The organism is Chitinophaga sp. OAE865, from assembly GCF_040546735.1.
GTDB classification, from domain to species: domain Bacteria; phylum Bacteroidota; class Bacteroidia; order Chitinophagales; family Chitinophagaceae; genus Chitinophaga; species Chitinophaga polysaccharea_A.
On record NZ_JBEPOF010000001.1, the window covers coordinates 6358858 to 6474200 of the forward strand.

The following is a 115343-nucleotide window of genomic DNA, read 5'->3' on the forward strand; positions in this document are numbered from 1 at the left end:
CTGATTTCAGTACCATTCTGGGTTTTCCCCTGTCTTCATCTTCCGTAAAACTGGGACTGTACATGATTTCCTTTGCCGTATTATGCGGGGCCTATTTCTGTTGTTATAAGATCACGCATTCCAAGTTCGGGAAAGTATTGCAGGCCATCCGTGACAGTGAGTCCCGCGTGAGCTATACCGCTTACAAGGTAGTGGATTATAAGCTGGCCGTTTTCGTAGTGGCGGCACTGTTAGCCGCTGTGGGCGGTATGCTGTACCTTCCTCAAACCGGTATTATTACACCTGGGCGTATGGATGTAAAAGCATCTGTAGAAATGGTAATGTGGGTAGCGCTGGGCGGCAGGGGCAACCTGAAAGGCGCCGTGATAGGCGCTTTGCTGGTAAACTTCCTGTACAGCATCTGCACCAGCTTATTCCCTGATTCATGGTTGTTTATACTGGGCTTCCTGTTTGTAATTACGGTATTATATTTTGATAAAGGATTTATGGGATTGGTAGATAGTATTAAGCAGAGATTTTCCACCACCCGGTTTAAAACACCTCAAACTACCCACTGATATGCTGCTCAACGTAAACAACCTGTCGGTATCATTTGGCGGTGTGCATGCACTGAACCTGGATCATTTCAGCCTGCGCGATAAAGAACTGCGGGTGATCATTGGCCCTAACGGAGCGGGCAAGTCCACCTTCCTGGATATCATCTGCGGAAAAACAAAAGCAGACAAAGGAGAAATCACTTTCAACGATAAATCCATTCTTGGCAAAACGGAAGTACAGATCGCTGAAGCCGGCATTGGCCGCAAGTTTCAGAAGCCTTCAGTATTTCCCGGGCTTTCGGTATACGACAACCTCCTGCTGGCCGCCAAAATGAAGAAAGACATCTTTTCTTCCCTTTTCTTCAAATCCACGCCAGCGCTGGCAGACAGGATACACGGTGTAGCGGTGAAGCTATCGCTCACCAATGTGATGTACAAGCTGGCCGGTGATCTTTCCCACGGGCAGAAACAATGGCTGGAAATTGCCATCGTGGTATTGCAGGATCCCACCCTGATGCTGATAGATGAACCTGCCGCCGGCATGAGCGATGAAGAAACAGAGAAAACCGGCGCACTGCTGCTGGAGCTGTCCAAAGCACACAGCATTATTGTGATTGAACATGATATGAAATTTGTAGAACAGATAGCCAATGAACTGGTAACTGTGCTGGTTCGCGGCAAACGACTGATGGAAGGCACTTTCGCAGAAGTAAAGAACGACCAGCGGGTTATAGATTGTTATTTAGGCCGTACTAACGCTCAATTGGAAACATTATGATGAACACACCGGTTTTAGCTGTTAACAATATCTCCGCCGCTTACGGGCAGAGCATCATTTTGCGGGGCACTACCCTCGCGGTAAAGAAAGGCGCCGTTACCACCGTAATGGGCCGCAACGGCGTTGGGAAAACCACGCTGCTCAAAACCATCATGGGCTTACTCCCTGCACAGGAAGGCAGCATTGTTTTCAACAATGAGAACATCACCATACTGCCGCCGCATAAAAAAGCAAAAGCAGGTATCGCCTATGTGCCGCAGGGCAGGGAAATTATCCCGAAGCTAACGGTATACGAAAACCTGCAACTGGGGCTGGAAGCGCATCCCGACAGGAAGGCGAAGATCCCCGAAGAGGAGATCTATCACCTGTTTCCCATCCTGAAAGATTTCCGCAAACGCGCAGGTGGCAACCTCAGCGGGGGACAGCAACAGCAGCTGTCTATTGCCCGCGCGCTGGTGAGCAATCCCTCCCTGCTGTTGCTCGATGAGCCTACGGAAGGCATACAGCCTTCCATTGCCCAGGAGATTGGCAGCATCCTGCAACAGCTGGTACAGGAAAAAGGATTGTCTGTTTTACTGGTGGAACAGAAGATAGATTTTGCCAACCAGGTGACGGACCATTACTATTTTATGGACCGTGGCCGCATGGTGATGGATGGCACCGCGGAAGAGCTGAAACACACGGAGCTGGAAAAACATATCGCCGTATAGCTCCGGCAGGCAGGTTTTATTATCTTTAGCATTATGCATCCTGTATCAGAAGACAGAAGTATTTTTAAGATCTTCACCATCCTCTATGCGGTGGCGCTCACCACTATTGCATTATTGTCTGTATTCAGCCAGATCAAGATCCAGCAGGCGCTGAACCACCAGATGAACGATTCGCATGTGATCAATTTTGCGGCGAGGCTGCGCACTTACAGCCAGACCCTGAGCAAACTGGCGCTGCTGCTGGAATCAGGCCGCGACATAGAAGATAACCGGAAAGAATTTATCAATACGCTGAAACAGTGGCAGAAGTCGCACGAAGGCTTACAGGCAGGCAGTAACTTCCTCAACCTGCCGGCCAACGACCAGGATGAGCTGAAGCAGATGTTCGAGATCATCCGCACCCCTCACCAGGAGATATGGGATGCCGCCAGTAAAATGATTACGGTACTGTACCGCGATACAACTTTTAACGCGGCGCATATACGGCCTTATGTACAAACTATCCTGGCATATGAGAAATCGTACCTGCTGGGCATGGAGCTGATCGTGTTCGACTACGACCGCTTTTCCAAGGAACGCATCCGCAACCTGAAAGAGATTGAATACATTGTACTGGGCCTGGTGCTGTTTACCCTGATGCTGGAAGCCGGTGTGATCTTCTATCCCCTTTCTACCCGTATCCGGAAAATTATCCGGGGTTTGGTAGATGCAGAAGAGCGGGCCCGTAAGTTAACAGAAGAAGTACAGCTGGCTAACCAGGAAAAATTACTGCGCCAGGAAATGGAGCAGCGCATCCGTTCATATTCCATCATCAACGGGCAGGAGAAAGAGCGGAAACGGATCGCTGCTGAAATACACGACGGTATCGGGCAAATGCTTACCAGTTTGCGTATGAAACTGGAACAGATTGAAGACCGCAGCATGCAGCATGATCCCGAAATAGCCATGGTGAATACCATGATGTACAGCATCATCCATGAAACCAAACGCATTTGCGCCGATCTGCTGCCCAGTGTGCTGGAAGATTTCGGGCTCAGGGCCGCTATCGATGAGCTGATCAAACTATGCCGGCAAACTGCGCCGGGTATCAGTTTCCAGCTGGAAGAAACTTTATCGGCCGCGCCGTTGCCAAAGGAAGTTAAAACGGGCGTTTACCGTATCTTGCAGGAGGCATTGAACAATGCCATTAAACATGCAGACGCAGATACCATTGAAATAGATATTGACGGTACCGCCAACTTCCTGCAGTTAAGCGTGAGCGATAATGGTAAGGGCTTTCATTTCGATAGCCGCCAGCTCTACTCCACCGAGCAGGTCAAAAAAGTGAATGGCATCCGCAATATGAAAGAAAGGGCGGAATTACTGGGCGGTACGCTCCAGATCAATTCCCAACCCGGCACCGGAACAATTGTACAGTTGGCAATAACTTTTTAGCAATGAAAAAAACAGGCGTTTTTTTAGTAGATGATCATGAAATATTCCGGAACGGTCTTAAACAGCTCATCAACAGTGAAGCCGATATGGAAGTGATTGGAGAAGCCAGCAGCGGGGAAGATGCGATACAACAATTAGCAGCAATCCGGCCCGATGTGATCATTATGGACATCCGCATGCCAGGGATGAACGGCCTGGAAACCAGCATCCGCCTGCTGGAAAAAAATCCCAATGGCAGGATTCTCTTCTTTAGTTTATTTGACGAGCCGGATTACGTAGCTGCCGCCCTGGAAATGGGGGCCAGCGGTTATATCCTGAAAGATACCAGCAATAAAATATTCCTCAGCGCCATCCGCACCATTCACCAGGGCAGGTATTATTTCATTGGCGAAGTAAGCGACGTACTGGTAAAGAAATACCTGGACGCCCGGCAAACACCCGGCAATGGCGGCGCCTCCGACATTTCCCTTTCCCGCCGGGAAGAACAGATCATGCGCATGATCAGCCAGGGACTTAATAATAAAGACATTGCCGAATCGCTGAACATCAGCATCCGTACTATTGAAGCGCATCGCATGAATATCCTGCGCAAGTTCCAGGTGAACAGTATAGAGGAAGCCGTGGAATATTGTAAAACAAACGGGTTGCTGAAAGAGGAATAAGGGAACCGCTTTCCGCGGCTCCCTGCATAGATCTATTTTTTCCAGGTATTATCTTTTACATTGGCATCCATAAACAGGTTGCCATCCAGCCGTACGGCACTTACCTCCTTCTTCATTGCCAGCTCCAGCGTTGTAGCTTTGGTATTGGTTTTCCATACCGCGGGCGTTTGGTGAAAAGTAGCTTCGCTGCCATCCGCAAAGGTCACGATCACATCAAAGGGGATTGCAAACCCGCCGGTATTGGTAATTTTCACCGACAGGTGTTTCTTGTTTTGCATTACATCTGATAAAGTAAGATCGATGTAATTATAGCTGAAGAACCAGTTGTTCCAGAACCAGTCGAGGTTTTCACCGGCGGCCGTGTTGAAGGAATAAAAATAATCCCATGGGATGGGATGTTTACCATGCCAGTTTTCTATATAAGCATGCAGGCATTTTTTGAAGCGGGCATCTCCGAGCAGGTCTTTCACCGCCAGGTAAGACAGGGATGCCTTGCCATAGGAGTTATTGCTGTAGCCCATTCCGCTTACCTGGTTAGACATGGAAATAATAGGCTGATCTTCTTCTGTGGAAGGATCGAAGATATACTTGGTAACCCTGAATTTTTTGTAGAAGTTATCCGCTGTTTCCTTTCCTTTTTCCGCAATGCCGATGAGATATTCAAAAGTGGTAGCCCAGCCTTCATCCATAAAGGCGTAACGGCTTTCGTTGATGCCCATGTAGAAGGGGAACCAGGTATGCGCTATTTCATGGTCCTGCACCAGCTGTGCGAAACTGAGGTCGTCTCCTACAGAGCCATCGTTTACCATCATAGGGAATTCCATATCTGCAAAGCCCTGTACGGCGGTCATTACCGGGAAGGGATATGGCACGCCCGGCCAGTGACGGGAGAACCAGCTCAGGGCATTCTGTGAAAACGCTACCGAATGGCGGAAGTCTGTTGCCGTATCATTATATGCCGCCTGTACGCTGGCACGGCGCATAGTGCTACTGTCTACCACCACGCTGGAGGCATCCCATACATAATGGTTGCTGGCAGCGAAGGTAACATCCGCAATATGGACGGCCCTGAACTTCCAGGTGTTCCTGTCCTGTTGCCGGGTCACTACTTTCCGTTGCATTTCATCGAGGGTGGCAATATGCATCACGTTATCGGTGGTATAGGATTGCTCCAGGCGTTTTGCAAACTCCGGCTGCAATACTTCTGAGGCATTGAGCAGGTTACCCGTACCCCATACCACGAAGTTCTTAGGTACGGTTACCGATACGTTGTAGTCGTTGAAATCACTGTAGAACTCCACGCGGTCGGTATGATCCAGTCCGTCCCATCCGTTGTAGTCGTCGTACACCGATACACGGGGATAAGCATAGGCCATAAACACGGAGGTGCTGTCCAGCATACCTTCCCGGCCGCTTTGTATGGAGAGGTCGTAGTGCCAGCGGATCTGCAGCTGCAGGCTGTCTTTCGGCTGCAACGGAGCCGGCAGTACTATATTCGTTACCGTGCCCACGTCATTATTGACCGGCAGCGCCACTCCGTTGGCTATCAGCGTATCGATGGTGATACCATCTGTCAGGAAGTTTTTGCTGGTGTAGCCGGAGCGGGGCGACTGCGGCTTATGCAAATTCACGATCATACGGAGTAAAAAGCTTTTTAAAGCATTGGGGCTGTTGTTTACATAGCTGATTGTTTCACTGCCCGTCACTTTACGGTCCGGCGGGTTTACCGACAGGTGGATATTGTATGTCCCCTTGTTCTGCCAGTAATTCTTCCCTGGTGCGCCGCTTTTGTCGCGGGTTCCGTTTGCATACGCCTGTTTGATATTACGGGGCATGTACAATTCCTGTGCTGATGTTATGGTGTTTACACCCAATAACAACAGCAGGCTGTAAATAAGTTTGTTCATAAGCAATTGCTGGTTACAAACGCTAAAATTAGGGAAGTATGGGGAAACATCTTGCAGGATTTATGTAAACGGCAGGTTTTTAAAACCGGTCGATGCCTGTATCAAAAGCGAACATATTAAAACATCGGTAAAAGTATTTTCCGGGACCTTTTAATATTATTGGTCTTGCTGCCGGCATGGCTGTTACCTTACTGAAGTGATGGGCGCCACCGTGTCCGGCATCCTGCTGCCGCTATCAAGGGATTTTGTGAAGCTGGTGCTGATAGCTTTACTGGTAGCCACGCCGCTTACCTGGTATTTTATGCAGATGTGGCTGGATCATTATGCTTATCATACCCCTGTATCAGTATGGCTGTTTGTTGCCACTGGCGCGGGTACTGTACTTGTTACACTGCTAACGGCGGGTTATCAGTCGGTTAAAGCCGCACTGATGAACCCGGTGAAGAGTTTACGGATAGAGTAAGGGTTAATTCAGCTCTGCACCCCGACTGTATTTTCTCCGGTATTCCTGCGGGGTTAAACCGGTATAGCGTTTAAACACCTGGCGGAATGTTTTCTGGTCGTTATAGCCGGCATTATACATGAGGGTATTGATATTGAGGGCGCTGTTTTCCAGTTCTTTTTTGGCAGATTCAATTTTCACGCGCTGGAGATACTCCAGCGGGGTATTGTGTGTGGCCAGTTTGAAACGGCGCACAAAGTTACGTTTGCTCATATTGGCGATACTGGCAATCTGTTCAATGGAGATCTGCTGGTCATAATTTTGCTCGATATAGATTTGCGCCCTGAGGATGTCCTCATCTTCATGGCGGCGTTGCCCCTGGAACACGGCGAAGTGCGCCTGGTTATAACGGTCCATATCAATAGAAAATAGTTTGCTTACCTGGATACTGGCTTCCCTTCCGCTGAATTTTTCTATCAGGTACAGCACCAGGTTCAGCGAAATAAAGGCGCCGCCGCTGGTGTAAATGCCATCTTCATCTGTCATTACCTTGTCCGGCAGGATATTGATAGCAGGGTAACGGTTGCGCATATCATCAATGGCCTTCCAGTGGGAGGTGCAGGATTTGCCGTTCAGCAACCCCGCTTCAGCCAGGAAATAGCTCCCCAGGCAAAGGCTGGCCACTTCCGATCCACAGGCATGCATGGTACGGATCCAGTTCACCAGGGCCTTGTTCTTTTCCAGCACGGTATCCGGCGAACCTTCAAAAGCGGGCGCTAGAATCAGGTCGGTATGTGTTACTTCGCTAATGGTTTTAAAACAGATAAACTGCGCCGGTGTATGAAGCTGGATATTCTTCATCTTTTCACTCACCAGGTCCAGCTTAAAGGCAGGCTCCTTCCCTGTTGCCGCAAGGAAGCGGTTGGTCGCCACCAGGATATCCACCACGCTGGACACGGACGATAAAACGGCATCTTCATAAATAAGCAGGGAGACTGTCTTCATAGCATTTTGTGTCTGTTACAACGCAAATTTAACCTATTCCCGTGGCACAAACACCCCCTAAATTAGTCGCATTCACACACGCTCTTTTACATTTTAACACCGGAGATTTGTAGTACATTAAAATCGTAAAAATCATGAGTACTCCTGTAACGACTGGTTTTAAAGATAGTGCTGTTAAACCCGGTCCCTCACACAAAGTTGTATCTTCTGAAGAATGGCAGGAAGCCAGGAAAAAGTTCCTTCAGAAAGAGAAAGAATATACCCGTTTAAGAGATGAGCTTACCCGTGAGCGTATGGCATTACCCTGGGAAAAAGTGGAGAAGGATTATGTATTTGAAGGCCCGGAAGGCAGGGTAACCCTTTCCGATCTTTTTGAAGGCCGCAGCCAGCTGATCATCCAGCATTTTATGTTTGGCCCCGATGAAGAAGTGGGCTGCGTAGGCTGCTCTTTTGCTGCAGACTCCATTAACGGTGTGCTGCCTCACCTGGAGCATCACGATGTATCATTAGCGGTGGTATCGCGCGCACCGCTGTCTACGCTGGAAGCGTTCCGTAAGCGTATGGGCTGGCATTTCAAATGGGTATCGTCGGGCGAAAGTGATTTCAACTACGACTACCATGTATCATTTCACCCGGAGGAGCTGGAGAAAGGAAAAGTATTTTATAACTATAGCGTGGTAGAAAATTTGCCGAAGAATATGGAAGATCTCCCGGGGCTGAGTGTATTTTATAAAGATGAGAACGGCGATATTTATCATACATATTCTACTTATGGCCGTGGTGGTGAATTACAGCTAGCCACCTACAATTACCTTGATATAGCGCCATTTGGGCGTAACGAAACAAATGACCGCGGGGATTTAACTTCCTGGGTAAGGCATCACGACAAATACGATGAGAAAGGGCATGTAGACAATACCGGCAGGTATCATAAGGAAAAGACGCCGGGTTCCTGTTGTTCTGAAGACTAATCATCATGAAAACACATTGTTCCTGCGGCGCTGCTACGGGCAGCAGCGATCGCAAAACAACCGCAGCGCAATCCACCGGTCCGCTTACTTTCCGGCAACGCTTTGTAAAGGGAGTACGATGGCTGATACCGGGCATCACCCTTGTACTGCTGCCAAAGTGCCCGGTTTGTCTTGCTGCCTATGTAGCGCTGGGTACAGGAATCGGGTTGTCTGTAACCGCTGCCACATGGCTGAGATCGGGACTGGTGGTGTTGTGTGTGGGCTCCTTGTTTTACCTGGCGGTAAACTGGATGATGGCCTACCGGAAACGGCGGCAGTCAGCCTCTTAATTCAAGGTCAAACAACATCAGCTCATTCACTTCTCCCGGTGGAAGAATAGTGCCCTGCAGGGTAAATCCCGAGCGTTCCAGCAAACGGACGGACCGGTGATTATCCTGCTGTGTGATGGCAAACAAGCGGGGGAACGGCAGTTCCTGACGGGAATAATTAATGGTACCTGTAGCCGCTTCATAAGCATAGCCCTGCCCTTCAAAGGCAGGCAGGAAGGCAAATCCCAGGTCGGGCTGCTCCAGGTATTTTCTTTTAAACAGTCCACAGATACCAATAGGCGCCCCTGTTTCCTTTAACACTACTACCCAGGCGCCATAACCCTGTTCCGTATACAAGCGTAACAGGTTGTTCATGATATAGCGCTGTGCATCCTCCAGGGTACGGATATGGCGGTCGCCGATATACTGCAGCCAGGAAGGCGTGTTCAGCAATTCAAGCACAAATGCATCGTCCGCAGCCGCAAATGTGCGAACCTGCAGCCGCGGCGTTTCGAATAGAACTTTCATGCTTTCAAAATAAAATTTTCCCGTGAAGGGAACAAACCGGATTTGCGGAGCAGGGCCTACTCCTTGCCTTTGAGCCGCTCCAGCTGCCGGAGATAGTCGTACTGCAGGTCCTCATGCAGGGTAGCCACTGTTTTGGTGATCTTCTTCACCTGCTGATCATAAAGATTGTTCAGCTGAATGCTATAGGAAGATAATAAACCGGATAATTTCATCTTTGTACAGAAATAAATCAGCAGTTCCACCTCGGCAGGTTTGGAGCCGGTATAACGTATATGCTTGTTCGTTATACGCAGGATTTTCCTCAGCCGTTTTTTGGCGTGATATAATTTATCGCCGGCCATCTCAATAAATCCATTATCAATTTCTTCTTTTACAGCGTCTATATAGCCCTCTTCGTTGTGCGCTTCAAACAGCAGGTAGGTAAGCAGTTCCTTGTTATCGTTCTTGTATTTGGCCAGGCGCAGGCACAGCGCCTGCAGCTCTGCCGGTGGCAGTGTGGCTAACTCCTTCTTGATGTCGCTTATACTGGCTGCTTTCATAATCTGTTTAATACCGGAGGCGAAGATACTATCTATTCTGCAGCATGTATACTACGGCCACTATCTTTACGCTCCAGCCAGGAAGTGAATACGGTGTAAAATACCGCTACAATAATAGCGCCTTTGAACATACCGGTAAATCCCCATGCCGCCATACCTCCAATTACCCCCAGGAATAACACCAGGAAAGGCAGTTTGCCGCTGCGGGCAATGAGCAAAGGTTTCAGGATCGCTTCCCCAATCAGCATAGCGGCGCCGTAAATGATAAGAAAGAGCGTCATACCAGTATGCCCCTGCATGGCCATCCAGATGATCAGAGGGATCCATACCGCGAGCGGGCCTATCTGTATCACCACCAGGAAAAAAACGAGGGCAGCCAGGCCCAGCGCAAACGGGATGCCCGCAATTTTAAGCCCTATAAACGCTACTATTCCCGTAATGAAAGCGGTGCCCATTACACCTATCGACACGCCTTTTATGGCCATGGTAGTAGCATTCAAAAGACTGGCCCCGTCTTTATGCCCCAGCAGGTGCTGGGCGGTGGCCCTGATGGGTTTCACCGCTTTTTCCCCTCCTACCAGGAAAAAGGCCGAAATAATAATACCGATGATCAGCTGCCCCGCAGCACCGAGGATGCCTGCACCACTGCTGATAATATGATGCAGCACCATTCTTACCTGCTGCTCGTGGATATTGGTGGACAATGTTTCCCGTGGGCTTTCCTGTAAGTGCTCCCAGAAATCCGTTATATCGCTGCCGATATAAGGCATGCTTACCACCCAGGCCGGCAGCTCCGGGAGGCCATTTTCCTTCACATCGCCGATCCAGTGAATAGCTTCCCTGATATGCCCGCTGAGGGCCGCAATGAAATAAGTAACAGGCAACGCTATAATGGCTACTAACGCCAGCGCATATATGGTAGCGGCCAGCTTACGCCTGCCATTAAGCCATATCACCATACGCTCAAACAGGTGATGAAAGGAAACAGAAAAGATCAGCGCAAAAGTAAGGACCCCGAAAAACAGTCGCAGCACATCATAAAGGGCCAGCAATAAAGCCAGCAACAACAACAGCACCAGGATAGATTCAATCATATTTTTGGAGGCAGGACGAAGATGGTTCATACGGGCGGTATTTTATACAGGTTTCTCCCTAAATATACTTAAAACCTTCTTCTTATCCGCTCCTATGCCAGCGACAGGCGCATAAAGCCTTGTACTTCTTCATTGATATCTTCCGGGAGATACATACGGAAGTGATGATTAAACTGCCGGTGCCTGCCCGGTACCTGCGCTATTTTCCGGAAGCATAAATTGTCAAGATGGGATTTTTCAAAGGGGAACACAATGTGCACAAAATTCTTTCCCAGCTGGGTAACCCATGCCACCCTTTTATCACTGACACCAATGCCAATCATTGATTTGACAGGATACAGGTATATCTTCCCCAGCTTTTCATACTGTGCAATAAAATATTCCAGCAACGCCAGTGTTTGTGCAGATTTACCGGCGATGAAAGCGTGGAGCAGAGGATCGTTGTTCTGATGCAATAAAGAGTCAGGCATCCGGTGGAATTTCCGGCAAGGTATTAAATGATTTATTATCCTCAAAACCGGGTAGATATCATGAAGCGCTTAACAAGAAAGGCCAGATACGCTTAAATATGACCCTCACAACACAATAAAATTGGACTCCACAACAAAACCCGTCATGCTCAGATCGCTGATCTTTGTACCAGGTTACAGGCCAACGAAACGACCCTTTCTCAAAACTTTTTTTTCGGAAAAGGCAAACTTTAACAGGGATTAAACTTTAAAATTCAGGAATAAAATGAACAATCAAACAGTATTAGTAACCGGGGGGACCGGCTTTTTAGCTGTCAATATTATTTTACAGTTATTACAAAAAGGCTTTCAGGTTAATACAACGCTTCGCTCTTTGAATCGGAAAGAAGAAATCATAAACGCTTTAAGAGAAGGCGGTATTACAGACGTTGAGCGTCTTTCATTTTTTGAAGCAGACCTGTTATCTGATAAAGGATGGGATGAAGCCACACAGGGCTGCACTTATGTTTTGCATGTTGCGTCTCCGTTTATTGCAGAAGAACCCGGGGATGAAAATGATCTGATCATTCCGGCACGGGACGGAGCATTACGCGCATTGAAAGCAGCCAGGCGTGCAGGTGTAAAACGTGTAGTGCTTACTTCATCATTTGCAGCTATCGGTTACAGCACAGATGCCAAAGGTCATATTTTTACGGAAGAAGACTGGACAGATGAGAAAGCGCCGGTCCGCGCTTATATCAAATCTAAAACCATTGCTGAAAAAGCTGCCTGGAATTTTATTAAAACCGGGAATAGTGATTTGGAATTAACCGTTATTAACCCGGTTGGGATTTTCGGGCCAATTATCGGGGGTATATCGTCTGCTTCATTAGATACTATTATCAAAGGGGTCCTGGACGGTACAGTCAGAGAAAATGCGCCATTTACATTTGGAGTGGTGGATGTGCGCGATGCTGCGGATATTCATATCAAAGCTATGCTACACCCCGATGCCGCCGGGCAACGTTTTCTGGCAACATCAGCAGGATCAATGAGTTTTTATGACGTAGCAGCGTTAATTAAAAAAGAACGCCCACAGCTGGCTGGTAACATTGCTTCAATGCAGCCGGCTCCTATAGAAGACTATATTGTAATATCCAATAAAAAAGCGGTGGAGATGCTCAATTGGCATCCGTATGATAAGGAGGTTGCGATACTGGCCAGCGTGGATAGTTATAACCTGATTAATGCTTAATTTACATTCTATTACTATAGAATATAAAATGAAAGTAAATAATATCCAGTCCTGTCACCTTGGCCCGGAAATATCCCCTGAAAAGTTTATACCTGAACATTATTTTCTTTATCTGCTCAGAGGGTCTATGAAGGCTTATGATGGCGGCAAACATTATAATATGAAACCGGGCGATTATTTTATCGCCCGGAAAAATCATTTGGTTCGTTATACCAAATACAAAGACCATGACGAATTTGAGAAAATAATCATTACACTCGACGAATCATTTTTAAAGCAGTTCCTGGAACGTCATCCTTATGAATCGGTGACAGCGGATACCAACGACTCATTCCTTTTCATAGCGGAAAACAGGTTAATCAAAAGCTTTATACGTTCATTGGCGCCTTATTACAAGGGAGACTTAGAGCTTGATGAAACTTTTGCGGATATAAAGAGAGAAGAACTGCTGTTGATCTTACTGAAATCACAACCAGACCTGGCCAATATTTTTTTCAACTTCGGCATTATTGATAAAATCAACCTGGAGGAATATATGAACCGGAATTTCAGGTTCAATGTCAGTCTGGAGAAATTTGCTTACCTCACCGGAAGGAGTTTATCATCGTTTAAAAGAGACTTTCAAAAGATATTTGGAACTACGCCTGGAATCTGGCTGAAGAAAAAACGGTTGGAAGAAGCCTATTTTAAAATAAGCAAACAAAATCAGCGACCAGGCGATGTGTATCTGGAAGTCGGTTTTGAAGACCTGTCTCATTTTTCCTTTGTTTTTAAAAAAGAGTTTGGGGATTCTCCTAATGAAGTATACAAAGCATCCAGGAAAAACGTTAAGGTTAACAGTATTCAAAATGATTAGAGAACATCTGCCCCGAATATAATACTGATGAATGCTAAAATAAGCCGGCCTCAAAAGGCCGGCTGTCATATCAGATCGAATAATAAACAATTAACTTCTTTATTGTATCACCACCGCTTTTACCAAACGCCGTCCACTGGTATGCGTTGCTTCCAGTAAATAATATCCCGGCAACACTTTATTGCCCCATTGCAACGTTACCGGTGTACGCTTATCCGTTACATTTACCGTAGCAGTATACACCGGCTGGTTTATGTAATTCAACAGGCGCAGCTGGTACCTGCCGGCAGGGCCATCCCTGAACTGCAGCAGCAAACGACCTGCGGTTACCGGGTTGGGATATACGAAAATATCACCGGCGGGCGCAACTTTTACCACGTTGCTGTAAGCCACTTCATTACCCGGGCCTACCGCCTGCACCCGGTACCAGCTTTCACTGCGGGTTTTATTATCATCCATCACTTTATATAATGCTTCTTCCGGGCTGGCAGCGCGGGTATCCACGTTATAAAAATGCTGTCCGTCATCTGCGCGCTGCACTACGAATTTTACCCATTTCCATTTGCCGGGCGCCGACCACTCAATGGCTATCTTGCTGGCATACGGCGCGGCTTTTACCAGGAAAGCTGTGTTACCCGCTTCGGGCGGGGCTTTTATGAAGGCCGTGGAATATACCGTGTCTGAAGAGGTGGCAGTTTTATTGCCATCCAGCGTTGTAACAGTGATAACAGCCACGCCGGGGCTCTTTGCTTTTACTTTGCCCGTGCTGTCCACCGTAGCTATGGCCGTATTGCTGGAGCTCCATACCTTAGCTTTGTTGGTAGCCTTTGCCGGCAGGATAGTGGCGGTTAACTGCAAGGTGGAATCCACCTTTATACGGGCCGATACCGGTGTTACACTCACGCTGGCTACATCTACCTTACCAAAAACATACAGCTCGTGTATGGACCAGTAATTGCCTTTGGCGCCGGTTTGCACTATTTTGATATACCTGCCGGTTTTATCCGTGAAAGCGGCCAGCGTCATGCCGGTGTTGCCTGCGCCGGTGGCAATGGGGCTGCCCCAGTTTATGCCGTCGCCGGATGTGTATATGCTGTAGCCGGCAGGCGAATCGTCCGGGCTGCCTGTTACATCCAGCACAATGGCGTGAAAAGTATTTACCGTTTTCATATCTACAGTAAATGTTTGCCCGTTCACCTGGGAGCCTTGTGTATCCCAGCGGGTGACGGCATTGCTGTCCAGCGCATTCTGCGCGCTGCCGCTGTTCACAGATGCGGTAGCCGTCCAGCCCTGGCGGTCCATAGCGCCCACTATGGAAACGCCCCATATATTGCCGAGGTTATTTTTCCATAAAGCAGCGGTGCTGGTTGACAGCTGGGTACTGTCGATGATGGAGGAGCGTGCCGACAAATGCGGGCCTGCGCCTGTATTCAGCAGCGACCCTACAGACCAGATGGCAGAGTTGTGCACATTCAGCGAGCCATTGCTGATATTAGCCCATCTTAACTGGCCCGGATGATGAAAGTTTGCCTGCTGCATATTAATAGTACCACCATTCATGATGAGCCCTTTGCCGGGATTGCCCCAGTAGTCGGAGTTAAAAAAGGTGGAAGCGCCGGTATAAGTGGGTTGCGTGGAAATATACGTAGTAGTGGTATCCCCATACCCTACTACCTGTGTATTGATAAAGTCCATACCACTGCCGGAAGAACCTTCAAAGCGCATGCTGTTACGGGAGCCATCAATACCTAATCCCAGGCTTAAACCAGATGGACCGCTGCCGTTTTCAGACTTTAATACAATACCACTGTGGGAACCGAACACAAAATCGTTGTACAATATTTCGCCCTGACAATTGCCCAGCGTGAGGAAATCGAGGTTGGCATAATTGTAATCATATGCGCCGGAATTGTTGCCGGTGGGCGAGTTGGGCCAGCTGCCAAACTTTGATTCTGCACCTGCCGCATATACGATGGTATTGAACTGGAGATTATAAATTTTGCCTCCGGCAGAATTTCCTCCAACGCGAATGCCGTTCTTAAATACGTGCCCTGCAACGAAGTCGAGGTAATGGTTATCGCATTTATAGGTGAAAAGGTCGATGCCGCTGTAAGTAGCGCGCATACCTACATTCACAATATAGGCATCGCTGCCGGTTACCTGTATCAGGTAGGGATAGGCCGGTGCATTTGGCAGATTGGAATACACCTGCTCCGGGTAATTGAAGGTCATTCCCCTGACTCCACTATTGGCAGATAGTTTGAGAAAAGGTGTGCCTGCTGCGTTATTCTTATCTGCATAAACTTCTATAATACTACCAGGTCCCATGGGCACCGAGCTAAGATCGGACGCTCCTTTCAACTCCACGCCCGAGGGCACTGTAAGATGCCCGGTTACCTTGTATTTTCCCGGGGGTAGGAACACGATACCGCCTCCATCCTGCGATGCCTTGTTGAGCGCCGATTGCAGGGCCGTGGTATTATCTGTAGTACCATCGGCCACAGCATTGAAAGGCGCTTTGGTGGCAACATACAATACGGCTCTCGACGGCTTCTTCGTTTCACTGCTTACATCCGGGAATACAGGTAATGGTTTCAGCGTAAGCGGCGTATGATCAATGGTGCTGGTGTAAAGCGAATTGTTCTGGATATTCACCCCCTTGGAGAAACGGTTGCCGGTGATGATGCCCCTGGAATTATTGCCCAGCATAATCTGCGGCTGGTTGTTATTGAAATCATTGTCGGATACCAGGAGCGTGCCGCCACCAATATCTACTTTTCCTTTGGTGATAGTGCATTGCTCCATCATAGTGCGGGTGGTGGAGGCAGGATCTACAGTAATGCCGTTCAGCGTTCCGCCCAGTGTACAGGTGTGGAACTGCGCGGTGCCGGAAGTGCCGGAAGCAATGGCTACACCGGTTTCACAGGAAACTGTATTACAACGGGCAAACATGATACCGTCTGAGCTTACCACTTCCAGGTAAATACCGGTTTTACAATTGGTGAAGGTCATGCCGTAATTATGTCCATTGGGAATAGAGCCAACGGTAGCAAGCGAAGGGGCTGCATGAAATCCCTTGTTGTATCCCTCAATATTTACAAAACAGGTGTACGACCAATCATTTCTTCTCATTACAATACCGGTACCGTTCTGGTAAATCCAGCCTTCAAAGGAGCTGCCGGCGGCGGGTGCGTTGGCAAGGCCAGAACCCGACCAATATGCGGGAGAAAAATCGATGCTTTCCATATGCCCTACATCCGCAATGTTATCTATTTCAATACCACGGGAAAGCGGTGTGCCATAAAGACCGTTGATAATGGGGCAGCTGCCGCCGTTGACACGGGAAAACACAACCCCGCTGTAGGCGTTCACAAAAGTTACGTTCTTGGTGTTACAGTAGTCGTTACCAAAATAATTGGGCTTACCAAACAGGATAGCCGGCGGATAAGGCGTGATACTGCCAGGCAACTGTTCAGGGTACCAGATAGCCATATCCATTACTGCGGAAGAGGGCTCCATGGTAATAAAGGCTGCTGCATTTTCATCACCCCGGCCAGCATAGGCCATGAGGATGGTGCCGGTGACCGGCTGTCCTTTTACGGGCTTCTGCCATTCCCCGCGGATGGTAACGCCTTTGGGGATCACCAGGTTACCGCTGATTTTGTATTTGCCCTGGGGCACAAACAGCGTACCGCCCCCGAGGATACGCAGGGTATCGAGCCTGTTCTGGAAAATGGCCGTTACATCTGTAACACCGTCGCCGGTGGCGCCGTAATTGGCTACATTGTAAGCTGCCACAAAAGCATCTTTTGTAGGGTACAATGGATTAATCAGTTGCCATGTTTGCGCGGTTACCTGTATAAAAGGTAACAGGGCAAAAACAAAAAGCAGCATACAGATTCTGGGAGGGTTGTGTAAGATAGTTTTCATACGCGGATTAAGTTTTCATGGAGAAAAAAAACATGGGATTGTTCCGGTTGAACAATCCCATGCGTTAATTAATTTTTACGGGTGAATATAAAATCCCGCAGGTTGGTATCGCCGGTTTCCCATACAAACTTCACCAGGTGCTTGCCTGGTGTGAGATGCAGGTTGCCGTGCAGATACACCCAGTTGCCCCAGCCCCCTGTGTTGGTGAAAGGGATCCTGCCGGTTTGATTTACATCGTCTACTTCTATATGCAGTCCACGGTCGCCGCCATTGGGAGTAGTAATAGCAATGGCAATGTCGTAGTCGCCTTCCGCGGGCGCTTCCACGCTGTATTTCAGCCATTCGCCATCGGCAGTGAAACCGATGTTGGCGCCGTTGCCTTCAATATCCACGCCTTCATTGGGGCGGTAGGTACCGGGAATATTGTTGTCCGTGGTTTCATGGTAGCCCCATCCTTCTCCGCCGAGGTCAAAGTCGGCCGCCTTAATGGTCACTGAAGCGCCCACGCCGGCGGGCAGCTGCAGCGCGGTGCCGGAATACGGGTTGTATTTAAGACCCGAGGCATCCACTACTATCACCATTGTTTTCTTTGTAGTATCTATTTTGTAGATAGATGGATCGGTGATATCCACCGCCAGCGCCACTTTTTTTCCCGGGTGCGCCAGGAGGGCTGATAGTTTCACGGTAACCGGAAACGACAATGAATTATTAAAATCTTTGAATGAGATAGAATCCGGCAGGGAAAAATCCGCCGCAGTGAGCGCTTCCGTACCGGGCAAACCATTCGCTGCCAGCAGTTTGGCAATGGTATCTGTATTGGGTTTTACCCTGAGGTAAAACGAAGGACCGGCGCTGCTGGTATAGCTTACATTCACCGGTACCTGCAGGGTGCCTGGTCCCACAGTGTAATTCTTTCCGCGCACAGCAGGCACCTGTATGGATTTACCATTATCGGGGTAATACACATAGTGGATCTGGTCTACCGGTACAATGCTGGCGGTATTGATCTGCACCACTACGATCTTCTTTGCGGCATCCAGCTTATTGTTTTTGGTAGGACCGGTAAGCTCAACTGCCAGGGCCAGTGTTTTGCCATAGTATTTTTCGAAAGAAGCCAGGCTCACTTTCAGGGTAAAGGTGGCTTCTTCACGACCAAAGGGCACGTTCACCAGGTTAGGCAGGCTGTAGGCGTCCTGTTCCAGCAGTACGCCGCCGGGGATCTGGTCACGGGCAATCATGCCGGCCACCGTATCCGTATTAACGGTAACGCCTATATCAAATCTTGAGGGCGCTGCATCCGACAGCCGGATCTTCAGCGGTATATCTACAGTGGCATCATTCTTTGTATAGCTGCTGTCGCCCGTAGGGATCTTTATCAGCCCGTTGTCGCTTTTAAAGGCAACATCAACCTGTTGTACGGTGATCTCCTCTCCTTTGATGTCGGGCTTTTTACAAGACAGCGCCATTGCCGCCAGGCAGCTTACCAGCAGTATTGCGGGCGGGAACTTTATTCTATTTATCATCCTGTAAATAATTAATTGTTATTCATGCTTACATACCTGGTGGTCCATACTTTCCCGTCGAGGTTCCAGCGCAGGTCTGCGGAAACCTGTAACCAGTCGAGGATCTGCCTGCTTACATCTATGGGCTGCGGCATCAGCTGGGCAATATTAGCCGGTGAAGCGGGACAGATCAGGTCGTTGAAGTTGAACCATCCGTAAGGGCCGTTCAGTTTAAAATCGGACAGGTTATCGCTTTTGTCTTTCAGTACGGCGCCCTGTCCGTCGGTGGCCGACCAGTAGCCCGTGAGCTGCTTCCTTAAAGGATGGGTGGCCGACATACTGGTTTCACAGGCGTAATCGCTGATCACCTGGTCCGTAGCGGTGCTGTCCCATACCTTCAGCTCCGTTATGTACACATCCGGGGCAGGATAACTGCCTGCATAAGGCAGGTAACCCAGTCGCAGCGGTGCAGCATTATTCAGGTTGCCATAACCGGTAATGTTGATATCATTGTTGAACTTACCATCGGTAAAGGTTCTTACATGCATGGTTTGCGCAGAAGTATCGTATACAAACTGTGCGGCGATATCGTGCCAGTTGCCATCGCTGATATCAGCGCCGTTCACGATCATGTTATCTGTTCTTCCGGGAGCATTTTGTCCTACATTCAGCTGCCATCCTTTCTGGTTCAGCACTATAGCCCATCCCTGTACACCCGGGTCAAGGGAAGCCCTTTTGGATAGCACGGAAGTATTGGAATAGGTATAATCGCCATTGGCGCCGGGCATCACCTTGATCTTCATTTCCAGGGCCATACCGCGGGTATCTTTCAGGTCATAATTACGGTTCACATCATCAATAGTAGCATACACGGCATTCGCATCTGTTCCATACAGGTGCACGCCTTTGCCTATATAACGGTTACCCGTATACGGTTTATCTATAAAAGAAGGGAGATACACCGGTGTGGAGTAAATGATAAACCCGTTCGTTTTCGGATCGCTGAGAATAGTATGATCATCTTCCGTAGGTGGTATCGTATATGCGCCACCGTGATTACTCACTACTACTATCATCCAGTTCTCGCCGGCATAGGTTTTACGTGCTTTTACGGCATTGAGCAGTTTGCCGATATAATCATCCGTTTGCAGGATAGCGTTGCGGTATTGCGGCACGCTGAGATCATAACCATACTGTTTGCCGCTGGCATCCACGTTATTGTACTGCACCATTACCAGTCCGGCGCTGTCTGCTGCCAGGCCGGCCACTGCAGCAGTAGTAGTGGCTTCGTCATTATCTGCAAACACTTTATTGATATCTGCACCGGTAGTAAGATTATTACCTAATGCATCAGAGGAACTATACGCGGCGATATGGATGCCCGGCGCCCTTTCTTTAATACGTTTAAAGAAAACGGGGAAGTTGTTCAGGTTATTATTATCCATGGTATTGCCTTCAATGCTATGCTTGGCTTTGTGCACGCCGGTAAGCAGGTCGGCCCAGGTGGTGAGGTCGCCTATATCTGCGTCTGTAACGGAGTTCCAGCTGAAGATGGCATGATCAGTAAGCGCGCTGATGTTGGGGGCATTGGCATCGCGTACTGACTGCCCCCTGGCCCCATCTATGATCACGAACAGTACCTTTGGATTTTTTACGATGGCGCTGGTGGTATCGGTATAATCGCCCCGCTCCAGCACCCGGTCGGGCTCCTTATTGCAGGCGGTCCAGCTCACAAGCCCCCCCAGCAGTAATACCGTCATCCCGTTGAGCCATATTGATTTATTTTTCTGCATGTGTCTGTGGATTAGAAGTAACAATCATTTTAGTAAAAGCCTGGTGATGTTGCCAGCGGGTTGTTCATCAAACTTGCCAAACCCTCCGGTGATAAGCAGTTGCAGCTGTCCTGCAAAATTCCTTGTTTCCAGCACGCCGTTCACAATACCATCCAGGTCGCCGGTGGTGTTGTAGCCCCTGGCCAATGCACCGGTATGATCCAGCAGCATAAAATGCCCGCGGTGAACACCGCCGTAGTTTTTGAAATAGCCGCTCACCAGCACCATACCATTGGATAGTTGTTTGGCATAAGCGTAGTTGTCGTCGGAATTTTTTGCAGCGCCTTTGAAGGAAGGGTCCACGGAACCATCTTCATTCAGCATTACCAGCCCGTTCTGTACCTTTCCATCGAAACTGGTAAAATTACCCGACAGCATAAACCGGCGGGTAGCTTCATTATAAGTGATGGATGAAATATAGTTATCGGCGCCTGTGCCAACTTTGAAAGCACGGTCAATGGTGCCATCTGTATTCAGGCGAACGATGTAGTTCACGGATTCGTTGTTATACCTGGTAAAGCGCCCGGCAATGATCAGCTTCCCGTCTTCCTGCATAAAGGCGTCGTTCACCGGGCCGTTGGGACCATCGTTGCTGCGGTGCAGCAGGAAGTTATAGTTGAAGGAGGAGTCCAGCGATCCGTCTGCAAAGAAGCGTACCAGGTTTTTAATTCTTACTGAATCCACGATCAGTGAATCGCGTTTGGCGCGGTAATCTGATTTTCCGTATACCCGTTGCAGGTAGAAGTTAAAGTTGCCGGTAGCGGTGATGGTATTACCATGCACAAATGCGCGCTGGATATTGCCATCTACGCCGCCGTTGAAGGCTGGCACGGTATCACGGTCGAGGAAGGTTCTTACCACCATACTGTCAATAGTACCATTGCTGTTCAGCACCGTGATATTGTTCACTTCGCCAAGGTGGATATCATAAGTGGAGAAACCTCCGCCAATCACCATTTTGCCGTTTGGCAGCGTGGTTATGGTATTCAGGTAACCTCCTACCCCATCTCCGATCTGGAGGGAGCGGTCCAGTTCCCCATCTTTGGAAATAAGAATAATACGGTTCAGCGGTTTTACCGACCCTTTGTTTTCATAGTTGGAAAAGCTTCCCACCAGGATCATCCGTCCATCGGCCAGAGGCAGCACTTTGCTGATATAGCCGTTGGAACCTACCAGCGCCCTGAAGGTGTTATCGGAAGTAAGTTTTCCATTTACGCGAAACACGGGCCCAAACACGATACGATCTCCAATAGTTACATAACCGATACCGGTGCTGGCATTTTCAGGCACCTTTACCTTGATGCCGGAGCTGTCTACAGATACTACCTCTGCACGTTCGCTGTTGATAAAAAATTGCAGGTCCGATCTGTAAGGCATCAGTCCTGTTGCTTTAAAGGTAACGGTGCTGCCGGGATCTCCCAGTCTTGGCGCCGGGAAATCGGTGCTCATCCTGATACCCAGGGCGGGCTTACCGCCGGCATAAGGGTCGTCGTATACTTTCTCCCTGTTGTTCTTACAACTTCCCAGCAGCATCATGCAAAGGCCGGATAAAAGAAGTGCGTTATAATATTTTTGCATGCATCTCATTGGATATAAAATTTTACTTACCGGAATTTGCGAATACAGCCTGTACGTCCTGGGCAAATTTGCCGGGGGCAAATCCGAAGGTGGCGTGGTTGGCGCTCAGTACATGTACTACCCCGTTCTTAGTGAGTATGTTGCAGGAAGCTACCAGGGAAGTGGTCCAGTTAGCCGTTGGCGCCGCTGCATCAGGGATGTAGGAAATACTGAGCTGGCGGTATCCCACATACTTTACTCCATTATCCGAATTATAGATCACGCCGATGTTCATTGGCTGGTTATCCCAGGAATAGTACATCTGCCCGGGGAAATTGATCAGCAGGCTGTAATCGATCTGCGGGTAATCCTTCAGCTGGTTGGCGCCATGGAAAAGGTATACCGACAAATACTTACGCCATATCTCCGCAGGCACATCCTGCAGGGTGCGGATAGTATCAAAGCCGCCGCTGTATAATGCGTTGTTGGTGGATTTGATAAGGTTCTGAATACTGTAATCAGTAGGCGCAAAAAAGGTGACGGTATCGGCAGTGAAGATCTCTTCCATGCCCGCCAGCTTTATAATAGCCGCTACTGAATCGAAATAGAATGGCTTTGCGTTGAGGTAATCCACTACATTACCGTCGAAGTAAGGGTTTGCCAGCCCGGAGTCGAGATAGTAATTGTTTTTTTTACAGGAAGACAATGCAGTGAGTGCGATCATCAGCCATACTGCTCCATGCAGACTATATTTTTTCAGTGAGTTCATAACCGGGAGATTTAATTAGTCCAGTAAGTATTTAATTGCACCAATGGATTCTGGTTCTGGATAGCAGGATCCAGGGGCCAGGTCCATGCGCCCATATCGAACTGCAATTTTGTAAGCGGGTAGTAGCACCATTTGGAATTGAAGATGCGGCCTGTTCTTACCAGGTCGAAGTAATAATGCCCTTCCCCCATCAGTTCACGCGCCCTTTCTGCAAAAATTTCATCTTTAAGGGCATCGCCATTGGGGCCGGTATACGGATTGGAGAGCGCTCTTCTACGCACCATATTCAGCTGGGTAATGGCCTCTGCATTACGGTCCAGTTCTGCCAGGGCTTCTGCCAGCAGCAGCACACCATCTGCATACCGGAAGAGGATCACGTTACCATCGGGATTATAATCTTCCTGGTCGTTGATCGCATATACGTTTACAAACTTGAGGTACTGGAAGTCGCCGTTATCTGCAAACATATTTTCATCGAACCAGTATTGCACGCGTGCGTCCGGCTGACCGGAAGGGAACAGCATCCGCAGGAAATCGGCCCGGAAATAAGAGTAGCTGTGCTGGTGCGTGGCAACCGGTCTTTTATAAGGGTAGTGCAATACCAGGTCGGAGAAGGTATTGTACATGATGATCTCGTTGTAGTTGGCGTTTTGTGCAATTTCGAACAGGCTTTCTTTGGTGCGGCCCTGGAACAGTTTGCGGTAATCGCTCAGTGGCAGCAGCTCGTATTGCCCGCTGTTCACCAGTTCTGTGCCCATATCTGCCGCCTGCTGGAAGTAGCTTTTTGCATTGGCCTTATCAAAGCCGGCATTCCATACATCCAGTTCCATCATCAGCGTAAGCAATGCGCCTTTGGTAGCGCGCACACCTACGTAGGCAGGATCGCTGTATTGCCAGGGCAGATCGTCTTTTACTTTTGCCAGATCGTCCAGGCAGTTTTTCACTACTGTTACCATTTTCTCCCTGGGCAAAGGATCGCTGTGATAAGGATCTGCATAATATGGCACATCTCCCCAAACCCTTACCATCAGCCAATAGCTGATGCAACGGAGAAAAACGGCTTCCGCCTGGTATTGTTTTCTTTGTGTGGCGGAAACATCCGGGAATTCCCTTCTTCCCACTTCATAATACAAATTGTTGGCGGCCTGGATCACTTTATAAAATCCCTGCCAGCGGGTAAGCTCCACCCAGTGGTATAGTCCATCGTTTCCACGCAGTGCAATGAAAGTGGCGAGGTCGTTCTGTGAAACGAAATGTACATAGTTACGGCCTGCTTCTTCCGGCGATTCCGCCATCATACCTGAACGGATGTCGCCGGCATTTGGCAGGAAGGGACAGGATCCTAATTTATCGCGCAGCAACCCGTAAGTATCCCAGAGATTATTTTCAATATCTTCCCTGTTCTGCAAAAAGGCATTTCCTGAAAGCCGGTCCAGCGGCTTTACATTCAGGAATTTCTTACAGCCTTGCTGACCCAGTGCAAGCAATAATGCGAGTAAACAGATAATCTTGCGGTTCATGATCAATAACTTTTTAATAAACATTTATCTTAAAACTCAACGTTCAAACCTGCGTTCCAGCTGCGTGGAATGGGATAACCATTCGACTGGTCCCTGCCCAGCGCCGATACGTTTTCCGGGTTAGGCCCGCTGTACCTGGAAAAAGTTTTCACGTTATTACAGGTCATATAAACCCTCACGGTGTTAATGCCATAGCGGTGTGTAAGGTTCTTGTTCAGGAGATAACCAACGGTAATGGTGTTGATCTTAAAGTAGGAACCATCTTCCTGGAATAGTGTCTGGTCAACCCTGTAGGGGTTAACAGCGCCTGCCCGCGTATAGTCGAAGGGGTTACTATAGGTAGCGTTGCTGCCGCTCTTCTTCCAGTAATCGATCTGGTTAAAATCAACAATAGAGCGCTGATCGAATGGCTGGCCCAGGTATTGCATCCGCTGTGCCAGCGCATCGTTGAGGATATCGCGGATGGCTACATAGGAAGCGCTGATGTTGAAAGTAAAGTTTTTATACGTTAGGTAGGACTGCAAACCACCAGTAAGCAGTGGCTGCGAATTACCCGCAATGGTATAGTCGTTGATATCGAGGATATAGTTGCCATCGCGGTCCTGCCAGTAAGGATCCCCTGCCTGGAAGTACTGCCCGTTTGCAGTACGGTATCTCAGGCCGGTGGCGGGATCAATAGGCACATCCTCCAGCGTTTTGTATACGCCCTGGGTGGTAAGCAGGTAATTGCTGAGCGCATTGCGCCCTACCCGGTACAATACATTCTGCCCGTTATCATTTTGTATCAGTTGCCGCGCACCTGCAGGCAGGCGGGTGAGGATGTCTTTATTGAGCGCACCATTCACGGAAATACTCCACTGTACGGGGCTGGAAGCCCTGAGCGGGCGGAAGGTGAGCATCAGCTCATAACCATAATCTGCCAGTGAGGTTTCGTTGGTATTTACGCGGTTAAAACCGGTGATGTCTGCCAGGTCTTTTGAACGGAGCAGGTTTTCCACAGTTTTATAATACACGTCGAACACCAGTTCTATTTTACTCTGGAAGAACCCTGCTTCCATACCAATGTCGTACTGTGTGGTAGTGGTAGGCTTCAGGAAGGGATTGGGCATCTGGTCGAAATCACTACCTATCCTGGGATTACCGTTGTAGGTGCCATTGGGGCGATAGGTACCGTAAATGGAAAAGATATCGCCGGAGGGCACAATGTTTTGTCCCCAGCTGCCACGGAGTGAGCCATAGGTAAGCCATTTGCTATCGGTAAAAATTTTCTCTTTGTTGAAGTTCCATCTCAAACCCAGTGAAGGGTTCCTGGAGTAGGGATCTTCAAAGCCGGAGGCGGAGCTTCCATCTATGCGGTAGCTGGCGTCCAGCACATATTTCTGTTTGAAGTTGTAAGAGAACAAACCGGCAAAGGAAGCGGTGTGATTTTGTGAGAAATTATCCAGCAGGCCCCCGCCTCTTGATGCGTCGTTGCCATATCCCAGCGGGCCTTCATACTGATCGTTGGGCATCCGCTGCTGCTGGATGATCTTCGCCTGCATACCACGGTTGAAGATCTCGTTGAACACATTGAGTGTAAAGTTGTGTTTTTTGTTGAAGCTTTTAAAATAAGTAATACTGTTACGGTTATATAACTGGAAGTTCCGGTCGTCGTATGCCTTGATCCTTGAATAATCGTTGTTCGCGGCAGCGGGTGTAAACTCGTCCTGTGTGTTGGAGGCGTAGTTATAGCTGATGGCCGATCCCAGGCTCAGCCCTTCAATGATCTGGTAGCTGGCATCCAGGCTGGCGGTGAGGTTCAGCGTTTTGTTATCGTTCTGTACTTCCAGTGCGCCGAGGTATCCGGCGGTACTTTGATAGAAGGAAGGCGCAGGCAGCAGGGATGATTTCTGCCCATTGTCTGCCACGCCGGTTTGTAACAGGCCGTTACCGCTACCGAGCTTTCTTTTACCGATCTGTGTATTCAGCAGTCCGAATATTTTGAGGCGCGGCGTAGGCTGGTACAGCATGTTGGTGTTAATAGAATAACGGTCAAAACCCGTGTTCCTGATCACACCATTTTCGTGGTAGTAAGAAAGATCCGTTTTATAGTTGAAGGTAGGATCGCCACCGCTGATGTTGATGTTATGCGTTTGGTTATAGGTAGTTTGATAGAAGATGCCCTGCCAGTTGGTAGAGCTGTTCCAGTAAGGATTTAAGCTATCTGCCAGGAAGGGGGTGTTGGAAATATTCAGCAGGTCGGCATAGGTGCCGTACTGCATAATTTCCTTTACACGGATCTGCCGTTCCAGGTTTCCTCCTACGGTAGCGCGCAGTTCCGGCGGTGTGTTCATGAAAAAGTTGCCGGTGTAGCGTACTACGGGAATTTTGGAGCTGCCGCGGCGGGTGGTAACCACAATTACGCCATAGGCGGCCCGGGAGCCGTACAATGCTGTAGCCTGCGCATCTTTCAGTATCTCCATGGATTGAATATCTTCCGGGGGGATGAGGGACAGCGGGCTCACACCCGGACCAGGTGTCTGAAAGCCATAGGAGAAGTTGGCATCTGCATCAATGGGCACGCCGTCTATTACGTAAAGCGGCGAAGTGGGCGACAGGAAAGAGCTGGAGCCATTGCCGGTAACAGTGATATTGGAAAGCCCGCGGATAGCCACTACTCCTCTTCCGCCTGGTGCGCCGGTGTTGTTCTGGATATTGAGGCCCGGTACTCTTCCCTGGAGCAATTGCTCCACGTTGGATACAGGTACGTCCTGCAGGTCTTTACCACTTACAATCACGGAGCTGCCGGTGGCCAGTTCCCTGGTTTTATTCTGATAGCCAACAATAACGGTTTCATTGAGTTTATTTTCGTTGATGCTTAGGCGGATGTCCAGTGGTTTCCCTTCCTTTACTTTCACAATGAATTCGCGGTAACCCACGTAGCGGAAAGCCAGGCTGGCTTCCGGCGATACCTTTACGCTGAAGTTTCCCCTGTTGTCCGTTACGCCGATCACTTTTTTCTCCTTACCGGTCACCTCCATGATGCCTACGCCTATCATGGCTTCCGTGGATACTTTGTCGCTCACCGTACCGGTAACGGTTATCTTTGCCGGCGCGGGTTGCTGTGCCAGCAGGGTGCCGGCGCCTGCCAGCAGTACAAGCAGCAGCAGTGTTCCTGTTTTAAATATATTTGGTTTCATATCAGCAGCTCATTTATTTCAAAATGTGATTCACTAGGGTTTACCATTATTCATTTCTGAATCTTGGGTTATCGCTGTAGAAATAGAAGATCACGTCCCAGTCGCCTTTCTGATAAATAGCAAAGGAAAGATCCAGCGTGGCGCGTACAATACCTCCTCCATAGGCTTTACGGTCCCACGCAAACCTTACTTTCGCCTGTGAGCCATCGCCGGTGGTCCACCGCGTAGCGTACCTGATCACGGGAATAGGATAGGCCACATCGAACTTTATGTATTCGGATGTGGCTTTCACATTAAACCCGTGCAACAGGCTATCCAGCGGACCGGTGGCGTTGAATGCGGATGGGTTGATGAGCGTGGAGTCCTTTGCCAGGAATTTAAAAGAGATAGAACTGCCGTTACCTGTTTTCCGGAAGAATACCCGCACGCTGTCACTTTTCATTTCCAGTTCGGTGCTGTCGCCCATTACATTGCTGATAGAAGGATGATTGTATACCAGGCTGTAGGAAGAAGAATCCGAAGAGTATTTGATAGCGGGCAAACCTGTAAGCGGGTCTATATCGTTCGCGGGGCTGTAGGGCAATTCCCTTACCGGCGTTAGCTGCATATCCCTGTATGTGTTGGTGCCACCGGTGTTGGAAGCCACTACATCAAACAGGTATCCTTTATGCGGCAGCTGGTGCAGCATAGTGCTATCCGCTCCTGCCCAGAGGATAAAGTCGCCCGAATGTTCACGCACCTCCCATACCGGGTGATTTTCCTGTTGCCGTTTCCCTTCAATTTCCGCCAGTGATTTTTCGTTACCGGTGTATCCCTGTTTCCATACCCATACCGGCACCATTTTTTCCAGGTCGTTGGTGGGCTGCAGGGTGAGCGCATCCCGTACGTTGGTGATTTTAAAAGTGATGGGCGTGGTGGAATTGTCGGTGTTGTACACGCCTGAGAACAAAGTAGTGCGGCCTAATGTAGGCGTAAACAGTTTCTGGGTGTACACGGCTTTGGGGCTGAGATAGTCCAGGTCTTCCGGCAACCATTTCCTGCATGCGGCCAGTCCTGTGATGAGGACCGCCAAAACCCCTGTGAGCCCGTATCTGCATATTTTAGACATAGCATTCAACATTTTACTTGATCTGTTAACCTTAGTTAACTTCACTGATTTTATAAGATCTGATATTATAGTTGCCATTCTCCAGGAAGAACCTCATGGTATGTGTTCCTTTTTCCAGGTGTACGGGCAACGGTGCAGTGACGTCGGTGTAATTGTTCCAGTCGCCGGTATTGGGCGCTGTCATGGGCCCTGTTACATCCTGTCCGTCTATTTCAAAATGGAAGCGGTTATTTCCGTTTGGAGCATTGGGACTGGCTACCCTGGCGGTGAAGAAGTAATCACCGGTTTTCTTCACGTCAATGGTGTAGTTAAGCCATTCACCATCGCTGGTCCATCCTATTTCATATCCGCCGCCTTCTTTCGCCATGCCTATATCCACGCCTTCGCTGGTTCTGAACTTGCCGCCGTTGTTGCCGGCATCTGCATCGTGGTAGCCAACGCCTTCCCCGCCGGGGTCAAATGCTTCTGCCGGGATGGTGCCTGGCACAGGGTAGGGTTTGTCGAGCGGTACAAAGCGCATGTAGCGCAGGTTATAATTGGAGAGATCATATTTTACTTTCAGCAGATGTCTTCCTGCCGGAAGATCGCGGGTCAGTACTTCGTTATCGTACCAGTTCTGATCACCGCTGGTGCCTTTGATCTTGATACCGTTGGTCATATAGTCGCCGTCAATTTCCAGGTGAAGCGTACCTGCTACTTCATCGCTGCTCTTTCCTGAAGCGGCCCTTACAAACAGGCGGTACTGGCCGGGCTCATTTACAAACACGGTGAAGGCGAGCCATTCACCGGAGTTGGTCCAGCCGATGTTGTAGCCATTATCGCCGCCGCCGGCATCCTGAATGTCCACTCCTTCTCCCGGGCGGTACCTGCCTCCGTTGTTGGCCACATCGTTATCATGATAGGCTACGGATTCACCACCTTTATCGAACTGGTCGAAGGAGATAGTGCCGGGTATAGGCAATGGCGTTCCGTTGAAAGGCACGGGCAGCGTGGGATTCACCCGGCCGATGAATTCGTCGAAGCCGAAGATGTGATTGCGGTCCATTACGTTCACGAGGCCGTTGCTGGTCCTGATGTCAACGGTCACTGTATTACTGGTGATCCACTGGCGTGTATAAATAACTCCTTTCGTGTTGGCGAATTCAATCACGCCGGGGCCGCCAGCGGTATATCCTTCCGCGCGGGTGGATACATACCTTCCATGCATGCGGTAACCATACCGCACGCCGTTGAGATAAATACCATCCTGGTTGCTCATACTATCGGATGGGATCACACCTGGAATAATGTAGCGCGATACCATGGAGTCCAGTTCATTTTCCGCCACCGTAGCCAGGTACAGTAACGGGCGGCCCTGTGCCTTGCGGAGATTATTCATATTGGAAACTGCCTCTGCAAAACTGGCATTGGTAGGCGCAAACACGGTATAGTGACCATTCTTCAGGCTGTCTGTCAGTCCTGTTTTATCTATTACAAACAGGAAGGAATCATATACGCCGGTCTGGCTCTTCAAAAAATCGTAGGTATTGCCTGCAAACTCATGAATGGTGTTTTCATGATTGTAGTAGCCACTGTCTTTTTTACACCCGGCATACAAGAACAATATCACCAGTCCTGTTACTGCACCAACACGAAATATGTTCTTTCGCATGAGAAATAATTTGTTTGTTAAGAATAGAAAGCGTTTTCCTTACCTGTTGATCCAGTAAATATTCTGGGTAAGCTGTTTGTTCTGCATCAATACATTTTCCGCCACGGGCCAGTAGATCCCACCTTCATCAATGAGTCGGTTGAATGTGGCATCGCTGCGTTTCAGCTTATGATAGCGCACCTGGTCAAACCAGCGTTGTCCTTCTCCCATCAGTTCTTTGCGACGTTCCCGGAAGATGGCGTTTACCAGATCGCCTTCCTTACCGGCGTCATAGCGTTCCATTACACGGAGATCACGGATCTGGTTCAGCAGGTCAATAGCGCCGGTTTGTTCTCCCAGTACTGCCAGCGCTTCGGCTCTCAGGAGGGCAATATCTTCCAGGCGGGTGAAAATGATAGCGCTGCCGTACATGCGGAAATCAGGATCGGAGGTACCTCCATCGAGTATTACTTTTATTTTGGAGAAGATAGGTACATGACTGTCGAAGCTGGTAAAGTACCGGGTACTGGTGGGCTCCCCCCTGATACTATCCAGGCTGAAACGTTCATCGCGGTTCTGATCGAAGAGGGAAAGGATGGTATCTTTCGGCACATAGATCTCCGGCTGGCTCTTAGATACCACCGGCGCAGCCAGCGTAAGCTCTTCCAGGTGGCCGGTATAGGATGCTTCGCCATTGGTGAACTCAAAGTCGAACGCAATCATGTGGTTGTTGATAAAGTTATTGGAGCCTCTTCCTGAAAAGAAACCATTGGAACTGGTGAGCTGATCTGTTTTCACAAACACGAGCGAGCTTTTCTGTGCATTGTCGAGCACAAATTTCGTATAGGCGGCTACGAGAGAGTACTTCGCCTGCCAGGCTGCTACATGCGCCATGAGCGCATATGCACTGAGCTTGCGGGCCAGTACGCCGTTCCATTTATCACCACCTTCGGCGTAGTAGTCGCCCTGCTGTTGCGGATCGTTGGCGCTGTAGGCATAAGGCAGGTTATCTGCTGCCGCCTGTAGTTCCTGTTCAATGAATGCCAGCACTTTTCCCTGCGGCGCTCTTGGCTGATCAGTAAATTCCCCATCATGCGAGGTAGTGATCAGCGGCACATCTCCCCAAACCCTCACCATATTAAAGTAAGCAAATGCCCTTAGGAAACGGATCTGTGCAATGTCTACCGCCATGTTCTGCTCGCTGTAGCGGGGATCTCTTGCTTTTACCTCTCCTACATGTTCCAGGAAAAGATTGGCGGCATTCACTACTGCAAAAAAGCGACGCCAGTTAGAAAGCTCATTGAGCATATCCAGTGGTGCATGCAGGTTGTTACTGACTACTGCATCTATATCCTGGCGCTGTACAGCAGCAAAATCACCTTTCCGTAATTCCCCGTACATCCAGAAGGCGTTATTGTCTGCCAGTGCGGCGCGGGTTAAGCCATATACGCCTATCAGTGCGCTGCGGGTATCTTCATGCGAATTCCACATATTCTTCTCTGCCACGGCATGCGAGGAATCCACATCCAGCAGCTTCTTACAGCTTTGTAATGCCGCTCCGCAAAAACATAACAGCAACAGCCATTTTGCCGTAAATGTCCTGTTGAATTTTTTATTATTGGAAGATAAATACTTCATCAAAAATCATTTTATGCAGTTCATTTAATACTACAGGTCCATCTTTACGCCGAGGGTATACGTTTTCGGAATAGGAAGACCATACCCGTTATCAACGCCGTTAAAATAAATGAGCTCCGGGTCGCCGCCGGTGTAAGGCGATATGGTGAACAGGTTGCTGGCCGTGCCATATACGGTGAGGCCATGTAAGGCCGACCGCTTATTCCACCAGCGTGTTTTTGTAAAATCATATTGCAGGGAAATATTCCGCAGCTTCAGGAAGGAGCCATCTTCCAGGAACAGGTCCTGGTCTGCACGGTAAGCGCCTACCTTGCTCCATGGATTATACAGGGGATAGCGGTTATAGTCGCCCACCTTCTGCCAGAAGGTAATTTCCTTCACTGCATCCATGGAGATCTGCCCTTCGTGGTTTACAAAATCGAGGTGACTGGCTACATCCTGGTTCAGGATCTTTTTACCCAGTGCATAGTACAGTGTGAAGCTGAAAGTGATATTGCGGTAAGTAAAATCACTGCTGAAGCCACCGGATACCTTTGGCAGGTAATGCCCTTTCATTACCTTGTCTTTATCATCAATGGTGTTGTCGTTGTTCTGATCTGTCCAGATAGGATCTCCGGCAGCAAGCGGTGTTCCTTTATAGGTGCGGGTTTGTCCTGTTTTGGGATTTACCGGGATATCTCTTTCCCGATTATAGATGCCCTGGTTTTCCAGCACCCAGAACTGGTCGATAGCGCTGCCTACTTTAAGCTTACGTGCAGCAGCACCGGTGCCAATCTGCATTTCATCAATACCGCCGGGTAATGCCAGCAGTGTGTTCCGGTTATAATTAATATTGGCAGATGGGATCCATTGCAGCCTGCTTGTTTTTGGCAATACGTTTGCCTGGATGCCCAGGTCGGCGCCACGGTTTCGAACTTTCAACCCGTTCTCATAAACAGACGTATAGCCGTATTCGTTACCACCGGGTATATCAAACAGCATATTCTTATCTGTTTTATCATATACATCCAGTGATACATTGATGCGTTGCTGCAGGAAACTTATATCCAGTCCTAAGTCCAGCTGGTCTGAATAAGGCCATTTGATATTGTTGCCCACATAGCCGGTGGAATAGGGCCTGGACAATGCACCCAGCGCGTTATAGGAAAACTTCAGCGGGTTGTTGCTGAAAGAAAGATCGGAGAGATACTGTGTTCCTTCCCCGAAACGGTCGTCTGTAAGCAGGCGGGCGATGTGCCCCCAACTGGCATGAAGCCGCATGGCATTAATACCTTCCTGGTTCGGCAACAGGGTACTTTTCAGGTTCCATCCCGCAGAGAAGGTGGGCGATACCGTCCACCAGTTATCGGATTGCATACTGGAAGAACCGTCCGAGCGTACCAGCACTGAAAAGTCGAGCGCATCTTTATAGCGGTAAATACCACGGCCGTAAAACGACAACAAACGATGCCGCTGCTTATCGAGCGCCATGTATACCAGCGCGCTCTTAAATGCTTTGGGCAGCAGGTAATTGGCGTTGCCCGGATCAGAGTTTAACAGGTTAAGCTTAATAAGATCGTTAGGCCCGTTGTAGGCATAGCTGTAATTATAGCGGTTAAAATCTGCTTCAAATACCTGGCCTGCTTCCGCTGTCACATCATGTATATTATTCCAGTTATGATGGAAGGTGAGTGTATTATTAAAGCTGACGCGCTGGTTATATCCAAAATAATTGGAAACATAGTTGATCGTTTCCATGAGTGTGCCGGGATAAAACACATCCCTCAGCCCTTCGTTATAATCTGCCGCGAGGCCTGATACAAAGTTCCAGTCTTTTGAGAACGCCACTTTCAGGCGAAAGAACCCATTGATGCTGTTGGTTTTATTTTCATCGATGGACTTATCATACTCGCTGAGATAGGCGCCGTATGCCGCTTTATTGGGCGGCAGCGGGGAGCCGAGATCCGGGAGGTATTGTACATCCGCGAAGCGGTCGCGCAGGTTGCGGTTACGGCGGCGCTCCAGGCGGGTGGCGTTGATCATGGCTGACATGGTAAGCCATGACACCGGCACCATGTTAATTTCAAACATAGCGTTATAGCGGTCCATGCGGGTGTTATCGCCGGGGTTATTCATCTGCTCGTTGCCGGCAGCGAAGCGGAAGTTGGCACGTTCTGATCCGCTGGAGATGCTGGCGTTTACACCGCGGACGAATTTATTGGCATAGTAAAGATCCGTCCAGTCGGAGGCGCCATAGTATGCATCATTGGTAGAATCGCGGAGGTATGCCGGGTAGGTAAGTATGTTATCCAGGCTGGCATACCGGTTATAGTACGGTTGCCTGAATTCATTTTCGAACCTGGCATTGGTAGTATTGATATGAGGCTTTTGCGCGATACCAAACCAGGTATTGAAAGCAATTTTTCTTCCGCCGATCACCGGCGCTTTCGTGCGGATGGAGATCACGCCGCCGTTGGCAGCACGGGGACCATAAACAGCTGCGGCTGCATAATCTTTCAGCACTTCAATGGAAGCGATGTTATTGGGATCTATAGCCGCCAGCAGGTTGGTAGCGGGACCTATGCGGTTATAGTCGTACTGTTGTATATCAAAGGCAAAGGGATGATCCATAATGAGTGGAATGCCATCCAGCACCACCAGGGGCTGTGCATCGTATACATCCTTATGGGAAGTAAGCGGGATGGCGGTGCCGCGGATCATCATGCCCATTTCAGTACCTGGCTCGCCACCGGGTTCCTGGATATACACGCCGGCCACTTCGCCCTTCAGCATTTGCTGAAGGGAGGAATAGGGATAAATGGCCGCCTTGCCCATATCGATGCCATTGCTTCTGAAAGATGCAGGCTTCAGGTGATTGGTATCTACCGGGATCATTGTTTTACGGATACTGTCTCTTTTCTCCTTCTCACTCAATTTCTTTTTCACTGTAGTATCCTGCGGAGTGGCGTAGCCGGACAGCGCCGGCAGTATCCTGTTTTCAGCCGCTGCTGTTCCTGCTGCAAAACCACCTGCCAGTAAACCTATAACACAGCGTCGCATTATGAAATGCATAAACTAATATTTTGTAAATGAGAAATGATATTAAATGCCCTGCGCCTTACCATGTTGCTGAAATGGATATGCGTAGTGTATTGGCCAGCGGGTGCAGCGGATCTCCCCCGGCGGGAACCAGGTAAGAGAAATCGAAGCCCGCTATTTTATATTTCAAACCGAATCCTGCGCCCAGGTATTTCCGGTTGCCTTTTGTACGGTGCTCATTATAATATCCTGCACGCAGCGCCAGCAGACCGCCATAAGTATATTCCAGGCCGGTGGAATACATCAGCTCATGCAGTTCTTCCTTAAGGCCGCCCGGAGCGTCGCCAAAGGAGCCGAATACGCCGCTGAGAATGCCTTTCTGCCTGAAATCGGGGGTACCGTCCTTATCTGCATCTGTGCTATCCGGTGTGGGCGCCATCAGTTTATTGATATCCAGTGTCAGGGTGAGTGCGTTCTTATCATCCAGCTGGTACGTATAGCCGCCACCGATACCAAGATTGGCAGGGAGGAAATACTTATCCCGGCTGTCGGTTGCGTAAGAGATCTTTGTGCCGATGTTTGACATCACGGCGCCGAAGCGCCAGGTGCCCTGTTGCCCACCATCATATTCTGTCACTGAAGTATAGGAGGCGCTCAGGTCGCCGGCGAAGGCATTGCCAGCCTTGTAAGCGCCGTTACCACCGGCTTTGGGGCCGGATGCCAGTTTGGAATGAATATAACGGAAGGCTACCCCCAGCGCCCAGTGATCCGATAATCTGCGGGTATAGCCCGCATCGAGGGAGAATTCGCCGGGCCGTGTCGTTCCCTGGTCGTTTCCCTGGAAATCCGTTAGCTGGATGCTGCCCATGCTGAAATAGCGGAACCCTACACCTATCGCCTGCTGTTCATCCAGCTTCCTGTAAGCCGCTATATCGGCCAGGTACACATCGCTGGCCATTGACCTTAGCCAGGGGGTAAAACCCGCAGAAACAGTCCTTTCTGCCTCAGCAAATGATATCTGGGAGAGATTGGAGAACACCGAGCTGGCATCGGGCGACAAAGCGATGCCTGCATCGCCAAGGGCTGCACGGCGTGCGTCGGGAGTGATCCGCAGGAACGGCACCGCATTGCTGACCGCATTTGTGCGGCCATCGGTGCTGCTGTAGGCCATTTGCGCGGAGGCCTTTTCCCCTGCCAGCAACAGGGAGATGCCTATCAGGCCCGTGGCCATCCACCGGTACAGGCGTGATACCGGTTGAGATATGCTTTTTTCCTGATTAAAACCTGGATACGTCATTTCAAATGATTTATATAATGTTGATGCCGTTGTTTTCTTTTTAATGGGAGATGAGCAGTTTGCCTTTTACCACGGAGCTGCCGGATTGTACTTTTACGAAGTACACGCCATCGGCCAGCGATTGTGTGTTAACGATGTAATAGGTATAACCACTGGTGATGAGCGTGGTATTCACCACTGCGCCCCTACTATCGGTAATGACTACACGATAACCCTCCCGGGTATTGATCATCCCCGTCCAGCTGATCCTGGCCTGGTCCGTAGCGGGATTTGGGGTAATGGATAACCGCCCCTGCGGCAGGTTGGTATTAATAAGACTGGTGTCTTTCCCTCCCCCTGTGATGATATAAGTAGCTTCCGCCACCGCTGAATTTTTCATACCGGGTTTGATGGCGATGGCCTTAATGGTAAGACTGTCGCTCACCTGGATAAGGTTAAAGTAAGCAGTAGCGTTTTCGTCCGGCGTGCTGCCATCGGTGGTATAATAGATCACTGCATCTTTGGTATCGGTGAACAGTCCTACCTGCCTGGCGCCGTTGTAGGTACCGCCGGGGAAACTGAACCGGGGCGTGCTTACTGCCACGTCGTTATTGCCGATCACATAGGCAGCGATGGTTACTTTTGAATCTGTAAGCCCGCCGGCAGAGGCGTAAGCTTTTAAGGTAGCAGTGGCATTGATCTTCACCGGGTTGGAATACACCGGTGAATTGGAGTTCAGCGCATTATCGTTAAGTGCGTAGCGGATCACGGCGCCGGGTGTGGCGCTGGTGATGGTAACTTCCTGCGGGCCATTATAATTACCGGCCGGCACGCTGAATACCGGTTGTTTTGCTCCCTCCGGTAATATAGTATAGGTGGCAGCCATTACCTGTGAAGGGGAACGGCCTTCTTTCACCGCAAAGGTTTTAATACGCATGGTGGAATCGATATGAATACTATCGGTGTATACCAGTGACGCGGTAGTAGGCGTGCTGCCATCTGTTGTGTAGTAAATGGTGGCCCCGGGGGCTGCTACTTTGATCGCCATCTTTATAGGATCGCTGTAGATACCGGCGGAAGGCACGAATACCGGGTTGGGCAAAGCCGGTGGCATAATGCTCAGCAATGCGGTAGATACTTCCGATACATACATGTTGTCCATCCAGGTACTGGCCTTTACGGTGGTGGTGTTGGTGAGCTTCAGCGTATCTGTTAACGGATTGAATACAGGGGAATTGATGGTAGGCACGGTGCCATCCAGTGTATAGCGGATAGTACCGCCCACGGTGGTAGTGCTCAGCACAACATCCACATGGTCTTCGAACAGGCCCCGGTCAGGTGTTATTTTAGGACGGGCGGCGGCCTGTGGCAGCAGTGCATAAAAGTATTCTGCCGGCACCTGCTGCTGGGGAATACCGGGCCCCGTCCATTTGAAGTACATGATATTGGCGCCGCCTCCGTTTTCTGTGAACTCCATTTCTACAGGATACAGCTTACCTGCTTCCAGGTTGATGGTACCGGAAAAGTCGGCGCAGCAGTTCCCGTTATTATTCATGACCACTGTTCCAGGATCGGCTTCCCGTTTTGCGTAATCTTTTATGGTGAACTTAAATCCATCGTCTGCATTGGCATTAAAGGTATAGCTACCGGTAACGGGCACACGAAACAATCCTTTCCAGCGAACGGAGAAGTGATCGTTGGTGATGCGCTGGTCCGGAGAGCCATCCCCCCAGTTAAACCAGAAGTTAGGATCAACCCGGTCGAACACCAGCGTAGTAAAAGTGCTTCCGCCCGACTGCGGGTCCTGGAAATAATAGCCTACCACACCCCGTGTAGTATCTATAGGCGGTGCGGCCGCAGCTGTTGCGGTGGATTTTACCAGCATGGCTATTATACAGCAGAGAATAAACAGAGCGTTGTTAAATTGTTTCATATTCAATAAATGAATTTTAATTAGCAATCCTTACTAATTATATTTCCTGAGCAAAGGGCATGACTTACCCGGTACCTGTATGCAGGTACAAAAAAGTAATGAAAAGAGGATCCCGTTCCGGCATATCCCTACGGATACCGGCACAAGTGACCGCACGGCCAGGCGGCGCACCAACAGGCGCTAATGGCTATAAACTAACTGCTAAAAGTTTTCATGACATCAGTTATTTGCTCAGTGAATACATAGGGTGAATGGAACAGGGATGTTATTCCATTTTACCTGGATTAAATTTCAGTTGATAGTTTAGCAATGCCACACTAATAAGGTTCCCGGATACCGTAGTATCCGGCAAATAAACGCCAGTAACGCGGGACTGGCCAAGGCAAAGAATATCCTTACCAAGACGTACCCGGCAAATTTCAGTTAATAAAATACTTCAGCTGATTTGTCCAACTACATTTTTATGAGCGTCCGATTGTAGGATCTTTCCAGGCCTTCCTATACTGGTTTTGCGGGGTCTGCATGCGCCTGGAATACATTCCGGCTTATTTCAGCAAACGGCTAAAACTGTATAAGAGTGGTGAAACGGGAGGAAAACTGATTGTACAATTGAACCTGAGTAAATGAGAGAAACAAATGCCTGTAACGTGGAATCGTGGAACTTTCTTTTGGTCTAAAGTAATACTACATCATAATTTTGGAATTATTCTTTTGATAATCATAATGGAATGCTAAAACGTTTTAACGTTACTAAAATACGATGCGATATTTGAATAACCAAAGGTTTGAAAAAAAATATCGCAAATAATTTTAGCTAAAATTATCGTCTGGATGTGTTGCCGGGTAAAGGTTAAAATAGCATCTGCCACTGATAAAATAACGCTACCCGGAATGCTTCTTTTTAAATTTATTTTAAAAAGAAGAAAGCGTATTTTATACACAACAGGGATGCCCTATACGTAATTCGTATAAGCATCCCTGTTATAAATTATTTTCTCACGGGTAACTGATCGGAGTATTTTCCTTTGCCATGAAACCAGCGGGCAGCCTGCCCGGTGAGCCACAGGTAGTAATCGCTTCCCAAACTGGTTTCGATACCGGTAAATGAACCGCCGGCATTGAGCGGCAACTTGTCTTCCGTTGCACATTTAAATATGGACGTGCCTTCGTTCATCTCATCAAACATAGCCACGTACAGCATTTCTGCACCTGCATTTTTTGCACCGGCAATCTGTCGCCAATAGAAGCTACCTCCCTCCCGTGGAATAGTATTGGCCCTGGGGCCGTTCATGTTCTTCCAGGAAAAGCCGGGGAAAGCCAGCGGTACATAATCCACGCCGTTGTTTTTGCACCAGGCAATATCATCGGCTACCAGGTGTTTGAAGCCATCATAGCTTTTACCATTGTAACGGCCCACAAACCAGGGCATAATTACATCCGACTTTTTAATAAGGCGGTGCAGCCCTTCATCGCTGATGGCATCCTGGCGCAGCTCCCTCCAATAGGAAGGAACGCCCAGCATTACGCTGAACCCCCTGGCCTTCATGGCATCCAGCAGTGTTTCTGCTTCTTTTAAACCATAAACGCGGTGATCATTAAAGCCGACGCCCCAGATCACGATAAAGGGCTTACCGTTATGATGCAGGTATGTGGGACTTTTACTGCCATGCAGCAGGTCGTATCTTCCGGTGAGCTCATCCAGGTCTTTCAGTACCAGCTCTTCTTCCCCGGGGCGCATACCGCTGAGGTCGTACATAACGGCAATAGCGCGGTCATATTTAGTGGCTGCTTTCACAGCGTTGTCAAGTACGGTGTTGAAATGCTTTTTGCCACTGGGGTTCCTGATCTCGGCCACGAAGCGCTGCATAAAAACGCCGTCGATGCCATAGTCTTTCATCCATTTAAAATGAAGATATACCGTAGAAGCATCATGCGGACTGAAAACTGAGGCCGGCCTACCGTCTGCAAAACTGAAAGCGGTGGTATAGGTTTTCTTATACTCGCTTACATCCGGCCAGAAATCTATTTCGCAGGAACCGGGCTGGAATACGCCTCTTTTTTCGTAGTGATGCCATCCCCTGCCGGCACTGTCGCCGGGGGTATTAAACCAGCCCTGGTAACCGGCCATTACCAGGCCTTTGTAAGTAGGATAGCGCTGTGCGCGCGCGAACATGCATACCAGCAGGATGCCTGATACAATAACATGGAATTTTTTGCTTATCATCTTATTCTCTTGCCGCTGATTAAGCCGATGGTGCGGGTGCACTACGGCAACCGGCATGAGGCTAAAGATAATACTTTGCCAACAGGATGTATTACCGTTTATGGATAAGCGTTAGGTCAGTCTTTCCGTTTGCCGGATACTACCAGCACCACACCCACAATGGCTACAATGCCGCCTGCGTATGTAGGCCAGCCTATCCAGCGGTTTTCTTTCTTATTGATTTCAACAGGGCCGATGTCTACCACTTTCTTTTCTGTTTGAAAAGAGAAGCCCCTGATAAGGATCATTGCAATACCAGCAATAATGAGGATGATGCCAAGTACTTTCATAATGTTGCGTTTATGTAAGTACCGGCAATACACATGCCATTGCTATGGCCCTGTTTTTAGCGTTATAATGGGGAATTAGCGCCCCAATCAGTAGGATTATTCCGTTTTCAGGCTTGTCACGGGATTCATGGCAGCTGCCCGGATGCTCTGGAAGCTTACGGTAAGTAAAGCAATGATGATGGTAATAAGCCCTGCTCCACCAAAGATCCACCATTCGAGATCTGTTTTGTAAGCAAAGTGGGTAAGCCAACGGCTCATAGTGAACCATGCCAGTGGAAAGGCAATGAGCATTCCTGTAAATACGGGTTTAAGGAAGCCTGCCGACAACAAAATGAATATATTGGATTCAGAGGCGCCCAGGACTTTCCGCACCCCTATTTCTTTTGTGCGTTGCGCGGCGGTGAACATGGCCAGGCCAAATAAGCCCAGGCAGGAAATAAATACTGCCAGACAAGCAAAGTAGTTGCACAATTTACCTACCATCTGTTCACTTTTATACAGCTTCGTATATTCTTCATCGGAGAACTGGTAAGTAAAAGGGAAATTTGGATTGATATTTTTGCAGATGCCTGCCAGGCCCGCGAGGACCTGCTTTGTTTTGCCACCGGCAGTTCTTACCAGGATACTGCCCCACTTTGGCTTCTCATCCAAACGGATCACCAGCGGTTCAATGGCATCATGCATGGAATTGAAATGAAAATCTTTGAGCACGCCAATGATGGTACCGGAAACATTGCCGAGTGTGAACGGTTGTCCTACCGGGTGTGTATAACCAATTCTTTTCACCGCGCTTTCATTCAGGATATAGCTGCCGGAATCGTTGCCAAATTCCTTCGAAAAATCACGACCTTCCAGCAGGGTGAGATGTAAGGTCTTTACAAAGTCATACCCCACTGCAGCATCGGCAAAAGAGGCAGGATCATTAGGGTCTTTTCCCGCCCAGTTCAGGTCTCCTTTATGATGTTCTATTACTGTAGGCGTTTCTTTCATTTTTGAGATGGCCAGCACGCCGGGTAGGTTAGCAGCTGCGGCTTTGAATACGTCGTATTTGGTGATCAGTTCGCCCTCAATCGGAATATAGAGTAGGTTCTGCCGGTCGTAGCCCAGGTTCTTTGTCTGTACGTAATCCATTTGCCGGTAGATCACGAACATACCTATCATCAGCAGGATGGATAAGGTGAACTGGAATACCACCAGCCCTTTACGGAAATTAGTGGCCCCGGCTCCGAATTTCAGGCTGCCTTTCAGCACCTTCACAGGGTTCAGGGCGGAAAGGAACAACGCCGGATAACTACCAGCCACAAAGCCGGTGAGGACCATTAGCCCCAGCAGGGTAGCCCAGAAGGCAGGCTGTGAAACGGGCAATGCCAACTGCTTTCCGCTAATCTGGTTAAATGCAGGCAACAGCAGCATTACCACCAGTAAAGCGATCGCCAACGAGAGGAAAGCCAGCAACAGGGCTTCGCCGATAAACTGAAGGATCAGTGCAGAACGCCTGGCTCCTACTACTTTTCGTACACCTACTTCCTTTGCCCTTTTTACTGAACGTGCGGTAGCCAGGTTCATAAAATTAATACAGGCGATAAGCATAATGAATATAGCCAGTAACGTAAACAGGCGTACGTATTCTATACGACCGCCATCAGGAACACCATTATTGAATACAGCGTGAAGGTATTTCTCCCTATAAGGCTGTAATCCCAGCTCCATATAGGAATCGTTGCTACGGGTCTGGTAGTTGTAAACGAAGTCTTTTATTTTAGCGCCTACCTTACCGGCATCGGCATGGTCACGGAGAAGGATATACGTAAGCGGACTGAAACTGCCCCAGGTTTTTGTCCATGCATTATTAGCGGTAAAATCTTCCCAGTTGCGGAGGAAGTCGAACTGCAGGGAGGAGCTGACCGGCATATCGTATACGGCGGTAACAGCGAGGCTTGTAGTATCTTCATACCGCAATGTTTTCCCCAGGGCGTTTTCCGGGCTGCCAAAAAATAATTCAGCCAGGTGTTTGGAAATGGCAATGGTACCCGGTTTATCCAATGCAGCGGTTCTGTTGCCCTGTAATATGGGATAACTGAACATCCTGAGAAAATCGGCGCCGGCATAGGCCCCTGTGATCTTCATTATTTTATCATCTACCCTTAATGCCACCGGCGGATAAGCCTGGAACCCGCTGGCATAAGCTACTTCAGGTATTTCCTTTTTCAGCTCAGCGGCCAGCGGTCCCTGTGTAAGATAGCCGGCATCCACTTTCCCGGCAGACAACTGGCGCACATATACCTGGTATAATTTATCACTGTTGGCATGAAAGGCATCCACACTTTTTTCATCCTGCACCCACAGGATCATAAGCAGGCTGCTGGCCAGCCCGAGAGCCAATCCCAGGATATTGATAAAAGAAAAAGCCTTATTGCGCACCAGGTTGCGCCATGCAATCCGGAAGTAATTTCTTATCATGATCATCAGTATCAGTTATACGGCCAGTTAAAAAAACATGCCACACAATAGTGATATACATGTCAGCAATTTAAGAAATCATCTTTTCAATAATATGTTCGTTTTTGATACAGTAACTGACCGCTTATAATATCCGCTGTTCAGCCCTCCCGGCCTTAGCAAACCTGGACAGACTGAATACCCAGTAACTCCGCCAGCTTTTTTATACGGGGGGCAATATGTCCTTTGCCTACCGCGCAATGGTGTGCCGGCCCCTGTGCATTCCAGGCTTCCACAAAATTCCTGGCGCCTATGGGAAAGCGGTAACGGCTGTTGGTATTGCCGATTTCCAGGATAGGACCGGCTTCAGACATGCCCTCTGCCAGCAGGAACTGCAGGGTTCCGTTGCCCGTTTCCACTACCGACAACAGGGTAACAGGGCCATGCGCTACCGACATCTCCACAGATAGGCCTTTTCCTACTTTTCCATGATATACCTGTAAAGGCTTCAGCTTTATTTTACCCGCTGCAATTGCAGGATGACAAGGCCCATCGTGCCCCATCAGTACAATATCATCCTGGTAGTCCATGGCATAGTATTCCGTAAAAGACCCACCGGCGCCAAAGCAATCCATGATCTTCATGGCCTGTGCATTCTTTACTTCGTATTCACCTGCTACAGGGATACCCCGTGCTGTTAAGAGCGAAGTTCCCATAATAACGGAGCTCATTGTATCTTCATTCACTGCATTACCGCTTCCTTTATGGTAATATGCCAGGGAACCCAACTGATGTTTGGCTACCAGCTTATCCAATGCCACCGCGGTTTTCGCGGCACGGTGCAATTCTTCCGGGGAGCAGTCGGGCTGTATCTCAAATACCCGTTGGGCTTCCTGCAGTTTGGCGGTAATTTCCGTTTCACTAACAGTGGCACGGATGCCCGATAATTCATCTACTTCAATAATTTCCATATGCCCGCCCAGCACTGCTGCATGCAAGGTAAGATCGGAATATATATCCAGCATGCCACCGTAATAATTGCCCATTAAGCCAAGCCGGTTGTGATACATGGTATGCGCTACTTTCGCCGCGGCTATCCATTCCTCTACCTCCTTCCATACACCGGGATCATTGTGCAGCATGCCTGTGACCTGGTAAAAAGGAATGCCTGAGCGTTTAAATACGCGGGCTATTTCCGGTACCGGGCAGGCAGCGCAAAAGGCCAGCCATTCGCCGGTCATAGCTGTACGGTTGCCGAGGTTATTAAATGTACCGTAATCAATAGCCGCCTCGGGGGAAAGGTTTAATACAATCACCGGCACCTTTGCCTTTTTCACTACCGGCAGCACCGTGGAAGATAACGCATAAGTGGTAACATATAAAAAGATGAGATCCACTTCTTCCTGCCGGAAACGGCTGCCTGCCTCAAACGCCTTTTCCGGTCTGTCTATTAACCCCAGATTAACGATCTCTGCGCCATAGCCCTGCAGCTGCTGATGCACAACACCGATGTAGCCCGACAGCCGCTGCTGCAAGCCTTCGAACTGTTCCCAGTAAGCAGCAAGACCAATTCCAAACAGGCCTGCTTTTAATGTGTTCATAAGATAATTTTTGAATGATAAACAGGAATAAAACTATTACTGTTGTGATGAATTATTTGATATTTCAATTGTACATTCTGATATAAACACAGCAGGAAGCAGAATTTATTTTTACTTTCCCTATCCTTTCCTGCTTTTTATATTTTTATGTAAACGGAAGGAGCGCTATGATCAATTATTACAAATACCTGCCGGTAAGCCGTGAAGATGAAAGCTGGGGTTTATGCGTAGTGAATACAGGCTGTACACGGGTAACAGCAACGGGAATTTACCCCGGGAAAGATCATCCTGCGCATCATCATTTCAACTGGAAAGCAGGACGTGTGCTAAGCGAATACCAGGTGATCTACATCACCGGCGGCAAGGGGATTTTTGAATCAGACAGCTGCCGGCAGCAGGAAGTAAAGGCAGGCACCATCATCCTGTTGTTCCCCGGGGAAAGACACCGCTACCGGCCTTCGCCGGAAACAGGGTGGGACGAATACTGGGTTGGCATGAAAGGCCCTGTGCTGGACAACCTGCTGAAGGAAAGTTTTATTACCAGGGAAAAGCCCTGTTTATATATCGGTTTCCAGGAGGGGATATTGCAGTTATTCCATCTTGTTATAGAAAAAACAAAACAGGAGCACCCCGGATACCAGCCACTGATTGCCGGCGCAGTGCTTCATATGATGGGAAACATCCATTACCTGGTAAAGCAACAGGCGGCAGGGAATAAAGATAAGGAGGAGTTAATGGACAAGGCCCGGCTGCTGTTCCGCTCACACATCTCCGGGCATTATTCCCCGGAGCAGGCGGCGGAAGAATTGCATGTTAGTTACTCCTGGTTCAGGAAAGAATTTAAGAAATATACAGGGCTGTCGCCCTTCCAGTATTATATACAACTTAAAATAGAGAAGGCGAGGGAACTGCTAAATGATCCCGCTGTATCTGTAAAAGAGATTGCTTATGCGCTCAGGTTTGATTCTTCGTTCTATTTTTCCAGGATCTTTAAAGAGAAGACCGGTCCTACGCCCACAGCATACCGGAAGATGGCGCAGGGCCGCCATTAGCAGTATATGCTGCCTGTTGGCATTTGTATATAACGTAGATGCACAAACGAATTCATCTATCATCAACTTCAACAGGCATCAGCAGCAAACGATCCGTTTCAGCACTGCAGGCGCCGCCATTGATGCGCATGATGGCGAGATAGCCTGTTTCAATGGCACCTATTATCTGTACGGCACCAGCTACGGCTGCGGCTTTGAATGGGGAAAGAAAGACGCGCCCTTCTGCGGGTTCAAAGTATACACCTCCACTGATCTGCAACATTGGACCGATAAAGGATTTTTGTTCGACGCACGCACACCGGTATGGCAGGCACGCTGCAATGGCAGTACCTATGGTTGTTTCCGGCCGCACGTGATCTACAATAAAAAAACAAAGCAGTATGTGTTATGGATCAACGTATATGATAATCGTACAGGCTTCCGCGTATTTACCAGTTCCCGGCCCACAGGCCCGTTTACCGAAGTAGCCGAGCCGCGGCTGGCAGTGAACAGCAACGGCGCTGTAGCAGGACTGAACAATGGCGATCATGATACTTTTGTGGACGAAGACGGCACCGCTTATATTGCGTATACCGACTGGCAAACAAAAGGCACTATTGTAATAGAAAAGCTCAGCGCTGATTACCTTACCGGCAGCGGCGAGCATGTGAAGACTGTTACAAAAGGAAGCACGGAAGCCCCTGCCCTGTTCCGCCGCAACGGCAGCTACTACCTGTTTTATTCTGATCCAAACTGTGGCTATTGTTCCGGGACAGGCACCTCTTACCGGCGCGCCTCCTCACCATTAGGCCCATGGTCTGATGGTATAAAGATCAGCGACAAATCCTGCGGAGGACAACCTTCCTTTGTATCACTTGTTAAGCTGAACGGCGATAGCGTATTTATTTACGGCAGCGACCTGTGGAACAATGCCGCGAAAAATGAAGCACTGGCCAATTACTACTGGGCGCCTCTTTCCTTTGATGCCAGCGGGGCGGTGGAGCCGATTGTGTGTAAAAACAGTATACCATTACCTATACACGCAGCGCGCCCTGCCAAGGTGAAAATAAAACCAGATAACAGCAGCGGTCAGGAAGGCTTCAGTGCCCAATGCGATATCCATGGCTGTATACAACACGCCCAGACCTTTACTCCTACCCGTTCCGGCTGGCTGGCAAGTATAAGTGTTACCGTTTTTAAAAGTGGTTATCCCGACGATGATCTTCATATCAGTATTTACCCGGCAGATGAAAAAGGGTTGCCTCTACCGGGAAAAGCATTATATGAAACGGCTGTAGGGCGCGACAGTATCAGCTGGTCGCCCCAACCGGTAGCGATAAAGCCCATGCTAACTGTAACGGGCAAACGCAGTTATGTAATAGTGGTCCGGTCGTCTACCAGCAACGGTTGCTATGGTATTACCTGTAAAGGCGAAACTCCCGGCAGCGTTTCGGCTTACAGCAACGACTGCGGGCAATCGTTCCGTATTGAAAAAGACCGGGTACTGAAATTCGAAACATACTTAGAGGAGTAGCTGATATTACTCCTCTATCCTGGCCCTTACATCTTTCAGTTTCATTACCATTTTCTGCGCGGCAGTGGCCAACCATTCCTGGTAGTCTGTAACAGCCTGTATACGTTCTTCCTCTGTAATAAAACCGCTTTCCACTACCTGTGGTCCTCTCAGTTCCGCTACCTTGGACCAGATCCCTGCTTTTTCGGCAAAATTACTTTCACCGCGGGTGTATATTTCATCCGCGTTCAGTACTTCAACCTTGTGAAAGCCAAGCGCTTCAAAGTGTGAAGGGAGATGATCGGCGATTTCATTATCCATGCCTGCGTCAGTGCGCCATGCAAGGAAAGCGTTGTAAAAGCGCTGCATGCTTTCCGGCGGCGCCGGCGTCCATTCCAGTTGGGTATGATTATAATCCAGGATAGAAATATAACCGCGGGGTTTGAGCAGGGATTTGAATTTAAGTAATGCTTCGCGGGGATTACTTAACCATTGCAATACCCTGGCAGAAACGATCAGGTCAAATTTCTCTGCGGGTTGGTAAGCAAAGAGATCGGTTTCCACGAGTGTAAGGTTAGGCACATCAGCATGATCGGTATTGCCTTTTGCTACCAGGTGCGCGCTGTTGTCGATGCCCACCACGGTTCCTGTGGGCCCCACTGCGGCGGCTATGCCTGCAGAAATGGCACCGGTGCCGCAACCTACATCCAGCACCCGCATTCCTTCATGGAGAAGTGGTATCAGTGTGGCATAGCTGTTTTGCAAACTCCTGCTGTCTAAAACGCTGCTGTCTTTAGGCATGGCGGCTCTTTCATTCGCGGTATTACTCATGGGTGCTTATTGATGGATCTGGAAAAGATGAGATTAAATATAACATTTTGTAAACAGAAAATAGCCACACTTTAGAACAGCATCTGTCTCTCAAAAATAATCCGGTGCTGTTACTTACCAGGGGAGCTCTATTCCAACCCGGGACATATAGATACGCAGCTGCCAGCCTTTATTAAGGACTCCGGTGGATATTACCCGCTGAAGAATAAAGCAAAGGGGCAAACCATTTAGCGTTTTTTTTGTAGTGTATGATGATAAAATGCCAGCATGAAAATACGCCGCATTCTTTTACTTTTTGCCAGCCTGATACTGGTCCTGTTATATGCCTGCAAAACCCCTCGGGTGATCAACAGCAACGACCTTACCATTACCGGCAGCTATTGTGCACCGGCAGACGCTTTCAGCAGCAGCCAGGACACTGTTCCCTTAAAGAACACCGATTCGCTGTTAAAAGCTAACCCCGACCTGCCGGAACACGAAGTACTGATGGCCAATGCTACCGGCACCCTGTTCCTGATCCGGCAAATGAAGGCCGTTGCCGGAGATACTACACTGGCCGTGATGATGAAAAGAGCGGAGATCCGTTCAAGGATCCAGCACCGTTTGCTGCTGGCCACCCTGGAAATTGCAGGTATTGCCGCTGAACTGGATTGTGAAGGGGAAAAAGCAGACCAGCTGGCCAGGTACCTGGATAATTTCAACAGCAAGCGCAATACCCGGCTCACCGTGGCTTCCATTATCACCGGCGCCATTACCACCATTGCCACGGTAGCGATTAAAGAAGATGGCCCACAGAATGCCGTTGCCATTGGCGGCGGGCTCCTTTCTGCAGGTCTGGGTGCGCTAACGATCAATGCCGCCCGGAAAAAAGTGCGGCTGGCGCATCTGCGGAATGTATTGTCCGATATCTGGTATATGCCTGACACCTCCGCTATTTATCCTCCTTTCACCTGGTATGTGCTCAATGAAAGGCATTTCAGCAACAACGGGCAGATTTCACTGGCGGCGCATGTAAAAAAGAGATGGGAGCGGTTCGACCTGGAGGGCAACGCGAGCAAATCAAAAATATCGTTGTTCTTTGGCGACGGCGGCGTGTATAAGGCAGATGACCTGCATACCCGGGCCGCCATGGTGAATGAACTGCAATCCACTATCCGGTCCGTAAACCAGGACCTGCAACGGCTGCTGCATTACCTGGTGAGCATAGAATAGACGCTGTTTTTCCCGATTGCGTAAATAATATTCCACTTTCGCCTATCCGCCCCTTTCTTCCGGGTGTAGCTTTGCCCTGTTTATAAACCGAGCTAAAATGAAAAAATTCCTGTTTTCTGTTATTTTATGCTGTAGCCTTCAGCCGCTTTTTGCACATGCCATCTGGATTGAAACCATTACCACCGGGAAGATCGGGCAGCCGCAGGAGGTAAAGGTTTTCCTGGGAGAATATGCCGGCAATGAGCGGGATTCCATCCAGCACTGGTTCAGCAATATGAAAGATTTTACCCTGTACCTGGTGAAGCCAGACGGGCAGAAAGAAAAGCTGACCGTTACACCTAACGGTAATTATTTCACCGCCACTTTTACGCCTGCTGTTGCCGGCACACACCTGTTGTCAATTGATCATACCGTGCAGGAAGTGTATGGCGGCAGTAAGATTCACTACTATGCCATGGGACTGGTGAAAGTAAATAATTCCCTGACGGGTGCAGATAACGCCAAAGAATATACGGACTTTTCCATGCTGACCAATCTCAAAAAGGCTAACAAGCTGCATCAGCCTGCTTCCGTGCAGCTGAGCTATAAGAAGGCTGCTCCTGCCGAAGGAGAGGTAACTGTACAATCGCCGGAAGGATGGACTAAGAAGTTCAAAGCCGGAAAGGCAGGTGACGTTACGTTTTCACCTGCATGGCCTGGCCGTTATATGCTGGAAGGCACTTTTACCGAAGAAGCCAGTGGGCAGCATGAAGGAAAAGACTTTCAGAAAGTATGGCATTGCGTTACCTGGTGTATGGATGTAGATAAGTAAATGTAAAAAATGAGGGAAAGGGCTGGCAATTTTGCCGGCCCTTTCGCGTTTTATCCTGAGTATGTAGTAATTTAATATCCTCTTAATAAGACCCATGAAACAATTGTGCTGTATTGCTATGCTATCTGTTTCCCTGTTATGCATGTATTGTGGTAAGGGAACAACCTATCCTCCTTCTCCCCTTGTGGATACGCTGCCGGCGGTTACGGCAGAAGGTAAAAATACAGTTGGCAGCCTGGTAAACGGGAAAGTATTTATTCCACGGGGAAGCGTAGGCCCGGCTAATCCCAGCGCTTACTATGATCCTAATGCCCAGGGCGGAAGTTTTAACCTTACTATGACCCGTTTTGACCCCGGGGATTCTATACAACGCAGTTTCCAGGTGATAGTTACTAACCTGGATAAAACGGGCGCTTATCCCATTACCACCCCAATGAAGGATGTGGCTTTCATTTATATGAGGAGACGCATCAGCTCCGGCACCGTTTGTGAATATATTGGTATGGATGCGGAACATGTGAAACAGGAAGGGCAACTGGTGATCACTAAACTGGATACCGGACAAAAGATCGTTGCCGGTACTTTTACCTGTACGCTGATAACAGCTGGTTGTGATACTGTTCGTATGACTGAAGGGCGGTTTGATATGAAATATTAATCTTTGCCTGTTATGATCTCTGCATAGATCTCTTCAAAATTTTTCCCTTTGTGCGACTGCCAGATGCCGGTGAATTTGGTTTCCACGCCTTTCAGCAGCTGTATACACAATTTACGGTCGCTGTCTGTCATGTCATGGAACATTAACTCCGCTAACTGGCTGACCCGCTTCCTGCACTGGATCAGTACTTTCTCTCCTTTGGGGGTTACCTTCAGGCGTTTGGAGCGCTTGTCTTCCTTATCATCGTATTCAGTGAGATAACCGAGCTTTTTCAGGCGGTTCAGTTTATCTGTGCCGGTAGACAGCTCCTGCAGGGCTGCATAGATCGCCTCCGTTTTGCGGGGCTCCTTCAGCTGCGCCACGGTATTAAGTAATGAATATTCGTCAATAGTGTTGATCCCGGTACCTTCCAGCGCGGCAACCGTATAAATGGTATGCAGTTTAAAAATGCGGCCAATAACCCTCATCAGGATGCCATCGCTGTTCACCGGGAGAAATTTTCCTTCCGGGGGAACAGGCTTGCGTGTTTGTTTACCGGCCAGGTAGTGCCTGCAAAATTCTTCTATACTGCTTCCCGGGTGCTGCTCGTCATATGCCCCCCATTCCGTGATCAGTTCTACCGCTTTATTCATACCATATATTTTATTTTCGTAGCAATAATAGAAAAAATACTTCGAATTTTTTGTTTTTACTACATTTCCGTTATACATTTACTATTATTATTCCGATTTCGTCATACAAAAATCATCATCTGATGTCAACACAGATTCTTTTCCAGGGCTTTATAGTGCTTCATCTCATAGGCTTTCTTCTTTTCGCCGGCACTTCTGTAGCGGATTTCGTGGGTTTCCGGCAATTCTGGAAGCAGTACGACCTCAACAAAACCAAGGCAGCCACCATAATGCAGGCCATTTCCGTATTCCCGGTGTTAATGAGGATAGGGATCGGGCTGATCATCCTTTCCGGTATAGGCATCATGTATATGACCCATGGCGTTTTTGGGGAGCAGCTCTGGTTCCGGGTAAAATTTGCCCTGGTGCTGCTTGTTATTCTCAACACTTTTTTATTCGGGGTACGTCAGAAAAGGCAACTTGTTAAATTCCTTGAAACTTCCGACAGCACTGTTCAGAAGATCAGGGGAAACATCCGTTTGTTTCACCTGCTTCAACTACTCATCGTTTTTATCATCATCCTGTTGAGTGTTTACAAATTCAACTGATCAATAAAACATCATGAAAAAAGATAAGATCATTTACTGGACGGCCACCCTTATTCTTACCGGGGTGATGTTGTGGAGCGCTTTTAATTTCGCTTTTAACCCCGAAATGAGAGGAGCCTTTGCCCACCTGGGATTACCCAACTGGTTCCGGATAGAGCTCACCGTTGCAAAGCTGCTGGGATCACTGGCGCTGCTGCTGCCGTTTACGCCGCCAAAGCTTAGGGAGTTTGCATACTTCGGGTTTGGCATCACGCTCATTTCAGCGGCCATTGCGCACCTTTCAAGCGGCGACAGCGTGTTACTGGAAATAGGCCATACTTCATTTTTTGTAAGCCTGGTGGTTTCTTATGTGTACTATCATAAACTGCATCCCCGGGTGGAGGCGGCTTAAAAAAAGAAAGCCTTCAGACCGGGCGGGCCTGAAGGCTTTATACAGCTATTGTTATCTTATTTCACGCCCAGGGCTGCAATTACTTTTTCGCCTGTTAACTGCGCGGAAGCAGGATTCTGACCGGTGATGAGATGGCCATCGGCTACAGCAAAAGGCTGCCAGTCGGCCCCCTTCACATAACTGGCGCCATGTTCCTTTAACATATCTTCCAGCGAAAACGGTACTTCAGCAGTGGTTTGTCCCGCCACTTCCTCGCTATTTGTAAATCCTGCCACCTTCTTTCCTTTTACCAGCGGCGCCCCGTTCTTATCCTTTACATTTTTTAGCGCTGCCGGCGCATGACATACCAGCGCCACCGGCTTCCCGGCCGCATAAAACGTTTCTATCAGCTGTACGGATGTAGCATTTTCTGCAAGGTCCCACATAGGCCCATGACCGCCGGGATAAAAAACTGCATCATAATCTGCCGCGTGCACCGTTTTCAGTGGCACGGTATGCTCCAGCCGTTCCTGTGCTGCGGGATCCTTCAGAAACCTTTTCACGGCCTCTGTGGAATATTCCGGAGCGGTGCTTTTGGGATCAACAGGCGCCTTCCCTCCTGCAGGAGATGCAATGGTTACCTGGATCCCTTTATCCGTAAACAGGTAGTAAGGAGTGGCAAATTCTTCCAGCCAGGTACCTGTTTTATGACCGGTACTTTTTACTTCGCTGAAGGAAGTAACAACGATGAGTATTTTTTTCATAGACTGATGGTTAATTATTTTGGTTTGCTGGCTGTATGCCTGGTGCCCCAGTAATAACAGCAACAGCATCGTTCTTATAGTTTTCATTTACCTGATTTTTATACAAAATTGCTACTTATCGATGCGCAGTGAAAGGAGGCAGATCACCATTTAATTGTGATATAGGTCACAGGTTTTATGTTAATTTGTACCATATGAATGATGCGTTGCGACAACATATTGAATTAATTACCCCGCTTACGGATAAGGAATACGAGCATATACGATCCTATTTTACCGAAAAGAAACTGCGCAGGCGACAGTTCCTTGTGCAGGAAGGAAACCCGGTGGATCATGAATATTTTGTAGTGAGCGGCCTGTTAAAAGCTTCATATATTAATGAGGCGGGGAAGGAACATATTATCCGGTTTGCGATGGAAGACTGGTGGATCACCGATTACCAGGCCTACGTAAATCAAACGCCGGCGCAACTGAGCATTGATTGTATTGAAGCCTCCACCCTGCTTTGTTTATCTTCCGAAAACAAAAGAAAGCTCTGCGAAGCCTCTCATAAAATGGAGCATTTTTTCCGGGTAAAAACCACTTCCGGCTATGTTGCGTTACAGCAACGGATCTTATCGCTGCTCAGTGATGATGCACAATCCCGCTACCGGCAGTTACTCTCCCAGTACCCCACTCTTTTCCAACGGGTGCCCAAAACACTGATAGCCGCCTATCTTGGCGTATCCCGGGAAACGCTGAGCCGTTTTTCCGGGAAGTAACCATTTCTTTTATTTCTCCCTGGGAAATAATAATTACCTTTGTAAGGTAAACTTATAACTTTACCTTACTATATGGCTTCCCGGAATCCGCATCAACTTGCTGCACAGCTTCGTCCACTGCTTACCAGGCTGGTAAGAAAGCTGCGGAAACTATCGCCGGCAGATGAACAGCTCTCGCAAAGCGAGCGTTCCGTGCTGGTATTACTGGACCAGCATGATTCCCTGCTATCAGCAGAACTGGCGGTGATGGAAAAAATGACGCCCCAATCGATGGGACAATTACTGCAACATCTTTTCCAGCTGGGCCTGATCAGCAGAACCGCTTCTCCCGATGATAAACGAAAGATCAACATTTCCCTTTCGGCAGCTGGTAAAGAGCGGATACTGAAAGTGCGGAAGGAACGGGATGAGTGGTTAGGCAAGGCCATAGGCGAAGTTTGCACGAAAGAAGAGCAGGCCATCCTGCAGGCAGCCATCGGGTCTTTAACAAAGCTGGTGGAGTATGAATAAAAGAGGGGAAGCAAAATGAATATCAGCACTTTTAATGCATTTAAAAACCGTAATTACCGGTTATATTTCAGTGGACAGTCGATATCGCTGATAGGCACATGGATGCAGAAAACTGCCGTGAGCTGGGTTATTTATTCACAAACGCATTCCAAGTTTATGCTGGGGCTTACTCTTTTTGCCAGCATGTTCCCTTCCTTTGTTTTCTCCTTCGTGGGCGGTGTGGCATCCGACCGGTATAACAGGTACAAGCTGTTGCTCGCTACTCAGCTGGCTTCCATGCTCCAGGCAATATTATTAACAGTGCTCATCTACTTCCGGCATTACCAGGTATGGCAGATCATTGGACTGAGCGCCTTCCTGGGTTTGATCAACGCGTTTGATGTGCCGGCCCGGCAATCGCTCGTATATGAAATGGTAGACGATAAGGCAGACCTTCCCAATGCGCTGGCGCTGAACTCCTCGATGGTGAATTTGTCGAGGCTCATTGGCCCCGGCATTGCCGGCCTGGCGCTGGAGAAATTCGGGGAAGACATCTGTTTTGGCTTAAACGCGCTCAGCTTCATTGCCGTGATAGGATCCTTATTACGAATGAAGCTCCCCGCCTACACCCAGAAAGCTCGTACTAAAAATATGCTGGGCGAACTGAAAGAGGGTTTTGCATATATCCGCGCCACACCCGCTATTTCACTGATACTAATTACCCTGGCATCTGTGAGCCTGCTGGTATTGCCTTACACCACGCTGATGCCTGTGTATGCAAAAGATATTTTCAAAGGCAACGCTTCTACCTTCGGGGTTATAGACAGCGCCATCGGGATGGGCGCATTTTGCGGAGCTATCTTCCTTGCGTCGCTGAAACCAGGAAAAAACCTTCGCAGGATACTGGCTCTTAACACCCTCATATTCGGCACAGGGCTCGTGTTATTTTCCCATTCCACCATTTATCCCATTGCACTGGTATTTGCCACGATGGCGGGCTTCGGCATGATGTCGCAGATCACTATCAGTAACACCCTGATCCAGACAACCGTAGATCCGGCCATGCGGGGCAGGGTGATCAGCTTTTATGCCATGGCATTTTTTGGTATGCAGCCACTGGGCGGATTACTGATAGGCGCCATTTCCCAATGGATAGGAACACCCAATACGGTGCTATTGCAGGGTGTGGTCACTATTATTATCGGCGGACTGCTTTTCCGGCAGCAGCAATTACAGACGATGGCCGGGCAACCGGCGCATATCTGAAGGTTTACAGGGAAACCATTATCTTTAAGCCCATAATATGTTAACCAGTCAACTAAAGATAGCGCTGTTAACCTGCTGCACCCTCCTGCTGCTCACCACACTCCATGCGCAAAACCTGGAAGGTATATGGAAAGGCTATGCCGCCGCAGAATCACAGGGATGGTATTACGGTACCGGCAGTTACATCATGGAGATAAAACAAACGGGCGCCGGGAAATACAGCGGCACCGCATGGTTTTATGAAACCCCACAGCTTTACGGAGAGCTAACGGTGAAGGGCCAACGAAACGACAGCGCCGATAACTGGCGTTTTGAGGAAATAAAATTCAATGAGATCACCATTCCCAGGAATCACAGCGCCCGGCTGGCGGTAATGAACCTGCGACTGTTCGATATTGACGGGGAAACAGTGCTCCAGGGAAGTATGATCAGCTATTCAAAGTACACCGGGAAAGTACACAGTAAAAGAGTGCTACGGTTATCGAAGCTTAATGCCACGGAAATAGCCGCCCTGCAGATTCCCGGCCACCGGAAAACGATACCGGCAACAGATACCATTCTTCCTTCACCGCGGAAAGATATCATGCCTGTACTAAGCGCCGCTCCCGCGCCGGCGCCCCGTAAAAACCGGCTACAGGGAAGTTACAATATCAGCAACCCGGAGATCGACATCAGCCTGTATGATTACGGTACCATTGACCATGATACCGTCACCGTATTTTTTAACGGGATAAAAATGGCCGACCGACAGGAACTGACCAGCAGCCCGCTGCGCATCCATCTTACAGCAAACCCGGAGCGTGAATACCAGGAGCTGATACTGCATGCCAATAACCTTGGAGATATCCCGCCGAACACCTCCAAAATGGTTATTATTACCAGTGATAAACGTTATGAGTTGAGGGTTACTTCTTCAGAAACAGAAAATGCGATGATCCGTTTCCGTTATATACCCTGAACGCGAATCCCCTGACTCAGCACTTTATTATTTAGCCGGTATTTCCCGTAGAATATGCAGCAGGTAGTCGTAAAACTTAGCTACAGAAGAGATCTGCACTCGTTCATCCGGAGAGTGTGCGCCACGGATAGTGGGCCCGAAAGAGATCATATCGGGATTACCCAGGTGTGCCCCGAGGATACCACATTCCAGCCCCGCATGACAAGCCCCTACTTTGGGCGTATGGGTAAAGTGATCTTTATACAGCGCCAGTAATAAACGGAGCACGGCAGAATCGGCATTGGGCTTCCAGCCGGGATAATCACCGTCCTGGCCCACTTCACAGCCAATGATTTCGAAGGCAGCGCTTACTGCGTTGGCTACATCGTTCTTGGTGCTTTCCACGCTGCTGCGTTGCAGGGATTGTGTAATAAACACGCCGTCTTTCGCCTGTACCTTGGCAAGGTTGGAAGATGCCTCCACCAGCCCGGCAATATCAGGGCTCATCCGGAATACACCATTTGACGCAGCGTAAACGGCGCGCAGCAGTTGCTCCAGGTAAGCCGGCTCCATTACCTGTGCAGGCAGGGTGGTTTCTTTACATTCCAGTGCCAGTCCCGGTTCTATAGTATGGTATTCTTCTTTTATAGTAGTTGTGAATTCCCCGATGAAACGGGTAAACGTTTCCTTATCGCCGGCAGGAACGGTAACAACCGCCTGTGATTCGCGCGGAATGGCGTTACGCAGGCTGCCCCCGTCAAGACTCCCCAGTTGTATATTCACCTGTTGCGCTGCCTTATACAGCAGCCGGTTCATCAGTTTATTGGCATTGGCCCTGCCTTTATGGATATCCATACCGGAGTGACCGCCCAGTAAGCCTTTGATACTGATAACAAAGGCAACGGCGTTTTTATCGGCAGGCACTTCCCTGTAAGTGCCCCTGGTATTGGTATCGATACCACCGGCACAGCCGATGGTTAATTCATCTTCCTCTTCCGTATCAAGGTTCAACAGGATTTTACCGGTAAAATTAACCGGGTCCAGTTGTTTGGCGCCGGTCATACCGGTTTCTTCATCAATGGTGAACATAGCTTCTATGGCGGGATGCGCAATATCCTTTGCGGCCAGTACCGACATGATAGCGGCTACGCCAATGCCATTGTCGGCGCCCAGCGTGGTGCCGCGGGCTTTTACCCAGTCGCCGTCCACATACATATCAATACCCTGGGTGTCGAAATCAAATACGGTATCGCTGTTCTTCTGGTGCACCATATCGAGGTGCGACTGGAGGATCACCGTTTGCCGGTTTTCCATACCGGGTGTTGCCGGCTTTTTGATAACCACGTTGCCAATGGCATCTTTTGCCGTATCAAGGCCCAGGCGTTTCCCGAAGTCCATCATGAAAGCAATTACCCTTTCTTCCTTTTTGGAAGCGCGGGGAACTGCGTTCAACTCAGCAAAGTGTTGCCATAATTGTTTTGGTGAAAGATCTTTTATTTCCATTGAAATAATTATTAAGTATTTGTAAAGATAGATTTTCCCGTGTATTAAATGTTGTGCCCGGAACAGCCATTTCATTTGGTACGGTTTTTTTATCAGCTACTGTTCATCAACTATTACTTTTAAAACCGTTTTATGATACAACATCTTACAAACACCGCGTCCAAACAGAAGCTTCTCATTATTGAAGATGAAGGAGAAATGTGCCTGCTGATCAATTTACTGCTGGATGGTAAAGAGATGGAGATAGAGCATGTACAAACCATTTCCGATGCTGTGGAATATTTTCAACAGCATCAGCCAGCCATCGTACTGCTTGATAACCGGCTGCCAGATGGGTTTGGATTGGATTTTATCAGTTATATCAGGGAGAAATACCCTTCCACAAAAATAATTATGATCTCCGGGATGGATGCGGCCGCAAGGGATGTGGCGCTGGCCAACGGGGCCGACCTCTTCCTGGAGAAACCTTTTAACAGGACAACATTATATAATGCAATTCAACAATTGCTTGATTAAACCTGGTTCACCCGGTGCTGTTTCATCCCGGCGCCGGGTGAATAACCCCACCTACTTTTTGGTAGGCGCTTGTTTTACATTTTTCCTCCCGCTAACTTGGCTGCTTAATTATTATCTTTAAAATAATCAAGCATCCTTATAATGACTTCTGAAAAAAAGATTCCCACATTATACGAATGGGCCGGTGGCATGCCTGTATTTGAAAAGCTGATGAATGCTTTTTACGATAAGGTATTACAGGATGAATTACTGGCGCCTGTATTCCGGCATATGTCGCCCGCGCACCAGCTGCACGTAGCACATTTTATTGCTGAAGTTTTTGGCGGGCCGAAAATGTACAGTGGAGAAGACAGCGGCTCACATTTTACGATGATCCAGAAGCACCTGGGCAGGCATCTTACGGAGCAGCACCGGAAAAGGTGGGTAGCGCTGCTGCTTGAAACTGCAGACACCCTGCAGTTGCCGGATGACCCTGAGTTCAGGTCGGCCTTTGTAGCGTATATTGAATGGGGCACACGCATAGCGGTGATCAACTCCCGGGAAGGAGAAGTGCCCATGAAGCCGGATGAGCCTATGCCGAAATGGGGATGGGGAGAGCCAGGGGGGCCGTATATTCCGTGAGGCAGCTCACTTCCTTGCAATAAGAATAAGATCCGTTGTAGTACTTCCATCAGCAGCAGGGTATTGCTCCCGCTGAAGATCCATCAGCTCAAACCTGTTTTCCTTTAACGCATCTACCAGGTAACCCGCTTCGTGGTAGTACATATAGAATTCATCGTTTCCATCGGTGTGGAAGAAACCGGACCTTGTATATTCATCTTCCATAGTGCTGATATAAAGCATTCCGCCAGGCGTAAGCAAACGGGCGGCATCGGCAATCATTTTCACCGCCTCTTCCCTACTCAGGTAAGGCAGGCAAAAACCGCACATGATGCCGTCAAATGTTTTACCGAGCCCGGAAATTTCCCTGGCGTCCATCAGCCGGAATTCCGCCTGGGGGTTATTGGTGCGGGCCAGTTCCAGCATGTTGGGAGCCAGGTCTGTGCCAAGCAGGCGAAAGTCCGGCCGTTGCTGCAGCAGGTACTTCGTAATATTGCCGGGACCGCACGCTATCTCCAGCACAGCGGCGCCCTGCTTCGTGATGTTGTTACAAAACAAATCGAACGACGCATGATAACGCGACACATCCATATGCCTTTCCTGGTATAGGCCGGCGCGTTTATCAAAAATGCTGATTACCTGCTGCATTTTATCCATAGTGAAAGGATTAGGTAACAAATATAAGGAATTGTTACTCCGTAAGGCCATTCGGATCCATGGTAAGCGCTTCGCTCATATAATCCAGGAAAGGACGCATGGCCTTGAAAGTAAGATTGGCTTCTTTCAGAAAATTATCACTTAATACTTCCTTATCAGCAAACCTTCTTACCAGCACAAATTGCTTATAGCGCAACAGGTCGATGGCTTCATGATCTGCAGGATAACCTTTGGGCATTTTTTTCAGTTGCTCCCCTTCCAATGTTTTAAAATAAGTTTTGAAGGATTTGCTATTTAAGATCTTTCTCAGGGGTGCGGGATCAAACGCGATCTCATCCCGGATGCGCTTCAGATCTTCCGGAACAGGCCCCCAGAAACCTCCGGCCACAAAGCTGTTACCCTGTTCTATATGAAAATAATACCCGCCCCTGCGGAATTTGGTGGCACGTTTAAAACTGCCGCTCCAATGCGTTTTATAAGGGGTTTTATCGTTGGAAAAACGGGTATCCCGGTAAATGCGGAAGAGACTCTTTTTACCGGAAGGCGTTTCTATCACGTCGTGGGTGGAGAGTTCTGCCAGGAGGGCTTCTGCAAATTCTTCCACCAGCGCAAGTTCCTGCTGGTAAGTTGGTTTATGGGTATTAAACCAATCCCTGTTATTGTTCTCTTTTAATTTGCTTAAAAAATTAAAGCCGGACTGGTGTATGCGAGGTTGTAATGCATTCTTCTTTGCCATGGTATGCCGTAATTTATAAAGCCTGTTATCGTATCGCAACAGGCGTTACAAAAGTAGGTTTTTCCGTTTGCCGGGGCAAACGGAAGTGGCGCTTAAATATTTTCCCCCGCCCATAACATTACGGAACTGCCTGATGCTTGTGAAGGAGAAAATACCGATCTTGCCGTTGAGATAATTGTGCGCTTAATCAGAACCCAAATGAATTTATAGCATCCATGAAAATAGCTACCTACAATGTTAATGGCGTTAACGGACGCCTCCCGGTATTACTCCGCTGGCTGCAGGAAACGGCGCCTGATGTAGCCTGTTTACAGGAACTGAAGGCCCCGCCTGAGAAATTCCCCGAACAGCCCATCCGGGATGCCGGCTATCAGCCTATCTGGCACGGACAAAAAAGCTGGAACGGTGTAGCCATCCTCTCCCGCATTGGAGAGCCCAGGGAAATAAGGCGGGTGCTTCCCGGTGATCCGGAAGATATCCATAGCCGCTATATAGAAGCCGAAATCAACAATATCACTATCGGCTGTCTTTATTTACCAAACGGCAATCCCGCTCCCGGCCCTAAGTTCGATTATAAGCTCAGCTGGTTCAAACGCCTCACTGCGCACGCCAAAGAATTGCTGGCCTCCAAAACGCCGGTAGTGCTTACAGGCGATTATAACGTAATGCCCACTGAACTGGATGTATACAAACCTGAACGCTGGGTAGACGATGCGCTTTTTCGCCCGGAAACCCGTGAGGCGTTCCGTAATTTAAGGGACCAGGGCTGGACAGACGCCATCCGGAAACTGTATCCTGATGAAAAGATCTATACTTTCTGGGATTATTTCCGTAATGCCTACGGTCGCGACGCCGGCCTGCGCATCGATCACTTTTTGCTGAGCCCGCAGCTGGAAAGCCGGCTTGTAGCCGGCGGTGTAGACAGAAACGTGCGTGGCTGGGAGAAAAGCAGCGATCATGCGCCGGTATGGATAGAGCTCACGGATGCCTGACAACGGCAATGGCTATACGGCCCGGTTAACAGTAATATGCCTATGTTACAATTTCTTAGTATCTTAAAAAGATAAACCCGTTTACTATGACCACAAAAGAAACCTTTAGCCTCCATGGCGAAAACCTGTTAAAGAAGATCAAGGAACTGATCGCTGAAGGAAACGTACGGAAAATCACCATCACAGATAAAGAAGGTAAAGAACTGATGACCTTCCCGCTTACCATAGGCGTAGTAGGCGCTCTGCTGGCGCCTGTTTTCGCCGCCGTTGGGGCATTGGCAGCATTGATCGGCGAATGCAGCATTACCGTGGAAAGGGAGCCTAAAAAAGAATAACCGCCCCAACAATTTCACGATTTGATAATATTTCGGTAACATAGTCTTTATACGGAAAGGTCACATTTGCGCCCTAAACGTATCAACCACTATGACCGTAGTACGCTACTTCGCTCCATTAGGCTTTGTGTTCCTTTTTGCCTGCAAGAAAAACGACAACCCTACTGACAACAACATTTCCTACCCCGCTAAAGCTACCCTGGCCGGCGCTGTGGTAATGACCACCAACGCTGCCGGCGTAAAAGTATACAATGGCGGTTATGGATCATCTATTGCCAATGTACCAGGCCAACCGGGTTACTTCTACCTGATGACAGACCGCGGCCCTAATGCAGATGGCATTATCAAAGATTCCAAAGTTTTTGCTGTACCGGGCTTTAACCCACAGATCGGGAAGTTCAAACTGAACGGCGATTCACTGGTACTGGTTGAAACCATTCATATTAAATCTGCTGCCAACACGCCGGTAACAGGGCTTCCCAACCCTGCAGGATCAGGCGGCACCGGCGAAACTGCATTGGATAAAGATGGTAAAACGCTTCCCGAAGATCCGGATGGTATTGACAGTGAAGGCCTGGCCGTAGCGCCCGACGGTTCTTTCTGGATCAGTGATGAATACGGGCCTCACCTGGTGCACCTCGACAGAAGCGGTAAAACACTGGAAAGGATCAACCCTTTCGGCACCGGTACCGGCGGCCGGAAAATACCAAAAGTATTTGCCAACCGCCGCGCCAACCGTGGCATGGAAGGGCTCACCATCACCCCCGATGGCAAAACGCTGGTAGGTATTATGCAGTCGCCCTTATACAATCCCAGCAAAGATGCGGTAAAGAACTCCCTGTATACCCGCATCCTTACCTATGATATCGCTTCCGGTCAAAGCAAACAATACATTTACAAACTGGATAATAAAAATACCGCCAACAGCGAAATCACCGTGATCAGCAACAACACCTTCCTGGTACTGGAGCGCGACGGGGAGTTTCCCGGCGATGCCACCAAGCCTTCGCTGATCAAAAAGATCTATAAAATTGACCTTTCTGCTGCCACGGATATTTCCGACGCTACCGATGGCGCCGGCGGTAAACTGGTAAATGGCAAAACAGTGGAAGTGCTCACGGATGAAGAGCTGCAGGCTGCCGGCATTAAAACCGTCAGCAAATCGCTGGTGGTGGATCTGCTGAAAGACGTGGCGGCTTATCCGCATGATAAACCGGAAGGCATTGTACTGGTGAACAGTACTACGCTGGCAGTGAGCAATGATGATGACTTTGGAATTATTCCTCCCGATCCCGCAAACAATACTTATATCCAGAAAATTTTACCGCTCACCGGTAAAACGGATTTTAACACGGTGTACTTTATCAAGCTGGCTACGCCGCTTTTTTAAACCATAACTTATCCTGATAAGTAGCAGGGTTGGTGCTTAGCGCCAACCCTGCTGTGTTCATAGCTGTTATAGGCAAAACCAGTTTGTTCATCTTTATAAAAAAAATTTATGAAGATGTCTGAAAAACTATCGATTCTCCTGCGCATATTTATCGCGAATGCCTGTGAAAACCGGAAAATCCTTTACTTTCATAGCCAAACAGCTATCGCCATGCTTTCGCAAAAGGGATTAACCGCAGTTACATTCAACAGGGACAAGATCAGTTCACCGGGGATATACCCCTTTAATATCCCGGCACTAAAAAATTTCTCCACTTTACCGCTGCATCCGAAAGTAACCTACTTCTCCGGTGAAAACGGGATGGGAAAATCCACCCTCATAGAGGCTATTGCCGTGGCCTGTGGCTTCAACCCCGAAGGCGGGTCATTGAACTTCAACTTTAGCACCCGTGCATCGCATTCCGTACTGCATCAGTACATCCGCGTGGCCAGGGCAGCGGTGCGGGCAAAGGATGGCTTTTTCCTGAGAAGCGAAAGCTTTTTTAATGTGGGTACCAATATTGAAGAACTGGATAAAGAGAATATGGGGCCGAAAGTAATTGATAACTACGGCGGTGTTTCCCTGCATGAGCAATCGCACGGGGAATCCTTCTGGGCCTTGCTTTCACATCGTTTTGGCGGTAACGGCCTGTACATCCTGGACGAGCCGGAAGCCGCGCTTTCCCCAACGCGGCAGATGGCCATGCTCACCAGGATGCACCAGCTGATAGGGCGGCAATCGCAGTTTATTATTGCCACCCACTCTCCTATTGTAATGGCTTATCCAGATGCCACCATTTACCAGCTCACAGAAAACGGGATCAAAAAAACCAGTTACACGGAAACAGAAAATTATAAGACCTCGTACCATTTTATCAACAACTACAAAAACATGCTGAAGATCCTGCTGGAAGATGTTTAATCTTTTACAGCCGGCACCACATAGCTATACGCGGTGTATCGCAGTTCGCTCCAGGCATTCTTCCCGGGAAATTTATATCCAGGGTACAGTTCCTGCTCCACCGGCTCAAACACGATCCTTACCCGGATACTGCTACGGCCTTTGGTAAGTGCGGCCGGTACCAGCCATTCGTCGTCGCGGAAACGGCGGTTGCTGGTTTGTACATTGTACATCCTTTTATCTGTTTCTTTTGGGGGATGACTGAACATACAGGTATTGGCGCCCGCGAGATACCAGGTGCCGGCAAATTTCCATTTGCTGCCGGAGCTGTCTGCAATATATACTGCTGCTTTCTGGTTAGGGTGACTGTAATCCAGCGTGCGGCGCAACAGCGCTCCCTGGTTGGCAGGATCCAGCCGGATATTGAATTCCGATACGCCCGTGGTATAACGGCCATCTTCAGCATGAGCAGGGTATATTTCAATTTTTCCTTTGTCTTTAACGTTCAGTGAATCAGGCCCCAGCTCATAACGGCTAAAAATGGTTTCCACCGAAGATGCCTGTGGAGAATGATATGCATGCTGCTGCTCACTGTTTACATCGCCTATATCCAGTTCATCTGTTTTTATCAATGAAGGGGCTGGCAAGCCATACCAGTAGGTAACGCTTTCATAATGTTCAGTGGAACGGTTATCGCCTCCATGCTCCAGTTGTATGCGGGCATTACGGCCAAAAGGCATCAGGTCGGCCAGGAGGAAGCGGTAGGCCGAGTGGATGAGGTCTTTCCTGTCTTTTGCCTGGTCTTTGCGGGCTACGCCACAGGGATGCCCCGCAAAAGGAAGGGTCATATTCCTGCCGCCCCAGTAGTCGCCCCCACCGCCCCACTCTTCCGTGCCGGTGCCCTGTGCCTGCGGCGACTGGCTATCGTCGAAGAAAAAGCGGGGATCCCCTTCCAGCGTGCCCAGTTCGCCGTTGTGTGTAAAAATGAAGGAAGTGCCCACAAAGTTACCCGACCATTCCGTTTTACCTTCTATTCCGCGTGTATCCAGCAACGTTAGATCCCTGCCAGATTCCGGTGTGGGAAAATCGCGGTACGTTGCATGAAAATAGCTGCTGAATGCAGGATTTATTTTCTGTGGCTGATAGCGGACCTCGTATTTAACGGATGTTTCGCCCGGTGTGATGCCTGCCAGCTCAAACTTCGCCGCTTTAAAGAACGGCATGGGGTAATAACAGGCCAATGTTAGCTGCTGTGTTGTGCTATCGTAACGGATATTGATAGGAAAGCCTTTTACAAGGTATTCGCGGTGATCGCGGTTGTGCAGCGTACCGGCGCCAAAGAACAGGCAAAGCGGTGCATCTATGGATGGTTGCAACGCATCGTCCCAGGTAACCAGCAGGCGGATCCTTTCCAGTACCTCCGCATCTGCAGCCGGTATGGTTAGCTTCAGCGCTCTCACTACAGCAGTAGTACGTATATCCGTAAGTGTTATCTTTTCACTGTTGAGCTTTACTATGCCGCTGCGGGTGGGAATATGCGCCGGCGCGATGTCCTGCCCCGCTTTACTGATAAGGTTCACCATCTTTTTCTCCGGCGTTTTGTTGATATCCCAGCTGCGGATACGTCGGGAAAGTTTACCGGGGTTAGCAAACAACTGGTAGATGTAATACCCTGTACCGTAGTGAGTGCGGGAGTAAGCGATACGCAGGGATTCACGGAACGGGATGGGTGTCCAGATAAGGTCCGCCCCTTTGGTATCGGCCCAGGTCCATGCCATGGGTTTGGGAAATGGTGACGCTGGAATAAAAACGCTTGCCTTGATATCCCGGATGGCATTTGCAGGATCCGCGGTCCCGGTTTCCTGTATGGTGTGTTCCCGCCCGTCGGTAATAAAATGCCAGGGGCTTCCATGCCAGTGGTTGGCGCGGAAGAAATAAAGTATACCCGTTCCCGTTATATCCAGCGTAACATTATCTGTTTCCCCATTCATAAAAAGATAATGGCTGGCATCGGCAGCATCGTTGCCGCCGGTACGGTCGTAGGTACCTCTCATATAAGTTCGCATGCCGAACCGCTGCATAGGCCACTGTTCCCATTTCAGGTAGGCATCTGCACCGGCGGGTATAACGGGCAGGCGCTGCGCCTGCAGCGGCAGCGATGACCGGCACAGGAGCATCACCAGTAAACAGGTATACCCGGAATACTTTACCAGGTATATTTTCAGCAGCAGTATGTGTTTTGCAACTATCATAAATTGTATTAGCTTCATTCAATAATTCCGTTGTATGAAACCGATCCTGCGCAAGGTTGATACCGGCCATAATTATTCATTCAGCATCCGGGAAGACATCTACCCTTACCTTTATAATCACTGGCATTACCACCCGGAAATAGAGCTTACGCTGATCCGTAAAGGCAGCGGCATGCGCCTGGTGGGCGACAGTACAGAAAGGTTTGAAGACGGCGACCTGGTGCTGCTGGGCAGCGAGCTTCCGCACATGTGGCGGAGCGATGCCATTTACTTCCAGGAGCAGCCCGGGCTACGGATAGAGGCCATTGCTATTCATTTCAGCGATCACTTCTGGGGAGCCGGTTTCCTGGACCTGCCGGAAATGAAAGCAATAAAAGAACTGCTTACAAAAGCCAGGCATGGTATCAGGATACATGGCGCCACCCGTGAACAGATCAGCCGGAAAATGGAAGCCATCCTGAAAGCTGGCAAGGTGCAAAGGATTACTTCCCTGCTCAGTATCCTGGATACCATTGCCGGTTCCAAAGACTGTACCCTGCTGTCCAGTGTTGGGTTCGTCAATACCTACAATATCATTAACACGGATAATATCAATAAGATCTATCATTATACCTTTAATAATTTCCAGCAGAAAATAACGCTGAAAGATGTAGCCGCCGCGGCTAACGTTAGCCCCAACTCCTTTTGCAGGTACTTCAAATCCAGGACGCTGAAAACATACTGGCAGTTCCTGATGGAGGTACGTATCGGCTATGCCTGCAAACTACTGATAGAAAACAACCTGCCTATGTCGCAGGTAGGTTATACCTGCGGGTTCAACAACCTCTCCAATTTCAACCGGCAGTTCAAGCTGCTCACGCAGAAAACGCCCTTGCAATACCAGAAGGTATACGTACAGGCAAAAACGGGTTAGCGTTTACCGTAGCGTTTTACCCGCAGCGCTGCCTGCGCCTTATGCCCGGCAAACCCTTCCAGCTCGCACAACCGCATGGCATATTCGCCGATCATAGCACTGGCCGCCGGTGTACAACGCTGGTAAGTACAGTTCTTCAGGAATTTGCCCACCCATAAACCGCCGGTATACTTTGCCGCCTTGCGGGTTGGCAGCGTATGATTGGTGCCAATCACTTTATCGCCATAGGCCACATTGGTTTCCGGCCCCAGGAACAATGCACCATAGTTCGTCATTTTTTCCAGGAAGATACCGGGGTTGCGCGTAAGCACTTCCACATGTTCGCTGGCCAGCTCATCCGCTACGCGGATGGCTTCTGCTTCATCTTCCACCAGTATTACAGACCCATTGTTTTCCCAGGCTACCCGGGCAATATTTGCCGTGGGCAATACAGCCAGCTGCCTTTCTATTTCCAGCAGGGTTTCCCTTGCCAGTTGTTCCGAAGTGGTGATGAGCACACCGGGGGAAGTGGGGCCATGTTCCGCCTGGCCCAGTATATCGCAGGCTACCATTTCTGCATCGGCGGTTTCATCTGCAATCACCAGCACCTCCGTAGGGCCGGCAAAAAGATCGATGCCCACCCTGCCATAGAGCTGGCGCTTGGCTTCCGCTACATAGGCATTGCCGGGGCCTACGATCATATCAACCGCCGGGATGGACCCGGTGCCTATCGCCATGGCGCAAAGCGCCTGTACGCCGCCTAAAATATAGATCTCGTCTGCACCGGCAAAGTGCATGGCGCATACAGTGGCTTCCGGTATCTGCCCGTTGATCGGGGGCGTACAGGCAATCACCCGTTTCACACCGGCTACTTTCGCGGTAAGAATGCTCATGTGCGAGGATGCCACCATAGGATATCTTCCGCCTGGTATGTAGCAACCCACGCTGTTCACCGGGATATTTTTATGCCCAAGGAAAATGCCGGGCAGCGTTTCAATTTCAATATCAAGAATAGAAGCCCGTTGCTGCTCTGCGAAGAAACGGATCTGTTGCTGTGCAAAGCGGATATCGCGGATCACCTGTTCCGGTGTACGGTCCAGGATTTCCTGTATGGCTTCCGCCGTTAACCGGAAAGCAGCCGGCGACCAGCGATCCAGGGTAGCAGAGTAATTCCTTACGGCAACATCACCGTGTGCTTCTATCTCCCTGATCATTTTCTCCACTGTCTCTTTTACACCGGCATCAGTAGCTTTTAACGCCGCTTCGCTTCTTCCTTCTTTTAAATAAACAGCCATAATATTATTCTCCCGAGGGTTTTCTGAGTTTATAATAAGGGTTCAGTGGCTCGCCGAAATCCGGCGTGCCATCGGCATTCCAGGTAAACCGTTGCATGCGCGGGCTCCGGGCGCCGCCACAGCCCTGGCCCGCATGTGGATTGGCGTGGTAAATGATCCAGTCTTCTTTTCCATCCTTTGATTTAAAGAAACCGTTATGACCGGGACCGTATACGCTATTGTCCACACTTTTTGTAAATACCGGTTTATCGGATTTAGTCCAGTGAGCAGGGTTCAGCGGATCGCCATCTTTCTTCAGACATAACATACCAAGTGCGTAATCATCCGTTCCGCAGCTGCTTGCAGAATATACCAGGAAGATCTGCTCATCCGGCCCCTGCAGAATTTCCGGTCCTTCATTTACCGGTATACCATTTTTCTCCCAGGCATAGTCCGGCATAGAAATCTGCACCCTGGCGGTTTTGAGCGTCCAGGGATTTTCCATTTCAGCGATGTAGATACGTTGGGTGATGTCTTTATTGGAGATCTGCCCGCTCCAAATAAAATAGTTCTTGTTTTTGTACGACAGCACCGTACCATCAATGGCAAAACAATCTGCCTGCGGATCGTATATTTTTCCCTTGTCTTTCCAAACCCCGTCGAGTGGCTCCGCCGCTTCGTTTTCCAGCACAAACAAACGCTGCGTGGACAAGTCCGCCGATGCCCCGGCCGTATAGTACAGGTACCATTTGCCATCCAGGCGATGCAGCTCCGGCGCCCAGATATTCCTTGAATTAGCCCCTGTGGCAGGCGGTGCCCAAACCACTTTGGGGATGGCATCTCTCAATGCGGACATGAGACCTGTTTTACGGATGCTGATATTTCCGCCATTGGTGCAGAGAAAATAATAAGCGTTACCATTTTTGTACACCCACGGATCTGCGCCACCATCCAGCAGCGGATTGGAGAATGTAGTATCTGCATTAACAGGCGGCGGCGCTACCGTGGAATCTTTTCCCTTACCTGCACAGGATATACTAAAAACCAGCAGTAATAACCAGGATATATTTTTCATTTAGTAAGATATATGATGAGGAAATAGTTAGTTCCATAACTTCGGATCTTTGCCCCTGTTCTTCCGCCACTCATTACGCCAGCGATGAATATCGTAGGAGTTGATGAGGGGCATGGGTTTCCGGGCTTTGGCATCCGGTATATCAGGCACAGGCGATGCTTCCTTTGCATACCAGTAGGCCACGCTGGCCAGGTCCAGCGTCATTTCATTGTTGTGCCCATGTTCTATGGTAAACCTGAGCGACTTACTAAAATAAATGGGATCGGTGATGTGAAAGCGATACAGGTGAGTGCGGCCCAGTGTACCAATATCGTTATTCACCCTGGCATATCCGAAGTAAGGATGCGTGTACAATACTTTTGGGCCCCAGGCAGTATTGAAATAATCTTCCGTACCGGTGCCGTTGAGAGAAGGCGTTGTTTCTCCGTCTATAAATATCATATCATCCCCTTCCCCGTACCAAAGCGGTGAAGGTGATTGTACATAATAGTTCATACCTATAAAATGTCCTTCTCCTTTGATATCCGCCACCAGGTAATTATTGCGCCCGCTGGTGTTATTCCCTTCAGGGCCGAAGATCCAGTGCTCATTTTCTATACTATCCTGGGAGCCCATGAGCTGCTTGTTATACCAGGCATGAAAGCGGCCGGTATTGGCAGGCAGCCTGGGCATCTCTACATAATCCACACAAAAATAAAAGGGCTGTATTTCTGTACCGGACTGGTTCTCAATTTCTATCCTGGCGCCATTGGAAAAAGGCATGGAAAAATAACTCACCAGGCTGGTGCCATCCATAGGCGCAGCTGCCAGGGGCAGTGAAGTAAAAGGATACGATTCATTCCAGCCCTGCCCGAAGAAAGGACCGATGGGCGATATCACGGATGGATAGGGCTTACCGTCCCAATACATGCGGATGATCACATCGTTCCTGCTGAGCTTATCCGGCGCCGGCCACATGGTGATCCAGATGTGATTGATGATACCGGCGCCTTTAATATCCACCAGTGTGCGCCTGCCGCCGTTTTCTATATGCTGCAGGTTATCGTTGGGACCTCCGGCCTTATCATAACTGCTGATGCGTTTTGTGGTAACATGTTCCCTGATCTGTGCCAGGTCCGCAAGGTTTTGTGCGGATAGGCGGGCGCACGATATAAGAAGTAATAAGCAAATGAGATGTTTCATGTAGTATTGTTTATTTTGTGGGCACCTCCCATTGGTCGGTGCGAAAAGGCGCTACAGGCAAGCCATTCCTGCTAAACAGGTTACCGATAGCGGTGTTACTGAATGCATAGCGCACGGCTGCCGGCTGTTTCACTTCCCTGCTCCATACCACCAGTGAATTATTTTTCATCTTAGCCTGTGCGGGATAAAACTGCCGGTCGTTTCCGGCTATAAACAGTTCTGCAATGCTATCGCCTTTTATAGTGATGCCTTGTGAAGCATTTTCAAAGGAGATGATCACTTTATCTTTCTTTACCATCATTTCCTTAAATAACGGTGACCGGTATACGAATTCACGCCGGTGATAGGTTTCCGCCAATGCCCAGCTGGCCAGGCGATAGCCCACATCGTGCTTGTTGGCGGGATGTACATCATATATGTTGCCGGTAATATCGGTGGTTACTACCATACCGGTATTCGGATGTTGCATACTCTGCTGCTGTGCTTCTCTCAGCAATGCGCCCACATTTTTTTCGCGGTAATTGAACGGGGCTATCTGCACGAAATAAAAAGGCAGCAGCCGATGCCAGGCATTGCGCCATGCGTTGATCATGGAAGTAAACAATAAGCGGTAGGTAGCCGCGGTGCTGGTATTATTTTCTCCCTGGTACCAGATAACGCCGGCAATGCTGTAGTTTGTAACCGGTGCCAGCATGGCATTCCAGGCTACGCCCGGCAGGTGAGGGCACATTCCGTTGGGCAGTATATGTGCCGCCGCTTCTTTTAATACCGGGTTGTTTGTAACAACACTGTCCGGTGTCCATACTTCCGCGGCAGTACCTCCCCAGCTGGCATCAATAAGGCCAATGGGCACCTGCAACTGTTCGTTTAGTTTCTTTCCGAAGAAATAGCCCACCGCACTGAAAGTATTGAGCACGGCACTGTCGCAGGTAACCCATTGCGCAGTAACATCCTCCTGCGGATATGCCGCTGCAGCTTTGGCTATTTTAAAACAACGGATATTAGCATTATACGCAGCAGGCTGTATGGCTTTGATATCTTTCAGGCCCCAGTTGCCGCACATCTCCATATTGCTTTGCCCTGAACAGATCCATACTTCTCCTATCATGATGTTCACCAGCTCAATGGTATTTTTCCCTTTTAACATGATGGTAAAAGGGCCGCCGGCAGCGGGCGTGGTAATGGTGGTGATCCAGCGGGCATCGCCGGCGGCAGTTACGGGATATACCTGCCGATCCCAGGAAGTGGTAATGGAGATACGTTCTCCCGGCTCCGCCCAGCCCCATAACTCTACCTGGCTTTGCTGCTGCAGCACCATGTTACTGCTGATCACTTTTGGCAAACGGATGTTCGCATGTAATGATACCCCAAAATAGGTAAGCATTCCTAACAGTAAATACGCCGTCCTCTTCATACAACTATTTAAGCATGGTATTGATCAGTGATTGAGCAGGGCCGCTGATCTTCGAGTGCTGCGTTACTTCCCAGTAGCTTTGCTGCTGTTCTACCTGTATCTGTGAAGTTATGATCCAGCTTTGAATCCAGCCGCTCAGCGTGCACCAGGCGCCCCATCCGGCATCTGAATTGGAAGCCCAGTAATCCCAGCGCCCATAGTCGAATGCACGGAACCAGGCGCCATCGAGGTCTTTATGCTTACGGCTCTGTACCTGGATACGGGTAAGGTAGGCCGACAATTTATCAGTGGCTTCTTTGTATTTTTTATTACCGGTAGCGCGGGCAGCTTCATTGAGACTAAACAGTGCAAAGTTGCAGGTGTATAGCTGGCAGGATACTTTTTCCCCATTTTTAAAAATGAGGGAGCCTTCATCTGAACCATAAGCGGAGTTGGTGTTCAGCGGGTTGAACATTCCTTTTCCCTTTGCGCCCAGTTCTTCGCGGATAGCGCCGCTTTCGTCCTGGTACTTCATGATCTCTGTCACCATTTTATCGAGCCACTGCCGGTGCTCCGGCGTATCTTCCACGCGTACCAGCCACGCCAGCGGCAGGATCATACGGGCGCGTTGGGTTTGCATGCTGCTTCCCCAGCGCCAGTCGTTCGGATAACTTTCCATAGTTACCCGGATGGCATTCTTCGTTTTGGTAAGCAACGGTTCATAGTGGGTTTTGTTATACAACCACAGGTACAGCGCCCACATCCAGGATTCGAAATGCGGAGACGGATGTATTAAAGACCTGTTGCTGTAAAACTGCCAGCCATTTTTAATGATGTCTTTTTCTTCCAGCCGTTCGCCACGGAAGCCTTCCTTCCCTGTGGTGCGGAAGTTGGCCAGTATGGCGGCGGCCATTTCCTGGTCCCACTGGCTGGTGCTCATATAAGCGGAAGCGCCGAGGATGCCGAGGATAGCCCTTGAATTATCATCCCCATAAAACGTTGTGGGATTGGGCGTAGCCCAGCCGATGAGGCCATAGGCCGGACTGTTGGGGTCTGCCTTGGGGCCGGCTCTCATGTTGGAAGTTTTCAGCGTATAGTTAATGAGGTTCACGGCGTTCTGCCAGTAACTTTTATTATTCAGCAACCTGCCCGCTGCAGATAACGCCATGCTTACTTCTCCCTGTACATCTGCACGCATCCAGTAACGGTATTGCTGTGTGCCATCGTAGTTGATGGTAGAGGTATGTCCTTCCATAATGCCAAGGGAGCCGTTGCCATCGGGTTTATCTGCGCTGATGGGCGGTCCTGTTGGCATTTCGCGGGAATTGTATTCTTCCCATTCTTTTTGCCAGGCCGGGTGTACAAAAAAGCGGCCATGGAAAAACCAGGCGGTCCCCTTCCGGATGGCGTTGAGCCTGGCATCAGCCGGCAGCGGGGCATTTCGGCTGTACATAGGCTTTACATCCATTGGCCAGTGCTTCAGGGTAAGCTGCGGATCACCGGTCATACGGGCAAGGATATACGTCCATACCTGTTTCATGGAAGCAGCGGGGCCATACCTCCCTCTTTCAAAATTGCTCAACGCAGTAGCAGCAATAAACACATTATCCTTCTTAAAAAGCAACGGGTATGTTTTGGTACTGTCTAATCCATATTCAGCTTTATCGAAGCCCACCACTTTAGCCAGTACGATGAGCGGATCAGTGGCGTTAACAGGCAGTATATAACAATTGTGAATGCCCAGTAAGCTCATAGGCTGCAGGGGTGCGCCAAAATCCCCGGTGGTTACCACGCCCCGCTCCAACCTTGTTTCCAGCGGCTTTGCAGGTATATCCAAACCGGGAAAGGCAGCCGGATATTCCACGTACAGCTGCAGGTGCTTTTGTTTGGCGCTTGCCAGGAGATCGTTGGTAATACGCAGCTTTGTATCCAACTCCGGGTAAGTATCTGACACGATGAATACCGCCGCCCCATCTGTTGCTGCGGCGATGGCCGCAGCAGGGGTGGTGAACTGTTTCACTTTATATCCCTCCTGTGTTAAAAGGTGATAGAGCCCGTTCTTATTGCTGCCGCAAAACAGCAGGGTTTTATCTTTCGCGAATACCTGTATGCAGGTACACACCAGGAAGAGCAGCAGTAATTTCTTTTTCATACATTGTTTTTTAACTGGTTCAGAAGAAGAAGAGCGGCGGCTTGTAACTTAGCAGCCGCACCGGTTTCCAGGAACGACCATTTACCCGGCCCGGCTTCGTATCCTCCTTCAGCAAATCCTTTGAGATCGGGGATATAGCCAATAGTATTTTCCGCATATGCCGTGATAACAGTATATGGGAAAGGTGATGCGTTTTCTATTTCCAGGGCTGTTGCAGTAAACGGTTCTCCCGGCAAAAAAACGATGGCAAGCTGCCCCAGGGCAATGGCGTTCACCCTTGCATGCGCATCTGCGGGATTGGTAACGGCCGGGCAACGTATCCCGAAAGTAATATCATGATGGGCAAATGCCAGTGGCACGCCTGCTAACGGCGCCGTATACACTGACTGCAGGACTACCGCCGCCAATGCTTCGCCGTGTTCCCTTGCGGCAGCAGGGCCTTCAGACACCGTAGGCGGGTTAATATCACCAGCGGCGCCATTCAGATACAGGGCCATACCATTACCACCAGCGGCTTCCAGCTTATTGCATAGTTCTCCTGGGAAGTCCGGCGATATATGCGGAAGGCACATCTCATGTACCGGGTGACAAACGGCATGTACTACTGTAGCTATCACCGTATCGCCCGCAGTAAAACGGATAGTATGCACCCGGCGGTCAACCGGTTCACGGCGCATCAGTTCAGGCGAAATGGGCTGCAGGGAATCGGACATGACAATGCCCTGCGGTGTGGGGATACGGCGTTGCAGCGAGTAATCTTCCAGTACACTGCTGCCAATGCTTACCGTGCATTCCTTCGCCGACTTCAGGGCCATAGCTATTGCCCCGCGTATTTGTTGCTGCACTTCGTGTAGCCATGTACGGTATACCGGCGTTAAATACAAAGCCGACAGGGCCACCGACTCCGGTGCATTATGTGTATGCGTGCACGTTATAATGATATGCTCCGCAGGCACATCTCCAGCCATCCCCTCTTTAAATGCCTCCCATCCACCAGTGGAGGTATCGCTGAGCGCCAAGAGGTCAAGCGACACAAGCGCTATAGTAGCAGCGCCACCGGAAAGCACCAGCACCCTGGCTTTCAGCGGCAACCGCACCGAAGTGAAAGGCGCATAAAGACCATGCACCGAAGAAGTGAGCAGGCCCACTTCCAGCGGCGGAGTAATATTTGCAACAGCTGTGCCTGCACGCAATGTAAAATGGTTCATCAGTTACTTGTTTTGTTTCTTCACCCACTGCAGCGATTGCTGCCAGAAGGCATCATATCCCTCCCATAGTTCAAAGTTGATCCCCCAGTGCGGGGCGGGGTCCGACATGTAGGTTAGTATACGCCCTTTGCCATAAGTACCGGCTACCACCAGCGGGTGGCCCGTTTCTTTTACACGTACCAATACTTCACTGCCATTTCCTGCGCTTACTTCATTGTAACCGAAAATGGGCGGGAAACTATGCCAGGGAAGGTTTTTCACAGCAGGATGGTCAGGCATCACCACTTCCGCAGTGAACCCTGCAGACGATTCCACCAGGTCTTCCGTTACCAGGCATTTCACCGGCAGCGCATCCGTAAGCGTACACCTGCCCCATCCTGATTTTCCCTGTACCCCGCTGAACGACAGCCAGCCGCCGAGCATCATAAGGCCGCCGCCGGCGCTGATCCAATCTTTGATAAGAGTAAGCCTGTCGGGGAAAGTAACCACTTTGTTTTCACGACGCGCGCGGTCAAAAAAACTGGGATATAAATGAAAACATTTCGCTTCCACATCGCTGATGATAAGGCTTACTGATTCCTCCAGGAAGGTTTCCAGCTTACCTGGCGCCAGCCGGTAAAGTTCCCAGTTGGCAAGGGTAGTCACATCTGCCACATGTTCCAGTGCTTCGGTTAAGCGCTCCCCATAAAAATGCAGGTCCGCATCTTTTGTTTCCGTACCGAAAGGTGTTTCTATAAATGTAGGGCCCAGGTGAAATACCCAATCGCCCAGGTACAGTACATGTTCTTCTTTTGTCCTGACTTCTTTTTTAACAGACATAATGATCTTTTTATACTTTTTGAGATAAAGATTCGAAGGATTGCATTTCAAGCGGCGATCTCTTCACCGTAGCACGATTGGCCAGCCACAACAGGTACCTGTTGGCCATCTTTCTAAAAACAAAAAAGAGCAACAGGGAACCGCATAATAACCCCGCGCATTGTCCATAACGGGCAAACCATGCCTGTGTAAGCCCGGTGATGAGCATGGCAGTAGCAGCAAAACCTGTTACTGCAATACCAATTCCCCATAAAACAGGCGCGGCTGCCTTACCTCTGCGTTGCTTCCACCAGCCCAGCGGGCGGGCCCGCTCATAAAAGGCATGCAGCAGTGCTGCCGGTTCAGGCGGTGTAAGCAGCGCTACCGTTATCCACAATACCGTGGTAAGCCCCATCACTACCAGGGTTTGCCACCACCAGGGCAGCACCAGTTGCGACGCCAGGGGCACATGCAGGTACATCAGCAGTTTGGGCCCCAGCACAACGAGGCAGAAAATAGCAGCGCCACCAAATGAAGCAGCAATGCGCGCGGCGCCATTAAAGCGCCACCACCACCATTGCGCCCAGTTGGCCGGTAGTTCCGCCGCGCTGAGCTGCAGCATAAAAATGGCCACATCGGTAATAATGCTCACGTTAAACACTACGGCTACCGCCAGTGAAAGAATGAGTGCCATGCCCAGTTTACCGATGAGCATATAATGTTTTTCGCTGGCGTTTTTCACAAACCAGCGGCGGTAAATATCACTGACCAGCACCTGGCTGCCGAAGTTGAGATTATCTCCCACGGTAGACATCGTAGCAGCCATCATGGCTGCTACCAGTAAGCCCATGGCGCCGGCGGGCAGCATTGTTTTCATGAGCTTTCCATACACCAGTTCCCGGTCGGCCCCTTCCACGCGCAGTTCCGGCCATATAACGGCGGCGGATATACTGGGAAGGGTCACTAACAGCAGCAACAGGAACATGCTCAACGCCGTTACTACATACATGGTGAGGGCTTCCGCCGGTGTGCGGGTAGAAAGGATGCGTTGCCCTTCCATGGCTCCTCCCATGGGGGCGGCGTCGCCGCCGTAACCAATGCTTTGTCCTACCATCCAGGCCATGGCCGCCGCCAGCGGGAATACGGAATGCTGGGCCGGCGGCATTACCTGTAATACTTCAGGATGCGTGCTGTTGAAAGCATGTCCCAATGCAGCGGTCATAGCAGCTGCGCCGCCAAAATGAGCCAGCGTAAGGGCTGCCAGTGTGAGCGTGCCTGCAAAAAATATCACCATCTGGATCAGGTTGGAAATCACTACACCTTTATATCCTGAAAAGAAAACAAAAAGGAAAGAGATGGGCACTACCAGGTAAAGCGTTTCCGCTTTGGTAAGCCCGAAGGCCGGTCCCATGATCTTATACGCCGCCAGCAGCGTGATACCCGTCCATGCCGGCATGGCGATCATAGAAGTACGGAGCGCGATCCATAAGCGCATGGCTCCTGCCGCGCGTGGCCGGAAACGCAGATCGTAAAACTCCAGCGTGGTAAAGAGGTTTAATCTTCTCCAGAAAACAGCAAACAACACCCCGCCAAAAAATAAGGCAAGCCCAAACCTGCTGAGGTACCACCAGGAAATAAAAGCGCCTGTTACCACGCCGAGGCCGCCATAGCCTGTAGCCGCGTCGGGACTTACCAGCGCCGCGGTATAGGAGATGCCGTTGAGCCAGCCGGGAATTTTCCGGCCGCCGAGAAAAAAATTTTCCAGGTTGGAACCTGAGAAACGCCGGTGCCAGAGCGACATACCCAGCATGAGCAATAAATAGCCGATCACTATCCACAGATCCAGTTGGTTCCAATTCATAAAACTTCGTTTACCCGTTGGGTTTATTAAAGTATTCCTGTCAGGCGTTCAGCCAGTGGCGCCAGCGCCGGCAGATTGTTGTCAGGTGTATCGAGATAGAAATAAGCTGTGGCGGAATAATTATCCAGCCGGTAAAAATTGACCCAGCCATCGGGAAACTTTTCGTCGAAAAGATCAGGGTAAGAAGGACCTTCCAGGATTTTAACGAGGGTAGCCGGCGTGGTTACGGTAACCACTTTCAACCGCGCCCCGGCCTTTACAGCAGCTCTCAGTTGCCCCCTGCCGCCACCGCCCATTTGCTGTATGGCTACCCGGCAGCTGCTGCGGAAATAAACAGGATCAGGAATATGATACCGGTAAAAAGCGAACTGCTTCTTTTTGGTATCTGCAATAGGACATCCCTGGTACATATGTGCAAACACGCCCTGCCCCCAGCCGGTGCCTATATAATCTTCTGTACCGGTACCGGCCAGCGTGGGGTATTGCGTGTCATCGTCGAGATACATCTTTACTTCTCCTTCTCCAAACCAGGTATTGCCATATATGGTATCCGTTATTACACTCATGTTGCTGCCCAGGTAGCGCCCTTTTCCTTTAACGGCGGGCAGCATTTCAAAATCCTCTCCCAGTTTGGTTTGTTTGTTACTGCTCCAGTACGCATGAAAATACAGGAGGTCTTTCTGCGGCTTCTTCAGCGCCGTAATATTCACATCATAAAACAGCAGGTGCGATTCTTTTGATTCATTCACCAGCACTATCCTTGCATGTTTATTAAAAGGCATAGGGATATAGCAGTTGAACGACCTGCCTTCCGGATCGGAGAACAGGGCGCATTGAAAAGCTGTTTTTCTCCCCAGCCCCATACCAAAGAAATCACCCAAAGGCACGGATACGGCGGGTTTGGAAGCGCCTTCCCAATACATATCGATATGAATAGAGCGGAGCGCTTCCGGCTTTTGCGAAGTAGTAAGCCATATCCTGTTAATCACACCGGCGCCGCTGTAATCCATCAGTGTTACACTGCCGCCGGCTTTGAGCGTATCGCAGGCATGTCCTTTGGCGCCTTTGTTTTCCATACCGGCCTGCCCTTTGGCGCCAGAGCGGTTCTCGAAACTGATCCAGCGCGTGTCTGCATCTGCGGGTAGTTTATACAGCTCCTGCGCCGCCAGGTGCAGCGGCAGGAGGACTAACATCATCAGTAATATTTTCATGCCTTTTATTTTGTTACCATCCGGGGTTTTGAAGGAGATTAGGATTCTTGTCTGTTTCTGATTTCAGCATAGGCCACAGGTAATGTTTCTTCTCAAAAACCCTGCGTTCGAAAACGGTTCTTTTAAAGAACGCCGGATCTGTTTTTGATTCCCCTGCATAAATATTCAATCCATACATGTTGCCATTATCTGTTGTTTCAGAAATCTTCCAGCGATGGCAATCGAAATAGCGGTGCGATTCAAACGCCATCTCTATTTGCCGTTCGTGATGGATGCGTTCGCGCATTTCGTCCTTGCTTAAACCGCCTGGCAGCGCGGGCAGTCCCGAACGGTTCCTGATCAGGTTTACATATTTATACACATCCCCTACCGGGCCCTGTGCTTCGTTGAGCGCTTCTGCATAGTTGAGGTATTGTTCTCCCAGCCTGAAAAAGATCCAGGTGCGCAGCGTTCTCTTCTCCTGTGGTTTAAAAACAAAATTCGGATCAGACAATTTCTTCAGCAGGTAACCGGTTACACTGTAGTTACCGCCGCCGGCGCGCAGTTTTCCATCTGCACCTTTAAACCAGAATTCCAGTCCGCCGGTACGCGTTTTCCATACCGATCCCGAAAAATTAATACTGGCATAGAACCGCGGTTCCCGGCCCACATACATATTGCTGGTACCGGCTACATAAAGGTTATCCGGACCGGGAGCATCTGTAAACCCGGTCTCCGTATAGCCTGATGCAGCGTTGATGATGGGTGTATGATCGGCAGTGTAACCGGTAATAGGCCGTTGCCCGTTGGCCATTTCGTACTGGTCTACAATATCCTGGGTGGGGGCGTGTAAGGTAAAGCCAGCCAGACTTAACGGTTCATTGTAAACATCCAGGCCATCGTAAGTACCATCATTGTACGCAAAGAACACTTCCTGGTTATTGTTCATGTAGAATATTTCCTGGTAGTTTTTCACCGGGTTATTTCCCGGAGATGTGTACAGGGCGTACCCTGCCGCCTGCGTTTGATCGATACAGGCCTTTGCAGCATCGGCGGCTACCTGCCAGCGGTTTGCGTCGAAAGCGGGAAACAACTGTACGCCTTCATGATCTTTTACATTCACATAGTCGGGGTTACCGTTAAACAAGGGGCTGGCCATATACAGCAACACGCGGGCTTTCAGGGCCAGTGCGGCTGATTTCGCAGGCCGGCCGTATTCTGTTTCAGAAGTAATGCGCGGAGGCAGCAATGCAGCAGCCTGGTCGCACTGCGATACGATATAGTCCACACACTTCTGCAGGGGCTGGCGCCGGATGCTTTTGAAATCTGTGTCCAGCGATATGCTGCTATCTGCAATCGGTACAGGTCCGTATAGCCGTACCAGTAAGAAGTGATAGAAGGCTCTCAGGAAAATGGCTTCTCCTTTCTGCCGGTCCCGCGCCTCTTTGGTATAGAACTGATCCAGTGGTACCTTGTCGATGTTTTCGATAAAGATATTTGCCTTACGCAGGCCCGCGTAGTTCCTTGCCCAGGGGTTGATCACGGTGGAGTTGGGATCCCATGCTCCGGAGGTCATACTGTTGCAGAACGATGGCGGGTAGAATTGTTTCAGTTCATCCGCGGCGCCGTGAAAGGGATTGTCTTTGTTATCTGCCCATACCATTTCATCCGGCAGATGGGAATATACGTTGGTAAGATAATTATTCGCGTAATCGCGGTTAGAGAACACGTTGGCAATGGTCAGGTCATCGTCCGGCGCTTTATCCAGGAAATCTTTTTTACAGGATACTGCTGCCAGCAGAAGGAACAGGAACGCACTATATTTTGTGATCGTTTTCATCCTAATGATTTTAATACGTTTAAAAATTTACCTGAACGCCTGCATTGATGCTGCTTTGCAGCGGGTAGAGGCTTTCCCCGTTATCGATTTCGGGATTTGCTATTTTGATATGATCCCATACGGCGAGGTTAGTGCCGTTTACAAATGCGCGTACACTGCTGATGCCTACTCTTTTTGTGAGTGTTTTGGTAAACGTATATCCTATCTCTGCTGATTTCAGGCGCAGGTAGTTGCCGTTTTTCATATAGAGGGTGCTGGTTACGTAGTTGTTGGTATTATTGATATCGATGACCGTCGGATATTTTGCGTTGGTATTGTCGGCCCCGGGTATCCAGCGGTTATCGTACACCTCGCGCATTACGTTGTAATTACCTACACCGCCCGAGAATGCGTAGGAGCTGCGGCCGCTGAGCAGGTAGCTTGTTTTGGCAGCGCCGGTAAAGAAGATGCTCATGTCTACTCCCTTCCAGGCTACGGTACCGCCAAAGCCGTACATGATTTCGGGATTGCGTGCATAACCGAAATAGGTTCTGTCGTCCGGGGTTATTTTACCATCCCCGTTCAGGTCGCGGTACTTGATATCACCGGGGCGTGTTACGGATTGCAGGGTTGTTTGCGAAGGGCTTTTGTCGATGTCTGCCTGGTCTTTGAACAGGCCGAGGGCCTCGTAACCAAAGGGGCGGTCAATGCTTTGCCCCCGGCTGTTCTGGTAAGCCAGTGGCCTTACGGGCGAATCATCTTCTACTATTTCATTATGAGCATAAGTAAAATTGCCCTGTACGGAATAATAGAAGCCTGATTTTGTCCGGTTCTTGATCTCGATGTTGCCATCTACGCCCTGATTGTTCACTATTCCCAGGTTAGCGTAAGGAATGATACCTGACGGGTAACCTGCTGATATGGGTATTTGTTGCCGTGCAATGAGGATGCCGTTCCTGCGTTCCTTGAAGGCATCTACGGTGAGTGTGATCTTACCATTAAGCAGTTCCATATCTACTCCAAGATTACCTTTGGTAGCCACTTCCCAGGTAACGTTCTGGTTGCCGATGCGGCTTTCCATGAAAGCGCCGGTCTGGTAAGTTTGGTTGGCGCCGAACATATAGTACGGGTCAAACCAGCCGTGGGCGGGGGCTTTATCGATAGTTGTCTGGAACAGGAACCTGGCGCCGCCTATCTGGTCGTTACCAACCTGCCCGTAGGAACCTCTTATTTTCAGGAAGCTGATAATATTTTTATTCCAGAAATTTTCGTTAGACACCAGCCACCCGGCAGCAGCGGAGGGGAAGAAGCCGTATCGTTTTCCTTTGGGGAAATTTTCCGAGCCGTTGTATCCTACGTTGAACTCCACGAGGTATTTGGAGTTGTAGTCGTACGTAACGCGACCGGCCAGCCCCTGCCTTCTGAAGGGAATATTGCCGATGGAGCTTCCTGCCATCAGGTCTACATACTCCCGGCGGTTGCCCAATATCAGGCCTCCTACGCGATGATCTCCAAAGGAGCGGTCGTAGTTGGCGGAAACTTCCAGGTAAGCCGCGCGGTTGGCGCCGGAATTCGTGTAGTATCCCAGCGCCTGTTCTGTTTTAATGAGCTGGTACTGGTCTACGCCATTGGCATCGGGACCGAGATATTGATAAGAAGCCGGGCTTTTTACACGAACGGTGGTCATGGCGCCATAGTAATCATAAGCAAAGAGACCTCGTAGTTTCAATCCTTTTGTTACCAGCGATGATAAGTCCCAGGTGGCGCCCAGAGAGCTTTGGATAGTATTCCGGAATCTTTTCTGGTAGCCCGTTTGCGTGCTTTTTGTAAATGGATTTTCATTCAGGAAAGTGCCTAATCCGGGAATGGACCCGTTGGGATTTTTCACCGGGTAGGCGTTATTGGGCGTCCATCTCAATGCGTCAAACAATTCAGGAGCGCCGCCCTGTAAACCAGGCGCGTTCCCGTTTTCAATGATACCTCCGAGACTGAGGTCCATCGTCAGATTCTTGGAAAGATTGGCGTCTACGTTTGATCTGAAGTTGTAACGTTTTAAGCTGGTATTGGTTTTATAGGGAACGGATTTATCTTCTTTATAAAGTCCGTCAACAAACGTATAACCAACATTGGTATAGTAGCGGAATGTTTGGTTACCGCCTCTTACGCTGAGATTATTGATGGTTTGAATGGTATGTTTTTTCAGCACCACGTCTATCCAGTCTACATCAGGGTACAGGTAAGGATCTGAATGGTCTTTGTATTTCTGTACCTGTTCATCTGTATAAAAAGGAGGTTTACCAATGTTCTTCATGGCTTCATTGGCCAGGATGGCATACTCGTAGCTGTTGATATATTTGGGGAAGCGCATCCCGGTGAGGCGGGCCGTTTCTGTACGGAACGATACAATGGGCCGGCTCTCCGCTCCTCTTTTTGTGTTGATGAGGATTACGCCATTGGCGCCGCGGATACCATAAACGGCAGTGGCTGATGCATCTTTCAGTACCGAGAAAGTTTCTATTTCCTGTACGTTGAGGTTGTTCATATCGCGCTCAATACCGTCTACCAGGATGAGGGGGGATTTGTTGCCGGTGAATGTACCAAGACCGCGGATAAACACGCTGGCCGCATCGAAGCCGGGTTCTGCGGAGCTCTGCCGGGTAATGATACCTGGCAGTCTTCCGCCGATAGTATTGGATAATGAGGCGGTAGAAGATTGTTGCAGTTCGCTCACCTTTACCGTGGATACGGCGCCTGTAACGGATATTTTTTTCTGTGTACCAAATCCTACAATCACTACATCATTGAGCTTTTGGTTTTCCAGGTCGGGCAGAAGTTTTATGAGAATAGTTTTCTGAGTGCCCGGATGGATGATCTGTGTTTTGTAACCGATGAAGGTAACAGACAGGGAATCATTTTCGTTGCCGATTTCTATCAGGAATTTTCCGTACACATCGGTGACCACGCCTTTGGAAGTGCCCAGTACCTTGATGGTAGCGCCGGGCAGCGCTTCATCTTTTTCATTGATCACTTTACCGGACAGTACCCAGCTATACGCGGCTGTTGGTGCAGGTGTTCTCTCTTCAATCTTTTTTCGTTTTACAATAATGGTACGGTCCAGTACTTCGTATGTAAAAGGCTGACCGTAAAAGCAGGCATCCAGCGCCTTATCAACAGGCGCTTTAGTTACTTCTACGTTAATACGTTTGGCTTCGTTGAGATAGCGGGCATCGTAAAAAAAAGTATAACCGCTTTGTTTGCTGATCTGCTGCAAAACCTTTTTCAGCGGTGCGTTTTTCTCTGAAAGTGTGACCTCCTGTGACCAGGCCGTTGCACTGACCTGCAGGCAGATACCTGTTAAGAGTAGAGCAGTTAGTTTCATAACCAGGAGTACTTTGGAATGGTTGATAAAGCAATTCCATGGCACCGGTTTGGATAGGCGCAGATGGTCCTTGCGATGAATGATAAAATTCATACATTTGCGATGTTAAGGTTGAAGGATTTTATTGATACGAAGTCCCCATTAGCCTGACAGTAACCGGCAGCGTTCCCGCGCTTCCGGTTTTTTGTCTTTATTGCTTTTCTTACTTTGTCATGTAGATGTTCCTGTCGCTTATTTTATAGTGGATATTGCTGGTGAGCTCCATCATTTTTAATACTTTCGAAAGACTAACATTCCTTGATATTTCCCCGTTGAAGCGATAGTCTTCCATACCGGTATAATCAATATTTACATCATACCAGCGTTCCAGCTGGCTCACAACGGTTTTCATACTGGTGTCGTCAAAAATAAATTTGCCGTTCCTCCATGCCAGCACCTCGTCCATATTCACCTCAGGGGCAAGCCGGATATCGCCTGCGTTCCTGTTCACGAGCGATTGCTGCCCGGGCTGCAGCACCTTGGTGTATTTACCTGCAGCGATACGGATGCTGCCCTTTATTAACGTAGTGGCGATATTATCCTCTTTGGGATACGAGTGAATATTGAAGGTGGTTCCCAGCACTTCCACTGAGTGGTTACCGGAAACGACAATGAAAGGAGCTTTGGCGTTCTTTACTATTTCAAGATAGGCTTCCCCGTTAATTTCCACCCGCCGGGTGTTACCGGTGAATGCTGCCGGGAAGCGGATAGAGGAAGCGGCATTCAGCCAAACATGCGATCCATCGGGTAGTATTACTTCATACTCGCCACCATTGGGGGTAGCAATGGTATTGTAGGTGACCTCTGTTGCAACTGCTGCAGAAGCATCATATACCAGCTGGCCGTTGGCAGATTTTTTTATCACCGTTTTACCCTGGTTGGCAATAACGCCGTTCTGTGCATCATCCAGCACAATGGTGCTGCCATTTCCCAGTTGCAGGGTGGCTTTGCGGCTGCCCGGTGCCACATCTGCTGTATGCATAGCCACCAATGGCGGTTGTTTATTTTCCTTTACCAGCCGCAGTGCCCATGCACCTGCAACAGCCAGCACCAACACGGCTGCTGCCCAGCGCCATGTTCTCCACTTACTCATATATATATTTGCCGGTCCGGGTTTGATACCGGTGGCCAGGTACACTCTTTCAATAGATGCCTTCAGGTTTTCCTGGTCCGCCTCACCACGCGTAATGGCTTCCAGTTGCCCGCTGGAAAGCTCCGCGAATAAGCTGCGGTTTTGTTCACTGGCCGCCAGCCAGCTGTTCAGCGTTTCCTGTTCCGATTCATCAAGTTCACCCGATCGCTGGCGGTAAATAAGCTGTGCTATCTGTAATAGCTGTTGTACGTCTTTTTCTTCCATAGAAAATAATAGTATGCAGCCGTGGCCACTGTGACCACACATTACAGGGCCACGAACTGCATTGCTTACTGAAAAAAAATATTGCCGTTATATAGTGGATACACTGCCCGGATCATTTCGGGTGAGTGGAGGAGAAAAAATTTTTTCCGGGAGAGATATTTTTCCGGGAGCTACTCCTTGTGAAGGGCCGCCAGTAGTATTAAAGCAAAAGGCAGGATATCTTTGCCATGGAGCTTTCCTTTTACCAGTTCCAGTGCACGGAACTTCTGGGATTTCACGGTGTTAACAGACACTTTTAATTCTTCCGCAATTTTTCGGTTGGGTAATCCTTCCAGGAAGCCGAGCTGGAATACCCGTTTCATCTTTTCAGGTAAACTGTTCACTGCTCTTAATATTTCCGCCTTTACTTCCGCGCGGATAATTTCATTGGCAATGAAATCCGCTTCGCTGGTCATACTGGCAGCATAGGCATGATGACGGTACTGCAGGTTTTTCTCTTTTCTCAGTTCATTGATACAGGCATTTTTTGCTGCTATGAACAGGAATGCCTTAATAGATTGAAAGGAACCAGCTTTTTTATGATCGTTCCATAACTTGATAAATGTTTCTTCCGCCACATCTTCCGCCACAGCATTATTCACCACGATACGCCTGGCAAAGTTGGTGATCACCGCAAAATACCGGTTCATAATGTACCGGAAAGCCGTTTCATCGCCCTGTTGCAGGCGGATAGCGTAATATTCTTCGTTGATGATTTCAGTTGTTTTCATTAAATGACCTCACTTCTTTAAAAACCACCTTGTGGAGAACGGGAATACAGTGAGGTCAAATTATAATATCATCTGCTAAAAAATTCAAAGTGATTAGCAAATTTTGATACTATATTGGCATCCCTCTTTTTTATGGCTGAGAACGGAAACAGATAGCTGTAGCAAACCAGCCACAAATCGTTTCATGGTTTCATCTTATCCAGGATCTCCTGCCATATCAACCGTGCAATCTGCTCCTGTTCCACTGTACGCAGGCGCTCTTTTATAGTAACTTTCCCATCTTCATTAAAATGCAGGCTGGCTGGCATAAAGTCGAGCTTTTCCCCCTGTTCAGGATCTGTTGAAACACGGTAGGTTGTTTTTTCGTTTTCATAATCTACGTCGATGTGAAAACGGTAAGGCTTGTTGTCGATATAAACGGTGATATCTGTTGTTTCCATATAAATAAGTTTATCGTTCACTGGTTACAAAAGATACACCAGCCTGTTAAACGGTTAGGAAATCCGGGAATAATGTTATTTATTTACGGTCCCGCTGCCACAACGATGGCTGCTGGCTATTTACCTGTAACAGTAACCAATGAACGTGAACAAACTGAGCCCGGACCTGCTAAAGACCAGACAACATTTTGAAATATTAGACGGATTAAGGGGCATTGCCGCCCTCACAGTAGTTGTTTTTCATTTTATGGAAATAGTGTATACCGACTACAGTAAAAACTTTGTGGGGCATGGCTTCCTGGCGGTGGATTTCTTTTTCTGCTTATCCGGGTTCGTTATAGGATACGCTTATGATAACCGTATCGGGAAAATTGGCGTAATGGAATTTTTTAAGTCGAGGCTCATCAGGTTGCATCCATTGGTTATCTCCGGGTCGGTACTGGGCCTGCTGGCGCTTTTCTTTGATCCTTTCGGCGGCCAGCCCCAGCTATATGGAGCCGGTAAGATACTGTTGCTGTTTCTTGCCTCCGTACTGCTTATTCCCTGGCCGGTAATGGCCGACAGGGCATTTAACCAGTTTGGCCTGAATGCGCCCGCCTGGTCCCTGTTCTGGGAATATATTGCCAATATTGTATACGCTTTTATTCTCTGCAGGATCAACCGGCGATACCTGGTAATACTTGCGTTGCTGGCAGCCGCCGTCCTGAGCGTGGTAGCATATAAGGCCGGCAACCTGATGGGAGGCTGGGGAAAAGGCAATTTCTGGGATGGTGGTGCGCGTATCTTTTATTCTTTTTTAGCCGGGCTGCTGGTATTCCGCTTTAACTGGATCATTAAAAACCGTTTGGGTTTTGCCGGGTTATCAGTGTTATTGTTACTGGCGCTTGTAATGCCCTATTTTCAATGGAACTGGCTGGCAGAGCTGTTAGTGGTGTTATGCTATTTCCCTTTACTGATTGCACTTGGCGCCGGCGCCAGGCTCACTGCAGGATTTAAAAAGCTTTGTGTTTTTTCCGGAAAGATATCTTATCCGCTCTATATGACACATTATGCAGCCATGTGGATGTTCGGTAATTATTATGCCTCGCACAAGCCGGGAACAGTGCAGCTGGCGGTCATCATCACTGGCGGCACCATTCTTCTGACGGGCTTTTCCTACCTGGTAATGGTAGCATATGATATCCCCGTGCGTAAATATCTTACCGCACGGAGGAGTAAATAGTGCCCGCAAATTCCCGGAGATCTGCTGCAAACAGCGCTGGTTGCTCCATGGCTGCAAAGTGGCCGCCTGCCGGCATATCTTTCCAATAGCGCACCTGGTATCCCCTTTCAACATATTTCCGCGCAGGAAAGCTGCGGGGATAAGGATAATGCGCTATGCCAACAGGTACGTTTATAAAATCATGTTCCCCGAAATCCAAAGGCTCTTTCTGCACCTCACTGTACAAACGCATGGAAGAGTGAATCGTTTGCGTGATCCAGTACAGTGTCACATTTGACAGTAACTCATCTTTCTCAAACAATTGCTCCAGTGGTACATCCGGGTCCGAAAAGCTACGGAATATCTGTAGGATCCATGCACACAATGCTACAGGGGAATCATTGAGCCCATAGGAAAGCGTGAGCGGCTTTGTGGTTTGCACCTGTGCGTAAGCGCCTTCTGCCTGAAAGAAGCGAAACATTTGCTGCTGCGCATCTGTTTCCTCCTTTGAGAGTTTTTCACCGGGTGGCATAAAAGGCTTATAGTTGAAAGGAATATAGTTCATATGCAGCCCGATCAGCTTTTCCGGGTATTGCATAGCCATCCTGGTGGAGATAATGGCGCCAAAATCGCCGCCCTGGGCAATAAATTTATGATATCCCAGCACATCCATCAGCTTTACCCAGAGGCTGGCCATCAGCGAAGTATTTACCCCTCCTTCCACCGGTTTGGAGGAAAAGCCGAAACCTAATAAAGAAGGCACTACCACATCAAAAGGTGTTGTTGCATTACCCGTAAGATCCGGTAATACTTTCAGCATCTCCAGGAAGGAGCCTGGCCATCCGTGGGAAATAATAACCGGGATGGCATTGGGATGCTTACTTTTTATATGCAGGAAATGTATCTTATAGCCATCTATTTCTGCTATGAACCCAGGCCAGGCATTAATGGCTGTTTCTGTTTTGCGCCAGTCGAAATCATTAGCCCAATAATCTGCCAGCTCTTTCATAAATGAGAGGCTCATCCCGTGTTCATTATTTATGGCATCCGGCCACCTGGCAGTGAGGATACGGGCTTTGAGATCGTCCAGTACCGTCTGGGCGATGTGTATCTGGAATGGTTGTATCATTTGAAATGTTTTGTACCGGGGATGCTGGTACAAAAAGAAAGCCGGGATAACAACAATTCTTTCTCAGGCAGCAAACCATTATTCATACCATACAGCTGCTTTGCGAAGATACTTTTATACCCCCTCCGTAACCGCCTTCATCTTTGCCAGCCCCGTTTTCGCCACCAGCAAGGCATCCTGTTTATAATACTCCGGGTTAAACACTTCCAGCGATAATACTACCGGTTTATTGGGATCTTTTATATACTGCAGCATCTGCCGCAATGGGGCAATCCCATCTCCCGGGTAAATACGATCCGGCTCTGAAATTTTCTCCGGCGCAATACCCGCAGGATAATCGTTGATATGAAATACTTCTACGGCGGGTTTACCTACAAACGCCATACTCTCCGGGCTGGAGCCTCCTTTAAAAATATGAAATGCATCCATCAGCACACGCGCATCTTTATGACCGCTTTCCGCCACTACGTATAATATCTGGCTTATCTTCTTCAGGTTGGGCGATCCGCCCCACATTTCAAGTATGGGCATCACACCGGTTTGTTCTCCCATCTTTAATATCGTTATATACCTCTCTGTAACAACATCCAGGTTAATTAACGCGGCGTCTTTACTGTTAGCTCCCATCGGAGGAGCGGCCACCCGTTTACAACCGATCTTCGCCAGCAGCTCCATTTCACGCTGCAACTGTTCCAGCCCTGCTTTGCGGATGGCGTTATCATCCACTATCCATTTGGCAAAACCGATGGCGTTTTCCACTTCAATGCCTAAATCGTCAATTATCTTCTTTGCTTCTGTTACAGTTCCGCCCTGCTCAAGGTATTGCTGGAAAGTATCTATCCATATTTCCACAGATCTGAAACCGGCTTTGGAAGCAGTTTCCAGCTCTTTAATAAATCCCAGGCGCTGTCCGCGGATGGTACTCATGTTCAGCGAGTACTTAAAAGAAGGAGAAGGTTTTCCGGCATCAGCTTCAGCTGATGCCGGCAGGTTCAACAGAGCAGCGCCGGCAGTTAAGCCCAGCGTTTTCAACGCATGCCTGCGGTTAAATGATAGGTCAGTCATAATACCGTTAAAATATAACTTACATCCGGCAAATGCAACCGCTAATATTTTGTATATGAAAAATATAGCCGCGCTGGTGTGATTTATGCGCAACAGCACTATTACTGAAACGCTTTCAACAGGTTATCCTTATACGCCGGCGACACTTCCACCGCGGTGCCGTCGTTCAGGTTTACATAGCCGCCGGCACCCTTGTGATACGATTGCACGTAATGGATATTAATGATATGCGATTTATGCACCCGCACAAACGGATGCGGTAACATCTCAGAAAAATGCTTCAGAAAACGGCATACCATCTTCTTACTGCCATTGGTCAAATAAACGTCTGTAAAATTACCATTCCCTTTCAGGCGTACTATCTCATTCATCTTTACCACATCAAATCCATCCAGTGTAGGCAGGATCACCTGTTGCATACCAGGATTATTCTCCCTGGCATTTTCCATGATGATACGGTTCCTGTTCAGCCAGTGCTTCTGCTGTAACTGTTGCTGTACCTTATTTACAGCCAGGATCAGTTCTTCTATGCTCACCGGTTTCAACAGGTAATAAGCAGCGCTCTGATTCAACGCTTTCAGGGAATATTCTGAAAAAGCCGTTACAAAAATAGTTTCAAACTGCAGGTCCTGGCATCCTTCCAACACATCAAAGGCATTGCCAAAAGGCATTTCCACATCAAGGAATACCAGCTGCGGGCGCAGCTCATGCAATAACGCGATGGCTTCCCTGCTGTTCTGGGCCGTACCGGTTACTTCCACCTGGGGACAAAATTTCCCCAGATAGTTTTGCAAGGCTGCCAGAGCAGCGGCTTCGTCTTCAACGATAACTGAAGTGATTTTTCCTGTTAACATCATTCTTATCCATTAAGGGAAGTTGCAGTACCACGCTTGTTCCGGTAACGCCATCCGCTGTTATTTCCTCCATCTGCATCCGGATATCCAGGTGGTAAATATCGTTCAGTAAACTGATCCGCTCCATGGTATTGGTAATACCCCTGGACTGGTGCGCTTTCTGGTGAACTGTTTTTAGTTTATGGCTTTCCGTTAGCCCGATGCCATCATCCGCTATTACTACCCGTATACAATGCGCCTGCTTCTGAAAGGTAACCCGGAGCAGCCCTTTCGTGGCTTTATACCGGAGCCCATGCCATACCGCGTTTTCCAGGTGGGGCTGGATCAGCATGTTGGGGATCATCACCGCATCGGTATCAAGGGCTTCATCTATATCCATTATATACACAAATTTATCACTGAAGCGCAGCTGCTCCAGGTCAAGGTAGCTTTTCAGCTGCTCTGCCTCTACGGATAAGGAAACAAAATCCTTATTGGAATGTTCCATCACATTTCTCATAAGGCCGGAATACGATGTAAGATACCTGTTGGCCTCCATCTCGTTGTTTTCCGCAATATATTGATTCACGCTGTTCAGGCTGTTGAAGATGAAATGCGGGTTCATCTCGCGCCGCAGTGATTGCAGGGCAATTTTTTTATTCTTGACCTTGATGGCGCGCAGTGAGCGGACAATGAAGAACAACAATATTACCATTGCCATAACAGAAGCGATCAGGAAATAGTTAAGCGTATTCTTGTTATTGATCAGCGCCAGTTGCAATGCCTTTTCCTTTTCCAGGTCTTTGATCTTTTCTTCTGTAATATCGAACAGGCTGGCGTCCACAAGGGAGCTGTCTGTACGGATAAGCGTATCCAGGTTATGAAGGAAATCATCATACCGTTTAAGGGCAACGGCTTCTTTCCGCTGCTCCCGGTAGTATTGCGTCAGTGCAAGAAGGCAGTCTTTTGTTTTTGAAGTATTCCCGCTTTTAAATGCCAGTACATAAGCCTCTTCCAGCAGGTTACCCGTTTTTTCCGGCTGTTGCCTGCTGGTGTACAACCGGGCCAGTTCCTGTATCTGGTCTATCTGCAATTCAATATTCCCCTGCTGCTTTGCTTTTTCCAGGATGGCTTCATTTATATTGATGGCTTCATCAATATTGTTACCGGCTACATAAACCCCGGAGATCTTTTTACTGATGGCGGCAATTTCCCGGGCGTTATCGCTTTTCTCCAGCGCCTTCTTAAAGCTCACAATAGCATCGGAGGTATTGTTTTGCAGCAGCTGGCTGTTGCCCAGTTGTTTGTAGGCATCTGCCGCTTCGTCTTTCTTCCCTTCCTTTTCAAAAATGGCGGCATTGGTTTGAGCATAACTGGACTGTACCTGCGGGTTGGTGTTACGCAGGCGGTTAGCATCGTTGAAGTTCACGTTCTCCAGGCTTTTGTCGACGGCCAGGTCGCCGGCCGACTGGTAATTCTTTATGGCCGGTATTATTTTGTTCTGCATCTCCTGCACCTTCGCCAGTGCCCGGCCTGCCGCTGCTGCATCCTGGTGGTTTAACCGGGTGTAGATCTCCAGCGCTTTTTTAAGATAATCCTCTGCCTTGGCATATTCATTCTTATCGGTAAGCTCTTTTGCCAGCGCCTCGTAATGAATGGCGGTTTGCAGATCGTTATCATCCCTGGAAAGTGATTTTTTCAGATCCCTTGCTGCTTTGGATACCGGGTACGCACTTCCCTTTTTTCCCTGTGCCACAGCCATTCCGCCCGCACACAGCAACCCCGTCAAGATAAGTATGCAAATACAGTAACGTGCCATGATCATTGATTCTGCTGCAAAATAAGACTTTTCAGAACGGGGCAGACGCCATTTCACCCATTCAACCCGGTATTTCACCAAGTGGCGCCCTCCCGGTGGGGAAAGACCATTTATTTTCATGGCGTCATTCTAAATCAAACATCATGAAAACGACACTATTCGCCAGCGCCCTGCTGGTATCCGGTTTCCTGGTATGGAAATACAGTTCTGTAAAACATCTCCCTGAAAAAGAGTATAAAACAGCTGCCCCTCCACCGGTTATTGCTTCTCCTTCCGCCGCAGACAATACCCGTATACAGGTAGCTTTACTCCTGGATACTTCTAACAGTATGGACGGCCTGATAGACCAGGCCAAATCAAGATTATGGAATATTATCAATACCCTTACCACTTTGAAGTATAAGGGTAAAACACCCGCAATTGAAATCTCATTATATGAGTATGGCAATGATGGCCTTTCTCCTGAATCTGCTTATATCCGGCAGGTAACCCCGTTAACCACCGATCTCGATCTCATCTCTGAAAAACTGTTTTCCCTCCGCACCAATGGCGGATCTGAATATTGCGGCGCGGTCATCAACGCCGCCGTAAAATCACTCGAATGGGGACATGATGAGGCAGACATGAAACTCATTTATATTGCAGGCAACGAACCTTTCACCCAGGGACCGGTGAATTACAGAACTGCCACGGAACAGGCACTCCGTAAAAGTATCTTCATTAACACTATTTACTGTGGCAGTAAACGGGAAGGCATTGCCACCAACTGGAAAGACGGGGCCGACAAAGGCCAGGGCCAGTACTTCAATATTGACTCCGACCGGAAGGTGGACTTTATTGAAACACCGTACGACAGCCGTATTGAAGCCTGTAATGTACGCATCAATAAAACCTATATCGCTTATGGCGCCCATGGGGAATCAAAGAAAAACAACCAGGTAATACAGGATAAGAATGCCCGGGATATTTCTTCCGCCAACTCCATAGAACGTTATGTGAGTAAATCAAAATCAGTATACAAAAATGATAGCTGGGACCTGGTAGACCGCGCCAAACAGGATCCTGAGGTATTGAAGAACATCAGCAAAAATGAATTACCCGGGGAACTGAGAGAAAAAAGCCCTGCTGAACTGCAAACGCTGGTGGCGGCCAAAAGCAGGGAAAGAGATAGTATTCAGAAGGAGATGGCCGCACTGGGAAAACAAAGACAAAAATATATTGATGAAGCGATGAAGAACAACAATACGACTGATGACCTGGGCGCTGCGATCAACCAGTCCATCATCCGGGTAGCCACTACTAAAGGATATACAGCTGAAAAATAAATACCTGTTAATCCCAAAAGCCGCTTCCATTAGCATTAAACTACTGGTTTAATGCTAATGGAAGCGGCTTTTACAGTATTAACTATTGCAGGTGTTCCAATGCAAATTTAAAAATAGCATCCCTCCCTTTACTTTCATCCTCCAGACTGTTGGAAACGAAGTAATCCGGGGCAATCCCGTCTTCTATATTCAGGCCGGCCGCGGAAACAGCCATAGAAGCGGAGTATTTCAACCTCCAGCCATTGGGCAGCTCATAGTTGAATGGGGTGCCACCCCCGCCACCGGTCTGATCTCCTATTACAAGTACATCAGGCAGCTCCGACATATACATTACAAAATCATTGCAGAAGCTGAAGCATCGTCTGTTTGTTAGTACCAGCAGCGGTTTGCCCGCAAGGATACTATTCCTGGCTTCCAGGTATTTGGCCTGGGGGAGCCTGAACATGTACCTGTTTTTCCAACGTGATATCAATGTCTGCCAGCGTCAGTCCATCGCTGAATGAAGGAATATACAGGTATCCATACTGATCCGGAAAAGCATACGATATAATATCCCGGGATATAATATCCGGCAGGTATTTTTCTTTCAATAAATTAAAATTGTGAGGATAGGGCACTGCAATAACCGCTGTCAGTATACTTTTGATTCCGGTTAATAAGCGCAACATGCTTGTTGAACAACTCGCCGAGCATAGCAGCACAAATATCAAACAAAGATGATCATCATCCATATACTACAAACAGAATACCGGGTAATATTTTTCATAGCAAAAAGAAATAGTTGAGTGTAAGACGATGAGCTGCAGAGGCTGACAGATAATTAGCTGATTTGTACTGGTTTTAACAAGTATTTCGTATATTTTCGTCCAAATCAGAAGACAAAACCTATATGAAAGGATACACTTTATTATTTCTTTTATTCGCATCTTTTTCCGGGTATGCCCAGGGAACTATCAATAACTACAAATACGTGCTGGTGCCTGAAAGGTTCAACTTCTCCAAAGAAGACAACCAGTATGGATTAAACACCGTGGCTAAATCGCTGCTTGAGGAAAAAGGATTCACCGTTTATTTCGACAATTCGGAAATACCGAAAGAGATAGCCGGCAACAGGTGTAATGCGCTCAACACCGAGGTAGTGCAGAAAAAAGGGTTGTTTGTTACCAATCTTACCCTTTTACTGAAGGATTGCAAGGGCAATATCATCTTCAAAAGTAAAGAAGGTAAAAGCAGGGAGAAAGAGTTCGCTCCCGCCTATAACCTTGCCCTGAGAGATGCCTTTACCTCCTTGAATGATGTTCCGTATTCGTATGACGGAACGGCCATTGCCGGGCCACAGCAAGTGGCAGCACCCGCTGCCGCCGCCCCGGCGCCGCCTCCTCCGCCTGCTGCTGCAACACCGGTACCGGAAGCTAAAGAAGCTGCAGGTACATTGTATGCACAGGCAACAGCCAATGGGTACCAGCTAATTGATACCAGCCCAAAAATAGTTTTAACACTGCTGAAAACCTCAGTAGCAGAATATTTCATTGCCAATAATGGCGTATCTAATGGAATAGTGCTGAAGAAGAACGGGGATTGGTATTTTGAATATTATAAAGATAATAAGCTGGTTGCGGAAAAGTTGTTGATTAAATTTTAAATACTGCTTTTTAGTATACAGGTAGCTGTCAGCGGTACCGGAAACAAACAATAAAAAGGTTTCCAGTACCGCTGTTTTTTTACTCCCCTTTTTCTGTAAGTTCAATCTTCCTTCCATCAGGATCCTGTACAACGGCTGTATATCCCCATTCTGTATGTGCAGGCTCAGAAATTATTTTAACCCCTATATCAATAAGGGTTTGAATAGTCTGGCTCAGATTATCAACAACGAACCCCAGCCTTGTTGTATGATCAGCAACTTCAGTCCCTTTAGGCAACGGATAAATTTCCAAAACAGGCTTCTCACCAACACTGGCGTAATGATATGGGCCATTACCATGCTTATGGTATTCAAACTGAAAGCCCAGGCTTGAATAAAACTCAGATTGCTTGTGTAATTTATTTGTTTTTATAACAACTAAAGACAGGTTTATCATTTAATAAAATTAAGAAAAAGATATATAACCCCTAATACCGGTCTTCGCTCCTGATGAACATATTTTGCTCAAAAGGCGTACGTTTGCCGTTGATACTTGCATTGCCAATCATACATCCATGAGCCTTCGGCGCGCCCAGCATAACCCCGTGTGCAAGTACAGTAAGCCTGAAATCAGTAAGCACATATTTCCTCTTCCCTAACCGGATCTCCAATACATCATTGGTGGCAAAAGGATGCCTGTAAAAGTAAGTGGCCCAGGCGCGGTTCTTTTCTTTCTTATCAATAACAATCGCCTGCCTTCCGCTATCAAGCATTATACCTGCTGCATTCCGGTGGATGGTAAATGCGCTGTCCCTGAAATCGGCTAACTTAAAATCGCTGAAATAAAGGGTTAATTCATCTACGAGGGTCTTTTCATTACATTGCAGCTCCGCCGCTGCCAGATCTTTTTCCCCCTTCCATACCGCCCATTTATACCAAAGTATCAACAGTATGGGAATACCTGCAACAATACCCAGCCATAACAACAGCCGTTGCTTACCGGTCTTTAATTTAATAGTGACCAGGATCAGCCCGAGCACAAAAAGAAGGATCAATATTATTGCATTGTTCATAAAAATCTTGCATTATGGGATTAACGTATAACCCGGAGCGGCGATCCTGGTGCGGGCCGGTACAGGTATAATGCGTAATAGGAATATTTATCCTCTGTTTCTGCTTCTATAGCCGGGTAATCGCGATCCGTTCCTTTAGGTTGCAGCAGCGCCACTACTTTGCCATCTCCTGAATAGCGCAGCTCATAACCTTTAACCAGCTGAATACTTTTAATGGCCGTTACTTCCTTTTCCAGTTTCTCCCATCCCTGGTCGTAGCTGTTGGGCTTACCGGGCACAAAGAAAAATGCCTGCGCAATTTCTTTCTCGCGGTTATAGATCATAGACGCAATTGCCGGTACATCCTTATTTTCAAAGGCTTTGATAAACTGCTGATAAACCGCCACAACTTCCTTTGTTAAAGCCGCTTTATCTTCCTGCTTCAGGTCGGCCCCGGCACTCCAGCCCTGCAGCGTATATGGAACCTTCGCAGTGAAACTGCCTTTCAGTTCCCGGCCAGGTACTCCTGGGTTCAATACCGGAGATTTGATCTTTAATACTTCTTTATAATTATCCCGGATATTTTTCTCATAATCACCGTGTACAATCCTGGCAGTACAAGAGGAGTTATCATTAAAAGCATTACCGGGATTCCCATCTCCCCCAGCCTCGGGGTAAAGTTTTATTTTTAGCTCCTGCGGGCCGCTTTTAAGGATATATTGAGGGATATCCGCACTTTGCTCCCCGGCAGTATTACCTGGGCTAAAAGAGAAGGTGACCAGCATATCGTTAACAAAAATCTCGTAAGAGCAGGATACATTGGTGAAACGTACCTGGTAAGTTGGGTTGTAGTCAAATGTTCTGACAGATTGGGAAATACTGTTATATACAGACCTGGTAACCGGTACTTGCTGCCCGGTCTTAGCCTGTCCGCAGCTGCTCAATGAGGTTAAAATGAAACAATAAAGGACGACTGATCTTTTATTCATGCTGAATTTGGGTTAGTGAATATGGCTGCTAAATTAAGTAAAATCACACCTTATAATATATCCGTGCGCCATCCGTATCTGGCAGCTATTTCCTCAAACTGCTGCTGATCTGTTTCCTTTTTAAAATTAAGGACCACTCTTTTCAGTTTCTTTAATTCTCCCAGCATGCTTACCTCACTTACCGGGATACCGGTAAACTCTGTAACCACCAGGCTTTCCAGGTTCTCATATTGAAATACCTGCCGGAGATCAGTCCACGCGGAGGTATGCAGGAATGCCAGGGAGCGGATGTTTTGCGGATTTTTTGTAACCGGGAGATGATTGATTTTTTTTGTATACCCGATAGATAATTCTTCCAGTTTTTCAAAAGAAGTAAGGAAATCAAAAGATTCAACTCCCTTAGCGTAACTGATACTGAATCTGCTGATATGGGGGTATACTGCTGCAAGCATCGCTGCCTGTTTCAAAGTATTGGTAACAGTAAGATCTGTAAGCCCGTTATTCGGTTTCATTTGCCCTGCATCCAGGCGGGAAACCTTCAGCTCATGTAACCCTGTAAGCTGATTAACAACGGCGGACTGCTGCTTATCTGCAATGCCATACTCCAGTTCCAGCACCCTCAAACCTTTAGAGGCCAGTAATGGTTCCAGGCCGATATCCTTTTTGTAGAAACCATTTAAACGGAGCATTTCCAGTGTACCGGCGCGGCCCAGCGGCTCCAGGCTTTCAAGGGGCTGCCCGCCGGTACAAAGCAGCTTTACATAACGGAAGTTATCCAGTTGCGCGATAATATCCAGGTTGGTAAAATGCCGGTCCTTCCCCGGCACGCCGGGATCCACCACCAACACAAGGGTTATTTGTCCGTTCTTCCGCAGGTACTGATTTAATATCGCTATCTTATCAAGGCTCAATGCTCCTTCTATAGCCACTACTGTGATGGCTAAGGCATCCATGGCTAAAAGATCTGCATCAGCTACAGCATTAATTTTTACAATCATTCCTCTCTTTCTTTTATATGACCTTTACCTCAAAACCGGTCCGTTTCCTTTTTAATATAAACAAAATTTCATGGAAGTTGCTGCTATATGATATATTCTTCACCAATACTATGTCAATTTTACCTGTAACTTTTCTTTCCTCACCTCATAGGCTATTTTAACAAACGTTATGGAAAACAGCCTGTTAAAATCCAAGCAGCATTTTGAGGTACTGGATGGTTTGAGAGGGCTTGCAGCCCTTTCCATTGTAGTGTTCCACCTGTATGAATTCATCACTCCTGATTACACTAAAAGCCCTATCGGGCATGGTTACCTGGCAGTGGATTTCTTCTTTTGCCTATCGGGTTTTGTGATTGGTTATGCCTATGATGAGCGTGCGCCAAAACTTGGCCTGCGTATTTTTTTCCGTAACCGTTTAATACGCCTGCATCCTATGGTGATCTGGGGCAGTGTGATTGGCTTGCTGGGCTTTATTTTCGATCCTTTTATTGGTCCGGCTTCCATTGCGGAAGCAGGTACAGGGAAAATAATACTGGCCTTCCTGTGTTCCTTACTGATGCTGCCCTTCCCCTGGCTGCCAGGAAGATTTAACGGGTTATTCCCTTATAATACGCCAGCCTGGTCACTATTCATGGAGTATATTATTAATATCGTTTACGGGCTGGTGCTCTTACGTATCTCCAAACGCTGGCTGCTGGTATTGCTGTCGCTGTCGGCCATATGGATCGCAGCAGTTGCCAGGTACAGGGGATGGATCATCACCGGTTGGGATTCCCCGACTTTTACCGATGGATTTGCAAGGGTAACTTTTTCCTTTTTGGCAGGACTAACCATTTATCGTTTTAACCTGGTTATTCCAAACCGGTTGAATTTCCTGCTATTGGGCATTTTACTGCTGGGTATATTTATGTTCCCTCACTATACCAACGACTGGATCACTGAAATGATACTGGTAATGCTTGCCTTTCCCCTGCTGCTATCGCTCGGCGCCGGCACCACTGCCCATGGCTGGATACGCCGTTTCTGCGTATTCACGGGGCGGTTGTCGTATCCCCTTTACATGACCCATATATGGGCGGTATGGCTTTTTGGTAATTACCTGGCTACCGTGAAGCCGGGTAAAACAGACATATATCTTTCCGCCACTGCTGTATTCGTGGGATCCGTTTTACTGGGGTATATAGCGCTGCGTTTTTATGATGAGCCGGTAAGGGAGTGGCTTACCAGGGCGGCTGTGAAAAATGTAAAGAAGAAAACGGCCCCTGTTGAAGACTTACCGGCTTCAGACATCATTCCTCATTAAGCGGCTGCAGGACAATATTGGGATGCTCCGCAATAATTTCCATCAATACATCAAAATAAGTTTGCCCGGTACCATTATCCAGTGCAGCCAGTTTTTCACGAAAGTGCTCCTTATTAAAAGGAGAACCCGGCAGCAACTTCTCTTCATAATATTGCTTCGTAACAGTATAACCCAGGGCTTGCCGGCTTTTTTCCATATTCTTCCATATCAGTTTTACCGGCTCATTGCTCTTTATGGCCCCAAATCCGCCATAGAGGAGGTCATTAAAGGCATCAAGACTGTTCCCCAACTGCCAGTTCTCCCCGCTCATGAATACCCTGTTTATTTCCCTGTAAAAGGAAGGGATATCGATGATCACATCTCCATTAATAACTATTTGTTTCTCCATGCATATTTTCCTTTTATCTTTTATAAAGATAAGGGAAAGAATGGCTGTCCCCGGGAATGGTACCTGCCAGGGGCCGGCATTGGAAATCACTATTGTTGAGAAGTATGGAACAGTTATCCGACACATATTGTATACCGGTTTATGGAATTTTCCTCCCGTTGCATCTTTTCCTGAAAACACCGGGCTTTGCTATTATTTTACCTGGGCTGCGGCAGCATCTTCTTACTGGCATTTATCCTGCTGAGTGATGTTAAGGGAATCAACACCGCTGCCAACCGCTGGATGGGAATTTTCTATCTTTTTGCAGGCTTTGCCATGCTGGGGTTTATTGCCGGCCAAACCAATACCGGCAATGAATGGCCATTCCTGGTCCCGGTAATGGAGTCGACCCGGTTTGCCATGGCGCCGGCGCATTATTTTGCCATCCTCCATTACACCAGTATCCACTATCGTTTCCGGAAAAATGACCTGCTTCACTTTATCCCTGCATTACTTTTCCTTCCCATACTCTTTGGGGCAAGCCGGTACCTGCCGCCATGGATGGGAATCGTAGTAGGACTAAGTATAAAATTGCAGATCATCCTGTACTGGATTTCCGGCTACCTCCAACTCCGGAAACATGGGCAACACATCACAAACTTCACCGCAAATACCAGCCCCTCAGATCTTTCCTGGCTAAAAAACCTGATGTTGCTCACCGGTATCATGATCATTAACCAGCTATTATCTTCATTCTTCCGGTATGCTGCCGGCGCCTCTTTTTCTTATGTTATTTACCTGGCAGCCATCTATCTCTCCTGCTATTATGCGCTCAAACAAGACAATATATTTCCACCGCTAACTACGCCGGAGCCACTTTCCGCCGATACCTGTACCGGACCACCACGGCTACACGAAAATGAAACAGCAGTACTGAAAGCACAACTGGATAAACTGATGCGGGATGAAAAACTGTATACTGACCAGGAGCTTTCATTGCCACAGCTGGCTGAAAAACTGGACCTGTCGCTACACGAACTATCCTGGTTGCTAAACAAGGAAATAGGAAAAAACTTCTATCAATATATCAATCACTTCCGGGTAGAACAGGCAAAAGAATTGCTGCAATCTCCCCGGCACCTGCATTTAAGCATACTGGCCATCGGCTTTGATGCAGGCTTCAATTCCAAAACAACTTTCAATAGTACATTCAAAAAAATGGTGGGTATGACACCCCGGGAATTCAGGGATTTAGTGGTACGGATGGATGCAGGCGGGCAGTAAAGCCCTCTACCGTAGCTAGTATTGCAGAAAACGTAATACTATGAAGCAACTAAAATTTGGGCCGGCTATGCTGGCTGCCACACTCACCGGATTCATCGCCTGTTTTGTTTTATACCGCATGCTGTCCCGTTACGCATCAGGCTGGGCGCCTGCCCCGTTCATATGGCTCCTGTCTTTCCTGATGCTGCCGGGCGCTCTTTCTTACGCAATCATTTATTATTTCCGGTACCGGAAGTCTGAAAGCCACATCAGCGGGATACTAAGCACTTTTAATGTCATCATCACCTTCCTGCTGGCCTTTGATCTCTACTCCTTCGGCTGGCAAAAGATCTTCCATCTCCAGATGGTAGTACCTCTTGGAATACTTGATCTGCCGTTCAACAATCTCGATGGAGAAACCCTCACCTGGGCGTATTTCAGAAGATCTTACCCGTTTACAGTTACCATTGCCCTTGCGCAGATATCGGGCTCCATCATGCTGTTATTCAAACGTACCCGCCTGCTGGGATTGATTATGCTGGTGCCGGTGCTGCTTAATATCATCCTTATCGACATATACTATCATCTCCATACATGGGTATTAGTGCACGCTATTGTGCTCATGTCCGGGATTATCTACCTGTTATACCAGTATAAAACAGTGTTAACAGAGTTCTTCTTTTACATCTCCCCCGATATATTAAAATGGAATACAGGAAAAAAAACACACCAGGCTGCCGGCATCATCATCCTGCTGCTTCCGCTTATCCTCCTGCTTACCTATCATTATCCTGATAAGCATCCGCAGTTTACTGGCAAATACAAGGTCATTGATCTCTTTGTTAATAATATTCCCCAACAGGCTGGCAACTACAGGGACAGTGTGCTCACTGCTATATACATGGATCTGCAGGATGATATGGTGCTGGAGTTCAATCACTATAACAACAGGTATATAGGCACCTACCATTATGATCCGCAAACACAGCGTATCAGTACTCAATGGCGATATCCCAAAAAATTCAGTCTCCGGTTTGACGGTACTTTAATGCCTGTGGGCCATAGTCATAACCTCCGGTTTAAAGGAATGCTGGGAGATGATAGTGTGCAAATGCAGCTCATCTATATGCCGGAGCCGCGTTAAACAAGCATAAAGGCGCACAGGATATCCTTATGCGCTGCCCTGTCTAAAAATCAGTGAAAAGTATAAATCTTCCCCTAAGATGTAAAAGCCGGTGCCTGTAAACAACCCGAATTTTGTGTTCATAAAACCGAATATTATGAGCACAGACAATCAAAAAGTTGCCCTTATCACCGGCGGAAGCCAGGGCATAGGCAAAAGTATAGCACTGAACGCAGCCAAGCGTGGCATAGGCGTAATACTAACGTATAACAGTCACCCGGAAGCAGGAACAGCAGTAGCCAATGAGATCAAGGCAAATGGCGGTAAAGCCGTTGCCCTGAAATGGGACTCCGCCGATGTAGCCTCCTTCAACGATTTTGCCAGCCAGGTACAGCAGGTGCTTAAGAATGAATGGAACCGGGATAACTTCGACTACCTTGTAAACAATGCAGGAATAGCCCAACGTACACTTATCAGGGATACCACCGAAGAGATCTTTGATCAATTGGTGAATGTAAACTTCAAAGGGGTGTTTTTCCTTTCACAAAGGCTGATCCCGCTGATAGCCGATGGCGGGCAGATCATAAATATTTCCTCCGGGCTGGCACGATTCGCGTTTCCGGGCGTGGCAGTGTATGGGGCGCTCAAAGCTGCCGTGGAAGCATTAACCAGGTACTTCGCCAAAGAGTACGCCGACAGGAAGATCCGCGTTAATACGGTAGCGCCAGGTGCTATTGATACGGAATTTGGAGGAGGAAAAGGCGACGAAAGCCATCGCCGGCAAATTGCTGATATGACAGCCCTCGGCCGCCTCGGGGAGGCAGACGACATCGGTCTTTTTGTGGCCTCCCTCCTTTCAGACGACAGCCGTTTCTTGAATGCACAACGTATCGAGGTTAGCGGCGGCATTGTTATATGATCGGCCACCGGATGCACGGCTTTTCAAAAAGCGTTAATTTAACATAGCAAACCCGCTTACTAAACATGAAATACATAGATATTCCATCCATTTCAGCATTGCACGAATTCTTTCGCTGTGAGAAGCCGGTGCATCCGTTGATCAGTATTGTTGATCTGGCTAAAATAGACCGCTCCCACAGGCAACCCGGCGATGTATACAGGCTGAACCTCTATGCTGCTTCCTGCAAAATAATAAAGGGAAATTTCGGGTACGGCCGTACCAATTATGATTTCGCGGAAGGCTCCCTGATGTTTACCGCACCCCACCAGGCTTTATCTCCCGATCCGGATATTAAAGTGATGGAAGGCTGGGGCCTGTATATTCACCCCGATTTTTTAAATGCAGATCCAAGGGGGCGTAAACTCACGGAGCTTTCCTTTTTTGGCTACGATGCCAATGAAGCGCTGCATATCTCCGATTCGGAGAAGGTGATCCTGGAAGGATGTATCAGGAATATACAGCGGGAAATTGCCCTGAACCTCGACAAACATTCCTACCACCTGATTATTAGCAACCTGGAGTTATTTTTTGCTTATTGCACCCGCTTTTATGATAGGCAGTTCCTGACAAGAACAAAGCCCGGGAATGATATTGTACAGAAATTCGACAGGCTGCTATCAGATTATTTTAACCAGGAATCATTAATTGAAAATGGCTTGCCGGATGTAAAATATTTTGCATCACAACTTCACCTGTCTCCCAATTACCTGTCGGATCTGCTGAATAAATATACCGGCAACACCACACAGGAACATATTTACTTCAAACTTATAGACAAAGCCAAAACATTATTGTGGAGCACCGAAAAACCCATCAGTGAAATTGCCTATGACCTTGGCTTTGCACATCCTTCCCATTTCACCAAGCTGTTTAAAAATAAAACAGGACTTTCTCCCAGCCATTTCAGGAACCAGAATTAGCAGATCATCCACGATGCCCACCGCCCGCCTTTTCACCGGCATTACCGGGAAACAGGGTACCAAAAATCCGGTCCCATAGCACTGTATAAAAACCATAGTTATAATGGGGCAACTTATGATGGTCATTATGAAACCTGGTGGTGCCCAGGAAGCCTGATTGCAGTAAAACGGAGATTCTTTTTGGTAAGATCTCCTTGTCTAAATGACCTATGGTGCCCCAAAGTAAATTAATAAACAGGTAAATGGAGATAGCAGGATAAGAGAATGGATAAATAAAAAGCACCAATACAAACAAGCCTCCAAAACCCAGCGCTTCTACAGGATGTAGTACAAATAAACTGATAGCGTTGGTGGATTCATGCTGATGATGCCGGAGATGAAAAAGTTTATAAAACAAGGGAAGATGAGCTACGCGATGAAAAATGTACATCAAAAAGTCCATGGCGATAACAAGAAAAATCACCTCCATAATGATCTGAAATACATTGGCGCTATCGCCTACGCTCAGTATATCCCTTTGCCACAAGGAATAGCCCACAATAAATACAAGGGCGTTACACCCCGTCACCAACACCGATAAACGAATATCCCCGCTGGTCACTTTTTGCAACCCGCCCTGTAAAGGCGTATTCCGGCTAAACCGGCTGAACAGCATATAGCAGCCGACAGATAAAAAAAACAGGAACAGATTTATTACTATGCTGAGCAGTATAAGTTGTATGACAGTTATCTGCTTTAATGCCTCCATTATATTCATACCGCCGCCTGGGTTTTATACCTGTTCCGGTACTCCACCGGCGTAGATCCTGTAATTCTCTTGAATATTGTCCTGAACGTTTTTAAATCGTTATATCCCACCTTATAAGTAATGGCGGCAATATTCGTTTCCCCATCTTCAAAGGCCTTCTTGGCCGCTTCTACTTTTATCCGCTGAATAAACTCAATAGGGCTTAATGAGGTGGCGCTTTTAAACCGGCGGATAAAGTTGCGCTTGCTCATATTCACCTGCCGTGCAATCTGTTCTACGGAAAGATCTGTTTCAAACTTCTTCTCAATATAGCTTTGGGCTTTATGTATTTCATCATCATTGTGAAGACGCCGGCCTGAAAAAATGGTGAAAATACTTTGTGAAGTTCTCCCGTAATCCAGGGCATAAAATTTACTTAATTCTATGGAGATGTCCTTGCCACAGTTTTTCTCTATAAAATACAACAAGGCATTTAATGAAGAAAACCCGCCCCCACCGGTAACAATGGATGCTGAATAGGTGACAACATGATCGGCTTTAAAATCGATTAACGGGTATCTCTTCTGCAGGTCTTCTATGGCTCCCCAATGGGAAGTAGCCGGCATTCCGTTCAGTAAGCCACATTCTGCCAGGAAGTAAGCCCCGGTACAAAGACTGATCACCTGCGCTTTTTCGTCGTATTTCTGCCTGATCCAGCTAATCAGCTTCGCGTTTTTGGAAAGTAATTCGTCGATATTCCCCGGCCCTGTGCTCATAGGCGGAACGATCACAATATCTGTATCAAAATCATCCGATATGGTTTTGCTGCAATAAAACTGCACAGGTATCTCCCGCTGTGCATTTTTACTCCCCGCCCCAATCAGCTCCACCTGGAAAGGAGCGGACCCGCCTCTTTTTACAACGGCTTCATTGGCGCTCATCAACAGCGCCGTGGTGTTGGAAACTGCCGTTGGCAATACATCTTTATATATAATTATCGAAATATGCTTCATAACTGGTGCTGCATTGCTTCCTCAAAAATATACAAAAAAATGGCACGAAATGCACTGCTCAATGTCACGTTTGCACAGTGATGACCTTTCAGCCCCTCCCTAATTTTACATCAGCAATCAAAAAAAGTTATTATGAAAACAATATTCGATAACGCAACAAGAGAAGAAATCATCAGCAGGATTAACACACTGACCGGAAAACATACTGCGCAATGGGGTAAAATGAATGTTTACCAGATGACGAAACATTGCACCATATGGAACAACTGGATGTTAGGAAGAGGTCATACTACCTATACGCAAGGGCTCCTCGGAAGGGTCTTTGGTAAAATGGCCCTAAAAGGCATGGTAAACAACGACAGGCCAATGAAAAAAGGCATGCCATCCGGCCCCGCGTTCCTTACCAAAGAAAAGACAGGAGATTTAGAATTGGAGAAAAGGATATGGGCAGAACAGGTAGCTGCATATGGGTACTATTCGAATCCAGGCTTTATCCACGATTTCTTCGGCAAAATGAAGATGGATGAAATCGGCATTTTCGTATACAAACACTTTGATCATCACCTGCGGCAGTTTAATGCGTAAAGCGTGCTTTGATTTACCACCTTGTTAAGCTGGCGGAACAGACCTGCTTTTACTTAATTGTATATATCCGGTAAATTAATTTGCCAGGCGCCGGGAAACGGCCTACACCTATTGTAACAGTGTGATTCAGCCAGGAATAACGGTGCGATCCTGTCATGCCAATATCGCGAACATGGTATTTATTCTACCTGGAAACAGGTACAACAGCAGGCTTCCGGCCGGTTTGATACCAGCTGTTGGTAAAACACCGGTATCTATCCTTTGCCCTGCACTTTGTTATCATTGTTCGCTATTACTTTCCTTTCTTTATAATGATATTGATAACACCGGCAGCGTCTTCCGCATCATTTTGCCGGGGCGTGGTAATAATCTCTATCGATTTATCGTTGCAGCAGGTATTATGTTCAGGGCTGCGGGCCATCTGCCCAGAATATTTACCATAAATGAAGATCTTAAATCTAAAATAAAATCTCCCAATTTCTCTCTAATCTTTAAATTACATCTCTTTAAAATTAAAATCCCTTTATTGTATGAAAAAGTTAACCTATTTCATCCTCTTTATCTTGTTCGGCTACAACGCTGTAGCACAAACGCTCCAAACAGTAACAACTGCCGGCAATACCACCTCTACCTTCATCGTTTCAACAGCCCAGGTTGGATATAGAAATAATGTAAACGGCAAAGGCTGGGATTGGGGAGCCGCTGCACTCGACAGCTCATGGCGGCTTAATAATACAGGCATCCGGGGTATACTAAGTATACTATCTTCAAATGGATACGTTGGTATAGGAGTAAGTACCCCTGCTTATAATCTCGACGTGGCTGGCACCGGGAATTTCTCCGGTGTACTATCACAGGCAGGGAAACCCGTTTGGCACGCGGGCAACTTTAACCCGGCTGCGTACCTGCCCTTATCTGGTGGAAATATTACCGGCAGTATTGTAATTGGAACAACCGCAGCACAAAAGCAACTGGATGTAAACGGAAATATTAAAACCCGCAGGGTGAAAGTTACACAGGTCGACTGGGCCGACTATGTATTTGATTCTGCCTACCGGTTAATGCCATTGCCCCAGGTAGAAAATTACATTGCCAATCACAAACACCTGCCGGAAGTACCCTCTGCAGCAGTTGTAAAATCAGAGGGAATAGACCTCGGTGATAATCAAGCCGTTTTACTAAAGAAAATAGAAGAGCTTACGCTGTATATCATCGAACAAAATAAAAGAAATGAAGTACTGGCAGCAAGATTAGCCGCCATTGAGCAAACCTTAAATAAAAAGTAAAATGAAAAGGCTGCCTCATAAATAAGAGAGGCAGCCCTTTACCATTCAATATCTCTGCCCCTGCTGCCCCACCACCACTTTAAACGTTCGCCTGAACCCTGTTCCTTCCAGCACCAGCACATAAACGCCACTTCCGGTTTTAGCAGCAAGCGTAAGCGGTTGCCGTACCTGTCCCTGCGATAGCATCCAGTACTGCACTACCTTCCCCTGCAAATCCACCAGGCTGGCCTGCACTTTCTGTTTCAATGCCTGCGGGCAAACTACGTAAATAAGAGCTGATGCGGGATTGGGGTAAATGAAGGCATCGGTAACCACCGCAGGCTTATTACTTAACTGTATATAACTTTCACTCAGCCCTGTTGTGTACCATCCTGCACCATAGTTACCTGTTGAACTGGTAACTGCATCAGCGGTACTATTATCGGTGGGTATTACATCATATGCACCCGTATAGGTAGTTGAAAATGCCAGCCTGTTTTGCGTCGCCCCATCATCTTCCCCATAGCCGATACTAATGCCGGTAAAGCCGGCGAGGCTGCCGCTGCGCACGGCGCAATGCCAGCGCCTTGAAGCCGACAAACTGCTCATACCTGTACCCGGCGTACCGGCTGCACTGTCAGTAGATACTACTACTGTTACTGCGCCACTAACAGATGATACCCCCGTTAACACCACTTTCCTGTATTGCCCTGCAGATCCGACAGGGAAAGTTTTGGTAACCGGCGTAGCGCCCGCAGTAAGCCCTACCCCGCCATTCACGAAACTACTGCTGCTGCCCGGCGTTCCATTGTAGGAGGTATTGGTACAGATCAGTTTTTTGCCTGCCGGCAGATATATGATCCCATCTGTGAGTGTTATCGCTGCATTGCTTGATTTCAGGGTAAGACTGTCACTGATCATCACACCATCGGGGTTGTTAACGGTGATATTGAACAGCGATCTTGAAACCGGGATCTCATGGCCTTCTGTCATCACCTGTGCAGGCGCATTTACATCGTGATTATACACCACGTATAATGCAGCCGTATTGCCCAATGTATAATCACTTCCAAGTGACGCATGTTGCGAGCGCCTGATCTGGCAGTTAACCGAACTGGCGCTGCCGCCTACATTCGTGTTGTCCATAGTGAGATAGGTGCTGTTATAAAACATGCCACTGCCGAGCGTGAGCACCGAGGGAATACTGATGGGTGTTTGCAATACCACGCCGGCGGGATTATTTATCGTAAGACTACGGACGATGCCATTTGAGTAAGTCCCTGTTCCGCCAATAGTGGTGCTATCTGCCGCCGGGCCCATGACCAGGATGGTGCTTGCTTTTGAGAAATCGGCAACGCCGTTGTTCTGCAGACTGCCATTAACTGTAATTGTTCTGCCGATGGTACCATTCCTTGCATAAAAGGTGCCTCCGCTCTCCACAAGCAGGTTGCCTGTAGTAAAGGTATTCGTGGTGGTAGTGTTGAAGCCCAGTGTGCCGGCTATTTCCGTGCGCGTTACTTTCACGGGTGTATTGATAGTAACAGTACTGCCGGCAACGATCACCGCTGTATCGGCATCCGTGGGCACTATACCGCCCTGCCAGCTGGTAGCCAGCGACCAGCTGCCACCGGTGGAAGTTGATCTTATCAGCCTCCCAGTGGAAGAAGGGATTACCTTGAACGGCACACATGCATTGGCGATCTTCCCGCGATGATCGTGTACATATACATATAACCGGTAGTTGCCCGATGCGGCTGGCGCCATAAAACGGGCGCTGTCTGCCTGCTGCGAAACAATTAATCCCGGAAGTGCCGGTAAACTGGCCCCAGGGTCTCCACCGGCCATAATGCTGTTTTCAGGGATGATCAGCCATTCGTAACGCAACGAATCATTATCAGGGTCACTGGCACGCACCCGGCCGGTATTGATGGAATTCGCTTCCACAATAACGGTATCCTCTGCACGTTTGCCGTTGAAAAGCAATGAGTCCCTGGTGCGGATCACGGGCGCATGATTGGATGGATATGCCCCCGTCCATACGTACTGCATTTCATCGGCAGCGCCAAAAGCCTCTCCCAGCCGGTTATACAAGCCAAACCAGGTAACTACGTCGCCGGATGATTGATACCCCCATACAAACACGAAACCACCCAGGCAATTATCAGGCGCATTTGCGGCAATATGGTCAAGATACGACCGGCGGTACACCACTGCCTTTTCCGTACTGGTTTGTTCCACAAAAGCGCCCCATGGCATCTTCCGCTTAGGCTCAGGATTCATCTGCCAGGTGCCTCTGGGCCCGAACTCTGTGATCATATAAGGTTTTGTCCAGCCAGCAGTTTGCAGGTTGCCCAATACCCCCGGAAGATTAGGCGCATAGCTGTTAATGGAAAGTATGTCCAGCTCAGTAAACCGTTCTTTCAGCAACTGCATTTTCTTCAGATCCGAGTTTACAAATACAGCAGTAGTGACGTGGTTGGTGTCTACCTCGTGGATCATCCGTGCAATATCATTCAGCGCATCCCAGTAAGCAATGTTATAAGCGGTGTCCAATGGGTTGTAGTTAGCATCTGTTTCATTACCGATGGCCCACATCAGCAGCGCGGGATAATCTTTATAAGCGAGCACCTGGCTCCGCATGTTCTCAAATTGTACCCTTACGGCTGCAGTATCTGCATAATTCATTTCCTGTAATTTCTTCACGCCTAAACCAAGGCAAACAGTGATGCCATACGTGTTGGCGCTGTCCAGCCAGGTACCGGTGGAATCATTGATACTGTAGGTACGGATGGTATTGCCCCCATAGGCAGATACCTGTAAATAAAAGTTATTGGTGGCCGCTCCCCTGATATGGTACGGCACACCACCGCGATAAAGGGTATATACCCCCGCGGAATCTTTCAGCGTGGTTTTGACAGCCTGTGAAATTGCGTTGCCCGCAACAACAAGCATCATCATCATAAGTATCAGTTTTTTCATAAGTGGAACGTGGTTTTAAAGTGTGAGTATATCTACATCTACCATTCCTCCAGGTAATCCAGGTCTTTATGAAATGTTTCCTGCATGCCGGTAAGCGACCAGAAAGCCAGTGCCAGGCATATCACGCCAACGCTGATACCGGCATGTATCAGGGAGCCGTTAAAAAGCACCTGCATAAATTGAAATAGAAAAGTGAGCGGCACTACTGCGCCACGTACAAAATTTGGAACGGTAGTGGTTACCGTTGCGCGGATATTGGTGCCGAATTGTTCGGTGGCAATGGTCATAAAAATTACCCAATAGCCCACAGAAAATCCCAGCAGCGCACATATCCAGTAAAAGAGCTGCAGGCTGATGCCCGCAGCCAGGAAATAAATACTTACCGCCGCCATACAGCAAAACAGGTACACATACACCACTCTGATCCGGCTTTTCAATAGCTGGCTGAGGGCGCCGCTGAAAATATCTCCTACCACCAGTCCGCCATAGCACCAGGCCACTGCGGCACCCGCATTCACATTGCCTTCAATATGCAGCACCTTACCAAATTCCGGTGAAAGCGTGATCAGTACGCCTACCACAAACCACAGCGGTACGCCAATGAGGATGCAGCGCAGGTATTTAAAAAATCTCTTACCGTTGGTGAAAAGCGCCAGGAAATTTCCCCGGTTCTCCGATTGCTTCGCTGCGCCGAACATACCCGATTCTGCTACCCCAATACGTAGCAGCAGCAACAAAAGCCCCAGACCCCCACCAATAAAAAAAGTGGTTCTCCAGTTGAAATGCTGTGCTACAAAATAAGCCGCCACGGCGCCGCTGATACCTACGGCGGCTACAATAGTAGTGGCATAACCTCTTTTTTCTTTAGGCATTAATTCCGCGACCAGGGTAATACCGGCGCCCAGCTCACCAGCCAAACCAAGGCCGGCCACAAAGCGCCATAACGCATACGCCCATACGCTGTTTATAAAACCATTGGCGATGTTGGCAACAGAATAAAGGAAAATAGACCCGAAAAGAACAGACAGCCGTCCTTTCCTGTCGCCCAGCACTCCCCACAGGATACCGCCCAGCAACATACCTGTCATTTGTACATTGAGCAATAAAATGCCCTTGTCTGTTACCTCCGGCCACGCAGCCCGATCGATTCAAGACTGGGCACCCGCACGATGCTGAACAACAACAGGTCGTAGATATCCACAAAATACCCGAGAGATGCGACCACCACTGCGGCGAGTATGGCGCCTTTGTTTGACTGTTTCATATTTGTCATCTGCTATAACTTATTTCCTGTCAAGAGAAAGTACCTGCCCGTCTTTCAGCAACACCGGCTGCAACACCTCATAAGGCAACTCCTGTACGCTCATATTACGATCCAGCGCAAGCGCGGCGGCAGTGCCGGCCGATTGCCCCAGCACCATAAATACCGGCTCCATGCGGATAGAGCTGTAAGCCACATGCGAGGCAGACAAGCATACCGGAACCAGCAGGTTACCGGCTTCTGAGGCTTTGGGACGTAATGAACGGTAACTGATCGTGTAATAAGTGTTCTTCTGTTTACCATAGCTGCCTTCAGCATGTACCCTTCCCTCCGCATCTACTACGCGGGAAACATAATGGCAATCCAGCGGATAAGTGGCCACTGCCACCGCATCTTCTACTGGCTCTTCGCCGTTGCAGTTCTTTTCTGTCATCACATAATCGCTCACCATTCTTCTCGCTTCTCTTACATACAGCTGTTGGGGAAAGTTGCCGTTATCAGTAAACTCATCTTTGGGTAAACCCCAGCGCTTCATTTCTGTGCGCAGGGAATCCGGCACCCGTGGATCATTGCCCAGGAACCAGAGTAAACCCAATACATAGTCTTTATGCATTTGCGCAATTTTGCTGCGTTCTGCATAGTTACCTTCCGGCCAACCGTAATTGGCGCCCACAAAATCAGCCTGGTTGGTATCCGTTTTCCTGTTAGGCATAGGCGTGAAAGAGATAATATTTTTCAGCATATAGCCAGGGTTCATTTCCAGCATGCGCGCCAGGAATTCATACCAGAGCGGCTGGTAGCCCGCAGGTTTTACAATGCTGATCCTGTTGGCCGGATCGTCGGTCAGCGTCATACGATAACAATACGATTGTGTGCGGTGATCGCCTTCCCCGTTGGCTCCCGGGATCTTCGGTTCCAGGAACGGCAGCACACCGGAGGAAGGATCACCTTTCTTAATATAAGGATCGATAGAACTGTTCCCTTTACCGATAATATCATTGAGCTTAATACCATTCAACGTTTCATTATACACGCTGTTTGCCTCCCTCCCGGTAATGCTGGAAACACCGGCAGTTGCCATCAGGTCTCCTTCGTAAGTAGCGTCTATAAAGATCTTTGCATGATAACGATGGCCATTCTCCATCTGAATGGAAACAATACCGGCGCCTTTCTTCGTTACCCCTTTTTTCAGCAGCAGCCTTTCTTTGTATACCACTGTCACACCGGCTTCCTGTAACATTTTTTTAAAAATATTTTCCGCTACGCGGGACTCATACACCCACTGCATTTTCAGGGAGTCGTTCTTACCGGAGAAAGTGCGTTTTTTGGAGCGCTCAAAAAACACATCCCTCGACTCGCTGCGCCACGCACTACTATCACTGTAGTAAGTATACAGGCGCTGGAAAAATTCCCGGGTAAGCCCGCCGGCGCTCCTGAAATTATTCAGGTCGGTGGCCGTAAGGCCCGAAGTGGCCACACCGCCCACGTGAGCGGTATTACTGATCAGCAATACCTGTTTATTCATTTTTGCGGCCTGTATAGCCGCCATGATGCCTGCAGGCGTTTCACCATACACACATACGTCCCAGCGCTGCTGGGCCGGTAACCGGTTGCCAGACAGTATAACGATCATTACTACCAGGCTGCGGATAATTGAAGTCCTCATTTTCATCATTATTTAAGCATGAGTATAGCCGCATGAACAGGATACATCCTGTTCATGCCAGCCGGAAAAATTTTTCTGATCAGTATCCCGGGTTCTGTTCCAGCAAAGGATTGGTGTCCATTTCCTGCGACGGGATAGGGAAAAGCGTGTCTGATTCCCTTACAGTGATAGTAGGATCCTGTGCATTCATGGCCTGTTTCAGTTTACCGGTGCGCAGCAGGTCAAAACGCCGTTGCCCTTCAAAAGCAAATTCAAGTCTTCTCTCTTTCAACACAGAATCCTGGAACGCAGCGGCACTCAAACCTCCC

The 115343-nt window shown here is 48.5% G+C and carries 101 protein-coding genes (2 of these 101 only partly in view); 38 read left to right on the top strand and 63 right to left on the bottom strand.

Features of this window, described 5'->3' with window-relative positions:
- The 5 genes in view from urtC to ABIE50_RS25365 are tightly spaced (at most 33 nt apart) and all read left to right on the top strand, a layout consistent with a single transcriptional unit that may run on beyond the window.
- Positions 1-557, top strand: partial view of an urea ABC transporter permease subunit UrtC gene (urtC, locus tag ABIE50_RS25345; protein WP_209865072.1) — the 3' portion only. The gene continues 523 nt to the left of window position 1, outside the view; 557 of the gene's 1080 nt are visible here — the last part of the coding sequence; the start codon falls outside the window, past its left edge; it ends in the stop codon at positions 555-557.
- Between the two features lies 1 nt (position 558).
- A complete protein-coding gene (gene urtD, locus ABIE50_RS25350; protein ID WP_209865075.1) occupies positions 559-1314 on the top strand; it encodes an urea ABC transporter ATP-binding protein UrtD in 756 nt (251 codons plus the stop codon).
- The gene (urtE, locus tag ABIE50_RS25355) at positions 1311-2024 is read left to right on the top strand and encodes an urea ABC transporter ATP-binding subunit UrtE (RefSeq protein WP_209865078.1); all 714 of its coding nucleotides are present in this window, start codon (positions 1311-1313) and stop codon (positions 2022-2024) included. Before urtD ends, urtE begins: the two co-directional genes overlap by 4 nt.
- 33 nt (positions 2025-2057) lie before the next feature.
- Positions 2058-3458, top strand: coding sequence for an ATP-binding protein (locus ABIE50_RS25360; protein WP_209865080.1), 1401 nt, complete (start codon positions 2058-2060; stop codon positions 3456-3458).
- Between the two features lie 2 nt (positions 3459-3460).
- Positions 3461-4120, top strand: coding sequence for a response regulator (locus ABIE50_RS25365; protein ID WP_209865083.1), 660 nt, complete (start codon positions 3461-3463; stop codon positions 4118-4120).
- Between the two features lie 32 nt (positions 4121-4152).
- Here the strand turns inward: ABIE50_RS25365 and ABIE50_RS25370 are convergent, their stop codons facing one another.
- A complete protein-coding gene (locus ABIE50_RS25370) occupies positions 4153-6027 on the bottom strand; it encodes a M1 family metallopeptidase (protein ID WP_209865088.1) in 1875 nt (624 codons plus the stop codon).
- Positions 6028-6226: 199 nt separating this feature from the next.
- Here ABIE50_RS25370 and ABIE50_RS25375 point away from each other — a divergent pair, with 199 nt between their 5' ends.
- The gene (locus ABIE50_RS25375; RefSeq protein WP_209865089.1) at positions 6227-6490 is read left to right on the top strand and encodes an ABC transporter permease; all 264 of its coding nucleotides are present in this window, start codon (positions 6227-6229) and stop codon (positions 6488-6490) included.
- 3 nt (positions 6491-6493) lie between these two features.
- On the opposite strand, the gene ABIE50_RS25380 is transcribed toward ABIE50_RS25375, so the two are convergent.
- Positions 6494-7474, bottom strand: coding sequence for a GlxA family transcriptional regulator (locus ABIE50_RS25380; protein WP_209865091.1), 981 nt, complete (start codon positions 7472-7474; stop codon positions 6494-6496).
- A 134-nt stretch (positions 7475-7608) separates the two neighbouring features.
- On the opposite strand from ABIE50_RS25380, the gene ABIE50_RS25385 reads away from it, so the two are divergent.
- Together ABIE50_RS25385 and ABIE50_RS25390 are read left to right on the top strand one after the other, a co-directional pair.
- Positions 7609-8445, top strand: a complete 837-nt coding sequence (locus ABIE50_RS25385) for a DUF899 domain-containing protein (protein ID WP_209865094.1) — start codon at positions 7609-7611, stop codon at positions 8443-8445.
- Between the two features lie 5 nt (positions 8446-8450).
- Entirely contained in the window at positions 8451-8774 is a 324-nt protein-coding gene (locus ABIE50_RS25390) for a hypothetical protein (protein WP_209865097.1), read from the top strand.
- Here the strand turns inward: ABIE50_RS25390 and ABIE50_RS25395 are convergent.
- The 4 genes from ABIE50_RS25395 to ABIE50_RS25410 form a co-directional block, all read right to left on the bottom strand.
- A complete protein-coding gene (locus ABIE50_RS25395) occupies positions 8763-9281 on the bottom strand; it encodes a GNAT family N-acetyltransferase (protein ID WP_142687887.1) in 519 nt (172 codons plus the stop codon). The two genes, ABIE50_RS25390 and ABIE50_RS25395, sit on opposite strands and share 12 nt — an antisense overlap.
- A gap of 56 nt (positions 9282-9337) precedes the next feature.
- Positions 9338-9820, bottom strand: coding sequence for a hypothetical protein (locus tag ABIE50_RS25400; protein ID WP_209865099.1), 483 nt, complete (start codon positions 9818-9820; stop codon positions 9338-9340).
- A 32-nt stretch (positions 9821-9852) separates the two neighbouring features.
- Positions 9853-10944 carry an AI-2E family transporter gene (locus tag ABIE50_RS25405; protein WP_209865101.1) on the bottom strand — a complete coding sequence of 364 codons (1092 nt, stop codon included), beginning with the start codon at positions 10942-10944 and terminating at the stop codon, positions 9853-9855.
- Between the two features lie 62 nt (positions 10945-11006).
- The gene (locus ABIE50_RS25410; protein WP_209865102.1) at positions 11007-11384 is read right to left on the bottom strand and encodes a hypothetical protein; all 378 of its coding nucleotides are present in this window, start codon (positions 11382-11384) and stop codon (positions 11007-11009) included.
- A gap of 265 nt (positions 11385-11649) precedes the next feature.
- Here ABIE50_RS25410 and ABIE50_RS25415 point away from each other — a divergent pair, with 265 nt between their 5' ends.
- Together ABIE50_RS25415 and ABIE50_RS25420 are read left to right on the top strand one after the other, a co-directional pair.
- On the top strand, positions 11650-12618 hold the full coding sequence (locus ABIE50_RS25415) for an SDR family oxidoreductase (RefSeq protein WP_209865105.1): 969 nt from the start codon (positions 11650-11652) through the stop codon (positions 12616-12618).
- A complete protein-coding gene (locus ABIE50_RS25420) occupies positions 12611-13474 on the top strand; it encodes a helix-turn-helix domain-containing protein (protein ID WP_354028171.1) in 864 nt (287 codons plus the stop codon). The genes ABIE50_RS25415 and ABIE50_RS25420 overlap by 8 nt, the downstream gene beginning before the upstream one ends.
- A gap of 99 nt (positions 13475-13573) precedes the next feature.
- Here ABIE50_RS25420 and ABIE50_RS25425 read toward each other — a convergent pair whose 3' ends face one another.
- The 17 genes from ABIE50_RS25425 to ABIE50_RS25505 form a co-directional block, all read right to left on the bottom strand.
- Positions 13574-17404 (bottom strand): glycosyl hydrolase family 28-related protein, encoded by a 3831-nt coding sequence (locus tag ABIE50_RS25425; RefSeq protein WP_209865108.1) that lies wholly within the window; start codon positions 17402-17404, stop codon positions 13574-13576.
- 68 nt (positions 17405-17472) lie between these two features.
- Positions 17473-18927 carry a carbohydrate-binding protein gene (locus ABIE50_RS25430; RefSeq protein ID WP_209865110.1) on the bottom strand — a complete coding sequence of 485 codons (1455 nt, stop codon included), beginning with the start codon at positions 18925-18927 and terminating at the stop codon, positions 17473-17475.
- A gap of 11 nt (positions 18928-18938) precedes the next feature.
- Positions 18939-20699 (bottom strand): alkaline phosphatase family protein, encoded by a 1761-nt coding sequence (locus tag ABIE50_RS25435; RefSeq protein ID WP_209865112.1) that lies wholly within the window; start codon positions 20697-20699, stop codon positions 18939-18941.
- A 24-nt stretch (positions 20700-20723) separates the two neighbouring features.
- Entirely contained in the window at positions 20724-22325 is a 1602-nt protein-coding gene (locus tag ABIE50_RS25440; RefSeq protein ID WP_209865114.1) for a DUF5008 domain-containing protein, read from the bottom strand.
- Positions 22326-22338: 13 nt separating this feature from the next.
- A complete protein-coding gene (locus ABIE50_RS25445) occupies positions 22339-23064 on the bottom strand; it encodes a fasciclin domain-containing protein (RefSeq protein WP_209865119.1) in 726 nt (241 codons plus the stop codon).
- A gap of 11 nt (positions 23065-23075) precedes the next feature.
- Positions 23076-24584, bottom strand: coding sequence for a RagB/SusD family nutrient uptake outer membrane protein (locus tag ABIE50_RS25450; protein ID WP_142687878.1), 1509 nt, complete (start codon positions 24582-24584; stop codon positions 23076-23078).
- A 29-nt stretch (positions 24585-24613) separates the two neighbouring features.
- Positions 24614-27763, bottom strand: coding sequence for a SusC/RagA family TonB-linked outer membrane protein (locus ABIE50_RS25455; protein ID WP_209865122.1), 3150 nt, complete (start codon positions 27761-27763; stop codon positions 24614-24616).
- A 46-nt stretch (positions 27764-27809) separates the two neighbouring features.
- Entirely contained in the window at positions 27810-28871 is a 1062-nt protein-coding gene (locus ABIE50_RS25460) for a DUF5007 domain-containing protein (protein ID WP_209865125.1), read from the bottom strand.
- Between the two features lie 31 nt (positions 28872-28902).
- The gene (locus tag ABIE50_RS25465) at positions 28903-30522 is read right to left on the bottom strand and encodes a carbohydrate-binding protein (protein WP_209865130.1); all 1620 of its coding nucleotides are present in this window, start codon (positions 30520-30522) and stop codon (positions 28903-28905) included.
- A gap of 39 nt (positions 30523-30561) precedes the next feature.
- Complete coding sequence (locus tag ABIE50_RS25470; RefSeq protein ID WP_209865133.1) at positions 30562-32139, bottom strand: RagB/SusD family nutrient uptake outer membrane protein; 1578 nt, start codon at positions 32137-32139, stop codon at positions 30562-30564.
- A 30-nt stretch (positions 32140-32169) separates the two neighbouring features.
- Positions 32170-35190, bottom strand: coding sequence for a SusC/RagA family TonB-linked outer membrane protein (locus tag ABIE50_RS25475; RefSeq protein ID WP_354028172.1), 3021 nt, complete (start codon positions 35188-35190; stop codon positions 32170-32172).
- 46 nt (positions 35191-35236) lie between these two features.
- A complete protein-coding gene (gene porV / locus ABIE50_RS25480) occupies positions 35237-36454 on the bottom strand; it encodes a type IX secretion system outer membrane channel protein PorV (RefSeq protein WP_209865136.1) in 1218 nt (405 codons plus the stop codon).
- A gap of 40 nt (positions 36455-36494) precedes the next feature.
- On the bottom strand, positions 36495-38366 hold the full coding sequence (locus ABIE50_RS25485) for a chitobiase/beta-hexosaminidase C-terminal domain-containing protein (protein ID WP_209865140.1): 1872 nt from the start codon (positions 38364-38366) through the stop codon (positions 36495-36497).
- Positions 38367-39354: 988 nt separating this feature from the next.
- Positions 39355-40590: a glycoside hydrolase family 99 protein gene (locus tag ABIE50_RS25490; RefSeq protein WP_209865143.1), complete on the bottom strand. Its 1236-nt coding sequence runs from the start codon at positions 40588-40590 to the stop codon at positions 39355-39357.
- Positions 40591-40706: 116 nt separating this feature from the next.
- Positions 40707-40919, bottom strand: a complete 213-nt coding sequence (locus ABIE50_RS25495) for a hypothetical protein (RefSeq protein ID WP_142687871.1) — start codon at positions 40917-40919, stop codon at positions 40707-40709.
- Between the two features lie 96 nt (positions 40920-41015).
- Positions 41016-43385: an ABC transporter permease gene (locus ABIE50_RS25500; protein WP_209865146.1), complete on the bottom strand. Its 2370-nt coding sequence runs from the start codon at positions 43383-43385 to the stop codon at positions 41016-41018.
- A 149-nt stretch (positions 43386-43534) separates the two neighbouring features.
- On the bottom strand, positions 43535-44959 hold the full coding sequence (locus ABIE50_RS25505; RefSeq protein ID WP_209865148.1) for an arabinose isomerase: 1425 nt from the start codon (positions 44957-44959) through the stop codon (positions 43535-43537).
- 167 nt (positions 44960-45126) lie between these two features.
- Between ABIE50_RS25505 and ABIE50_RS25510 the strand changes: the two genes are divergently transcribed.
- Together ABIE50_RS25510 and ABIE50_RS25515 are read left to right on the top strand one after the other, a co-directional pair.
- A complete protein-coding gene (locus ABIE50_RS25510) occupies positions 45127-46011 on the top strand; it encodes an AraC family transcriptional regulator (protein WP_209865151.1) in 885 nt (294 codons plus the stop codon).
- Between the two features lie 16 nt (positions 46012-46027).
- Positions 46028-47524, top strand: a complete 1497-nt coding sequence (locus ABIE50_RS25515; RefSeq protein ID WP_209865154.1) for a family 43 glycosylhydrolase — start codon at positions 46028-46030, stop codon at positions 47522-47524.
- 6 nt (positions 47525-47530) lie between these two features.
- Here the strand turns inward: ABIE50_RS25515 and ABIE50_RS25520 are convergent, their stop codons facing one another.
- A complete protein-coding gene (locus tag ABIE50_RS25520; protein WP_209865157.1) occupies positions 47531-48334 on the bottom strand; it encodes a methyltransferase domain-containing protein in 804 nt (267 codons plus the stop codon).
- Positions 48335-48601: 267 nt separating this feature from the next.
- On the opposite strand from ABIE50_RS25520, the gene ABIE50_RS25525 reads away from it, so the two are divergent.
- The 3 genes from ABIE50_RS25525 (at position 48602) to ABIE50_RS25535 (ending at position 51015) form a co-directional block, all read left to right on the top strand.
- On the top strand, positions 48602-49546 hold the full coding sequence (locus ABIE50_RS25525) for a hypothetical protein (RefSeq protein WP_209865160.1): 945 nt from the start codon (positions 48602-48604) through the stop codon (positions 49544-49546).
- 97 nt (positions 49547-49643) lie between these two features.
- The gene (locus ABIE50_RS25530; protein WP_209865162.1) at positions 49644-50357 is read left to right on the top strand and encodes a hypothetical protein; all 714 of its coding nucleotides are present in this window, start codon (positions 49644-49646) and stop codon (positions 50355-50357) included.
- 94 nt (positions 50358-50451) lie between these two features.
- The gene (locus ABIE50_RS25535) at positions 50452-51015 is read left to right on the top strand and encodes a Riean_0653 family protein (protein WP_209865165.1); all 564 of its coding nucleotides are present in this window, start codon (positions 50452-50454) and stop codon (positions 51013-51015) included.
- Here the strand turns inward: ABIE50_RS25535 and ABIE50_RS25540 are convergent.
- Complete coding sequence (locus tag ABIE50_RS25540; protein WP_209865168.1) at positions 51012-51647, bottom strand: MarR family winged helix-turn-helix transcriptional regulator; 636 nt, start codon at positions 51645-51647, stop codon at positions 51012-51014. The genes ABIE50_RS25535 and ABIE50_RS25540 overlap by 4 nt on opposite strands.
- Positions 51648-51769: 122 nt before the next feature.
- On the opposite strand from ABIE50_RS25540, the gene ABIE50_RS25545 reads away from it, so the two are divergent.
- The gene (locus ABIE50_RS25545; RefSeq protein WP_209865171.1) at positions 51770-52234 is read left to right on the top strand and encodes a hypothetical protein; all 465 of its coding nucleotides are present in this window, start codon (positions 51770-51772) and stop codon (positions 52232-52234) included.
- Between the two features lie 13 nt (positions 52235-52247).
- On the top strand, positions 52248-52625 hold the full coding sequence (locus ABIE50_RS25550) for a DoxX family protein (RefSeq protein WP_209865173.1): 378 nt from the start codon (positions 52248-52250) through the stop codon (positions 52623-52625).
- 56 nt (positions 52626-52681) lie between these two features.
- Here ABIE50_RS25550 and ABIE50_RS25555 read toward each other — a convergent pair whose 3' ends face one another.
- Complete coding sequence (locus ABIE50_RS25555; RefSeq protein WP_502913926.1) at positions 52682-53455, bottom strand: type 1 glutamine amidotransferase domain-containing protein; 774 nt, start codon at positions 53453-53455, stop codon at positions 52682-52684.
- A 107-nt stretch (positions 53456-53562) separates the two neighbouring features.
- Between ABIE50_RS25555 and ABIE50_RS25560 the strand changes: the two genes are divergently transcribed.
- From ABIE50_RS25560 to ABIE50_RS25575, 4 genes are all read left to right on the top strand, one after another.
- Positions 53563-54129 (top strand): Crp/Fnr family transcriptional regulator, encoded by a 567-nt coding sequence (locus ABIE50_RS25560; RefSeq protein ID WP_209865176.1) that lies wholly within the window; start codon positions 53563-53565, stop codon positions 54127-54129.
- A gap of 72 nt (positions 54130-54201) precedes the next feature.
- Positions 54202-54639 carry a MarR family winged helix-turn-helix transcriptional regulator gene (locus tag ABIE50_RS25565; protein WP_209865179.1) on the top strand — a complete coding sequence of 146 codons (438 nt, stop codon included), beginning with the start codon at positions 54202-54204 and terminating at the stop codon, positions 54637-54639.
- Positions 54640-54654: 15 nt separating this feature from the next.
- The gene (locus tag ABIE50_RS25570) at positions 54655-55884 is read left to right on the top strand and encodes an MFS transporter (RefSeq protein WP_209865182.1); all 1230 of its coding nucleotides are present in this window, start codon (positions 54655-54657) and stop codon (positions 55882-55884) included.
- A 37-nt stretch (positions 55885-55921) separates the two neighbouring features.
- Positions 55922-56842 (top strand): hypothetical protein, encoded by a 921-nt coding sequence (locus ABIE50_RS25575; RefSeq protein ID WP_209865185.1) that lies wholly within the window; start codon positions 55922-55924, stop codon positions 56840-56842.
- A gap of 27 nt (positions 56843-56869) precedes the next feature.
- Here ABIE50_RS25575 and ABIE50_RS25580 read toward each other — a convergent pair whose 3' ends face one another.
- Entirely contained in the window at positions 56870-58324 is a 1455-nt protein-coding gene (locus tag ABIE50_RS25580) for an aminoacyl-histidine dipeptidase (protein ID WP_209865189.1), read from the bottom strand.
- Between the two features lie 132 nt (positions 58325-58456).
- Here ABIE50_RS25580 and ABIE50_RS25585 point away from each other — a divergent pair, with 132 nt between their 5' ends.
- Both ABIE50_RS25585 and ABIE50_RS25590 read left to right on the top strand, forming a co-directional pair.
- The gene (locus ABIE50_RS25585; protein ID WP_209865192.1) at positions 58457-58840 is read left to right on the top strand and encodes a response regulator; all 384 of its coding nucleotides are present in this window, start codon (positions 58457-58459) and stop codon (positions 58838-58840) included.
- A 141-nt stretch (positions 58841-58981) separates the two neighbouring features.
- Positions 58982-59461, top strand: a complete 480-nt coding sequence (locus ABIE50_RS25590) for a group II truncated hemoglobin (protein ID WP_209865195.1) — start codon at positions 58982-58984, stop codon at positions 59459-59461.
- 6 nt (positions 59462-59467) lie between these two features.
- Here the strand turns inward: ABIE50_RS25590 and ABIE50_RS25595 are convergent, their stop codons facing one another.
- Together ABIE50_RS25595 and ABIE50_RS25600 are read right to left on the bottom strand one after the other, a co-directional pair.
- Positions 59468-60097: a class I SAM-dependent methyltransferase gene (locus ABIE50_RS25595; protein ID WP_209865198.1), complete on the bottom strand. Its 630-nt coding sequence runs from the start codon at positions 60095-60097 to the stop codon at positions 59468-59470.
- Positions 60098-60131: 34 nt separating this feature from the next.
- On the bottom strand, positions 60132-60833 hold the full coding sequence (locus tag ABIE50_RS25600) for a DUF2461 domain-containing protein (protein ID WP_209865202.1): 702 nt from the start codon (positions 60831-60833) through the stop codon (positions 60132-60134).
- 215 nt (positions 60834-61048) lie between these two features.
- Here ABIE50_RS25600 and xth point away from each other — a divergent pair, with 215 nt between their 5' ends.
- The 4 genes from xth (at position 61049) to ABIE50_RS25620 (ending at position 64510) form a co-directional block, all read left to right on the top strand.
- Positions 61049-61825 (top strand): exodeoxyribonuclease III, encoded by a 777-nt coding sequence (gene xth, locus ABIE50_RS25605; protein ID WP_209865205.1) that lies wholly within the window; start codon positions 61049-61051, stop codon positions 61823-61825.
- 86 nt (positions 61826-61911) lie between these two features.
- Positions 61912-62160 (top strand): DUF4342 domain-containing protein, encoded by a 249-nt coding sequence (locus ABIE50_RS25610; RefSeq protein ID WP_142687850.1) that lies wholly within the window; start codon positions 61912-61914, stop codon positions 62158-62160.
- 91 nt (positions 62161-62251) lie between these two features.
- Positions 62252-63550 (top strand): esterase-like activity of phytase family protein, encoded by a 1299-nt coding sequence (locus ABIE50_RS25615; protein ID WP_209865208.1) that lies wholly within the window; start codon positions 62252-62254, stop codon positions 63548-63550.
- A gap of 108 nt (positions 63551-63658) precedes the next feature.
- Positions 63659-64510, top strand: coding sequence for an AAA family ATPase (locus tag ABIE50_RS25620; protein ID WP_209865211.1), 852 nt, complete (start codon positions 63659-63661; stop codon positions 64508-64510).
- Here ABIE50_RS25620 and ABIE50_RS25625 read toward each other — a convergent pair.
- A complete protein-coding gene (locus ABIE50_RS25625) occupies positions 64507-66741 on the bottom strand; it encodes a DUF2961 domain-containing protein (RefSeq protein ID WP_209865224.1) in 2235 nt (744 codons plus the stop codon). The genes ABIE50_RS25620 and ABIE50_RS25625 overlap by 4 nt on opposite strands.
- Before the next feature lie 34 nt (positions 66742-66775).
- Between ABIE50_RS25625 and ABIE50_RS25630 the strand changes: the two genes are divergently transcribed.
- Complete coding sequence (locus tag ABIE50_RS25630) at positions 66776-67654, top strand: AraC family transcriptional regulator (protein WP_142687846.1); 879 nt, start codon at positions 66776-66778, stop codon at positions 67652-67654.
- Here ABIE50_RS25630 and hisD read toward each other — a convergent pair.
- From hisD to ABIE50_RS25700, 14 genes are all read right to left on the bottom strand, one after another.
- The gene (hisD, locus tag ABIE50_RS25635; protein WP_209865227.1) at positions 67651-68928 is read right to left on the bottom strand and encodes a histidinol dehydrogenase; all 1278 of its coding nucleotides are present in this window, start codon (positions 68926-68928) and stop codon (positions 67651-67653) included. The two genes, ABIE50_RS25630 and hisD, sit on opposite strands and share 4 nt — an antisense overlap.
- A 4-nt stretch (positions 68929-68932) precedes the next feature.
- Positions 68933-69982 (bottom strand): glycoside hydrolase family 43 protein, encoded by a 1050-nt coding sequence (locus ABIE50_RS25640; protein WP_209865229.1) that lies wholly within the window; start codon positions 69980-69982, stop codon positions 68933-68935.
- A gap of 27 nt (positions 69983-70009) precedes the next feature.
- A complete protein-coding gene (locus tag ABIE50_RS25645) occupies positions 70010-71164 on the bottom strand; it encodes a glycoside hydrolase family 172 protein (RefSeq protein WP_209865233.1) in 1155 nt (384 codons plus the stop codon).
- 10 nt (positions 71165-71174) lie between these two features.
- Positions 71175-72578 carry a sialate O-acetylesterase gene (locus ABIE50_RS25650; RefSeq protein ID WP_209865236.1) on the bottom strand — a complete coding sequence of 468 codons (1404 nt, stop codon included), beginning with the start codon at positions 72576-72578 and terminating at the stop codon, positions 71175-71177.
- 4 nt (positions 72579-72582) lie between these two features.
- Positions 72583-74709 (bottom strand): hypothetical protein, encoded by a 2127-nt coding sequence (locus ABIE50_RS25655; protein WP_209865239.1) that lies wholly within the window; start codon positions 74707-74709, stop codon positions 72583-72585.
- Positions 74706-75917, bottom strand: coding sequence for a hypothetical protein (locus ABIE50_RS25660; RefSeq protein ID WP_209865242.1), 1212 nt, complete (start codon positions 75915-75917; stop codon positions 74706-74708). The genes ABIE50_RS25655 and ABIE50_RS25660 overlap by 4 nt, the downstream gene beginning before the upstream one ends.
- Positions 75918-75920: 3 nt before the next feature.
- Positions 75921-76736, bottom strand: coding sequence for a glutamine amidotransferase (locus tag ABIE50_RS25665; RefSeq protein WP_209865244.1), 816 nt, complete (start codon positions 76734-76736; stop codon positions 75921-75923).
- Between the two features lie 10 nt (positions 76737-76746).
- Entirely contained in the window at positions 76747-78576 is a 1830-nt protein-coding gene (locus ABIE50_RS25670; protein WP_209865247.1) for a sodium:solute symporter family transporter, read from the bottom strand.
- 26 nt (positions 78577-78602) lie between these two features.
- A complete protein-coding gene (locus ABIE50_RS25675) occupies positions 78603-79787 on the bottom strand; it encodes a glycoside hydrolase family 172 protein (protein WP_209865250.1) in 1185 nt (394 codons plus the stop codon).
- Positions 79788-79800: 13 nt separating this feature from the next.
- Positions 79801-81606 carry a RagB/SusD family nutrient uptake outer membrane protein gene (locus tag ABIE50_RS25680; protein WP_142687836.1) on the bottom strand — a complete coding sequence of 602 codons (1806 nt, stop codon included), beginning with the start codon at positions 81604-81606 and terminating at the stop codon, positions 79801-79803.
- A gap of 19 nt (positions 81607-81625) precedes the next feature.
- Entirely contained in the window at positions 81626-84964 is a 3339-nt protein-coding gene (locus ABIE50_RS25685; RefSeq protein WP_209865253.1) for a TonB-dependent receptor, read from the bottom strand.
- 202 nt (positions 84965-85166) lie between these two features.
- Positions 85167-86360, bottom strand: a complete 1194-nt coding sequence (locus ABIE50_RS25690; RefSeq protein WP_209865256.1) for a FecR family protein — start codon at positions 86358-86360, stop codon at positions 85167-85169.
- 170 nt (positions 86361-86530) lie between these two features.
- Complete coding sequence (locus ABIE50_RS25695) at positions 86531-87130, bottom strand: RNA polymerase sigma factor (protein ID WP_209865257.1); 600 nt, start codon at positions 87128-87130, stop codon at positions 86531-86533.
- A 182-nt stretch (positions 87131-87312) separates the two neighbouring features.
- Positions 87313-87570, bottom strand: a complete 258-nt coding sequence (locus ABIE50_RS25700) for a hypothetical protein (RefSeq protein WP_142687832.1) — start codon at positions 87568-87570, stop codon at positions 87313-87315.
- A 139-nt stretch (positions 87571-87709) separates the two neighbouring features.
- Between ABIE50_RS25700 and ABIE50_RS25705 the strand changes: the two genes are divergently transcribed.
- Positions 87710-88792, top strand: a complete 1083-nt coding sequence (locus ABIE50_RS25705) for an acyltransferase family protein (protein WP_209865260.1) — start codon at positions 87710-87712, stop codon at positions 88790-88792.
- Here ABIE50_RS25705 and ABIE50_RS25710 read toward each other — a convergent pair.
- The 4 genes from ABIE50_RS25710 to ABIE50_RS25725 form a co-directional block, all read right to left on the bottom strand.
- Positions 88770-89900 carry an epoxide hydrolase family protein gene (locus tag ABIE50_RS25710; RefSeq protein ID WP_209865263.1) on the bottom strand — a complete coding sequence of 377 codons (1131 nt, stop codon included), beginning with the start codon at positions 89898-89900 and terminating at the stop codon, positions 88770-88772. The two genes, ABIE50_RS25705 and ABIE50_RS25710, sit on opposite strands and share 23 nt — an antisense overlap.
- A 114-nt stretch (positions 89901-90014) precedes the next feature.
- Entirely contained in the window at positions 90015-90965 is a 951-nt protein-coding gene (locus ABIE50_RS25715) for a sugar phosphate isomerase/epimerase family protein (protein WP_209865266.1), read from the bottom strand.
- 101 nt (positions 90966-91066) lie between these two features.
- On the bottom strand, positions 91067-91819 hold the full coding sequence (locus ABIE50_RS25720) for a LytR/AlgR family response regulator transcription factor (protein ID WP_354028173.1): 753 nt from the start codon (positions 91817-91819) through the stop codon (positions 91067-91069).
- Positions 91785-93617 (bottom strand): tetratricopeptide repeat-containing sensor histidine kinase, encoded by a 1833-nt coding sequence (locus ABIE50_RS25725; RefSeq protein ID WP_209865272.1) that lies wholly within the window; start codon positions 93615-93617, stop codon positions 91785-91787. Before ABIE50_RS25725 ends, ABIE50_RS25720 begins: the two co-directional genes overlap by 35 nt.
- 143 nt (positions 93618-93760) lie before the next feature.
- Between ABIE50_RS25725 and ABIE50_RS25730 the strand changes: the two genes are divergently transcribed.
- On the top strand, positions 93761-94942 hold the full coding sequence (locus tag ABIE50_RS25730) for a vWA domain-containing protein (protein WP_209865274.1): 1182 nt from the start codon (positions 93761-93763) through the stop codon (positions 94940-94942).
- An 82-nt stretch (positions 94943-95024) separates the two neighbouring features.
- On the opposite strand, the gene ABIE50_RS25735 is transcribed toward ABIE50_RS25730, so the two are convergent.
- Positions 95025-95387, bottom strand: coding sequence for a S41 family peptidase (locus ABIE50_RS25735; protein ID WP_209865277.1), 363 nt, complete (start codon positions 95385-95387; stop codon positions 95025-95027).
- 444 nt (positions 95388-95831) lie between these two features.
- Between ABIE50_RS25735 and ABIE50_RS25740 the strand changes: the two genes are divergently transcribed.
- The gene (locus ABIE50_RS25740) at positions 95832-96584 is read left to right on the top strand and encodes a hypothetical protein (protein ID WP_209865280.1); all 753 of its coding nucleotides are present in this window, start codon (positions 95832-95834) and stop codon (positions 96582-96584) included.
- 79 nt (positions 96585-96663) lie between these two features.
- On the opposite strand, the gene ABIE50_RS25745 is transcribed toward ABIE50_RS25740, so the two are convergent.
- From ABIE50_RS25745 to ABIE50_RS25760, 4 genes are read right to left on the bottom strand one after another with little or no spacing between them, the layout of a single operon-like run.
- Positions 96664-97020 carry a VOC family protein gene (locus ABIE50_RS25745; protein ID WP_209865283.1) on the bottom strand — a complete coding sequence of 119 codons (357 nt, stop codon included), beginning with the start codon at positions 97018-97020 and terminating at the stop codon, positions 96664-96666.
- A 31-nt stretch (positions 97021-97051) separates the two neighbouring features.
- Positions 97052-97636, bottom strand: coding sequence for a hypothetical protein (locus tag ABIE50_RS25750; RefSeq protein WP_209865286.1), 585 nt, complete (start codon positions 97634-97636; stop codon positions 97052-97054).
- 20 nt (positions 97637-97656) lie between these two features.
- Entirely contained in the window at positions 97657-98604 is a 948-nt protein-coding gene (locus ABIE50_RS25755) for a hypothetical protein (RefSeq protein WP_209865289.1), read from the bottom strand.
- A 50-nt stretch (positions 98605-98654) separates the two neighbouring features.
- Positions 98655-99602 (bottom strand): hypothetical protein, encoded by a 948-nt coding sequence (locus tag ABIE50_RS25760; RefSeq protein ID WP_209865291.1) that lies wholly within the window; start codon positions 99600-99602, stop codon positions 98655-98657.
- A gap of 169 nt (positions 99603-99771) precedes the next feature.
- Here ABIE50_RS25760 and ABIE50_RS25765 point away from each other — a divergent pair, with 169 nt between their 5' ends.
- Complete coding sequence (locus ABIE50_RS25765; protein WP_209865293.1) at positions 99772-100905, top strand: acyltransferase family protein; 1134 nt, start codon at positions 99772-99774, stop codon at positions 100903-100905.
- Here the strand turns inward: ABIE50_RS25765 and ABIE50_RS25770 are convergent.
- Complete coding sequence (locus ABIE50_RS25770) at positions 100892-101419, bottom strand: barstar family protein (RefSeq protein WP_209865298.1); 528 nt, start codon at positions 101417-101419, stop codon at positions 100892-100894. The two genes, ABIE50_RS25765 and ABIE50_RS25770, sit on opposite strands and share 14 nt — an antisense overlap.
- A 60-nt stretch (positions 101420-101479) precedes the next feature.
- Between ABIE50_RS25770 and ABIE50_RS25775 the strand changes: the two genes are divergently transcribed.
- From ABIE50_RS25775 to ABIE50_RS25790, 4 genes are all read left to right on the top strand, one after another.
- A complete protein-coding gene (locus ABIE50_RS25775; RefSeq protein WP_209865300.1) occupies positions 101480-102556 on the top strand; it encodes a helix-turn-helix domain-containing protein in 1077 nt (358 codons plus the stop codon).
- 40 nt (positions 102557-102596) lie between these two features.
- Positions 102597-103679: a hypothetical protein gene (locus ABIE50_RS25780; protein ID WP_209865303.1), complete on the top strand. Its 1083-nt coding sequence runs from the start codon at positions 102597-102599 to the stop codon at positions 103677-103679.
- Positions 103680-103815: 136 nt separating this feature from the next.
- A complete protein-coding gene (locus ABIE50_RS25785; protein WP_209865306.1) occupies positions 103816-104577 on the top strand; it encodes an SDR family NAD(P)-dependent oxidoreductase in 762 nt (253 codons plus the stop codon).
- A 65-nt stretch (positions 104578-104642) separates the two neighbouring features.
- Positions 104643-105539, top strand: a complete 897-nt coding sequence (locus ABIE50_RS25790) for a helix-turn-helix domain-containing protein (protein ID WP_209865309.1) — start codon at positions 104643-104645, stop codon at positions 105537-105539.
- 4 nt (positions 105540-105543) lie between these two features.
- Here the strand turns inward: ABIE50_RS25790 and ABIE50_RS25795 are convergent, their stop codons facing one another.
- Positions 105544-106296: a sterol desaturase family protein gene (locus tag ABIE50_RS25795; protein ID WP_209865312.1), complete on the bottom strand. Its 753-nt coding sequence runs from the start codon at positions 106294-106296 to the stop codon at positions 105544-105546.
- Positions 106293-107279, bottom strand: coding sequence for a GlxA family transcriptional regulator (locus ABIE50_RS25800; protein ID WP_209865315.1), 987 nt, complete (start codon positions 107277-107279; stop codon positions 106293-106295). The genes ABIE50_RS25795 and ABIE50_RS25800 overlap by 4 nt, the downstream gene beginning before the upstream one ends.
- A 132-nt stretch (positions 107280-107411) precedes the next feature.
- Between ABIE50_RS25800 and ABIE50_RS25805 the strand changes: the two genes are divergently transcribed.
- Positions 107412-107864, top strand: a complete 453-nt coding sequence (locus tag ABIE50_RS25805; protein ID WP_209865317.1) for a DUF1569 domain-containing protein — start codon at positions 107412-107414, stop codon at positions 107862-107864.
- Between the two features lie 49 nt (positions 107865-107913).
- Here the strand turns inward: ABIE50_RS25805 and ABIE50_RS25810 are convergent, their stop codons facing one another.
- Entirely contained in the window at positions 107914-108021 is a 108-nt protein-coding gene (locus tag ABIE50_RS25810; protein WP_209865320.1) for a DUF3237 family protein, read from the bottom strand.
- Between the two features lie 135 nt (positions 108022-108156).
- Entirely contained in the window at positions 108157-108285 is a 129-nt protein-coding gene (locus ABIE50_RS25815; protein WP_354028174.1) for a hypothetical protein, read from the bottom strand.
- 109 nt (positions 108286-108394) lie between these two features.
- Here ABIE50_RS25815 and ABIE50_RS25820 point away from each other — a divergent pair, with 109 nt between their 5' ends.
- Positions 108395-109150, top strand: a complete 756-nt coding sequence (locus tag ABIE50_RS25820) for a hypothetical protein (RefSeq protein ID WP_209865323.1) — start codon at positions 108395-108397, stop codon at positions 109148-109150.
- Between the two features lie 45 nt (positions 109151-109195).
- Here the strand turns inward: ABIE50_RS25820 and ABIE50_RS25825 are convergent, their stop codons facing one another.
- The 5 genes from ABIE50_RS25825 to ABIE50_RS25845 form a co-directional block, all read right to left on the bottom strand.
- On the bottom strand, positions 109196-112108 hold the full coding sequence (locus ABIE50_RS25825) for a T9SS type A sorting domain-containing protein (protein WP_209865326.1): 2913 nt from the start codon (positions 112106-112108) through the stop codon (positions 109196-109198).
- 38 nt (positions 112109-112146) lie between these two features.
- On the bottom strand, positions 112147-113196 hold the full coding sequence (locus tag ABIE50_RS25830; RefSeq protein ID WP_354028175.1) for an MFS transporter: 1050 nt from the start codon (positions 113194-113196) through the stop codon (positions 112147-112149).
- A gap of 32 nt (positions 113197-113228) precedes the next feature.
- Entirely contained in the window at positions 113229-113372 is a 144-nt protein-coding gene (locus tag ABIE50_RS25835; RefSeq protein ID WP_354028176.1) for a hypothetical protein, read from the bottom strand.
- Between the two features lie 19 nt (positions 113373-113391).
- Positions 113392-115035, bottom strand: a complete 1644-nt coding sequence (locus ABIE50_RS25840; RefSeq protein ID WP_209865330.1) for an FAD-dependent oxidoreductase — start codon at positions 115033-115035, stop codon at positions 113392-113394.
- Between the two features lie 79 nt (positions 115036-115114).
- Positions 115115-115343: the 3' portion of a RagB/SusD family nutrient uptake outer membrane protein gene (locus ABIE50_RS25845; protein ID WP_209865333.1), read on the bottom strand. Its footprint extends 1235 nt past the window's final position; the window shows 229 of its 1464 coding nt (coding positions 1236-1464); its start codon lies off the right edge, out of view; it ends in the stop codon at positions 115115-115117.

Coding starts and splice junctions, on each gene's coding strand:
- ABIE50_RS25560 (WP_209865176.1), top strand. CDS start 53,563: ATGAATGATGCGTTGCGACAACATATTGAATTAATTACCCCGCTTACG.
- ABIE50_RS25415 (WP_209865105.1), top strand. CDS start 11,650: ATGAACAATCAAACAGTATTAGTAACCGGGGGGACCGGCTTTTTAGCT.
- ABIE50_RS25510 (WP_209865151.1), top strand. CDS start 45,127: ATGATCAATTATTACAAATACCTGCCGGTAAGCCGTGAAGATGAAAGC.
- ABIE50_RS25495 (WP_142687871.1), bottom strand. CDS start 40,919: ATGAAAGTACTTGGCATCATCCTCATTATTGCTGGTATTGCAATGATC.
- ABIE50_RS25665 (WP_209865244.1), bottom strand. CDS start 76,736: ATGTCTGTTAAAAAAGAAGTCAGGACAAAAGAAGAACATGTACTGTAC.
- ABIE50_RS25770 (WP_209865298.1), bottom strand. CDS start 101,419: ATGTGTCGGATAACTGTTCCATACTTCTCAACAATAGTGATTTCCAAT.
- ABIE50_RS25425 (WP_209865108.1), bottom strand. CDS start 17,404: ATGAAAACTATCTTACACAACCCTCCCAGAATCTGTATGCTGCTTTTT.
- ABIE50_RS25670 (WP_209865247.1), bottom strand. CDS start 78,576: ATGAATTGGAACCAACTGGATCTGTGGATAGTGATCGGCTATTTATTG.
- ABIE50_RS25395 (WP_142687887.1), bottom strand. CDS start 9,281: ATGAAAGTTCTATTCGAAACGCCGCGGCTGCAGGTTCGCACATTTGCG.
- ABIE50_RS25440 (WP_209865114.1), bottom strand. CDS start 22,325: ATGAGATGCATGCAAAAATATTATAACGCACTTCTTTTATCCGGCCTT.
- ABIE50_RS25585 (WP_209865192.1), top strand. CDS start 58,457: ATGATACAACATCTTACAAACACCGCGTCCAAACAGAAGCTTCTCATT.
- ABIE50_RS25430 (WP_209865110.1), bottom strand. CDS start 18,927: ATGATAAATAGAATAAAGTTCCCGCCCGCAATACTGCTGGTAAGCTGC.
- ABIE50_RS25660 (WP_209865242.1), bottom strand. CDS start 75,917: ATGAACCATTTTACATTGCGTGCAGGCACAGCTGTTGCAAATATTACT.
- ABIE50_RS25540 (WP_209865168.1), bottom strand. CDS start 51,647: ATGAATAAAGCGGTAGAACTGATCACGGAATGGGGGGCATATGACGAG.
- urtD (WP_209865075.1), top strand. CDS start 559: ATGCTGCTCAACGTAAACAACCTGTCGGTATCATTTGGCGGTGTGCAT.
- ABIE50_RS25405 (WP_209865101.1), bottom strand. CDS start 10,944: ATGAACCATCTTCGTCCTGCCTCCAAAAATATGATTGAATCTATCCTG.
- ABIE50_RS25680 (WP_142687836.1), bottom strand. CDS start 81,606: ATGAAAACGATCACAAAATATAGTGCGTTCCTGTTCCTTCTGCTGGCA.
- ABIE50_RS25695 (WP_209865257.1), bottom strand. CDS start 87,130: ATGAAAACAACTGAAATCATCAACGAAGAATATTACGCTATCCGCCTG.
- ABIE50_RS25690 (WP_209865256.1), bottom strand. CDS start 86,360: ATGGAAGAAAAAGACGTACAACAGCTATTACAGATAGCACAGCTTATT.
- ABIE50_RS25785 (WP_209865306.1), top strand. CDS start 103,816: ATGAGCACAGACAATCAAAAAGTTGCCCTTATCACCGGCGGAAGCCAG.
- ABIE50_RS25600 (WP_209865202.1), bottom strand. CDS start 60,833: ATGGCAAAGAAGAATGCATTACAACCTCGCATACACCAGTCCGGCTTT.
- ABIE50_RS25840 (WP_209865330.1), bottom strand. CDS start 115,035: ATGAGGACTTCAATTATCCGCAGCCTGGTAGTAATGATCGTTATACTG.
- ABIE50_RS25365 (WP_209865083.1), top strand. CDS start 3,461: ATGAAAAAAACAGGCGTTTTTTTAGTAGATGATCATGAAATATTCCGG.
- ABIE50_RS25815 (WP_354028174.1), bottom strand. CDS start 108,285: ATGGCCCGCAGCCCTGAACATAATACCTGCTGCAACGATAAATCGATA.
- ABIE50_RS25470 (WP_209865133.1), bottom strand. CDS start 32,139: ATGAAGTATTTATCTTCCAATAATAAAAAATTCAACAGGACATTTACG.
- ABIE50_RS25685 (WP_209865253.1), bottom strand. CDS start 84,964: ATGAAACTAACTGCTCTACTCTTAACAGGTATCTGCCTGCAGGTCAGT.
- ABIE50_RS25715 (WP_209865266.1), bottom strand. CDS start 90,965: ATGACTGACCTATCATTTAACCGCAGGCATGCGTTGAAAACGCTGGGC.
- ABIE50_RS25400 (WP_209865099.1), bottom strand. CDS start 9,820: ATGAAAGCAGCCAGTATAAGCGACATCAAGAAGGAGTTAGCCACACTG.
- ABIE50_RS25360 (WP_209865080.1), top strand. CDS start 2,058: ATGCATCCTGTATCAGAAGACAGAAGTATTTTTAAGATCTTCACCATC.
- ABIE50_RS25760 (WP_209865291.1), bottom strand. CDS start 99,602: ATGATTGTAAAAATTAATGCTGTAGCTGATGCAGATCTTTTAGCCATG.
- ABIE50_RS25825 (WP_209865326.1), bottom strand. CDS start 112,108: ATGAAAAAACTGATACTTATGATGATGATGCTTGTTGTTGCGGGCAAC.
- ABIE50_RS25570 (WP_209865182.1), top strand. CDS start 54,655: ATGAATATCAGCACTTTTAATGCATTTAAAAACCGTAATTACCGGTTA.
- ABIE50_RS25520 (WP_209865157.1), bottom strand. CDS start 48,334: ATGAGTAATACCGCGAATGAAAGAGCCGCCATGCCTAAAGACAGCAGC.
- ABIE50_RS25500 (WP_209865146.1), bottom strand. CDS start 43,385: ATGATCATGATAAGAAATTACTTCCGGATTGCATGGCGCAACCTGGTG.
- urtE (WP_209865078.1), top strand. CDS start 1,311: ATGATGAACACACCGGTTTTAGCTGTTAACAATATCTCCGCCGCTTAC.
- ABIE50_RS25555 (WP_502913926.1), bottom strand. CDS start 53,455: ATGAAAACTATAAGAACGATGCTGTTGCTGTTATTACTGGGGCACCAG.
- ABIE50_RS25485 (WP_209865140.1), bottom strand. CDS start 38,366: ATGAAACAATTTAACAACGCTCTGTTTATTCTCTGCTGTATAATAGCC.
- ABIE50_RS25625 (WP_209865224.1), bottom strand. CDS start 66,741: ATGATAGTTGCAAAACACATACTGCTGCTGAAAATATACCTGGTAAAG.
- ABIE50_RS25835 (WP_354028176.1), bottom strand. CDS start 113,372: ATGAAACAGTCAAACAAAGGCGCCATACTCGCCGCAGTGGTGGTCGCA.
- hisD (WP_209865227.1), bottom strand. CDS start 68,928: ATGGCTGTTTATTTAAAAGAAGGAAGAAGCGAAGCGGCGTTAAAAGCT.
- ABIE50_RS25575 (WP_209865185.1), top strand. CDS start 55,922: ATGTTAACCAGTCAACTAAAGATAGCGCTGTTAACCTGCTGCACCCTC.
- ABIE50_RS25810 (WP_209865320.1), bottom strand. CDS start 108,021: ATGACAGGATCGCACCGTTATTCCTGGCTGAATCACACTGTTACAATA.
- ABIE50_RS25735 (WP_209865277.1), bottom strand. CDS start 95,387: ATGTTCAGGCTCCCCCAGGCCAAATACCTGGAAGCCAGGAATAGTATC.
- ABIE50_RS25545 (WP_209865171.1), top strand. CDS start 51,770: ATGTCAACACAGATTCTTTTCCAGGGCTTTATAGTGCTTCATCTCATA.
- ABIE50_RS25650 (WP_209865236.1), bottom strand. CDS start 72,578: ATGAAGAGGACGGCGTATTTACTGTTAGGAATGCTTACCTATTTTGGG.
- ABIE50_RS25830 (WP_354028175.1), bottom strand. CDS start 113,196: ATGACAGGTATGTTGCTGGGCGGTATCCTGTGGGGAGTGCTGGGCGAC.
- ABIE50_RS25465 (WP_209865130.1), bottom strand. CDS start 30,522: ATGCGAAAGAACATATTTCGTGTTGGTGCAGTAACAGGACTGGTGATA.
- ABIE50_RS25795 (WP_209865312.1), bottom strand. CDS start 106,296: ATGAATATAATGGAGGCATTAAAGCAGATAACTGTCATACAACTTATA.
- ABIE50_RS25615 (WP_209865208.1), top strand. CDS start 62,252: ATGACCGTAGTACGCTACTTCGCTCCATTAGGCTTTGTGTTCCTTTTT.
- ABIE50_RS25725 (WP_209865272.1), bottom strand. CDS start 93,617: ATGGCACGTTACTGTATTTGCATACTTATCTTGACGGGGTTGCTGTGT.
- ABIE50_RS25710 (WP_209865263.1), bottom strand. CDS start 89,900: ATGATACAACCATTCCAGATACACATCGCCCAGACGGTACTGGACGAT.
- ABIE50_RS25525 (WP_209865160.1), top strand. CDS start 48,602: ATGAAAATACGCCGCATTCTTTTACTTTTTGCCAGCCTGATACTGGTC.
- xth (WP_209865205.1), top strand. CDS start 61,049: ATGAAAATAGCTACCTACAATGTTAATGGCGTTAACGGACGCCTCCCG.
- ABIE50_RS25720 (WP_354028173.1), bottom strand. CDS start 91,819: ATGTTAACAGGAAAAATCACTTCAGTTATCGTTGAAGACGAAGCCGCT.
- ABIE50_RS25820 (WP_209865323.1), top strand. CDS start 108,395: ATGAAAAAGTTAACCTATTTCATCCTCTTTATCTTGTTCGGCTACAAC.
- ABIE50_RS25730 (WP_209865274.1), top strand. CDS start 93,761: ATGAAAACGACACTATTCGCCAGCGCCCTGCTGGTATCCGGTTTCCTG.
- ABIE50_RS25645 (WP_209865233.1), bottom strand. CDS start 71,164: ATGAAACATCTCATTTGCTTATTACTTCTTATATCGTGCGCCCGCCTA.
- ABIE50_RS25375 (WP_209865089.1), top strand. CDS start 6,227: ATGGGCGCCACCGTGTCCGGCATCCTGCTGCCGCTATCAAGGGATTTT.
- ABIE50_RS25490 (WP_209865143.1), bottom strand. CDS start 40,590: ATGATAAGCAAAAAATTCCATGTTATTGTATCAGGCATCCTGCTGGTA.
- ABIE50_RS25530 (WP_209865162.1), top strand. CDS start 49,644: ATGAAAAAATTCCTGTTTTCTGTTATTTTATGCTGTAGCCTTCAGCCG.
- ABIE50_RS25475 (WP_354028172.1), bottom strand. CDS start 35,190: ATGCATTTCATAATGCGACGCTGTGTTATAGGTTTACTGGCAGGTGGT.
- ABIE50_RS25700 (WP_142687832.1), bottom strand. CDS start 87,570: ATGGAAACAACAGATATCACCGTTTATATCGACAACAAGCCTTACCGT.
- ABIE50_RS25410 (WP_209865102.1), bottom strand. CDS start 11,384: ATGCCTGACTCTTTATTGCATCAGAACAACGATCCTCTGCTCCACGCT.
- ABIE50_RS25750 (WP_209865286.1), bottom strand. CDS start 97,636: ATGAACAATGCAATAATATTGATCCTTCTTTTTGTGCTCGGGCTGATC.
- ABIE50_RS25385 (WP_209865094.1), top strand. CDS start 7,609: ATGAGTACTCCTGTAACGACTGGTTTTAAAGATAGTGCTGTTAAACCC.
- ABIE50_RS25640 (WP_209865229.1), bottom strand. CDS start 69,982: ATGAAAAATATATCCTGGTTATTACTGCTGGTTTTTAGTATATCCTGT.
- ABIE50_RS25420 (WP_354028171.1), top strand. CDS start 12,611: ATGCTTAATTTACATTCTATTACTATAGAATATAAAATGAAAGTAAAT.
- ABIE50_RS25445 (WP_209865119.1), bottom strand. CDS start 23,064: ATGAACTCACTGAAAAAATATAGTCTGCATGGAGCAGTATGGCTGATG.
- ABIE50_RS25765 (WP_209865293.1), top strand. CDS start 99,772: ATGGAAAACAGCCTGTTAAAATCCAAGCAGCATTTTGAGGTACTGGAT.
- ABIE50_RS25580 (WP_209865189.1), bottom strand. CDS start 58,324: ATGGAAATAAAAGATCTTTCACCAAAACAATTATGGCAACACTTTGCT.
- ABIE50_RS25655 (WP_209865239.1), bottom strand. CDS start 74,709: ATGAAAAAGAAATTACTGCTGCTCTTCCTGGTGTGTACCTGCATACAG.
- ABIE50_RS25550 (WP_209865173.1), top strand. CDS start 52,248: ATGAAAAAAGATAAGATCATTTACTGGACGGCCACCCTTATTCTTACC.
- ABIE50_RS25370 (WP_209865088.1), bottom strand. CDS start 6,027: ATGAACAAACTTATTTACAGCCTGCTGTTGTTATTGGGTGTAAACACC.
- ABIE50_RS25390 (WP_209865097.1), top strand. CDS start 8,451: ATGAAAACACATTGTTCCTGCGGCGCTGCTACGGGCAGCAGCGATCGC.
- ABIE50_RS25565 (WP_209865179.1), top strand. CDS start 54,202: ATGGCTTCCCGGAATCCGCATCAACTTGCTGCACAGCTTCGTCCACTG.
- ABIE50_RS25590 (WP_209865195.1), top strand. CDS start 58,982: ATGACTTCTGAAAAAAAGATTCCCACATTATACGAATGGGCCGGTGGC.
- ABIE50_RS25435 (WP_209865112.1), bottom strand. CDS start 20,699: ATGCAGAAAAATAAATCAATATGGCTCAACGGGATGACGGTATTACTG.
- porV (WP_209865136.1), bottom strand. CDS start 36,454: ATGACGTATCCAGGTTTTAATCAGGAAAAAAGCATATCTCAACCGGTA.
- ABIE50_RS25800 (WP_209865315.1), bottom strand. CDS start 107,279: ATGAAGCATATTTCGATAATTATATATAAAGATGTATTGCCAACGGCA.
- ABIE50_RS25630 (WP_142687846.1), top strand. CDS start 66,776: ATGAAACCGATCCTGCGCAAGGTTGATACCGGCCATAATTATTCATTC.
- ABIE50_RS25380 (WP_209865091.1), bottom strand. CDS start 7,474: ATGAAGACAGTCTCCCTGCTTATTTATGAAGATGCCGTTTTATCGTCC.
- ABIE50_RS25705 (WP_209865260.1), top strand. CDS start 87,710: ATGAACGTGAACAAACTGAGCCCGGACCTGCTAAAGACCAGACAACAT.
- ABIE50_RS25740 (WP_209865280.1), top strand. CDS start 95,832: ATGAAAGGATACACTTTATTATTTCTTTTATTCGCATCTTTTTCCGGG.
- ABIE50_RS25790 (WP_209865309.1), top strand. CDS start 104,643: ATGAAATACATAGATATTCCATCCATTTCAGCATTGCACGAATTCTTT.
- ABIE50_RS25595 (WP_209865198.1), bottom strand. CDS start 60,097: ATGGATAAAATGCAGCAGGTAATCAGCATTTTTGATAAACGCGCCGGC.
- ABIE50_RS25535 (WP_209865165.1), top strand. CDS start 50,452: ATGAAACAATTGTGCTGTATTGCTATGCTATCTGTTTCCCTGTTATGC.
- ABIE50_RS25620 (WP_209865211.1), top strand. CDS start 63,659: ATGAAGATGTCTGAAAAACTATCGATTCTCCTGCGCATATTTATCGCG.
- ABIE50_RS25450 (WP_142687878.1), bottom strand. CDS start 24,584: ATGAACCGCAAGATTATCTGTTTACTCGCATTATTGCTTGCACTGGGT.
- ABIE50_RS25505 (WP_209865148.1), bottom strand. CDS start 44,959: ATGAACACATTAAAAGCAGGCCTGTTTGGAATTGGTCTTGCTGCTTAC.
- ABIE50_RS25805 (WP_209865317.1), top strand. CDS start 107,412: ATGAAAACAATATTCGATAACGCAACAAGAGAAGAAATCATCAGCAGG.
- ABIE50_RS25455 (WP_209865122.1), bottom strand. CDS start 27,763: ATGAAACCAAATATATTTAAAACAGGAACACTGCTGCTGCTTGTACTG.
- ABIE50_RS25755 (WP_209865289.1), bottom strand. CDS start 98,604: ATGAATAAAAGATCAGTCGTCCTTTATTGTTTCATTTTAACCTCATTG.
- ABIE50_RS25610 (WP_142687850.1), top strand. CDS start 61,912: ATGACCACAAAAGAAACCTTTAGCCTCCATGGCGAAAACCTGTTAAAG.
- ABIE50_RS25460 (WP_209865125.1), bottom strand. CDS start 28,871: ATGTCTAAAATATGCAGATACGGGCTCACAGGGGTTTTGGCGGTCCTC.
- ABIE50_RS25745 (WP_209865283.1), bottom strand. CDS start 97,020: ATGATAAACCTGTCTTTAGTTGTTATAAAAACAAATAAATTACACAAG.
- ABIE50_RS25780 (WP_209865303.1), top strand. CDS start 102,597: ATGAAGCAACTAAAATTTGGGCCGGCTATGCTGGCTGCCACACTCACC.
- ABIE50_RS25675 (WP_209865250.1), bottom strand. CDS start 79,787: ATGAAAATATTACTGATGATGTTAGTCCTCCTGCCGCTGCACCTGGCG.